Source organism: Actinacidiphila glaucinigra (assembly GCF_900188405.1).
Taxonomy (GTDB): Bacteria; Actinomycetota; Actinomycetes; order Streptomycetales; family Streptomycetaceae; genus Actinacidiphila; species Actinacidiphila glaucinigra.
In genome coordinates this window covers 56,285-142,874 of sequence record NZ_FZOF01000024.1, presented here as the reverse complement: position 1 = coordinate 142,874, position 86,590 = coordinate 56,285, and the positions used below count along the sequence as shown (strand labels likewise).

General features: G+C 72.7%; 94 protein-coding genes, 1 tRNA gene and 1 pseudogene. 52 read left to right on the top strand and 44 right to left on the bottom strand.

All coding sequences use genetic code 11. The features are described 5' to 3' along the window. From CHF15_RS33670 to CHF15_RS33650, 5 genes are all read right to left on the bottom strand, one after another. The coding region (locus CHF15_RS33670) for an NUDIX hydrolase (protein WP_245939173.1) at positions 1–361 on the bottom strand (361 nt) is incomplete at its 3' end. Positions 362–473: 112 nt separating this feature from the next. Next, positions 474–1,685, bottom strand: a complete 1,212-nt coding sequence (locus tag CHF15_RS33665) for a CHAD domain-containing protein (protein WP_089227702.1) — start codon at positions 1,683–1,685, stop codon at positions 474–476. After that, the gene (locus tag CHF15_RS33660) at positions 1,648–3,960 is read right to left on the bottom strand and encodes an RNA degradosome polyphosphate kinase (protein WP_089227701.1); all 2,313 of its coding nucleotides are present in this window, start codon (positions 3,958–3,960) and stop codon (positions 1,648–1,650) included. Before CHF15_RS33660 ends, CHF15_RS33665 begins: the two co-directional genes overlap by 38 nt. Positions 3,961–4,246: 286 nt before the next feature. Beyond that, positions 4,247–5,191 carry a mycothiol synthase gene (gene mshD / locus CHF15_RS33655; protein WP_089227700.1) on the bottom strand — a complete coding sequence of 315 codons (945 nt, stop codon included), beginning with the start codon at positions 5,189–5,191 and terminating at the stop codon, positions 4,247–4,249. Then, complete coding sequence (locus CHF15_RS33650) at positions 5,188–6,417, bottom strand: MFS transporter (protein WP_245939172.1); 1,230 nt, start codon at positions 6,415–6,417, stop codon at positions 5,188–5,190. Before CHF15_RS33650 ends, mshD begins: the two co-directional genes overlap by 4 nt. 187 nt (positions 6,418–6,604) lie before the next feature. Between CHF15_RS33650 and CHF15_RS33645 the strand changes: the two genes are divergently transcribed. The 4 genes from CHF15_RS33645 (at position 6,605) to CHF15_RS33630 (ending at position 11,862) form a co-directional block, all read left to right on the top strand. Further along, positions 6,605–8,404, top strand: coding sequence for a bifunctional metallophosphatase/5'-nucleotidase (locus CHF15_RS33645; RefSeq protein ID WP_089227698.1), 1,800 nt, complete (start codon positions 6,605–6,607; stop codon positions 8,402–8,404). A gap of 146 nt (positions 8,405–8,550) precedes the next feature. Next, a complete protein-coding gene (locus tag CHF15_RS33640) occupies positions 8,551–8,847 on the top strand; it encodes a hypothetical protein (RefSeq protein WP_089227719.1) in 297 nt (98 codons plus the stop codon). Then, positions 8,847–10,031 carry a glutathionylspermidine synthase family protein gene (locus CHF15_RS33635; protein ID WP_089227697.1) on the top strand — a complete coding sequence of 395 codons (1,185 nt, stop codon included), beginning with the start codon at positions 8,847–8,849 and terminating at the stop codon, positions 10,029–10,031. The genes CHF15_RS33640 and CHF15_RS33635 overlap by 1 nt, the downstream gene beginning before the upstream one ends. A gap of 181 nt (positions 10,032–10,212) precedes the next feature. Further along, positions 10,213–11,862: an RICIN domain-containing protein gene (locus tag CHF15_RS33630; protein WP_143681702.1), complete on the top strand. Its 1,650-nt coding sequence runs from the start codon at positions 10,213–10,215 to the stop codon at positions 11,860–11,862. A gap of 13 nt (positions 11,863–11,875) precedes the next feature. On the opposite strand, the gene CHF15_RS33625 is transcribed toward CHF15_RS33630, so the two are convergent. The 6 genes from CHF15_RS33625 to CHF15_RS33600 form a co-directional block, all read right to left on the bottom strand. Then, entirely contained in the window at positions 11,876–13,327 is a 1,452-nt protein-coding gene (locus tag CHF15_RS33625; protein ID WP_179280086.1) for a sensor histidine kinase, read from the bottom strand. After that, positions 13,327–14,064 (bottom strand): response regulator transcription factor, encoded by a 738-nt coding sequence (locus CHF15_RS33620; RefSeq protein WP_089227695.1) that lies wholly within the window; start codon positions 14,062–14,064, stop codon positions 13,327–13,329. Before CHF15_RS33620 ends, CHF15_RS33625 begins: the two co-directional genes overlap by 1 nt. Before the next feature lie 71 nt (positions 14,065–14,135). Then, a complete protein-coding gene (locus CHF15_RS33615; protein WP_089227694.1) occupies positions 14,136–14,321 on the bottom strand; it encodes a hypothetical protein in 186 nt (61 codons plus the stop codon). A 29-nt stretch (positions 14,322–14,350) separates the two neighbouring features. Beyond that, the gene (locus CHF15_RS33610) at positions 14,351–15,385 is read right to left on the bottom strand and encodes a S1C family serine protease (protein ID WP_089227693.1); all 1,035 of its coding nucleotides are present in this window, start codon (positions 15,383–15,385) and stop codon (positions 14,351–14,353) included. A 178-nt stretch (positions 15,386–15,563) separates the two neighbouring features. Then, positions 15,564–16,586: a LacI family DNA-binding transcriptional regulator gene (locus CHF15_RS33605; RefSeq protein WP_089227692.1), complete on the bottom strand. Its 1,023-nt coding sequence runs from the start codon at positions 16,584–16,586 to the stop codon at positions 15,564–15,566. Between the two features lie 66 nt (positions 16,587–16,652). Further along, positions 16,653–17,417 (bottom strand): response regulator transcription factor, encoded by a 765-nt coding sequence (locus tag CHF15_RS33600; RefSeq protein WP_089227691.1) that lies wholly within the window; start codon positions 17,415–17,417, stop codon positions 16,653–16,655. A 177-nt stretch (positions 17,418–17,594) separates the two neighbouring features. Here CHF15_RS33600 and CHF15_RS33595 point away from each other — a divergent pair, with 177 nt between their 5' ends. The 8 genes from CHF15_RS33595 to CHF15_RS33565 all read left to right on the top strand — a co-directional run bounded on the left by CHF15_RS33595 (position 17,595) and on the right by CHF15_RS33565 (position 22,367). Then, positions 17,595–18,437 (top strand): alpha/beta hydrolase, encoded by an 843-nt coding sequence (locus tag CHF15_RS33595; RefSeq protein ID WP_089227690.1) that lies wholly within the window; start codon positions 17,595–17,597, stop codon positions 18,435–18,437. Positions 18,438–18,536: 99 nt separating this feature from the next. Then, positions 18,537–18,800: a MoaD/ThiS family protein gene (locus tag CHF15_RS33590; RefSeq protein WP_089227689.1), complete on the top strand. Its 264-nt coding sequence runs from the start codon at positions 18,537–18,539 to the stop codon at positions 18,798–18,800. Between the two features lie 4 nt (positions 18,801–18,804). Beyond that, entirely contained in the window at positions 18,805–19,686 is an 882-nt protein-coding gene (locus CHF15_RS33585) for a hypothetical protein (protein WP_089227688.1), read from the top strand. Positions 19,687–19,729: 43 nt separating this feature from the next. After that, the gene (locus CHF15_RS33580; protein WP_089227687.1) at positions 19,730–20,443 is read left to right on the top strand and encodes an LmeA family phospholipid-binding protein; all 714 of its coding nucleotides are present in this window, start codon (positions 19,730–19,732) and stop codon (positions 20,441–20,443) included. Positions 20,444–20,615: 172 nt separating this feature from the next. Beyond that, on the top strand, positions 20,616–20,696 hold the full coding sequence (locus CHF15_RS46775) for a putative leader peptide (RefSeq protein WP_354797803.1): 81 nt from the start codon (positions 20,616–20,618) through the stop codon (positions 20,694–20,696). Positions 20,697–20,841: 145 nt separating this feature from the next. Then, positions 20,842–21,687, top strand: coding sequence for a sulfurtransferase (locus CHF15_RS33575; protein ID WP_089227686.1), 846 nt, complete (start codon positions 20,842–20,844; stop codon positions 21,685–21,687). Positions 21,688–21,721: 34 nt separating this feature from the next. After that, on the top strand, positions 21,722–22,012 hold the full coding sequence (locus tag CHF15_RS33570) for a DUF1416 domain-containing protein (RefSeq protein ID WP_089227685.1): 291 nt from the start codon (positions 21,722–21,724) through the stop codon (positions 22,010–22,012). Between the two features lie 121 nt (positions 22,013–22,133). Then, positions 22,134–22,367, top strand: coding sequence for a hypothetical protein (locus CHF15_RS33565; RefSeq protein ID WP_018559649.1), 234 nt, complete (start codon positions 22,134–22,136; stop codon positions 22,365–22,367). A gap of 40 nt (positions 22,368–22,407) precedes the next feature. Here the strand turns inward: CHF15_RS33565 and CHF15_RS33560 are convergent, their stop codons facing one another. Continuing rightward, positions 22,408–22,770, bottom strand: coding sequence for a DsrE family protein (locus CHF15_RS33560; RefSeq protein WP_089227684.1), 363 nt, complete (start codon positions 22,768–22,770; stop codon positions 22,408–22,410). A gap of 128 nt (positions 22,771–22,898) precedes the next feature. Here CHF15_RS33560 and CHF15_RS33555 point away from each other — a divergent pair, with 128 nt between their 5' ends. The 7 genes from CHF15_RS33555 (at position 22,899) to ygfZ (ending at position 28,813) form a co-directional block, all read left to right on the top strand. Then, entirely contained in the window at positions 22,899–23,648 is a 750-nt protein-coding gene (locus CHF15_RS33555) for a hypothetical protein (RefSeq protein ID WP_143681701.1), read from the top strand. A gap of 73 nt (positions 23,649–23,721) precedes the next feature. Beyond that, complete coding sequence (locus CHF15_RS33550; RefSeq protein WP_143681700.1) at positions 23,722–24,510, top strand: hypothetical protein; 789 nt, start codon at positions 23,722–23,724, stop codon at positions 24,508–24,510. 74 nt (positions 24,511–24,584) lie between these two features. Beyond that, a complete protein-coding gene (locus CHF15_RS33545; protein WP_143681699.1) occupies positions 24,585–25,433 on the top strand; it encodes a hypothetical protein in 849 nt (282 codons plus the stop codon). Continuing rightward, positions 25,430–26,446 carry a hypothetical protein gene (locus CHF15_RS33540; protein ID WP_089227680.1) on the top strand — a complete coding sequence of 339 codons (1,017 nt, stop codon included), beginning with the start codon at positions 25,430–25,432 and terminating at the stop codon, positions 26,444–26,446. Before CHF15_RS33545 ends, CHF15_RS33540 begins: the two co-directional genes overlap by 4 nt. A 255-nt stretch (positions 26,447–26,701) precedes the next feature. Further along, positions 26,702–27,265: a heme-binding beta-barrel domain-containing protein gene (locus CHF15_RS33530; protein WP_089227679.1), complete on the top strand. Its 564-nt coding sequence runs from the start codon at positions 26,702–26,704 to the stop codon at positions 27,263–27,265. 104 nt (positions 27,266–27,369) lie between these two features. After that, positions 27,370–27,822 (top strand): Fur family transcriptional regulator, encoded by a 453-nt coding sequence (locus CHF15_RS33525; protein WP_089227678.1) that lies wholly within the window; start codon positions 27,370–27,372, stop codon positions 27,820–27,822. 10 nt (positions 27,823–27,832) lie between these two features. After that, positions 27,833–28,813 carry a CAF17-like 4Fe-4S cluster assembly/insertion protein YgfZ gene (gene ygfZ, locus CHF15_RS33520; protein ID WP_089227717.1) on the top strand — a complete coding sequence of 327 codons (981 nt, stop codon included), beginning with the start codon at positions 27,833–27,835 and terminating at the stop codon, positions 28,811–28,813. Between the two features lie 5 nt (positions 28,814–28,818). Here the strand turns inward: ygfZ and dtd are convergent, their stop codons facing one another. After that, the gene (gene dtd, locus CHF15_RS33515; protein WP_089227677.1) at positions 28,819–29,244 is read right to left on the bottom strand and encodes a D-aminoacyl-tRNA deacylase; all 426 of its coding nucleotides are present in this window, start codon (positions 29,242–29,244) and stop codon (positions 28,819–28,821) included. A gap of 213 nt (positions 29,245–29,457) precedes the next feature. On the opposite strand from dtd, the gene CHF15_RS33510 reads away from it, so the two are divergent. Both CHF15_RS33510 and CHF15_RS33505 read left to right on the top strand, forming a co-directional pair. Then, positions 29,458–29,988, top strand: coding sequence for an RsiG family protein (locus CHF15_RS33510; RefSeq protein ID WP_037731813.1), 531 nt, complete (start codon positions 29,458–29,460; stop codon positions 29,986–29,988). 58 nt (positions 29,989–30,046) lie between these two features. After that, positions 30,047–31,288: a GNAT family N-acetyltransferase gene (locus tag CHF15_RS33505; protein WP_089227676.1), complete on the top strand. Its 1,242-nt coding sequence runs from the start codon at positions 30,047–30,049 to the stop codon at positions 31,286–31,288. A gap of 6 nt (positions 31,289–31,294) precedes the next feature. Here the strand turns inward: CHF15_RS33505 and CHF15_RS33500 are convergent, their stop codons facing one another. Next, complete coding sequence (locus CHF15_RS33500; protein ID WP_089227675.1) at positions 31,295–31,474, bottom strand: hypothetical protein; 180 nt, start codon at positions 31,472–31,474, stop codon at positions 31,295–31,297. 58 nt (positions 31,475–31,532) lie between these two features. Continuing rightward, complete coding sequence (locus CHF15_RS45195; RefSeq protein ID WP_179280085.1) at positions 31,533–31,700, bottom strand: hypothetical protein; 168 nt, start codon at positions 31,698–31,700, stop codon at positions 31,533–31,535. 336 nt (positions 31,701–32,036) lie between these two features. Between CHF15_RS45195 and CHF15_RS33495 the strand changes: the two genes are divergently transcribed. The 4 genes from CHF15_RS33495 (at position 32,037) to CHF15_RS33480 (ending at position 35,919) form a co-directional block, all read left to right on the top strand. Next, a complete protein-coding gene (locus tag CHF15_RS33495; RefSeq protein ID WP_179280084.1) occupies positions 32,037–32,894 on the top strand; it encodes a winged helix-turn-helix domain-containing protein in 858 nt (285 codons plus the stop codon). Then, on the top strand, positions 32,867–33,559 hold the full coding sequence (locus CHF15_RS33490) for an HAD family hydrolase (RefSeq protein ID WP_179280083.1): 693 nt from the start codon (positions 32,867–32,869) through the stop codon (positions 33,557–33,559). Before CHF15_RS33495 ends, CHF15_RS33490 begins: the two co-directional genes overlap by 28 nt. Before the next feature lie 67 nt (positions 33,560–33,626). Then, the gene (locus CHF15_RS33485; RefSeq protein WP_179280082.1) at positions 33,627–34,397 is read left to right on the top strand and encodes an HAD family hydrolase; all 771 of its coding nucleotides are present in this window, start codon (positions 33,627–33,629) and stop codon (positions 34,395–34,397) included. 250 nt (positions 34,398–34,647) lie between these two features. Next, positions 34,648–35,919, top strand: a complete 1,272-nt coding sequence (locus tag CHF15_RS33480; RefSeq protein ID WP_089227671.1) for a phosphotransferase — start codon at positions 34,648–34,650, stop codon at positions 35,917–35,919. Between the two features lie 62 nt (positions 35,920–35,981). On the opposite strand, the gene CHF15_RS33475 is transcribed toward CHF15_RS33480, so the two are convergent. Then, positions 35,982–36,401 (bottom strand): GNAT family N-acetyltransferase, encoded by a 420-nt coding sequence (locus CHF15_RS33475; RefSeq protein ID WP_089227670.1) that lies wholly within the window; start codon positions 36,399–36,401, stop codon positions 35,982–35,984. Between the two features lie 104 nt (positions 36,402–36,505). Between CHF15_RS33475 and CHF15_RS33470 the strand changes: the two genes are divergently transcribed. The 3 genes from CHF15_RS33470 to CHF15_RS33460 all read left to right on the top strand — a co-directional run bounded on the left by CHF15_RS33470 (position 36,506) and on the right by CHF15_RS33460 (position 39,347). Beyond that, positions 36,506–37,378: a dihydrodipicolinate synthase family protein gene (locus tag CHF15_RS33470; RefSeq protein WP_089227669.1), complete on the top strand. Its 873-nt coding sequence runs from the start codon at positions 36,506–36,508 to the stop codon at positions 37,376–37,378. Next, a complete protein-coding gene (locus CHF15_RS33465; protein ID WP_089227668.1) occupies positions 37,375–38,403 on the top strand; it encodes an aspartate-semialdehyde dehydrogenase in 1,029 nt (342 codons plus the stop codon). Before CHF15_RS33470 ends, CHF15_RS33465 begins: the two co-directional genes overlap by 4 nt. A gap of 116 nt (positions 38,404–38,519) precedes the next feature. Then, positions 38,520–39,347 (top strand): MerR family transcriptional regulator, encoded by an 828-nt coding sequence (locus CHF15_RS33460; protein ID WP_089227667.1) that lies wholly within the window; start codon positions 38,520–38,522, stop codon positions 39,345–39,347. 4 nt (positions 39,348–39,351) lie between these two features. Here CHF15_RS33460 and CHF15_RS33455 read toward each other — a convergent pair whose 3' ends face one another. The 4 genes from CHF15_RS33455 to CHF15_RS33440 all read right to left on the bottom strand — a co-directional run bounded on the left by CHF15_RS33455 (position 39,352) and on the right by CHF15_RS33440 (position 42,399). After that, positions 39,352–39,900 carry a DinB family protein gene (locus tag CHF15_RS33455; RefSeq protein WP_089227716.1) on the bottom strand — a complete coding sequence of 183 codons (549 nt, stop codon included), beginning with the start codon at positions 39,898–39,900 and terminating at the stop codon, positions 39,352–39,354. A gap of 86 nt (positions 39,901–39,986) precedes the next feature. Continuing rightward, a complete protein-coding gene (locus CHF15_RS33450; protein WP_089227666.1) occupies positions 39,987–40,766 on the bottom strand; it encodes a 2-phosphosulfolactate phosphatase in 780 nt (259 codons plus the stop codon). Positions 40,767–40,775: 9 nt separating this feature from the next. Then, positions 40,776–41,846 carry a MerR family transcriptional regulator gene (locus CHF15_RS33445; protein WP_089227665.1) on the bottom strand — a complete coding sequence of 357 codons (1,071 nt, stop codon included), beginning with the start codon at positions 41,844–41,846 and terminating at the stop codon, positions 40,776–40,778. A 94-nt stretch (positions 41,847–41,940) separates the two neighbouring features. Further along, positions 41,941–42,399 (bottom strand): bacteriocin immunity protein, encoded by a 459-nt coding sequence (locus CHF15_RS33440; protein WP_089227664.1) that lies wholly within the window; start codon positions 42,397–42,399, stop codon positions 41,941–41,943. A gap of 134 nt (positions 42,400–42,533) precedes the next feature. Between CHF15_RS33440 and CHF15_RS33435 the strand changes: the two genes are divergently transcribed. From CHF15_RS33435 to CHF15_RS33425, 3 genes are all read left to right on the top strand, one after another. Continuing rightward, positions 42,534–43,037 carry a helix-turn-helix domain-containing protein gene (locus CHF15_RS33435; protein ID WP_089227663.1) on the top strand — a complete coding sequence of 168 codons (504 nt, stop codon included), beginning with the start codon at positions 42,534–42,536 and terminating at the stop codon, positions 43,035–43,037. A 76-nt stretch (positions 43,038–43,113) separates the two neighbouring features. After that, positions 43,114–43,755, top strand: a complete 642-nt coding sequence (locus tag CHF15_RS33430) for a hypothetical protein (protein WP_089227662.1) — start codon at positions 43,114–43,116, stop codon at positions 43,753–43,755. Positions 43,756–43,842: 87 nt separating this feature from the next. Then, positions 43,843–44,175 carry a DUF2516 family protein gene (locus CHF15_RS33425; RefSeq protein WP_089227661.1) on the top strand — a complete coding sequence of 111 codons (333 nt, stop codon included), beginning with the start codon at positions 43,843–43,845 and terminating at the stop codon, positions 44,173–44,175. 40 nt (positions 44,176–44,215) lie between these two features. Here the strand turns inward: CHF15_RS33425 and CHF15_RS33420 are convergent, their stop codons facing one another. The 3 genes from CHF15_RS33420 to CHF15_RS33410 all read right to left on the bottom strand — a co-directional run bounded on the left by CHF15_RS33420 (position 44,216) and on the right by CHF15_RS33410 (position 47,754). Beyond that, a complete protein-coding gene (locus CHF15_RS33420; RefSeq protein ID WP_089227660.1) occupies positions 44,216–45,484 on the bottom strand; it encodes a PP2C family protein-serine/threonine phosphatase in 1,269 nt (422 codons plus the stop codon). Between the two features lie 301 nt (positions 45,485–45,785). Further along, positions 45,786–46,817 (bottom strand): C40 family peptidase, encoded by a 1,032-nt coding sequence (locus CHF15_RS33415; protein WP_089227659.1) that lies wholly within the window; start codon positions 46,815–46,817, stop codon positions 45,786–45,788. 136 nt (positions 46,818–46,953) lie between these two features. Beyond that, positions 46,954–47,754 carry a class I SAM-dependent methyltransferase gene (locus tag CHF15_RS33410; protein WP_089227658.1) on the bottom strand — a complete coding sequence of 267 codons (801 nt, stop codon included), beginning with the start codon at positions 47,752–47,754 and terminating at the stop codon, positions 46,954–46,956. 153 nt (positions 47,755–47,907) lie between these two features. Here CHF15_RS33410 and mshA point away from each other — a divergent pair, with 153 nt between their 5' ends. Both mshA and CHF15_RS33400 read left to right on the top strand, forming a co-directional pair. Then, on the top strand, positions 47,908–49,257 hold the full coding sequence (gene mshA, locus CHF15_RS33405; protein WP_089227657.1) for a D-inositol-3-phosphate glycosyltransferase: 1,350 nt from the start codon (positions 47,908–47,910) through the stop codon (positions 49,255–49,257). Beyond that, on the top strand, positions 49,250–49,765 hold the full coding sequence (locus tag CHF15_RS33400; protein ID WP_089227715.1) for a YbjN domain-containing protein: 516 nt from the start codon (positions 49,250–49,252) through the stop codon (positions 49,763–49,765). The genes mshA and CHF15_RS33400 overlap by 8 nt, the downstream gene beginning before the upstream one ends. 73 nt (positions 49,766–49,838) lie before the next feature. Here the strand turns inward: CHF15_RS33400 and CHF15_RS33395 are convergent, their stop codons facing one another. Then, positions 49,839–51,128 (bottom strand): MDR family MFS transporter, encoded by a 1,290-nt coding sequence (locus CHF15_RS33395; protein WP_089227656.1) that lies wholly within the window; start codon positions 51,126–51,128, stop codon positions 49,839–49,841. 116 nt (positions 51,129–51,244) lie between these two features. On the opposite strand from CHF15_RS33395, the gene CHF15_RS33390 reads away from it, so the two are divergent. Next, positions 51,245–52,006, top strand: coding sequence for a phosphoglyceromutase (locus tag CHF15_RS33390; RefSeq protein ID WP_089227655.1), 762 nt, complete (start codon positions 51,245–51,247; stop codon positions 52,004–52,006). Between the two features lie 114 nt (positions 52,007–52,120). On the opposite strand, the gene CHF15_RS33385 is transcribed toward CHF15_RS33390, so the two are convergent. Together CHF15_RS33385 and CHF15_RS33380 are read right to left on the bottom strand one after the other, a co-directional pair. Next, positions 52,121–52,396: a ribosomal protein L7/L12 gene (locus CHF15_RS33385; protein ID WP_089227654.1), complete on the bottom strand. Its 276-nt coding sequence runs from the start codon at positions 52,394–52,396 to the stop codon at positions 52,121–52,123. Between the two features lie 654 nt (positions 52,397–53,050). Further along, positions 53,051–53,284, bottom strand: coding sequence for a hypothetical protein (locus tag CHF15_RS33380; RefSeq protein ID WP_089227653.1), 234 nt, complete (start codon positions 53,282–53,284; stop codon positions 53,051–53,053). A 355-nt stretch (positions 53,285–53,639) separates the two neighbouring features. On the opposite strand from CHF15_RS33380, the gene CHF15_RS33375 reads away from it, so the two are divergent. The 4 genes from CHF15_RS33375 to CHF15_RS33360 all read left to right on the top strand — a co-directional run bounded on the left by CHF15_RS33375 (position 53,640) and on the right by CHF15_RS33360 (position 56,380). Further along, entirely contained in the window at positions 53,640–54,035 is a 396-nt protein-coding gene (locus tag CHF15_RS33375) for a hypothetical protein (RefSeq protein WP_089227652.1), read from the top strand. Positions 54,036–54,228: 193 nt separating this feature from the next. Then, a complete protein-coding gene (locus CHF15_RS46000; RefSeq protein ID WP_245939170.1) occupies positions 54,229–55,167 on the top strand; it encodes a hypothetical protein in 939 nt (312 codons plus the stop codon). A gap of 11 nt (positions 55,168–55,178) precedes the next feature. Next, the gene (locus tag CHF15_RS33365) at positions 55,179–55,865 is read left to right on the top strand and encodes a class I SAM-dependent methyltransferase (protein ID WP_089227651.1); all 687 of its coding nucleotides are present in this window, start codon (positions 55,179–55,181) and stop codon (positions 55,863–55,865) included. A gap of 35 nt (positions 55,866–55,900) precedes the next feature. Continuing rightward, positions 55,901–56,380 carry a VOC family protein gene (locus tag CHF15_RS33360; protein ID WP_089227650.1) on the top strand — a complete coding sequence of 160 codons (480 nt, stop codon included), beginning with the start codon at positions 55,901–55,903 and terminating at the stop codon, positions 56,378–56,380. 88 nt (positions 56,381–56,468) lie between these two features. Here CHF15_RS33360 and CHF15_RS45190 read toward each other — a convergent pair whose 3' ends face one another. Beyond that, positions 56,469–56,639, bottom strand: a complete 171-nt coding sequence (locus CHF15_RS45190; protein WP_179280081.1) for a hypothetical protein — start codon at positions 56,637–56,639, stop codon at positions 56,469–56,471. Positions 56,640–56,792: 153 nt separating this feature from the next. Then, positions 56,793–57,473 (bottom strand): phosphate signaling complex protein PhoU, encoded by a 681-nt coding sequence (gene phoU, locus CHF15_RS33355; RefSeq protein WP_089227649.1) that lies wholly within the window; start codon positions 57,471–57,473, stop codon positions 56,793–56,795. Positions 57,474–57,678: 205 nt separating this feature from the next. Between phoU and CHF15_RS33350 the strand changes: the two genes are divergently transcribed. Then, positions 57,679–58,965 (top strand): sensor histidine kinase, encoded by a 1,287-nt coding sequence (locus tag CHF15_RS33350; RefSeq protein WP_089227648.1) that lies wholly within the window; start codon positions 57,679–57,681, stop codon positions 58,963–58,965. Next, the gene (locus tag CHF15_RS33345) at positions 58,962–59,642 is read left to right on the top strand and encodes a response regulator transcription factor (RefSeq protein WP_018559602.1); all 681 of its coding nucleotides are present in this window, start codon (positions 58,962–58,964) and stop codon (positions 59,640–59,642) included. The genes CHF15_RS33350 and CHF15_RS33345 overlap by 4 nt, the downstream gene beginning before the upstream one ends. Positions 59,643–59,724: 82 nt before the next feature. Here CHF15_RS33345 and CHF15_RS33340 read toward each other — a convergent pair whose 3' ends face one another. Beyond that, positions 59,725–60,312 carry a DUF461 domain-containing protein gene (locus tag CHF15_RS33340; protein WP_089227647.1) on the bottom strand — a complete coding sequence of 196 codons (588 nt, stop codon included), beginning with the start codon at positions 60,310–60,312 and terminating at the stop codon, positions 59,725–59,727. A gap of 615 nt (positions 60,313–60,927) precedes the next feature. On the opposite strand from CHF15_RS33340, the gene CHF15_RS33330 reads away from it, so the two are divergent. The 6 genes from CHF15_RS33330 (at position 60,928) to CHF15_RS33305 (ending at position 67,310) form a co-directional block, all read left to right on the top strand. Next, positions 60,928–61,410 carry a CarD family transcriptional regulator gene (locus CHF15_RS33330; protein ID WP_018559600.1) on the top strand — a complete coding sequence of 161 codons (483 nt, stop codon included), beginning with the start codon at positions 60,928–60,930 and terminating at the stop codon, positions 61,408–61,410. Between the two features lie 222 nt (positions 61,411–61,632). Beyond that, positions 61,633–62,364 carry a 2-C-methyl-D-erythritol 4-phosphate cytidylyltransferase gene (ispD, locus tag CHF15_RS33325; RefSeq protein ID WP_089227713.1) on the top strand — a complete coding sequence of 244 codons (732 nt, stop codon included), beginning with the start codon at positions 61,633–61,635 and terminating at the stop codon, positions 62,362–62,364. Further along, the gene (gene ispF, locus CHF15_RS33320) at positions 62,354–62,878 is read left to right on the top strand and encodes a 2-C-methyl-D-erythritol 2,4-cyclodiphosphate synthase (RefSeq protein WP_089227645.1); all 525 of its coding nucleotides are present in this window, start codon (positions 62,354–62,356) and stop codon (positions 62,876–62,878) included. The genes ispD and ispF overlap by 11 nt, the downstream gene beginning before the upstream one ends. 178 nt (positions 62,879–63,056) lie before the next feature. Further along, the gene (cysS, locus tag CHF15_RS33315; protein ID WP_089227644.1) at positions 63,057–64,451 is read left to right on the top strand and encodes a cysteine--tRNA ligase; all 1,395 of its coding nucleotides are present in this window, start codon (positions 63,057–63,059) and stop codon (positions 64,449–64,451) included. Between the two features lie 76 nt (positions 64,452–64,527). Then, positions 64,528–65,484 (top strand): 23S rRNA (guanosine(2251)-2'-O)-methyltransferase RlmB, encoded by a 957-nt coding sequence (gene rlmB / locus CHF15_RS33310; protein ID WP_089227643.1) that lies wholly within the window; start codon positions 64,528–64,530, stop codon positions 65,482–65,484. Positions 65,485–65,636: 152 nt separating this feature from the next. After that, on the top strand, positions 65,637–67,310 hold the full coding sequence (locus CHF15_RS33305) for a DoxX family protein (protein WP_089227642.1): 1,674 nt from the start codon (positions 65,637–65,639) through the stop codon (positions 67,308–67,310). Between the two features lie 117 nt (positions 67,311–67,427). On the opposite strand, the gene CHF15_RS33300 is transcribed toward CHF15_RS33305, so the two are convergent. The 3 genes from CHF15_RS33300 to CHF15_RS33290 form a co-directional block, all read right to left on the bottom strand. Beyond that, positions 67,428–68,165: a nucleotidyltransferase family protein gene (locus tag CHF15_RS33300; protein WP_089227641.1), complete on the bottom strand. Its 738-nt coding sequence runs from the start codon at positions 68,163–68,165 to the stop codon at positions 67,428–67,430. Positions 68,166–68,195: 30 nt separating this feature from the next. Then, on the bottom strand, positions 68,196–68,609 hold the full coding sequence (locus tag CHF15_RS33295; RefSeq protein WP_089227640.1) for a hypothetical protein: 414 nt from the start codon (positions 68,607–68,609) through the stop codon (positions 68,196–68,198). Positions 68,610–68,844: 235 nt separating this feature from the next. Then, complete coding sequence (locus CHF15_RS33290) at positions 68,845–69,963, bottom strand: ABC transporter ATP-binding protein (RefSeq protein ID WP_089227639.1); 1,119 nt, start codon at positions 69,961–69,963, stop codon at positions 68,845–68,847. Between the two features lie 222 nt (positions 69,964–70,185). Between CHF15_RS33290 and CHF15_RS33285 the strand changes: the two genes are divergently transcribed. Then, a tRNA-Thr gene (locus CHF15_RS33285) sits at positions 70,186–70,261 on the top strand. A 78-nt stretch (positions 70,262–70,339) separates the two neighbouring features. Here the strand turns inward: CHF15_RS33285 and CHF15_RS46910 are convergent. Next, a pseudogene (locus tag CHF15_RS46910) lies at positions 70,340–70,438 on the bottom strand (integrase); the annotation flags it as partial. Positions 70,439–70,552: 114 nt separating this feature from the next. Here CHF15_RS46910 and CHF15_RS33275 point away from each other — a divergent pair. Then, positions 70,553–71,242, top strand: coding sequence for a hypothetical protein (locus CHF15_RS33275; RefSeq protein WP_089227637.1), 690 nt, complete (start codon positions 70,553–70,555; stop codon positions 71,240–71,242). 109 nt (positions 71,243–71,351) lie between these two features. Here the strand turns inward: CHF15_RS33275 and CHF15_RS33270 are convergent, their stop codons facing one another. Then, on the bottom strand, positions 71,352–71,618 hold the full coding sequence (locus tag CHF15_RS33270) for a hypothetical protein (protein WP_089227636.1): 267 nt from the start codon (positions 71,616–71,618) through the stop codon (positions 71,352–71,354). Between the two features lie 54 nt (positions 71,619–71,672). Here CHF15_RS33270 and CHF15_RS33265 point away from each other — a divergent pair, with 54 nt between their 5' ends. Beyond that, positions 71,673–72,410, top strand: coding sequence for a MerR family transcriptional regulator (locus tag CHF15_RS33265; protein ID WP_089227635.1), 738 nt, complete (start codon positions 71,673–71,675; stop codon positions 72,408–72,410). A gap of 263 nt (positions 72,411–72,673) precedes the next feature. Further along, a complete protein-coding gene (locus CHF15_RS33260) occupies positions 72,674–73,000 on the top strand; it encodes a hypothetical protein (protein WP_089227634.1) in 327 nt (108 codons plus the stop codon). Positions 73,001–73,042: 42 nt separating this feature from the next. On the opposite strand, the gene CHF15_RS33255 is transcribed toward CHF15_RS33260, so the two are convergent. The 4 genes from CHF15_RS33255 to CHF15_RS33240 all read right to left on the bottom strand — a co-directional run bounded on the left by CHF15_RS33255 (position 73,043) and on the right by CHF15_RS33240 (position 79,984). Then, the gene (locus CHF15_RS33255; RefSeq protein ID WP_089227633.1) at positions 73,043–76,495 is read right to left on the bottom strand and encodes a phosphodiester glycosidase family protein; all 3,453 of its coding nucleotides are present in this window, start codon (positions 76,493–76,495) and stop codon (positions 73,043–73,045) included. 267 nt (positions 76,496–76,762) lie between these two features. Beyond that, a complete protein-coding gene (locus CHF15_RS33250; RefSeq protein WP_089227632.1) occupies positions 76,763–78,808 on the bottom strand; it encodes a glycosyl hydrolase family 28-related protein in 2,046 nt (681 codons plus the stop codon). Between the two features lie 254 nt (positions 78,809–79,062). Beyond that, positions 79,063–79,533, bottom strand: coding sequence for a hypothetical protein (locus tag CHF15_RS33245; RefSeq protein WP_245939169.1), 471 nt, complete (start codon positions 79,531–79,533; stop codon positions 79,063–79,065). Positions 79,534–79,615: 82 nt separating this feature from the next. Further along, positions 79,616–79,984 carry a winged helix-turn-helix transcriptional regulator gene (locus tag CHF15_RS33240; RefSeq protein ID WP_089227631.1) on the bottom strand — a complete coding sequence of 123 codons (369 nt, stop codon included), beginning with the start codon at positions 79,982–79,984 and terminating at the stop codon, positions 79,616–79,618. A 64-nt stretch (positions 79,985–80,048) separates the two neighbouring features. Between CHF15_RS33240 and CHF15_RS33235 the strand changes: the two genes are divergently transcribed. Both CHF15_RS33235 and CHF15_RS33230 read left to right on the top strand, forming a co-directional pair. Next, positions 80,049–80,936: an LLM class flavin-dependent oxidoreductase gene (locus tag CHF15_RS33235; RefSeq protein ID WP_179280080.1), complete on the top strand. Its 888-nt coding sequence runs from the start codon at positions 80,049–80,051 to the stop codon at positions 80,934–80,936. After that, a complete protein-coding gene (locus CHF15_RS33230) occupies positions 80,933–82,270 on the top strand; it encodes an FAD-binding oxidoreductase (RefSeq protein WP_179280079.1) in 1,338 nt (445 codons plus the stop codon). The genes CHF15_RS33235 and CHF15_RS33230 overlap by 4 nt, the downstream gene beginning before the upstream one ends. Here the strand turns inward: CHF15_RS33230 and CHF15_RS33225 are convergent. From CHF15_RS33225 to CHF15_RS33205, 6 genes are all read right to left on the bottom strand, one after another. Next, positions 82,257–83,471, bottom strand: a complete 1,215-nt coding sequence (locus tag CHF15_RS33225) for a GDSL-type esterase/lipase family protein (protein ID WP_245939168.1) — start codon at positions 83,469–83,471, stop codon at positions 82,257–82,259. The two genes, CHF15_RS33230 and CHF15_RS33225, sit on opposite strands and share 14 nt — an antisense overlap. Before the next feature lie 73 nt (positions 83,472–83,544). Continuing rightward, a complete protein-coding gene (locus CHF15_RS33220; RefSeq protein WP_089227628.1) occupies positions 83,545–84,519 on the bottom strand; it encodes a zinc-binding dehydrogenase in 975 nt (324 codons plus the stop codon). A 98-nt stretch (positions 84,520–84,617) separates the two neighbouring features. Then, entirely contained in the window at positions 84,618–85,019 is a 402-nt protein-coding gene (locus CHF15_RS33215) for an SHOCT domain-containing protein (protein WP_089227627.1), read from the bottom strand. Between the two features lie 55 nt (positions 85,020–85,074). Further along, a complete protein-coding gene (locus tag CHF15_RS33210) occupies positions 85,075–85,569 on the bottom strand; it encodes a hypothetical protein (RefSeq protein ID WP_089227626.1) in 495 nt (164 codons plus the stop codon). Then, entirely contained in the window at positions 85,566–85,730 is a 165-nt protein-coding gene (locus CHF15_RS45185; protein WP_179280078.1) for a hypothetical protein, read from the bottom strand. The genes CHF15_RS33210 and CHF15_RS45185 overlap by 4 nt, the downstream gene beginning before the upstream one ends. A 222-nt stretch (positions 85,731–85,952) precedes the next feature. After that, the gene (locus CHF15_RS33205; RefSeq protein ID WP_089227710.1) at positions 85,953–86,528 is read right to left on the bottom strand and encodes a TerD family protein; all 576 of its coding nucleotides are present in this window, start codon (positions 86,526–86,528) and stop codon (positions 85,953–85,955) included. Positions 86,529–86,590 lie beyond the last annotated feature (62 nt).

Sequence of the window (86,590 nt, the reverse complement as noted above, 5' to 3'; positions counted from 1 at the left end):
GCAGGAACGCGTCGAGCACGGCACGGTCCCGCTCATGGGTGAGCCGGTTGCGCGCGGCGGTCGGCGGCAGCCAGATCAGGCGGTCGACCTCGCGGTTCGGGGCGAAGGAGCCCTCGCGTGCCTCGGCGGCCCAGTAGCGCACGATCTTCGTACGCCCCTCGACGACGTACGTGGAGGAGGGCAGCACCCGGCCGGGCACGCAGTCGAGGCCGGTCTCCTCCTTGACCTCGCGGAGCGCGCCGTCCAGCGCGCTCTCCCCGCGTTTCAACTTGCCCTTGGGGAGCGACCAGTCGTCGTACTTGGGGCGGTGGATCAGCGCGATCTCGAGGCCGCCGTCGACCGGGGAGCGGAGCCACAGCACCGCTCCGGCGGCGAGGATCGGGGTGTCGGCGGTGCCGGTGGAGGCGATGGCGGTGCTCCTTTCCGGGCTGCGGGTCGCGGATCGGGCCGCCTGCGCGGACGGGCCGCAGGGGTCAGCGCGTCCACAGGTGGGCGAAGGCGTACCGGGCCGCCTCCGCCTCCAGGCGCTGGTCGGCGTGGAGCACACCCAGAGCGTAGGCGGTGGCGGGGGCGATCCGCGGGGTGCGGGCGGCGGCGGTGACGGCGGCCGCGGCCTCCGCGGCCTCCCGGTGCTGCTCCAGCACCCGCGCCGCGGCGGCCAGCCGGCCGGCGGACTCCCCGTCGTCGTAGGCGAGGACCTCCTGGGCGTAGCGGCGCAGCCGCAGCAGGACGCGGACCCTGTTCCACGCGGCGTCCTGCCGTTCGGCGGGCAGTTCGCCGGTGAGCGCGGCATGGAGCGTCTCGCCGTTGTACGGGTGCCGTGCGCGCGTCAGCGGCAGCGCGGCCGCGGCCTCGGTGAGCCGGGCGTGGGCCTGCTCCGCCAGCAGCGGCAGCACGGTGGCGGCGGGCTTGCGCGCCGCCGGGGACAGCGGCACCTCGGAGGCGAGCACCGCCACCGCGTCGACCACCGCGTGGAAGCGCGAGGAGCCCATGGCCTGCAGGGCGGCGGAGTGCGCCCGGGTCCGGGCGAGCGTGAGCTGACGCTCCAGCAGGGCACCGGCCCGGGCGGCGCCCACAGCGAGCGGGCCGCTGCCGGCGCCGCCGCGTTCGCCGGCCTGCGGCGGGGCGGGGGAGCGACGGGTCCCGGCGGCGAGGGCCGCCGCGGTCACCGGTTCGGGGGCCTCGGCGGGGGCCGCGGGCGCGGCCGGGTCCGGTGCGGGCGGCACCGGCAGCCACAGGCCGAGGTCGTCGTCGGCGGGAACGGGGGCGGCGGGGATGCCCGCGGTGTCCTCGGCGGAGGCCAGCCGCTGGAGTGCGCCGATCAGCCGGCCGAGCCGGGCCGCGTAGCGGTGCTCGCGGCCCAGGGTGTCGGTCAGCCAGCCGAGTTCGCCCCGCAGGGGGTCGGCCCAGCCCGGGTCGGTGAGCGACCCGAAGGTGTGCAGGGTGCCGGCGATGCGGCGGGCCGAGCGGCGCATCTGGCGGCCGGTGTCGGCGGTGTCCTCCTGCAGCCGGCCGGGCTCGCCCTCGCGTGGTGCCAGTGCGCGGAGAAAGGCCGTGGCCTCCTCCCGCAGGTACTGTCCGAGGACCGCACCGGCCTCACGGTCGGGGAGCCCGCCGGTCGTCAGGCCGGCGGGCGTCGCTGCCGTGTCAGGGTGTCGCTGGGCCACGCCGGCGCCTCCGCGCATCGATGAGCATCTCCTGGATGTGGGGCAGCGGACGCCCTTCGGCGTCGGCGCTGTGCCGGACCCAGTCCCCGTCCGGGCCGAGCCACCAGGACGAGGTGGAGTCCGAGGTCCCGGTCTCCAGGAACCGGTTCAGGGAGGCCCGGTGCGCCGGATCGGCGACCCGGACCAGTGCCTCGATCCGGCGGTCGAGGTTGCGGTGCATCATGTCGGCGCTGCCGAACCACACCTCGGGGTCGCCTCCGTTGCCGAAGACGAAGACCCGGGAGTGCTCCAGGAAGCGGCCGAGCACGCTGCGCACCCGGATGTTCTCCGACAGGCCCGGGACCCCCGGGCGCAGCGCGCAGATGCCGCGCACCCAGACGTCGACGGGAACGCCGGCCATGGAGGCCCGGTACAGCGCGTCGATGATCGCCTCGTCGACCATCGAGTTGGCCTTGATCCGGATGTACGCGGGCCGGCCCTCGCGGTGGTGGGCGATCTCCGCGAGGATCCGCGCGACCAGCCCGTCGCGCAGGCTGCGCGGGGCCACCAGCAGCCGGTTGTAGGTCTCGCGGCGCGAGTAGCCGGAGAGCCGGTTGAACAGGTGCGACAGGTCGGCGCCGACCTGCGGGTCGGCCGTCAGCAGCCCGAGGTCCTCGTAGAGCCGGGCGGTCTTCGGGTGGTAGTTGCCGGTGCCGACGTGGCTGTAGCGGCGCAGGGTGTCGCCCTCCTGGCGGACGACCAGCGACAGCTTGCAGTGCGTCTTCAGCCCGACCAGGCCGTAGACGACGTGGCAGCCCGCCTCCTCCAGCTTGCGGGCCCACTTGATGTTGGCCTGCTCGTCGAAGCGCGCCTTGATCTCGACCAGCACCAGCACCTGCTTGCCGGCCTCGGCGGCGTCGATCAGCGCGTCCACGATCGGCGAGTCGCCGGAGGTGCGGTACAGGGTCTGCTTGATGGCCAGGACGTCCGGGTCCTGCGCGGCCTGCTCCAGGAACCGCTGCACGGAGGTGGAGAAGGAGTTGTACGGGTGGTGCAGCAGCACGTCGCGCTCGCGCAGCGCCGCGAAGACGTCGGTGGCGTGCGCGGACTCGACCTCGGCCAGGTCCGGGTGGGTGCCTCCGACGAACTTCGGGTACTTCAGCTCCGGACGGTCCTGCCCGGCGATCGCGAACAGCCCGGTCAGGTCGAGCGGACCGGGGAGCGGGTAGACCTCGGCGTCCTCTATGTTCAGTTCCTGGGCCAGGGTGTCCAGGGCCTGCGGGGCGATCGACTCCTCGACCTCCAGCCGGACCGGGGGGCCGAAGCGGCGCCGCAGCAGCTCCTTCTCCAGGGCCTGGAGCAGGTTCTCCGCGTCGTCCTCCTCCACCTCCAGGTCCTCGTTCCGGGTCACCCGGAACATGTGGCTGTCCAGCACCTCCATGCCCGGGAAGAGCTCCTCCAGGTGCGCGGCGATGACGTCCTCCAGCGGGACGAAGCGCTGCGGGCCGGCCTCGAGGAACCGGGACAGGATCGGCGGGACCTTCACCCTGGCGAAGTGGTCGTGCCCGGAGACCGGGTTGCGCACGGTGACGGCCAGGTTCAGGGACAGGCCGGAGATGTAGGGGAACGGGTGCGCCGGGTCGACGGCCAGCGGGGTCAGGACCGGGAAGATCTTGTTCCGGAAGAGGGTGAAGAGCCGGGCCTGCTCCTTCTCGGTGAGGTCGTTCCACCGGATGATGTGGATGTCCTCCTCGGCGAGCGCCGGGGCCACGTCGTTCTGGAAGCAGGCGGCGTGCCGGGCCATGAGCTCGCGGGCGCGGCTGAGGATGTTCTCCAGCACCTTGGTGGGCGGCAGGCCGGAGGCCGAGCGCTGGGCGACGCCGGTGGTGATGCGGCGCTTCAGGCCGGCGACGCGGACCATGAAGAACTCGTCCAGGTTGCTGGCGAAGATCGCGAGGAAGTTGGCCCGTTCGAGGAGCGGGGTGGCCGTGTCCTCGGCCAGTTCCAGCACGCGCTCGTTGAAGGCCAGCCAGCTCTGCTCGCGGTCCAGGAAGCGGTTCAGCGGGAGCTCTTCCTCGTCCGTGACCTCGTCCTCCGCGGCGTCGGCCGGACGTGCCTCGCCCGTCTGCTCCGCGGGACGCGGCACCGTCGAGAGCCCGTCCAGGCGCTTCAGTTCGGGGTGCAGGGGCGGGACGACGTGCGGGCGTCCGTAGGCCGGTGACTGCTCGGCCGGGGCCTCGGTCCCGGACTCGGCCGGATCACCGGAGCCGGACCGTTCGGTCCGGGCGTTCGTCGGGAAATTCATCGAGGCCATGGGTGCGAGCCCTCCTCCGGATCCGGCACGTCGTTCACGTGGACGGCGGCGTGCGGAACCCGGCCGCCGACCATGCCTCCATTGTCCCCGGCGCGCCGGGATACCGGCAGGTCGAACGGGGGGAGGTGGGGCGCGGCGGGCGACTGCATTCACAGATGCTCGCAAGCGAGTTTGAATCGCCGGTAACGGGCAGGTGGCGGTCAGGAAATCGCCGTACGTACCGGCCGTGTCCGGGCGGTCACCCGGATGGCCCTTCCGGGGGCCGTATCGCCCGTCCGTGCCGGGCTCAGGTCTCCGTCCGGTACATCAGGTCGACCTCGTGCGTGGTGAAGCCGAGACGCTCGTAGACGGCGAGGGCGGGGGCGTTGTCCGCGTCGACGTAGAGCATGGCGGTGGGCAGGCCGCGGTCGTGCACGAGGTGCCGCAGACCGATCAGGGTGAGGGCCCGGCCCAGGCCGCCGCCTTGCTCGTCGGGGTGGATGCCCAGTACGTAGACCTCGCCGAGGCGCTCGCGCTCGTGCACCTTCGTCCAGTGGAAGCCGGCCAGCCGGTCGCCGCGGAAGGCGAGGAAGAAGCCGGCCGGGTCGAACCACGGCTCGGCCTTGCGGTCGTCCAGGTCGCGCTGGGTGAGGCTGCCCTGCTCGGGGTGGTGCGCGAAGGCGGCGGCGTTGACCGCCAGCCAGGCGGCGTCGTCCTGACCGGGGACGAAGGGGCGCACGGTGACGTCGGCGGGGAGCACGGGCTCGCCCAGCGGGGGTGCGCCGGCCCCCTCCTCCAGCGGGCGGCGCAGCTGCCGCAGCTCGCGGAAGAGGGCGAGGCCGAGCAGCCCGGCCAGGTGGCGGGCGGCGGGGTGGCCGCCGTGCGCCCACACCCGCAGGCGCTTGCCGGAGGCGGCGAGCAGGGCGTGGCCGAGGGCGCGGCCGTGGCCCTGCGCGCGGTACGCGGGGTGGATGACCATCTCGGCGGCGGGGGCCTCGACCGGGTCGGTGTCCTCCAGTTGGGCGTACCCGACGAGCACGCCGTCGCTCTCGACCAGCAGGTGCCGTACGCCGGCACGGGCGCCGCCGCGCAGGTTGAGCCGGCCCTGCTCGGAGACCGCGGCCTGGCCGTCGACCTCCGCGGCCGCCCCGATCAGGGCGAGGACCGCGTCGGCCCGGCCGGAGTCCAGCTCGTCGAGGGTCTCGATCCGGCGGGGGCCCACGGCGGTCTGCTGTGCTGCTGCGTCGGTCATGGGACCGAGCTTACGACCGCTGGGGTGCGGGAGGTGTCCATCGGCACCAGTGCCGCCGCACCGCAGGCCACGAACGCCGCGGCGGCGAGGGCGGGCCAGTAGCCGGTGGCCGAGATGAGGGCGGCGCTCAGGGGCGGGACGACCGCGGCGGTCAGGTTCTGGCCGGTGTTGTGGACGCCGAGGGCGCGTCCGGACCAGGACGGGCCGGCGCGTTCGGCCGTGGCGGTGAAGGACAGGCCGTTGGTGCTGGCGGTGACCCCGACGGACAGGACGAGGGCGGCCGCGGTCAGCGGTGAGGGGAAGGCCGCGGTCATGGCCGCCGCGGCCACCACCACGGCGGTGGCGAGGGCCAGTTGGCGCATCGGCCGCAGCCGGCTGCCGACCCGGTCCGACCAGAGCCCCGCGGCGATCCGGAAGCAGGCCCCCAGCACCTGCGCGAGGGCGATCAGCCGGCCGGCGCCGACCGCGGACCAGCCCCGGGTGTCCACCAGCAGCACCAGGGCGAAGGCGCCCGCCGTGAACTGCGGTACGACCAGCAGCGCGCCCGCGCCGTGGATCCGCCACAAGGTGGCCGAGCCCCGGTAGGGGTTGGCGGCCGGGGACGCCCCGGGAGCGGCGGGCGGGCGTGCCGGGTCGGCGGCGAACAGCGCGACCAGGCAGGCGACGACCCCGCACACCGCGGCCAGGAAGCCGAAGGCGCCGCGCACCCCGTACGCGTCCGAGAGCGGGGGCATGGTCAGCGCGGCCACGCCCATGCCGAGCGGGGTGGCGGTCTGCCGGATGCCCATGGCCAGCCCGCGTTCCCTGGCGGAGAACCAGCCCATGACGAGGCGTCCGCTCGCGGAGTACACCGAGGCACCCGCGGCCCCGGCCAGGGCGAGCAGCGCGCCCAGCGCCGTCGTCCCGCCTCCCGCGCCCGACGGGCCGGCCGCGACGGCGAGCAGCGCGGCGGCGCCGCCCAGCCCGGCGGCGATGACGACGCGTTCGCCGTACCGGTCTGCGGCGGCGCCCCAGGCGACGAGGGCGGCGACCAGCCCGGCGGTGGGGCAGGCGATGAGGAGCCCGATCTGCGGCAGGGTCAGGTGCGCCGTGTCCCGCAACGCGGCGGCCAGGTAGGGGACTCCGTAGACGAAGGCGCAGGCGGCGGTCTGTGCCCCGGTGCCCAGGGCGAGCATCAGCCAGCGGCGGCGCATGGCGTGCACCTCCTCGGTGGGTGGTGGATCCAACTATGCCGCCTGTTTGAATGGCGAGACAGATCCTTTCGCTATTCGAGACGGAATCTGATGGCGGCCCGGCATGTACCGATCAGTCGAAACCTGCCCGTAACCGCAAAGCCACTGACAACTACGCGCGTTGACAATAGGCTGCGGCAGTCCTCCGCCTCTCATCCATCGCCCACGTCCAAGGGGACCCATGTCAGTGACCCACCCGCGTCGCCGCGGAGCCCGCCGCGTCGCCGCCGCGACCGCCGGTCTGGCCGCGGTCGGTGCGCTCGTCATAGCGAGCCCGACCGCCCAGGCCCACGAGACCCACCACGGGGGTCACGGCCACGGCAGCCGTACCGTCGACCTCCAGCTGCTCGCCGTCAACGACTTCCACGGCAACCTGGAGCCCCCGGCCGGTTCCTCCGGCCGCGTCACCGAGCTCCAGGCGGACGGCACCACCAAGACGATCGACGCCGGCGGCGTCGAGTACCTGGCCTCCAGCCTGCGCACCGCCCGCCAGGGGCAGGAGCGTTCGCTGACCGTGGCCGCCGGCGACATCGTGGGCGCCAGCCCGCTGCTGTCCGGCCTGTTCCACGACGAGCCCACCGTCGAGGCCATGAACAAGCTGGGCCTGGACGTCACCGGCGTCGGCAACCACGAGTTCGACGAGGGCAAGGACGAGCTGCTCCGTCTGCAGAACGGCGGCTGCCACCCGGTCGAGGGCTGCTACGAGAAGGGCCGCAAGTTCAAGGGCGCGGACTACCCGATCCTCTCGGCGAACGTCGTCAACGAGAAGACCGGCCGCCCGCTGCTCAAGCCCTACACCATCGAGAACGTCAAGGGCGTCCGCGTCGGCTTCATCGGCGTCACGCTCGAGGGCACCCCGAGCATCGTCACCGCCGAGGGCGTCAAGGGCCTGAAGTTCCTCGACGAGGTCGAGACGATCAACAAGTACACCAAGGAGCTCAAGCGCAAGGGCGTCAACGCCGTCGTCGCGCTCGTGCACGAGGGCGGCTTCCCCGCCTCCTCGGCGTACAACTACGACTGCGACGCCGGCGGCTCGGGCACCGGCCTGTCCGGCCCGATCGTCGACATCGCCAAGCACACCTCGGCGGACGTCGACGCGCTGGTCACCGGCCACACCCACAACGCGTACGTCTGCACCATCCCCGACCCCAAGGGCAACGACCGCCTGGTCACCAGCGCGGCGTCCTTCGGCCGGCTCTTCACCGAGCTGGACATGAAGTACGACACGCGCACGCACGACATCGTGCGCGCCTCGGTCCGGGGCTCCAACCACGTTGTGGACCGCACCCAGAACAAGGCCGCGGACATGACCTCGCTGATCAGCCGCTGGCAGACGCTGGCCGCCCCGGTCGCCGGCCGCACCGTCGGCTGGATCTCGCAGGACATCACCCGGGCCGGCAACGAGTCCGCCCTCGGCGACCTCATCGCCGACGCGCAGCTCGCGTACGCCAAGACCCTCGACCCCTCGGCCACGATCGCGCTGATGAACCCCGGCGGCATCCGCACCGACCTGGTGCACAAGGCCTCCGGCAGCGAGGGCGACGGCGTCGTCACCTACGGCGAGGGCTTCGCGGTCCAGCCGTTCAGCAACACGGTCAACCTGCGGACGCTGACCGGCGCACAGCTGGTCACCGTGCTCCAGCAGCAGGTCAGCGGCAGCAACGAGGCCGCTCCGAAGATCCTCCAGATCTCGGCCGGCCTGACCTACACGCTGGACCTCACCAAGTCCGGCGCCGCCCGCGTCGTGACCGACTCGATCCGCCTGAACGGCGCCGCGATCGACCCGGCGGCGAGCTACCGCGTCGCGATGAACTCCTTCCTCTCCGGCGGCGGTGACGGCTTCGGCGAGCTGGCCAAGGGCACCGGCGAGCTCGTCGGCGGCGACGACCTGGCCGCGCTCAACGCCTATCTGACCGCCAACTCCTCGGCCTCCGCGCCGCTGGCGGCCCCGGCGGCCGACCGCATCACGATCGTCCAGTAGTACGCGGCGGGAGCGGGCAGGTCCCGCGACCGGGCACCGCACCGGGGGGCGGCCGTCGACACCGACGGCCGCCCCCGTCGTTCCGCGGCTGCCCGCCCCGCCACCCCGCCCTCGGGACGCCCGCCCGCGCTGCCTACGCTGTGGACATGACGACTACGGGGCGACGGCGGTTCAGGTCCGGCACGGTGATCCTGGGCGGCATGGGCGTGCTCGCCGCCGCGCTGACCGCGTGCGGCTCCGAACCCGACAAGCGCTGCGTGGACCCCGACACCTACCGCACGCTCCCGCCCGAGAAGTGCGACGACGGCAGCGGCCAGGGCCGCTACTACTACGGCGGCGGCGTCAGCCACGGCAGGGCCAAGGGCGGCAGCTTCGACAAGTCGTCGGTCAAGACCGGAGGCTTCGGCGGCCGCGGCTCGGGCCACGGGTCCGGCGGCGGCTGATGCGCCGGCACGCCGTCGAGCCGCGCCCCGGCTGGCAGCGGATCGTGGAGGAGCAGGGGGTCGTCTACCCGCTGACCCGCCATCCCGACAATTCCCTGCGGCCGTACTGGGACGAGAGCGGCTACTACGAGTTCTCGCTCCCCGAGGTCGAGGCGCTGGAGGAGACCGTCGGGGAACTCCACGCGATGTGCCTCGCCGCCGCGGAGCACATCGTGGCCGAGGACCGCTTCGCCGAACTCGGCGTCGACGACCCGCGCCTGGCCGGCCGGATCGCCGAGTCCTGGCGGCGGCGGGCGGAACTCCCCTCCCTCTACGGCCGCTTCGACCTGCGCTACGACGGGACCGGCCCGGCGAAGCTGCTGGAGTACAACGCCGACACCCCCACCTCGCTGGTGGAGGCGGCCAGTGCCCAGTGGTTCTGGATGGAGGACCGCTTCCCCGGCGCCGACCAGTGGAACTCCCTGCACGAACGCCTGGTCGACGCGTGGCGGCACCAGGCCCCGCTGCTGCCGTCCGGCCCGGTGCACTTCGCGCACACCGAGACCGACGAGCTCGGCGAGGACCTGATGACGGTGGCCTACCTGCGGGAGACCGCGGAACAGGCCGGGCTCGACACGCACGCCCTGTCCGTGGAGGCGATCGGCTGGGACGAGCTCTCGGGCCGTTTCGTCGACGACCGGCTGCGCTTCATCCGCAGCTGCTTCAAGCTCTACCCCTGGGAATGGCTGGCCGGCGACCCCTTCGGCGGCCACGTCCTGGACACCCTGGACAACGGCGGCGGTACCGGCACCACCTGCTGGATCGAGCCCGCCTGGAAGATGCTGCTCTCCAACAAGGCGCTCCTGGCCGTCCTGTGGGAGCTCTACCCGGGCCACCCCAACCTCCTCGCCGCCCACCTCGACGGGCCGCGCGAACTGGCCAGGACCACCGGCTGGGTCGCCAAACCGCTGCTCGGCCGCGAGGGCGCCGGCGTCACCGTGCACCGCGCGGGCGAGGCCGCGGCGCCACGCGCCGACGAGCCCTGCTGCTACCAGGAGCTGGCACCGCTGCCCGCGTTCGACGGCAACCATGTGGTGCTCGGCGCGTGGGTCGTGGCGGACGAGGCGGCCGGGCTCGGCATCCGCGAGTCGGCGGGCCTGGTCACCGACACCTACGCGCGCTTCCTGCCGCACGTCATCCGCTGAGCGGGAGGGGCCGAGCCGCCTGCGCAGGGTGACCCGCCGGCCGCAGCGCGTGCGATGAAGGCGCTTACCCCGTGCGTCGTGGGGGAGTTACCAGCGGAAACACTTTCCTCGCCGGTAACTTGTGCTTCACCATGGGCAGCCCTGTCCCTCCAGACCCATCGATGTGTCCGGGTGGTCCGCTGTGTCCAGAACCCACCAAGCGCCCCTTGACGACGAGTTGTCCGACGCCGCCCTCACCGAGCGGGTACGGGCCGGCGCACCGACCGCCTATCCGGCGACCGAGGAACTGCGCCGCCGCCATCTGCCCGCGGTCGCCTGCTACGCACGGCTGTGCACCCGCGACCGGGCCGCCGCCGACCAACTCGCCGCGCAGGCCTTCGCGCTGGCCTGGCAGGAGGTGCACCGGGGCGTCGACCCCCGCGGTCCGTGGCGGCACCGGCTGCTGATGCTCGTCCACCAGGCCGCCGCCGTTTGGGCGGCCGGCAGCCGCCGCGAGCGGCTCGGCGACGCCTACGCCGCCTTCATCGACGACATCCGCGGCTCCGAGCAGCGCCTTCCCGGCCTTCCGGGTCTGCCGGTCCACCCGCGGCTGCACCTGGCCGAACGCTCGGTGCCGGCCGGCGGCTTCGCCGCCCTGCCGCAGCACACCCAGGGCGTGCTGTGGCACGCGGTCGTCGAGCGGGAGAGCGCCTCCGACGTCGCCCGCTGGACCGGCGACCGGCCCTCGGAACTCCCGGATCTGACCGCCAGGGCCCGGGACGCGCTGCGCGAGTCCTATCTGCGGACGTACCTGGACCGCAGCCAGGATCCCCGGTGCAAGGGCTTCGGCCGGCTCCTGGACGCCGCCGCCCGCCGCGAAGACGCCCGGCAGAACGAGGACGTGGAGCGGCATCTCGCGCACTGCCAGGGCTGCTCCGGCGCGCTGGAGACGCTGATCGCCCTCGAACACGACCCCCGGCCGCTGCTCGCCGCGGCCCTGCTCGGCTGGGCCGGGCCCGCCTACCTGGCGGCCCGCGCGGCCCCCGCGCTGCCCGCCGCCGCACCCGCCCCGCCCGCGGCGCCCGCCACGTCCCGCCGCCGCCGGCGGCCCGGCCCGCTGGAGCGGCTGCTGAGCCTGCGCACCCGCTACCCCTCGCCCCTGGTCTCCCTGCTGCTCGTCACCGTCGCCGGCCTCGCGGCCACCGGTCTGGTGTACGCGACGGGCGACGACCGCGCCCCGACCGGCAACGACCGAGCGCTGCCCCGGCCGCCGGCAGGCTCGGTCACGGTCACCGCGACCGCCACGCAGACCGTCACGCCGAGCCCCACCGCGACCCGTGGTCCCTCCGGCCGGCCCGGCGCCTCCGCCACCGTGAGCGCGTCGGCGACCCGCTCACCCGCGCCGCCGACGCGCACGCCCGGCGGCGACCCGCCGCGCAGGGTGCCGGGCGGCGACTGGGCCCAGGTCGTCAACGACGCGTCGGGCCTCTGCCTGGACGTACGGGACGAGGAGTTCGACAAGGGCGACGATGTCATCGTCGCCGGCTGCGACTCCGGCTCGGCCTCCCAGCAGTGGCGGGTGGACTCCCGCGGCCTGCTGGTCAACGGGGCGGACTCCTCCTTCTGCCTGGACTCGCGCGGCGACACCGACCGGGGCCTGGGCATCTGGGCCTGTTCCTCGGTCGAGGGCGGGAACGCGGCGAACCTGCAGTTCCTGGTCGACTCCCTGGGCCGGGTCCGCCCGCGGATCGACCCCGGCACCGCGATGGAGCCGGACGGCACCGCCCCCGGCTCCACCCTCTCCTTCGCCACCGCCGGCACCGGCGACGCGCAGCGCTGGCACGCCGGGTAGCGGGCTGTCCCGGTCAGGCCTCCGGCGCCTCGGGCGGCGGGGTCCGCGCCCCGGGCAGCCGGACGACCGCCACCGTGCCGCCGCCCTGCGCGGGGTGCACCGAGACGGTGCCGCCGAGCTGCTGCACCGTACGGGCCACGATCGACAGGCCGAGGCCCGAGCCGGGCAGACTGCGGGCGGAGGCCGAACGCCAGAAGCGCTCGAAGACGTGCGGCAGGTCCTCCGGCGGGATGCCGGGGCCGTGGTCCCTGACCGTCAGCTCGCCGCCGTGCAGGTCCACCTCGACCGTGCCGGCCGGCGGGCTGAACTTCACGGCGTTGTCCAGGAGGTTGATCACCGCCCGTTCCAGGGCGGACGGCTCGGCCCGCAGGTACCAAGGCGCCAGCTCGGCGGTGATCTTCAGATCGGGGCCGGTACGCCGCCGGGCCCGCTCCAGGGCGGCCTCCACGACCTCGTGGAACGCCACGGTCTGCGAGGGCGCGCCGCCGTGCGCCACGTCCGGCCGGGACAGCTCCTGCAGATCGCCGATCAGCGCCGCCAGCTCGCCCATCTGCGCCTTCACCGACAGCATCAGCTCCCGGCGGTCCTCCGGGGGCAGCTCACGGCCGGTCAGCTCGCTGCGTTCCAGCAGCTCGATGTTGGTGCGCAGGGAGGTGAGCGGGGTGCGCAGCTCGTGCCCGGCGTCCGCGATCAGCTGCTGCTGCAGCTCGCGGGAGGAGGACAGCGCGGCCGTCATGGAGTTGAAGGACGCCGACAGCCGGGCGATCTCGTCGCGGCCCTCGACCGGGATGCGGACGCTCAGGTCCTCGGTGCGCGCGACGTGCTCCACGGTGTCGGTGAGCCGGTCCACCGGCTTCAGCCCCGCGCGCGCCACCCCGAGGCCGGCCGCGCTCGCGCCGAGCACTCCTATGCCGCTGACCGCCAGGAGGACCAGGGCGAGGGTGTTCAGCGGCCCGGTCACCTCGCTGAGCGGCAGGGCGGTGGAGATGGCGACCGGCACCTTCTGGTCGCGGGACTCGATGGTGGCCTGCTGCGTCAGCACCCGCATCTCGGTGCCGTCGGCCGAGGTCACGGTCTGCAGCGACTTCGGGCTCTCCCGCCGCAGGACGGCCAGATCGGCCTTGGTCACCGGGAGCGTCTGGTCTCCGAGCACCCAGCACGACGTGCCGTTGACGGTGACGAGCTGCATGGAGGCGCGGTAGGGATTGGCGACGACCCGCCAGTCGTCGGTGTTGGTGTCCGGCTCGCTCAGGCAGCCGCGCAGCCGCAGCACCTCGGTCGCCGCGTGTCCACCGCCGGTCGAGGCGTCGTGCAGTGCGTCGTCCAGACGCTGGTTCAGCTGCGCCCGCACGATGAACCAGCAGGCCAGCGCGCACCCGGCCACGGCGACCGCCACGGCGGCCGCGGTGAGGATCGCCAGCCGGGAGCGCAGCGGCAGGGAACGGAAGCGCGGGATGCGCGGCATCAGCCCTTGCCTTCCGCGGAGCGCAGCACGTAGCCGACGCCCCGCACGGTGTGGACCAGCCGGGGCATGCCGCCGGCCTCGGTCTTGCGCCGCAGGTACATCACGTACACGTCCAGGGAGTTGGAGCTCGGCTCGAAGTCGAAGCCCCAGACCGCCTTGAGGATCTGCTCCCGGGTGAGCACCTGGCGCGGGTGCGCGAGGAACATCTCCAGCAGGGTGTACTCGGTGCGGGTCAGCTCGACCGGCACGCCGGCCCGGGTGACCTCGCGGGTCGAGGTGTCCATCCGCAGGTCCGCGAAGGACAGCGCGCTCTCCTCGCCGGTGTCGGCGCCCGGCAGCGCCGCGTACGCGCTGCGCCGCAGCAGCGCCCGCAGCCGGGCCAGCAGTTCGTCGAGCTCGAAGGGCTTGACGAGGTAGTCGTCGGCGCCGGCGTCGAGACCGGTGACCCGGTCGCCGACGGTGTCGCGGGCGGTGAGCATGAGGATCGGGGTGGTGGTGCCGCCGGACCGGAGCCTGCGGGCGGCGGTGAGGCCGTCCATGCGCGGCATGAGGACGTCGAGGACGATCGCGTCGGGCCGGTAGGAGGCGACCTGGTCCAGGGCGGCCAGGCCGTCCTCCGCCAGCTCGGTCTCGTATCCCTCGAAGGCGAGGCTGCGCCTGAGTGCTTCGCGGACCGCGGGCTCGTCGTCCACGATCAGGATGCGGGCGGGGGCCTCGTCGTTCTCGCCGGGGCTCATGGTCTTCCACCTCGCGGGATGAGGGTCGGGGGCGGTGGGTGCCGCCGGGGTGCGGCGGGGTGCTCCGGTTCTTAGCCTCGCACGGCGGCGAGGCGGTGGGCCGCAATCGCCCGGCGGGCGTAGCGGCGGGCGTAGCGGCGGGTGGTCGCGATCTCGGGCTCGCGGGCGGCCGGCTCCCGGTACGGGATGAGCGCGCGGTCGGCGGGGCCGGACGGGACGGTCGCGGGGTGGAGGGAGGTGCTGAGGAAGACGTTCATGGTCGCCACATCCCTTCGATGCGGTGCGGTCAGCTGTCGCTGCCGCCGTTGCGCAGGGTGTCGAGGTCTGCCTTGAGGGTGTTGACCGGGATGGCGAAGCCGAGACCGACGCTGCCCGCCTGGCCGGAGGAGGAGGAAGCGGCGGAGTACATGGCCGAGTTGATGCCGATGATCTGGCCGCTCATGTTGATCAGGGCGCCACCGGAGTTGCCGGGGTTGAGCGAGGCGTCGGTCTGGATCGCCTTGTACGTGGTCGTGGACGAGCCGACGTCGCCGTTGTACTGGCCGCCGCCGAACTCGAACGGCCACCGGCCGGGCCCGCCGCCGGGCCGCTGTCCCTGGCTCTGGCCGGTGGAGACGGTGACGTCGCGGTCGAGCGCGGAGACGATCCCGCTGGTGACGGTGCCGGTCAGGCCCTCGGGGGAGCCGATGGCGACGACCTGGTCGCCGACCGTGACCCGGCTGGAGTCGCCCAGCGACGCGACCGGCAGGCCGCTCACGCCCTCGGCCTTCACCAGCGCGAGGTCCTTGCCGCCGTCGGTGCCGACGACGCTGCCGGTGACCGTCTTGCCGGAGCTGAAGGTCACCTTGACCGTGTCGGCTCCGGAGACGACGTGGTTGTTGGTGACGATCTCACCGTCGCCGGTGACGACCACACCCGAACCGGTCGACTCCCCGGCGCCGGACGTCGCGCTGATCTCCACGATGCTCGGGCTGACGGCGGCGGCCACGGCCGCGACACCGGTGTCGCCCGAACTGCTGGTGCCGATCACCTTCGTCGAGGTGCCCGCCGCGGCCGGCGAGGTGGTCGCCCGCCCCACCAGGGCGGCCGTCCCACCGCCGATCAGCGCGGACACCAGCGCCACGGAGGCGACCAGGGCCACCGGGCGGCGCGTACGGGGCTGCGCCTGCGCCGCCGGCTGGGGGTGCGAGGCGTAGGGCGCCGGGTGGCCGTACGGGAGGTGCGGCTCGTACGGCGGCCGGGGCGGGTACCCGCCGGCGCCGGTGGACTGCTGCGGCTGCTGCGGGTCGTGGGCGTCGTTGCGACGGGCGTCTTCGTTCATGCCTATGACTGTGCTCACCGAACATGAGAGCTTCCTGAGCACGGCCTGAGAACCGGGGCAGAGTTCCGTATGCCCGATATAAAGAACGAAGCCGCAGGTCAGGGTCGAGGCTTATACGGCCCGTAGCCAGGCCGCCGACCGGGCGGGCGAGTCCCGCCCGCCGCGGCCGGCGCGGTGGTCAGTGGCAGCCGCAGCTGCGCCGCACGACCAGCCGGGACGGGAACTGCCGCAGCCGCTCGCGCCGCGAGCCGGAGACCCGCAGCCCGTCGTCCAGCACCAGGTCCACCGCCGCGCGGGCCATCGCCTCGCGGTCCGAGGCCACCGTCGTCAGCGGCGGGTCGGTGAGCGCCGCCTCCTTGACGTCGTCGAAGCCGGCCACGGCCAGCTCGCCGGGCACGTCGATCCGCAGTTCGCGGGCCGCCCGCAGCACGCCGATGGCCTGGTCGTCGGTGGCGCACACGATCGCCGTCGGCCGGTCGGGGTGGGACAGCAGCTCGAGGCCGACCCGGTAGGCGTCGTAGCGGTTGTACGGGGTGGAGAACAGACGCCCCTCGACGGAGCGGCCGGCCTCGTGCATCGCCCGGCGCCAGCCCTCGACGTGGTCGGTGACCGGGTCGCCGGACTTGGGGGTGGCCTCGGTGCCGCCGAGGCAGGCCACGTACTCGTGCCCGTGCTCCAGCAGATGCCGGGTGGCGAGCTGGGCGCCGCCGACGTCGTCCGTCACGACCGCGACGTCGTCGATCGCCTCGGGCCGCCGGTGCATCAGCACGACCCGCGCGTCCCAGGCGTCGATCTCCGTCGCGGCGTGCTCGCTGAGGCCCTGGCTGATGAGGATCAGCCCGGAGACCCGCATGCCGAGGAAGGCGCGCAGGTAGTGCACCTCGCGCTCGTCGAGGTAGTCGGAGTTGCCGACCAGCACCATCTTGCCGCGCTCGGCGGCCGCCCTCTCGACGGCGTGCGCCATCTCCGCGAAGAACGGCTGCCGGGCGTCCGGCACGATCAGTCCTATGAGGTCCGTGCGGCGGCTCGCCATCGCCTGGGCCACCCGGTCGGGGCGGTAGCCCAGCTGCTTGATCGCCGCGAGCACGCGCTCGCGGGTGGCCGGTGCGACCGGCCGGGGTCCGTTGTTGATGACGTAGCTGACGACTGCGGTCGAGGTCCCCGCAAGCCTTGCCACATCGTCACGCGTCACCTTTGCCACGGGCCGAGTCTACGCGGGTACACCCGTGCCTCCCACCGTCTGTCCGCAGGCGTGACCACCGTGTGATCAGCCGTTCCGGGAGGTGGTCACGGCCGCCCCCTGCGCCGGTGCCTGCCCGGTCCGCGCGGGCCCCGTCTCCTCCGCCGCCGGCCGTTCGCCCTTCTCCGGGGTGACGAAGCGGTAGCCGACGTTGCGGACGGTGCCGATCAGGGACTCGTGCTCGGGCCCGAGCTTGGCGCGCAGCCGGCGTACGTGCACGTCGACGGTGCGCGTGCCGCCGAAGTAGTCGTAGCCCCAGACCTCCTGCAGCAGCTGGGCGCGGGTGAAGACCCGGCCCGGGTGCTGTGCGAGGTACTTCAGCAGCTCGAACTCCTTGAAGGTCAGGTCCAGGACCCTGCCCTTGAGCTTCGCGCTGTACGTGGCCTCGTCCACCGACAGGTCGCCGTTGCGGATCTCCATCGGGCTGTCGTCGACGCCGATCTGCTGGCGGCCCATCGCCAGCCGCAGCCGCGCCTCGACCTCGGCAGGCCCGGCGGTGTCCAGCAGGACGTCGTCGATGCCCCAGTCCGCGGTGACGGCCGCGAGGCCGCCCTCGGTGACCACCAGGACCAGCGGGCAGCCGGGTCCGGTGGAGCGCAGCAGCTGGCACAGCGAGCGGACCTGCGGCAGGTCGCGCCGTCCGTCGACGAGGATCACGTCGGCGCCGGGGGTGTCCACCAGCGCGGGGCCCTCGGCCGGGGCCACCCGTACGTTGTGCAGCAGCAGCCCGAGTGCGGGGAGCACCTCGGTGGATGGCTGGAGCGCGTTGGTCAGGAGGAGGAGAGAGCTCACAGGCCGCTCCCGTCGTTCATCGTCCGGTCATGCGTGTTCCGCTTGCCCATTGCGACCCTCCTCGGTCCTGCGAGGACGTGTGCGTGCGCCGACAGGTGCGCTCCGGTGGCCCGGAAAGCACGAAAGGACCCGGGGGCGACGCTGCCCGGATCCTCTTGACCAAAGAGAATAGCCCACATGGAGTCCGTGAGTGAGCCCGCCGTCGCGCGGTCGTGCGTTCCGTCGATCGTCTCCGGTGGGATGCGGGCCGTGCTGACGGCCGAGGACCGGGTGCCGATCGACGCCGCCCACCTGCCCGGATCGACGCCCGGCGGGCTCGCGATCGTGGTCGCGCACGGCTTCACCGGAGCCCTGGAGCGGCCGGCCGTGCGCCGCGCGGCGGAGATCTTCGCCGGTACGGCCGGTGTCGGCGGTGTGGTGACCTTCTCCTTCCGGGGCCACGGCCGCTCGGGCGGACGCTCCACGGTCGGCGACCGCGAGGTGCTGGACCTGGACGCCGCGGTGCGCTGGGCACGGCGGCTGGGGCACCCCGCGGTGGCCTCGGTGGGCTTCTCCATGGGCGGTTCCGTCGTCCTGCGGCACGCGGGGCGCAAACCGGCGCACGAGGGGGCGCACGTTGATGCCGTCGTCTCGGTGAGTGCGCCCGCGCGCTGGTACTACCGCGGTACGGCGCCGATGCGCCGGGTCCACTGGGCGATCACCCAGCCCGTGGGACGCATGGTCTCCCGGGGACTGCTGCACACCCGCATCCACGACAAGGACTGGGACCCCGTGCCCGTGGCCCCGGTCGAGGCGGTGCGGTCCATCGCGCCCACCCCGCTGCTCGTCGTGCACGGCGACCGCGACGGCTACTTCCCGCTCGACCACCCGCTCTCCCTCGCCGACGCCGCGGGCGGCGCGGCCGAACTCTGGATCGAGCCCGGATTCGGCCACGCCGAGAACGCCGCGGCGCCCGACCTCCTGCGCCGCATCGCCGGGTGGACGGCCGAACGGGCCCGCCCCGCCGGCGCACCCGACTGACCCCGCGGCCCGCACCACCGGGCCCGGCCGCCGCTCGCCGCCCGCGCTGCGCCATCATGGACCGCGGCAGGACCCGCACGGGCGAACGGAAGGACCGCTATGGCGGCACACGGAACCATCCGGTACTGGGCCGCGGCCAAGGCCGCCGCCGGCGCAGCGGAGGAGCCGTACCGGGAGGGCACCCTCGCCGAGGCGCTGGAGGCGGCGCGCGAGCGCCACGCGTCCCGCCCCGAGTTCGCCCGCGTACTGGCGAACTGTTCGTTCCTGGTCGACGGGAACCCCGTCGGCACCCGGGACCACGCCGGGGTCCGGTTGGCGGACGGCGGCACCGTCGAGGTGCTCCCGCCGTTCGCGGGAGGATGAGCACGTGACCGACAACCACGACTGGTACGACCGCGGCGCGGGCCCGATGCCGGCGCACGACACCACCGCCGTCCTCCCGCCCGTAGACGGCGCCCCGGAGCCGCCCCCGGGCGCCGGCCGCGCCGCCCGGCGCCGCCAGGCGTCCCGCACCGGCTCGCCGATCATCGCCCCCGGCATGCAGCCCGCCCTCGTCACGGCCGCGCTGGCGCTGCTGCTGGCCGGCGGGGCGCTGCTGGGCCGCCCCGCGCTCGCCGCGGCGGGCGTGGTGCTGCAGGCGGTCACCGCGGCCGGCTGGTTCCGGCTGAACGGCATGTGGCCGGCCCGGCAGGGCATCGTGCTGGCCTTCCTGGCGGGCGTCACCGCCGAGGCCGCCGTACTGGTCGACGGGGTGGACAACGCCCCGGCGGTGATCATCGGCACCCTCGGCGTCTGGCTGCTGCTCGTCCTCGTCCTGCAATTGCGGCACCGCGGCAGCCCCGAGGAGCGGCTCTCCTCGCTGACCGCGACCTCCGCCTCGACCCTCATCACGATCCTGGCCACCGGCTTCCTGGCGACCACGGCCGACCCGCGGGGCACCGACGCCGTCGTGACCGCGGTGATCGCCGTCGCCGTCGCGACGCTCGCCCGCGCGATCCCGCTGCCCGGCGTGGTCTCGGTCCTGGTCGCGCTCGCCGCCGCCACCGGCAGCGGCATCGCCCTCGGGCAGCTGGAGACCTCCGACGCGGCGCTGGTCGCGCTGGCCGCCGGGGTCTGCGCGCTGATCGGCCTCCGGGTGGCCAGCTACGATTTCCCGTCGCGGTTCGTCCACTTCACGGCGGGTGTGGCGCTGCCGCTGACCGCCGCGGCCCCGGCCGTCTACGTGACGGCCCGGGCACTGCTGGGCTGAGACGGACTAGGGTCGGTCCGAACACCGACTCGGGGGTTGACTGATGCGTGCTGTCCGGATCCTGCTCGTTCTCGTCGTGGTCCTCGGCGGCCTGTTCGTCGCGGCGGACCGGATCGCCGTGCACTTCGCGGAGTCCGAGGCCTCGGACCGGGCGCAGCAGACGCTCGGTCTGACCTCCCCACCGGGTATCGACATCAAGGGCTTCCCGTTCCTCACGCAGGTGCTGGCCGAGAAGCTGGACGACGTCGAGGTGACGGCGGACGGCGTGCAGGCCACCGGCACCGGCGGCCAGACGCTGCGTGTCGCCCGCTTCCAGGCCGATCTGCACGGGGTGAAACTGGGCAGCGGCTTCAGCAGCGCGGTCGCCGACACGGCCGAGGGCACCGCCCTCGTCCGCTACGAAGACCTCGCCAAGGCCGCTCCGAGCGGTGTGACCATCGGCTACGGGGGCACCTCGGAGAACGGCAAGGGCCAGGTCAAGGTGGGTGTGGAGGTCTCCACGCCGGTCGGCACGATCAAGCGCAGCGTGGTGAGCGAGGTCAGCGTGACGGGCAAGGGCGGCATCAAGCTGACCGCGGGCAAGATACCGGGACTGGAGTCGCTGCCCCCGGTCGTGGAGGACCTGATCCGCGAGCGGATCGACTTCACCCGCGCCCTGTCGGGCCTGCCGGAGGGCATCGAGCTCCGCTCGGTGACCGCGACCGCCGACGGCATCAGCATCGCGGCGACGGGCACGAAGGTCGTTCTCGCCCAGTGAGACGGGGGCGTCCGCTCCGCAGTCGATGCGAGGCGGTGCGGGCGCCGATCCGCCGGTCGGGCACCCGGTACCCCACCCGGTACCCGCTGTTCATCCCGAAGTACGGACAATCTTTTCTCGCTATGCGGACCGGCGGTGACACCGGCCGGTCCCCTTCCCTACGATCGAGCCCATGAAGCGACAGGCGGACCTCACGAAGCGGCGGGCAGTCGACCTGTGCCGTGTCGCCGCCATGCTCTGTCGCGTCCCCTAGGGGCCCCCGCGCCGTCTTCCGGCGCCGCACGCCGCCCCGTCCTTCCCCGCGCAAACGCCGTGACGCGCCCGTGCAGCGCAGCCCGGCACCCGTGCGCACCCGTCCGTGCGCCGAGACATCCGCAACTGCCCCGGAGGAGACAGCAATGAGCCGCAGTGACGTCCTGGTGGACGCCGACTGGGTCCAGGCCCGGATCGACGACCCGAAGGTGGTCATCGTCGAGGTCGACGAGGACACGTCGGCGTACGACAAGAACCACATCAAGAACGCCGTCCGGATCGACTGGAAGCAGGACCTCCAGGACCCGGTGCGCCGTGACTTCGTCGACCAGGCCGGCTTCGAGAAGCTCCTGTCGGAGAAGGGCATCGGCAACGACGACACCGTCGTCCTCTACGGCGGCAACAACAACTGGTTCGCGTCCTACGCGTACTGGTACTTCAAGCTCTACGGCCACCAGGACGTCAAGCTCCTCGACGGCGGCCGCAAGAAGTGGGAGCTGGACTCCCGCGACCTGGTCGACGGCTCCGAGGTCCCCGCCCGCCCGGCCACCGAGTACAAGGCCAAGGCCCAGGACGTCTCGATCCGCGCCTTCCGCGACGACGTGGTCGCCGCCATCGGCAGCCTGAACCTGGTCGACGTGCGCTCGCCCGACGAGTTCTCCGGCAAGCTGCTCGCCCCGGCCCACCTCCCGCAGGAGCAGTCCCAGCGCCCGGGCCACATCCCGACCGCCCGGAACATCCCGTGGTCGAAGTCGGCCAACGACGACGGCACCTTCAAGTCGGACGACGAGCTGAAGGAGCTGTACGAGGGCGAGGGCGTGGACCTGGCCAAGGACACCATCGCCTACTGCCGCATCGGCGAGCGCTCCGCGCACAGCTGGTTCGTGCTGCACGAGCTGCTCGGCCAGCCCAACGTCAAGAACTACGACGGTTCCTGGACCGAGTACGGCTCCCTCGTCGGCGTGCCGATCGAGCTCGGCGCAGCCAAGTAAGCCCCCGAGACCCCGACCCGGAGGAATCAGCACCATGTGTGGAGCGAAGGCAGGCGGCCCGGACCTGGCCGGCATCGACGTGGCGACCGAGACGATCATCCAGGGTTCCGTGACCCGCGACGGCGAGCCGGTGACCGGCTACGTCCGGCTGCTGGACGGCGGCGGCGAGTTCACGGCCGAGGTCCCGACCTCGGCGACCGGCCAGTTCCGCTTCTTCGCGGCCCCCGGCACGTGGACGCTGCGCGCCCTCGTGCCCGGCGCCACGGTGGACCGTGCCGTCGTCGCACAGCGGGGCGACCTCACCGAGGTCGCCATCGCCGTCTGACCCGACGGCCGCCCGAACGCGAAGGGCCGCATTTCCACCGGGCCACCGAGTGGGAGTGCGGCCCTTCGGGTCGTACGGTGGAAGGGTGTCCACGAGGCGTCGTCGTCGCTGGTATTACGCCATGATGGGCAGTTGCGTTCTGCTCTTCGTCCTGGCGTGGAGTCTCGTGCGCCTGTGGTCGGTGCCGGTGGCCGTCGGGATGTGCGTGGTGGCCATGGTCATCCCGCCGATCGCCGCCGTCGTGGCCAACCGCAGGGGCCCGGACGAGCGCTGGTGGGACGAGACCGGCGACCCGACCTCCGACGAGTGGTGGCGCGAGCTGGACCGCCGCGACGACCACCGCGACCAGCACTGACGCCCGGGGAGACACGTCCGTGTCCCCCCGGCGGCGGCTCTCAGTAGACGAGGGCCTGCGTGCCGTCGGCCATGGCCTCGCTGACGAAGACCTGCGCACCGGCGATCCGGACACCCTCCAGGACGTCCTTCTCCGTGATGTCCCGGCGCGCCGCGCACTGCGTGCACAGCGTGATCCGCCCGCCCGCCAGGATCCCCTCGATCAGGTCGGGCAGCGGCGCGGCGTGCGGCAGATCGAACTCCGCGGCCCGTCCCGGCAGGGCGAACCAGGAGGACTCACCGGTCAGCCAGAGCGACACCTCCACGCCGCTGGCGACGGCCACCGCCGCCACGGTGAACGCCTGGGAGCAGCGTTCGGGGGCGTCCGCACCTGCGGTCACCTTGATCACGAGCTTCTTCGCCATGCCCTATACCCTAAGGTGGCCCGTCTCACGGGAAAAACATTGAGAGCGTTTACCGACGCTCGGCATAATGCGTTCGCCGCGTGGGCGCGATCAGCGCGCCGGCCGCGGATTTCTGCCCGGGGGGGCTTGTGGAAGCGCGTACCGATTCGCGTACCGGCGTCGTGATCGCCACGATCGTCGGACTTGTTGTGCTCGCGACATTGACCGCGGGGGCCGTCGTGGCGTTCGGCTCCTCGTCCTCGTCGCCGTCCGCGTCCGCGCTCCCCGGCGGGGCCGCGCCGAGCAGCCGGGATCCGGAGACGGCCGACCCCGCGACGCCGTCGCCGACCGCGTCCCCGAGCACCGGCCCGACGTCGACGCCCTCGCCCACCCGCACCCTCAAGGGCACCGTGGACGACGGCAGGCACCGCGGCGACCTGCGCTACTTCCTGCTCGCCCCGCCGGCGGACGCCGAGATCTACGGGGACGAGGAGGGCACGGAGCTCTCCCGCTCCGAGGTCGCGGACTCCGCCGACGTGAAGCAGGCCCTGGCCACCCACGGTTTCAAGGCGGCGGCCCAGCGGACCTATCTCACCGGCGACGGCGACTACGAGGTCTCCGCGCAGCTCGTCCGCTTCGCGAACGAGGGCTCCGCGACCGCCTACTACAACGCCTTCTACTACCAGGGCACCCGGATCACGCTGCCCTCGTCGGGCAGCCCCGCCAAGGCCTACCGGCTGTCGTCCTCCTCCGCGGAGAGCACCGGTTCGGTGATCGTCCTGTCGCACCAGGGCGACGTGCACATCACCCTCTCCGTCACCGGGGCGAAGACCCCCGGCAAGGACCTGCTCGCCCGGCTCCTCGACAAGCAGTACCGGCGTCTGAAGACCGGCCGCTGAGCCGCACACCGAACGTACGGACCGGCCCGCGCGCCGTCCGCACCCACCCACGAACACCCCAGTGGAGAACCCCTTGTCCGAGGACACCCCCGTCCCGGAACAGGACACCCCTGTTCCGGACGGGCCCCCCGTCCGCCCGCCGCGCAAACGCGGCCGGACCACCCTGCTGATCGCCTGCGCGGCGGTCCTCGGCGTCCTGGCGGGCGCCGGCGCCGGCTACCAGATCCAGTACGACCGCCCCGAGACCCCGCTCCCCCCGCTGGCCCAGCACAAGCTCGTGCAGCCCAAGGGCGCCGCCCCCGCGGCGAAGCCGCTGACGGCCGCCGAGGACACGCTGGTCACCTCCGACGGGGACCTGCGCAAGCTGCTGCTCAAGCGGCCGAAGGGCGCCAAGGACTGGACCGTCCCGTACGGCGAGGACGGCTGGGTCTCGCTCTACGACTACGCCGACACCTTCAAGGACCCGGGCTGGATCTTCGGGGACCTCCTGAACGGCGACTTCAGGCGGCTGGCCGCGGCAACGTGGAAGACCGGTTCGGGATCCTCCACGACCACGACCGAGATCCGCCTCGTGCAGTTCCGCGACGAGTACATGGCGGTCACACCCCTGGAGCTGGAGGGGCAGCAGGAGTACATGCCGACCAAGAAGTACGCGGGCTATGCGGGCTCCGCCATCCCGGGCACGCGCGACGGCAGGGTCTGGGTCTACTCCGAGGAGAAGGCCGGCTACCTGCCGGTCCACATGGCACGCGCCCTGGCCCGCAAGGGCAACGTCATGATCGACATCTGGATGTCCTCGGGGCGGCCGATCAGCGAGTCCACGATCAAGGCTGTGGCCAAGCGGCAGTGGGAGCGCATGTGAACGACGAGACGATCTCTCCCGCCGTGACCGAACCGACGCCGGCGGAGCCTCGGACGGAGACGGCAGGCGAGACGGTGAGCGAGACGCCGGCGGAGACGGCGAGCGGGACGGTGCCCGGACCCGGGACCGTCGACGGGCCGGCGAACGCCCCCGCCCCGACCGGGGAGGAGAACGCCCCGGCGCCCCGCAGGAGCCGTCGCGGCGTCGCCCTGGGGGTGGCCGCCGCACTGGTCGCCGTCGTCGCGGGCGGCGGCATCGGCTTCGCCGTCCTCCAGCACCAGAAGGACGACGGGAAGAAGGCGAGCGCGCAGACCTGGAAGGCCCCCGAGCCGAAGAAGACGGGCGAGTACGGCACCCAGTCCGGCGGCAGCCACTACGGCGCGCTCGGAAAGCTGCTGCTCCCGGTGCCCGACGGCTACTCCCTGGGGCCGGACATCGCCGAGTTCGGCAACGACGCCGAGCTCTCGGCCGAGCGGGCCGAGGAACTGATGCGCGGCGACCTGGGCGGCGTGCCCAAGAAGGAGCGCGACCTGGTGCGCAAGGCGGTCGCCGGGCTCCACATCCAGGGCATGGGCATGCGCACCTACCGCGAGGACGAGGCGAGGTTCTTCGTCGAGACCCAGATCGTCCAGATGAAGAACAAGCGCTCCGCGAAGGCCGGCACGGAGTTCTTCACCGCCTTCACCAAGGCCCTCGGCGTCTTCCGCAACGGCCCGAAGATCGCGGGCCACGACAAGGCGCGCTGCGTGCTGCCGCCGAAGGAGCCGGGCCAGAAGCTCGACAGCATGATGTGTCAGGCCACCGAGGGCGATCTGCTGATCCGCATGTCGGTGACCGGCACGTCGCCGTTGCGGAAGACCGAGGCGGCCGACCTGCTCAAGGAGCAGCTCGACCGCGTGCAGGACCCGGGAGAGGCCGCATGACCGAGCAGACCCAGAGCGACGACGTGAAGAAGATCCCGGCGCAGGCCGGCGCCCCGGCGGCGGAGACCCTCCCGGACGCCGGTCCCGCCGCCGCGCCTTCCGGGAACGACGCGTCCGAACCCGTGACCGCGGAGGCCGCGTCGACGTCGGACACCCCGGCGGAGCCCGCCGGGCCCGCCGTCGCGGAGCCCGTCGCGGAGTCGATGCCCGCCGAGGCCACCCCCGCCGAGGCCGTGACGCCCGTCCCGCGGAAGCGGCTGCGCGATCGGCGGGGCCTGCGCGCCGCCGCTCGCTGGACCGCCGCCGTCGTGGTGTTCGCGGTGCTCGGCGGTGCCGCGGCGTACGCCGTCACGCAGCCCGAGCGGACCGAGATCCCGGGCCTGGAGACCCCGGACGACGGGCGCTGGACGTACCCGGCGCTGAAGCTGCCCAAGCTGCCCGCCGGACAGCCCGGTGCCATGGACAGGGACAACCCGGCCGGCCGGCACCACGCCGACCTGCGGACGCTCCTGCCCCCCGTGCCCAGCGGCGCGAAGAGGGACACGTCGTTCCCGGACCGCGGCGGCTGGCTGCCGACGGCCGACTTCGTGGAGATCTACCCGGAGGGCGTCCGCAAGAAGTTCCGCGCGCTGCTGGAGGACAACACGCTCCGGCACGTCGCGGCACGTGCCTGGACCATGCCCGACGGCACCCGCACCGAGATCTACCTCGTCCAGTTCGCCACCAAGCCGTACACGACCCGGGTCAGGAACGAGCTGATCGTCCCCCCCGCCTTCGCGCAGGCGGCCCACCCGGGGACGGACACCGCGTGGAGCGACGACGACTCGGCCGTTCCCAAGGGGGAGATGGTCTCGCCGTACAACGAGGCCGCGCCGCGCGGCGCCACACATCTGCGCGCCGCGTACATCACCGCGGGGGACACCCTCGCCGTGGTCCACATGGAGAAGCGCGGGACCCAGTCGGCGGTCCCGTTCCACCAGACCGTGCTGCTCCAGGCGCAGCTGCTCGGCTGACCCGGGCCGCCGGCGGGACGAGGGCGGGACACCGGGTACGGGCGCGGCGCGCGGACCTCGCGCGGCCGCGCCCGTACCCGCCCACTAGACTCGTACTGGCCCCACCGGGCCGCCGACCGTCCGCGCCTGCCCGAGGAGCACGCTCGTGAGCCCCATCGAGTTCTTCTTCGACACCCTGCTCGTCCTGGTCTGCCTGGGCGTCATCGCGTTCTCCGCTCTGGCTGTGAAGAAGCTCTACCAGGGACAGCGCTGAACATGATCGAGATCCCCTCCGACCTGCATCCCGACCTCGTCCCCCTCGCCTTCCTCCTGGGCACCTGGGAGGGCGCGGGCGTCTTCGACTTCCCGGGCGCCGAGAAGTGCAACTTCGGGCAGGAAGTGATCTTCGGCCACGACGGTCGGCCGTTCCTGGAGTACACCTCCAAGACCTGGGTGCTGGACGCCGAGGGCAAGCCGGTGAAGCCGCTGGAGAGCGAGTCCGGCTTCTGGCGCATCGACAAGGACCGCAAGGTCGAGATCACCATGACCCGCGACGACGGCGTCATCGAGATCTGGTACGGCGAGCTCGCCGAGGCCAAGCCGCAGATCGACCTCGTCACCGACGCCGTGGCCCGGCTCGGCGACGCACCCCCGTACAGCGGCGGCAAGCGCCTGTACGGCTACGTCAAGAGCGACCTGATGTGGGTCGGCGAGAAGGCCACCCCCGAGGTGCCGCTCCGCCCCTACATGTCGGCGCACCTGAAGAAGGTCGTCAACCCCAGCGAGTGGGCGAAGGACCTCAAGGACCTCCCGGACGACGGCATCGCCTTCTTCCGCTGAGCCGTCCGCCCGGCCCGCCGCCGAGCGGGCCCGGCGGCCCCGTACGGCTGCCCGAGGGGGATCACGACTCCGTGATCCCCCTTTTCCCTGCCTAGACTGTCCTCGTGGTCACCACGGACTGGAAGAGCGATCTGAGGCAGCGCGGCTACCGGCTGACGCCGCAGCGGCAGCTTGTCCTGGAGGCGGTCGACACGCTGGAGCACGCCACTCCCGACGACATCCTGACCGAGGTGCGCAAGACCGCCTCCGGCGTCAACATCTCCACGGTCTACCGCACCCTGGAGCTCCTCGAGGAGCTGGGCCTGGTCAGCCACGCCCACCTCGGGCACGGCGCCCCCACGTACCACCTCGCGGACCGGCACCACCACATCCACCTGGTGTGCCGGGACTGCGAGTCGGTCATCGAGGCGGACGTGTCCGTCGCAGAGCCGCTGACCTCGCGGCTGCGCGAGGCGTACGGCTTCGAGACCGACATGAAGCACTTCGCGATCTTCGGTCGCTGCGCGGACTGCGCGGGGAAGCCCCGAACGCCTGAGGGTTCAAGTAACCGGACGTAGGGTGGTGGGCATGCAGCGCCAAACAACGACCAGTCCCCTGCTGTCGCTCCCCGGTGCCGTCCCCGCGGAAGGCCCCGACGAGGGGGTCGCCGCACACTACGGAGACCTCTTCCGCGAGCAGCGCGCACTGGCGGACGGCAAGGGATTCGTCGACCTCTCCCACCGGGGCGTCGTCGCCGTCACCGGCCAGGACCGCCTCGCGTGGCTCCACCTGCTGCTGACCCAGCACGTCAGCGACCTCCCGCCCGGCCGGGCCACCGAGGCGCTGATCCTCTCCGCGCACGGCCACATCGAGCACGCCCTCTACCTCGTCGACGACGGCGCGACCACCTGGATGCACGTCGAGCCCGGCACACAGGGCGAGCTCATCGCGTACCTGGAGAGCATGAAGTTCTTCTACCAGGTCGACGTCTCGGACCGGACCGGCGAGTACGCCGTCGTGCACCTGCCCGCGGGCAGCATCGCCGCCGTCCCCGCGGACTGGCCGGTGCGCGAGGTCCCCCACGGCCGCGACGTGTTCGTGCCGCGCGGCGAACTGGAGGACCTCGCGCGGCAGGTCGGCAGCCCCGTCGGCGTGCTCGCCCTGGAGGCGCTGCGGATCGAGGCGCACCGGCCGCGGGTCGGCCTGGAGACCGACCACCGCACCATTCCGCACGAGCTGGGCTGGCTGGACACCGCCGTCCACCTCGACAAGGGCTGCTACCGCGGCCAGGAGACCGTCGCCCGGGTGCACAACCTCGGCCGGCCGCCGCGCCGCCTGGTCTTCCTCCACCTCGACGGCAGCGAGGTCAAGCTGCCCGGCCACGGCACCCCCGTGCGGCTCGCCGCCGACGGGCCGGACGGCCGCCCGGTCGGCACCGTCACCTCCTCCGCCCGGCACTGGGAGCTGGGCCCGATCGCCCTCGCCGTGATCAAGCGCAACACGCCCGTGGACGCCGCGCTGCTGGCGGACGGGACGGCGGCGAGCCAGGAGACCGTCGTCGAACCGTAGCCGCCCTACATCTCCAGCACGACCGTGAACGGGCCGTCGTTCGTGAGCGAGACCTTCATCTCCGCTCCGAACCGGCCCGTCTCCACGTGCGCGCCCAGCGACCGCAGTTGCGCCACGACCTCGTCCACCAGCGGCTCGGCGACCGGGCCGGGCGCCGCCGCGTTCCAGGTGGGGCGGCGCCCCTTGCGGGCGTCACCGTAGAGGGTGAACTGGGAGATCACGAGCAGCGGCGCGGCGATGTCCGAGCAGGACCTCTCCCCGGGCAGGATGCGCAGCCCCCACAGCTTCCGGGCCAGTTGGGCCGCCTTCTCCTCCGTGTCGTCGTGCGTCACCCCCACCAGCACGCACAGGCCGGGACCGGCGATCTCCCCGACCGTCTCGCCGTCCACCACGACACTCGCTTCGCTCACCCGCTGGGCCACCGCACGCATGCCGACATTGTCCCGGCTCGGCGGGGGCGCGCGGCACCCGGGCCGTACGCCCGCTTGGACTCACGCACAACTGTCCGGAGCCGCCGTTCGGGTGCAGGTGCCTGCGCGACGCAGTTACTCGGTGGCACGATCGATATCTGCCCGACGTGGGGGACGAGGGGACGGACAGCGATGAAGCACAGCATCACGACCGGCACGGCGGAAGGCGATCGCATGCTCAAGGCACCGGGCCCGCGCTCCCCCCTCACCGCCGGCACCCCCCAGCCCGACTTCGCCGGCCTCACCCTCGAAGGGCTGCGCACCGCGCGCCGCGAGGCCCAGCTGGAGGAGGCCGACCTCTCCTATCTGCGGCGGCTCCTCCAGGGCCGGATCGACATCCTCCGGGCCGAACTCGCCCGGCGCACCGCCCCGGACGCCCCCGTGCTCGACCGGCTCTCCGAGATCCTCACGGACACCCCGTCCCGGCACCGCTCCTCCGCCCGCCACGTCACCCTGGGCACCCCGCACAGCGAGCGCTACCGGCAGCTCGCCGAGGAGATGCTCGCCGAGGTCCAGCTCTCCGACCTGGAGGCCCGCACCGACCAGGAACTCCACGACGCGATGGGCCGGCTGGTCCGCAACGAGCAGCAGGTCTCGCGCTGCCGGCAGTCCCTGCAGCGGACGGTCGACGGCTGCAGCACCGAGATCGCCCGCCGCTACCGCGAGGGCGAGGCACGGGTCGACGACCTGCTGGCGGGCGACTGACCGCGGCTCGGCGAAAACGGGATGCGCCCGGGGCTGAGCTCCGCCTACCGTGCGGGGCATGAGCCTTGAGGTCCGTACGATCGGCGACTACGACTTCCCCGGCTGGCTGCGCGCCGCGAAGGCCGGGTTTCACCGGCCCCCGTCGGTGACCGAGGAGGAGATCGGCCTCCGCCGCTCCCAGACGGACCTGGACCGCACCCAGGGCGCCTTCGACGAGGGCCGCTGCGTGGCCACGTTCCGCAGCATGCCCCGTGAACTCACCGTGCCAGGCGGCGCGGTGCTGCCCGCCTCGGCGATCACCAATGTCTCCGTCACCGCCACGCACCGCCGACGCGGCCTCGCCTCCCGCATGATGGCCGCGGAACTCGACGCCTCCGTGCGCCGAGGAGAGCCGGTCGCGATCCTCGTCGCCGCGGAGTACCGGATCTACGGCCGCTTCGGCTTCGGCCCCGCCGCCGGGGTCACCGAGTGGGAGGTCGACACCGCCCGCGCGGGCCGCCCCCAGGGGGCGCCGTCCGACAGCGGCCGCATCGACCTGGCGGACCCGTCCGAGGTCCTCAAGCTCGGACCCCTGCTCCACGACCGGGTGCGGCTGCGCCATCCCGGCGCGATCAACCGCACCGAGCGCAACTGGGAGTACGCCACCGGGACGGTGATCAACCCCTCCTTCCCCTGGAAGGAACCGACCTTCGTGCTCTACCGGGACGCCTCCGGACGCGTCGACGGCCTGGCCGCGTACACGGCCGAGGACACCTGGCACGGCATGTTCCCGAAGGTCCCGCTCACCGTGCGGGAGTTGATCGCCGCCACCCCCGAGGCCGAGCGCGCCCTGTGGCGCTACATGCTCGCCATGGACTGGGTCGCCACCGTGCGCACCGGCTTCCGCGGCCAGGACGACGTCCTGCCGCTGCTGCTGGACGACCCGCGCGCCGCCCACGTCCACTCCACCAGCGACTTCCTGTGGCTGCGGCTGCTCGACGTGCCGCGGGCGCTGGCGGCCCGTACGTACGCGGCCCCGGGCTCGGCCGTCCTCGACGTCGCCGACCCCGACGGGTACGCGGCCGGCCGCTTCCGCCTCGAAGCCGCCGCCGACGGCACCGCCACCGCCGAGGCGGCCCCCTCCGCCGCCCCGGACGTCTCCCTCACGGCCGCCGCCCTCGCCTCCCTCTACCTCGGCGACGAGTCCGCGGCCCGCCTGACCGTCACGGGCGGCGTCACGGAATCCCGCCCGGGCGGCGCGGCCCGCGTCGACGCGCTGTTCCGTACGGCGCGCAAGCCCTGGCCGATCGACACGTTCTAGCCGTCGCTACCGGTGCCCGTAGGACACCAGCACCAGGAGGACGAGTACCCCGCCGACGCACATCGCATAGCCGGAACGCGCCCTGAGCCCGGCGGCCACCAGCAGTACGCCCAGCCCCATCAACGGCCCGTACTGCCAGGCCAGGTACTGCTCCAGCAGCGCCGCCAGGACATGACTCCACAGCATGACCCACCCCCTTCCGAGGTGACCGACCGAAAGGCGCGGGTCCGCTGCCGCACCGGCCCTACTGGGCCAGCAGCAGCGCGATCACCGCGAGTCCGACGCACGTGAACGTCGTGTTGCGGGCCTTGTGGCCCACCGTGAACAGTCCGACGGCGAAGGCGCCGGCCGCGCCGTACCGCCACTGGACGAGCTGCTCGAACGCGAAGGCGCAGAGAGCGAGAGCGGGCATAGCGATTCACTCCTTCGAGGCGCGCGGGATCGTTCCCTCCGCGCGTAGAGCGCGGAGGGGGCAGATTTGACCCGTGGGTCGGCGGTGGGGCAGAAGCGGAAGCTTGATGCTGATGCGTGCGATGCGACATGGCGCTGCACTGTCACCCGCGGCCATCCCCGGCGCGTCGTCGGGACGGAGAGGCTGCGGCCCCCGGTGGCGCCAACTGGACCAACTTGACTGTCGGTCGGACCAGTTGACTGCACTCCTCTACGGTCATGTTGCCGCTGACTGCAGATCCCTAAACTCCATGCAGTCAACTCCACTTGCCTGGCGTGAAGCTGTAGTGTGGGTCACGTGAGCAACGACCGCACCGTCGGCGGGGCCAGGCGTGAATACGAGCGCGTGGCCGATGCGTTGCGCCACGAGATCGAGGGCGGGGCCATCGCGGCGGGCGATCAACTCCCCACCCACGCCGAGCTGGTGGACCGCTTCGACGTCTCCCGTGCCACCGTCCAGAAGGCGATCAAGGCGCTCGAGGGCAGAGGCTACGTGGAGTCGGCCCAGGGCAAGGGCGTCTTCGCCCGCGACTGGCGGAAGTCCGCCGACGCACACATCAACGGGAACGCCACGGCGACCGCCGAAGCGGGCAGCATTGAGCTGGACGACGCCATCGCGGAGGCTTTCGAGGCGGATCAGGTCACGATCGACGCGTACTGCCTGACCGCCGAGTCCCTCAACGCGGCCATCGTGCAGCAGGTCAAACGGATCATCCGCGGGGAGATCCGTCCGTCATCGATCCACCTGCGCCTGCTGCTGCCGCGTACGGATGTGCGGCTGGCCATTCCGCGCAACGTCGAGGACATCGACGACGAGCGCCCCATGCAGCGGCTCAGCAGCCTGTCCGCGATCCACATCCGGGCCCTGAGGAACCTGGAGAACCTGGTCGGCCAAGGCGCCGTTCCCGAAGTCAGGGTCGAAGTGCGACTCGTCCCGGTCACGCCACTGCACAAGCTCTATCTGATCAACGGTGACCTGGCCCTCGACGGCATGTACGTCGTCACGGACAACCTCATCAACGTCGACGACGCGACCATCAGAATCCATGACGTCCTGGGTGTCGGGGCCAAGCTTTACCCGCAGCCACGGGAACGTGTGGAACTCTCTCACGAGTGGTTCAACTCCCTGTGGACGAGGCTAGCCAAGCCCGCCTGACATCCGTCGGCATCGAGTGTGTCCTGCTGGACTTCGATGGTCCGATCTGCCGCCTCTTCGCGGGGCATCCCGCGTCTGTCGCCGCCTCACGGCTCAAGGCACGGCTCGGCGACTTGTCGTTGCTCCCGCCGGAACTGGCCGGCACGGATGATCCGCACGGGCTGCTGTGGGAGATCGCCACGGGGTCCGGCGGCAACGCGCGCGAGGTGAGTGCCGAACTGAACGCCCTCCTGGCGAAGGAGGAGGTCGTGGCGGCCGCATCCGCGACCGTCACACCTGGTACGGCAGACCTCGTGCGCGGCCTGCGGGCCCGGGGCCTGCACCTCGGGGTCGTCAGCAACAATGGGTGGGAGGCGATTCGCAACGTCCTTCTCGCCACGCATCTGCTGGAGTTGTTCGACGGGCCGATCGTCGGCCGCCCCGATGACGCCCGGCTCATGAAGCCCGATGGCTTCATGCTGCGAGAAGCAGTGAAACAGCTCGGCACGAAGCCCGAACGCTGCCTGTTCGTGGGGGATTCGTGGCGGGACGCCGAGGCCGCACGACAAGTCGGCGTCAATTTTGTCGGCTATGCGAAGAGTGCACGCAAGAGACGCGAGATGACTAAGGCAAATGCCAAGCGGGTTGTTTCGCGGATGCAGGACGTGATGGGTTTGTTGCCGTGAGTCGTCGATGCGGTGTTCGCGTCGCGGCCCTCTGGCCAAGGCCCCTGCGGGCGCTCAAACTCACTGGGTGACTTCTGATCGCGAGTGGCGGATGAAAAGCGACCTCCGGGCCCTGCTGGCCGACGTCGAGGGTGTGCTGTTCGACTTCGACGGTCCACTCTGCCATCTTTTTGCGCCGAAGGGAGCGGAGCGGGTCGCGGAGCAATTGCGCGAATTCATCGATCGCGAAAGGCTGCCGGCCGTACGTCCCGAAAAGGAGCACAGTCCCATAGACATCCTTCGCGAGGCTGCGCGCACGTGGCCGGACTTCGAGGCCGTCGCCCTCCTCGAAGGTGCACTCACGTCACTGGAGGAGGAGTGTGCCGAGGAGGCGGTGATGACGACCGGCGCGGCGGTGCTGGTGAAGGCCATCAAGATTGAGGGAATACCGGTCGCCATAACCACGAACAACTCCGAGAAGGCCGTTCGCGCCTGCCTGGCCAGGCACCGCTTGGATCCGTTGTTCGACCTGCATGTGTACGGCCGGCGGAACATGGCCGAGGGGCACCCGCTCCTGCTGAAGCCCGACCCCGCATGCATCGAGCGTGCTATCGGGGGACTTGGACTGGCCCACCCCGAGCGGTGCTTGATGATCGGCGATTCGCCCGCCGATGTGCAAGCCGCGAAGAGCGCGGACGTGCGCTTCCTCGGTTTCGAGAACCCCCATGTCGACGACAACCAGGAGTTGCGCAAGGGCTACCGCGGGACGATCGTTGAACACCTTGACGAGATCCGGGCGGCCTGGCTCGAAGTCCGTGGCCGATGCCGGACGCACTCGGCCAGCGGCGAGCCCCACTGACCGCAGCCGTTTCGCGCCGGAAGTCCCGGTTCACCGATTTCGAGGGATTCCATCGTTCAGGCTAGCTCGGGGGGCGCTTAGATGAGATCCTTCAGGAATAATTATGCAGCGTCTCGGCCTGTGCGACGTGCGGCTTGCATAGTTTGGTGGGGCTGGGGGGCTTGGAAGTGAATAAAGATGCGGTGGGGTTCAGCCCCATGCGCGTCGAGAGAGGGATACGCTTCCCTTTTTCTGATCCTCGAGGAATCCCGTGACCAGCCCTACCCGCGAGTTCGCGTCGCGAATCGCCACCGAGGTGGTAGGCCCACTCAAAGGGCACCATCACGAGGCATATGCCGTCCGCCTGGATCCCGGTACGCCGCTCGGCGCCAGGTTCAGGTGGCTGAAGCTGCGCGAACCACGGGATCGCGTCTTCTGGTACGACCACAGGTGCTTCGCGTCGGAGGAGCAGCTGGTCCTTGAATTGGGCGGGCGGGTTCCGTGCGTTCCCAAGGTCGTCGATGTGAGCGAACTGGTGGACGCTCCAGCCGGTGTGACCTTCATTGAATTCATCGAAGGCAGGACTCTCGGAGACCTGACATTTCCGGGAAAGTCGGTCCCCCGGCGCTACAGAAAAAAATTGATTCAATTTTTCGGGTCGTTGGTGTCGATCGATGCGGCAGGTGTCCACGCGGATCGTGTCTGCGGGAACGGACCGGCCGAGCCGGGGCACCTTCCTTTCGGTGGTGACGACAGTACGAGTTTTCTGGAAAACCTGATCGGTCACACCCGGGGGGTCTATCGCGAGAAGAGGCCGGTACTCGATCCGCTTCTTGATGCGCTGGCGATTCCGGAAAGCCTTCTGGAAGCGCTCCCCGAGGAATTGGGAGGGCTCACCAGGCGCCCGTTCGCCCTCTTGCACGGTGACCTGCACCGCGAAAACCTCGTCGTCGACGGTGCGGGGGAACTGTGGACGATCGACTGGGAGCTCGCCCGTATCGGTGACCCGCTCTACGACCTCGCCACGCACCTCCACCTGATGCGCTACCCCCGCCGGCAGGAACGGCAGATGGTCCGGGGCTGGCGGAAGGCCGTGGGGGAGAGTTCACCGGGGGCGTCTGACGCGGTGGGGCGTGATCTTCCCCGCTACCTCGCGTACAAGCGGGTCCAGTCCGTCTACACGGACGTGATGCGCGGGGCGATGACGGTCAGTTGGGCTGAGGGCGGACCGGAGCTGCGCGAGGCGGTGACGCACGCCGTCACGTCCATCGCGGCGGCCCTCACCCGCGCCCGGCGCGGCGAGGACGGCACCGGCCTGCGTCACGTGGGCTTGCGGACCGTGGCCACTCCCGAGCAGATCCAGGAGGAACTCCTGCGCTGGCTGGGGGAGTACGGAGACCTGGCCAGGAAGACGGAGGACATGCGGACGGCAAGTGGTGCGGGCCCGGATCCTCGGCCCGACACCATCTCATCCGTCGACCCCGTGCTTCTTGACGCCGAGCAGAACGAGGCAATCGGGCTCAGGCGCGACGCCACCGTCTGAACGTGCGCGACGACCGCGGCGCCGCCGGGGCTCAAGAGGGTCCCGGGCGTCCCGGGCGGGCTTCACAACCCGTACGACATCCAGTGCCCCGGCTCCGCGAGCGGGGTGAAGCCCACCTTCTTGTACACCCCGTGCGCGTCGTGCGTGGCCAGCAGCACGAGCCTTACGCCCAGCCCCTCCACGTGGTCGCGGGCGGTCGTGGCGAGGGCGGTCGCGAGGCCGCGGCCGCGGGCGGCCGGGGTGACGTAGACGTCGCAGAGCCAGGCGAACGTGGCGTGGTCGGTGACGACGCGGGCGCAGGCGACCTGGGTGCCGGTCTCCCTGTCGTACGCGCCGAAGTTGAGGGAGGCGGCGATCGCGGCGTCCTGGACGGCGCGGGGGCGGCCGAGGGCCCAGTAGGCGTCGGTGGAGAGCCAGTGGTGGACCAGGGCGGCGTCCACACGGGCGGGGTCGTCGGAGATCTCGTACCGGTCGTCTCTCATGGGGCCCGAGGCTAGGGGATACGCCTTCGTGCAGCACTGCTTACCGGTGCGATGAAGGACTATTAACTGGACCTTGAGGGTGCTGTGGCCCCACGCTCAAAGGCATGGGTATTCACGTACCGCTCATCACCCCCTTCGACGAGGCGGGCCGCGTGGACGCCGGCGCCCTGGAGCGCCTGGCGCACGAGGTGGCCGACGGGGGCGTCGCCGGGCTGGTGGCGCTGGGGACGACCGCCGAGGCGGCGATGCTGGACGAGGCCGAGAAGGCGGTCGTCCGGGAGACCGTGGGGCGGGTGTGCCGGGAGCGCGGGCTCTGGTACACCGTGGGCGCCGGCGGGACGGACACCCGCAGGGCCGCCGCCGAGCTCGCGCAGCTCGACGCGGACGCCGCCCTCGTCTCTGTGCCGTCGTACGTCAGGCCCTCCCAGGACGGGGTCGTCGCGCACTTCGAGGCGCTGGCCCGGGCGTCGGCGGTGCCGCTGGTCGTCTACAACATCCCCTACCGCACCGGGCTCGCCCTCACCGCCGACACGGTGCGCCGGATCGCCGCTATCGACGGGGTCGTGGGCTTCAAGCACGCCGTCGGCGGCATCGACCAGGACACCGTGCTGCTGGTGGGGGAGGTGCCGCTGTACGCGGGGGACGACGTCTTCGCTCCGGCGCTGCTCGCCCTGGGCGCCGAAGGGGCGATCGCCGCCTCCGCGCACCTGGCCACCGAGCGGTGGGTGGAACTGGCCCGTTTCCACGATCCGGAACAGGGGCATGCGCTCGCGAGGCTTGCCGCCGCCCTCTTCGCCGAGCCGAACCCCGCGGTGATCAAGGCGGTGCTGCACGTCCAGGGACGCATCCCGAGCCCCGACGTGCGACTGCCGCTGCTGCCCGCGGGGCGCCCGTCCCTCGGGTCGGCACTCCGGGCACTCGCCGCATCGGGGGATACTCGGGACCGTACGTACGCACTGATCGGAGAGACCGGATGAGGATCGGAATCGTCGGAGCCACCGGCCAGGTCGGCGGTGTCATGCGCAAGGTGCTGGCCGAGCGCGACTTCCCGGTGGAGCAGCTGCGGCTGTTCGCGTCGGCCCGTTCGGCCGGGCGCACCGTGCCGTGGAAGGACGGCGAGGTCACGGTCGAGGACGCGGCCACCGCGGACTACACGGGCCTCGACATCGTGCTGTTCTCCGCGGGCGGCGCCACCTCCAAGGCGCTGGCCCCGAAGGTCGCTGCCGCGGGCGCGGTCGTGATCGACAACTCCTCCGCCTGGCGCATGGACCCCGAGGTCCCGCTGGTCGTCTCCGAGGTCAACCCGCAGGCGATCGCGAACCGCCCCAAGGGCATCATCGCCAACCCGAACTGCACCACCATGGCCGCCATGCCCGTGCTGCGCCCGCTGCACGAGGAGGCGGGGCTGACCGCGCTGGTCGCCACCACCTACCAGGCGGTCTCCGGTTCCGGCCTGGCCGGTGTCGCCGAGCTCGACGGCCAGGTGCGCAAGGTCGCCGACCGGGCGACCAAGCTGGCCTTCGACGGTGAGGCCGTGGAGTTCCCCGAGCCCGCGGTCTACCAGCGGCCCATCGCGTTCAACGTCGTCCCGCTCGCCGGGAAGATCGTCGACGACGGCCGCTTCGAGACCGACGAGGAGCAGAAGCTCCGCAACGAGTCCCGCAAGATCCTGGGCATCCCGGAGCTGAAGGTGTCCGGCACCTGCGTCCGCGTGCCCGTGTTCTCCGGGCACTCGCTGCAGGTCAACGCCCGCTTCGAGCGTCCGGTCAGCGTCGAGCGCGCGTACGAGCTGCTGGGCGCCGCCCCGGGCGTGGAGCTGTCGGAGATCCCCACCCCGCAGCAGGCCGCGGGCAAGGACCCCTCCTACGTCGGCCGGATCCGGGTGGACGAGACCGTCGAGCACGGCCTGGCGCTCTTCCTCTCCAACGACAACCTCCGCAAGGGCGCCGCGCTCAACGCCGTCCAGATCGCGGAGCTGGTCGCCGCCGAGCTGCGCGGCTGACCCCGCTCGCCCCCCCGATGCCCCGGCGCCGACCGCGCGCCGGGGCATCGCCGTCCCGCTTGACCCTCACACCGCTTGACCCTCACACCGTGTGAGGCGGTGGACTCGGAGACGTCATGTTCGGAATCGGAGACTTCGCCAGGCACGGCCGCGTGTCGGTCCGCATGCTGCGTCACTACGACGCCGTCGGACTGCTGCGCCCCGACCGTGTCGACCCCGCCACCGGCTACCGCCACTACGCCGCCGGGCAGCTCGCCCGGCTGAACCGCATCATCGCCCTCAAGGGCCTCGGCTTCACGCTCGAACAGGTGCGGTCGATCCTCGACGAGGAGGTGAGCGCGGAGCAGCTGCGCGGCATGCTGCGGCTGCGCCGCGCCGAGCTCGCGGCGGCGATGGCCGCGGACGCGGCCCGGCTGGCGGGCGTCGAGGCGAGGCTCCGGACGATCGAGAGCGAGGGACGGATGTCCACCGACGACGTGGTGATCAAGCGGGTGCCCGCGGCACGGCTCGCGGAGCTGACGGCGACCGCGGCCGGGTTCGAGCCGGCGCAGATCGGGCCCGTCATCCAGCCGCTGTACGACGAGCTGTGCCGGCGGCTGGACGCGGCGGGCGTGCGCCCCGCCGGGCCGGGGATCGCGTACTACGAGGACGCCCCGGAGGGAGAGGGCGCGATCCTCGTCCACGCGGGGCTGCAGGTCGCGGTCGAGCCGGACGGCGGGTACGACTTCGCCGTCGTCGACCTGCCGGGGCTGCAGAGCGCGGCGACGATCGTGCACCGCGGCTCCATGGACGACGTCCTGCGCTCCGAGCAGGCGCTGGCCCGCTGGATCGACGCCCACGGCCACCGGTCCCTCGGCTACCCCCGGGAGCTGTACCTGGAGTGCGAGGGGCATCCCGACACCTGGGTGACGGAGCTGCAGGAACCGGTGGCCACGGGGGCGTGATCGGTCACCCCATCGGCTTGCCCTGCTGAGCCGCCTCGGCGACCAGCTCGAAGGCCGTCCGGCCGTCCAGGGACTCGCGGATGACGTCCGCGTGCCCGGCGTGCCGGGCGGTCTCCTCGATGAGGTGGAGCAGGATCCAGCGGGCGCTGACCTTCATGCCCGGCGGGTTCCAGGGCGCGTCCGGCAGCGGCACCACGACGTCCAGGTCGGGCAGCGCCAGGATCGCCTCCTCGGTCTCCCGCCCCGTCCTCGCGTACTCCTCCAGCCAGCCGGCGAGGGTCTCGCCCTCCACCAGCCGGAAGCCGTCGAGGTAGTCGGCCTCGGTGCCCTTCTTGTCCTCGTGGCCCAGCAGCAGGCCCTGCACCCAGGACTCCTCGGTCCTGGTGACGTGCTTGACCAGCCCGGCGAGGCTCATCTCGCTGACGCTGGGCCGCGAGGAGGCCTGCTCGTCGGTGAGGCCGAGCACCGCGCGCCGCACCCCGCCGCGCTGCGCCTCCAGGTACGCCAGCAGTGCGTCCCGCTCACCCGTCTCGTTCCGTACCACCGTCGGCATCGCGCGCTCCCCTTGGTCGTGGGTCCTGGCCTCGGGCGCCGGTCCTCCGGCGTCCTCGATGTCTTCGACGGTACGCACCCTTGCGGTCAGTTCCGGTCCGCAATGGGCCGCGAGGAGAAGGCTCCCCCGGACAGGACGGGTACGACCGAGGCGGCGTCGAGTTCCGTGGCGATCGCGACGTCCTCGGGGAAGCCGCCGCCTCTGAGTTCGCGCCCGGAGGCGCAGGCCGCGACGGCGGCGGCGGGGTCGGGGGTCCCGGTGAAGGCCGCGGCCGCGGTCCGCGCCTCGGGGGAGGGGGTCACCGCGGGCGCGCGCTCGCGCAGCGCGGCGACGACCGCCCCGGCGCCGAGCAGGTCCTCCAGTGCGGGGCGCAGGGTCCCGTCGGGCCAGCGCTCGCCGGCGGCGACCACCGCGACGGGGCGGTCGCGGACGCCGTAGCCGTGCCGGGCGAGCCACGCGCCGACGGCGCTCGCGTTGCGCAGTGAGGCGGCGACCACGGTCGCCGCCTCCCCGGCCGCGGCGGCGATCGCCGACCCGTTGGGGGAGGGCAGCACCAGCCGCGGGGTGAAGGGCGCACGGCGCAGGGCGGCGGGGGACAGCGACCACGGCGAGCGCTCGGTCACCTCCCGCCGCCCCACGGCCAGCCGCGCACCGACCCGCCGCGCGTACGCGGCCGCCGTCGCGTCGCGCCAGGCGTACGGGTGCACCGCGGTCCCCGCCTCGACGGCCACCGTCACCGCGGTGGTGAAGGACAGGACGTCGACGACGACCAGGCAGGCCACGTGCGCCCCGACCCGCCGGGCGCCCTCCGGTCCCCACTCGAAGCGCACCCCGTGGCCCGTCTGCAGAAACCATTCATCGCTCATGGGTCGGGACTATGCCGCCGTGGCCCTCTCATGTACATCGGCGACCACGCAACTGACGTTGTCCGGACCGCCGGCGGCGTTGGCCAGCGCGACCAGCGCGCGCACCGCCTCCCCGGGTCCGGCGCCGGAGGCGAGGACCCGGTGCAGCTCCTCGTCCGGCACGACGGTGGACAGGCCGTCCGTGCACAGCAGGTAGCGGTCGCCGGGACGGGGATCGTGCAGCCGCAGGTCGGGCAGGCGCCCGGCCGGGCGGGTGCCCGAGCCCAACGCCCGTACGAGCAGCGACCGCTGCGGGTGCGAGACGGCCTCGGCCTCGGTCAGCCGGCCCTCGTCGACCATCGACTGCACCATCGTGTGGTCGTGCGTGATCCGGAAGAGCCCGCCCTCGCGCAGCAGGTAGGCCCGCGAGTCGCCGATGTGGACGAGGGCCAGCCGCTCCCCGGACCACAGCAGCGCGGTGAGCGTGGTGCCCGAGTCCGCGAAACCGCGCACGGTCTCGTCGGCCCGGTCCAGCGCGTCCTGCAGCACGTCCAGCAGACCGCCCGGGGCGGTGCCGGCGTCGAGCTCCTTCAGCGCGTCGACGGCGGCGGCGCCCGCGGGCGCCCCCTCACCGCCGAAGCCGTCGGCCACCGCCAGCAGCCGTTCGCCGGCGTAGGCGGTGTCCTGGTTGCCCGGCCGGACGAGGCCGGCGTCGGAGAGGGCGGCGCAGCGCAGCTCCAGGGGGTGGTTCGCGTCGTTCACGGCGGAGTCCTTCCGGGACAGGTGATCGACGAGGAAGGCGGCCAGGTCCCGCCGGGCGCCGTGCGCGGCCTCGGTCCGCGCCCAGTACACCCGGATCTCCCGCGCGGCGGCGGGCGCGTCCAGCGCGCACACCTCCCGTATGCGGGCCAGCGGCATCCCCAGCCGCCGCAGCCAGGCCACGAGCCGGGCGCGCTCCAGCTGGGCGGGCGCGTAGTGGCGGTAGCCGGTCAGCGGATCGACCCGCGCGGGTGTCAGCAGCCCCAGCTCGTCGTACAGCCGCAGCGCCTTCGGCGACAGCCGGGACGCCTTCGCGAACGCCCCGATCGTCAGCGAGTCCATGGCGGGCTCCCTCCCTCGGGCCGGGCACACCGCCCGGCCGCTCCGATGCTGCGGCCTGCCCCAAGGTCAAGGTCAACCGGCCGCCCGGGCTCTTTCACAGGGCGATCGGGCGGTAGGCGAGTGCCGCCTCGACGATCCGCTCGGGCGGGGCGTCCTCGAGGCCGGCCGGCGGGTGGAAGAGCAGGTCGCAGGCCCGGGGGTGCGGGGTGTTGCAGTCGAGGAGCAGCAGGTGGTAGTCGGTGTCCTCGCCGGCGGGATCGGCCTCGACGCGGCGGACGATCTCGACGAGTTCCTCGCGCGTGATGTCCGCCACCCGCGGCCGGGCGGGCCGGGCGGCCTCGCGGGCGAACTCCTCCAGACCGCGCGACGCGTCGTAGCAGGTGAAGTCGGACAGCAGGTAGTCGTGGCCCGTGCGCTCGTTGAACGCGGCCACGGCCTGGTCCGCCGGTTCGCCGGACCCGGCCAGGTCCTCGATCCGCTCGATCTCACGGGCGAGCTCGGCCAGTCGCTTGGGGCCGACGGGCGGCGGAAGCAGTTCGGGTCGCAGGTCCACGCAGGCATTGTGCGCGCGGGCGCCGACAGCGGGCGCGCGCGTGGCGGGCCGGAGGGATGGGTCACACGACCGTAACGAGACTTTTGCAAGCACCTTGCTTGCAAAAGTTAGCACCGCGCGGCATCCTCGGAGTCATGGCTTCACTGAACGTCGGCACCCTCGGCGAGTACCTGCGGGAGCAGCGCCGCAACGCGCAGCTGTCCCTGCGTCAGCTCGCCGACGCCGCGGGGGTGTCCAACCCCTACCTCAGTCAGATCGAGCGCGGGCTGCGCAAGCCCAGCGCAGAGATCCTGCAGCAGCTCGCCCGGGCGCTGCGCATCTCCGCCGAGACCCTGTACGTGCAGGCCGGGATCCTCGACGAGCGGGACCAGGGCGACGGGATGGAGGTACGGACCGCCATCCTGGCCGACACGGCGATCAACGAGAAGCAGAAGCAAGTCCTCGTGCAGATCTACGAGTCGTTCCGCAAGGAGAACGCCGCAGTGGAGGAAGCTCTTGACGAGCAGCCCGCTGCGCCGCGCGAGCACGCGGCGAAGAAGGCGGCGAAGAAGGCTGTCGCCGTGCTGAAGCCGAACGCGTCCGGACCGGCCGGACAGGGCAGCGGCGGTGGCGGCGGCGACGCCGCGGCCGCCGGGTGACCGGCCGCGCCCGGTCGCGCGGAACGAACGATCCAACAGGCGTACCCGCCACCATCCTCAAACGGGAGAAACCCTCATGGCGATCACCGAAGACATCGTCAAGACCCTCAAGGACCCGACCCCGCTGTACGCGCTGGCCGGGACCGCGGACCTCGCGGCCGAGAAGCTCAAGGAGGTCCCGCCGCTGATCGAGAAGATCCGCGCCGAGGCCCCCGAGCGGATCGAGAAGATCCGCGGCACCGACCCCAAGGCCGTGCAGGAGAAGGTGACCGCGCAGGCCAAGGACGCGCAGACCAAGGCGCAGGCCAAGGTCAACGACCTCCTGGGCACCATCGACGGCGACCTGCGCAAGCTGCGCGACTCCGCGCAGGACTTCGCGCTGCAGCAGGTGGGCCGCGCCGCCGAGTACGCGGTCCGCGCCAAGGAGGCGTACGACGGCCTCGCCGAGCGCGGCAAGGACGCGGTCGCCACCTGGCGCGGCGAGGCCGCCGAGCAGGTCGAGGACATCGCCGTCGCGATCGAGCCGGAGCCCGTCCCGGCGGCACGGCAGGCACCGGTCTCGGACACCAAGCCGGCTCCGGCCCCGGCTCCGGCCCCGGCTCCGGCCCCCGCCCACGCGCCGTCCCCGGCGCAGGACGGCCAGGCGAAGAAGACCCCCACGGCGAAGAAGGCCCCCGCGGCCAAGAAGCCCGCGACGCCGGGCAAGCCCGCTTCCTGAGCGGCCGGCCATCACGGGCCGGGCACGCGCGGCGTGCCCGGCTCGTTGTGCCGGTACGGTGGGAGCCGATGACGGAGGTGGACGGCAATGCTGGTGCAGGGCTTCTACAACTTGCTGGGCTGGGTCTCCATCGCCCTGCTGGTCTTCGCGCTGTTCGCGCTGGTCGACGCGGCCATCCGGCGTGAGGACGCCTACCGGGCGGCGGACAAGAAGACCAAGGCCTTCTGGATGATCATCCTGGCGGTGGCGGCGGCCCTGATCGCGATCCTGCCGATCATGTCGTTCCTGCCGGTCATCGGCCTGATCGCGGTGATCGTGTACACGGTCGACGTGCGTCCGGCCCTCAAGCAGGTGTCCGGCCCGCGGCGGCGCGGCGGCGGCAGCAGCAGCGACGGCCCGTACGGCCCCTTCAACCGCTGACGCGGTCCACCCGGCCGGCTGACCGGCCGGGGCCGCCGGATCAGGCGCCCGACTCCAGGAGCATGAGGGCCACGTCGTCCGTCAGCTCCCCGCCGTTGAGTTCGCGCACCTCGGTCATGGCCGCGTCCAGCAGCTCCTCGCCGGCCAGTCCGGCCGACAGCTGCCGCCCGACCAGGTCGACCATGCCCTCCTGGCCCAGCCGCTGCGCGCCCAGGCCGATCCGGCCCTCGATGAGCCCGTCGGTGTAGAGCATCAGGCTCCACGCCTCGCCCAGCTCGAAGCGCGCGCCCTCCCAGCAGTCCTTCTGCGGCAGCAGCCCGAGCGCCGGGCCGCCGTGCTCGTACGGCAGCAGTTGCGGCGCCATCCCGGACAGCGACAGCAGGGGTGCCGGGTGGCCGGCCAGCCACAGGTCGGCGGCGCGGCCGTCCGGACTGATGTCGACCTGGCAGAGGGTCGCGAAGATCTCGTCGTCGGAGCGCTCGTGCTCCAGGACCTGCTGCAGCGTGCCCAGCAGGGCGGCCCCGCACAGTCCGGCGAGCGTCAGCGCGCGCCAGGCGATGCGCAGCTCCACGCCGAGGGCGGCCTCGTCCGGGCCGTGGCCGCAGACGTCGCCGATCATCGCGTGCACGGTGCCGTCCGGGGTGCGGACGGTGTCGTAGAAGTCGCCGCCGAGCAGGGCCCGGCTGCGGCCGGGCCGGTAGCGGGCGGCGAAGCGCAGGTCGGCGCCGTGGAGCAGCGGCGTGGGGAGCAGCCCGCGTTCCAGCCGCGAGTTCTCCTGGGCGAGCAGCCGGGTCTCGGTCAGCTGGCGCTGCGCGACGTCCGCGCGCTTGCGCTCCACCGCGTAGCGGATGGCCCGGGTCAGGTGGGACGGGTCCAGGTCGGCCGGGGTCAGGTGGTCCTGGGCGCCGACGCGGACGGCCTCGGCGGCGCGCTCGGCGTCGGTGTCGGTGCCCGCGGTGAGCACCAGGACGGCGGTGCGCGGGGCGAGCCGCAGCAGTTGCCGCAGGCTGTCCATCGCGTCGGACGCGCCGTCGGCGGCCTGGGCGGAGAGCTCCAGCAGGATGCAGTTGACGTCGTCCCGGAGCAGTCGCTCGGCCTCGGTCAGGTTGCGGGCGCGGCGGATGCGGACGCGCGTGCCGGAGATGTCCAGCAGGTCGGGGACGGTGAAGGCGCCGGCGGGGTCGTCACCGATGACGAGCAGGGTCAGGGCAGGGGAGGTCCGGCCGTCGGCCAGGGGTGTTTCCTGGCGCGGCCCCGGCACGGCGGCGTACTGGTCGGTGCGCCGCCCGGTCGCGGACATCGGCGACATCGGACAATTCCTTCCCTCCCCCCGAGGGCAACGTCCCGGAGCGGTCGGATCGGTCGGATCGGTTGCTCAGCTCCGAGAACACTGAAGGGCGACCATAGCGGTAGCGCCCGGCGGCGGGGGAGGCCCTGTTGGTAAACCGCCCGTGTCATATGCGGTGCTGAGCTGCGGATTTCGGCCGCGGGAGGACGAACCGGGCATGACCAACGTCACGTTTGCCCCACCGGGGCGTGGTGCGCGTCACGCGACCGGGGTCACAGGACGCAGGTCACAGCGGGCGGTCGCCCCGCGCGGCCGTGCGCGGTCACCCGGGGCGCACGACCCCGAGGACGGGCATCGACCCGGCCCCCGCCATCGTGACCCGCCGCCCGGGGCGCGGTGCGTGGACGATGGCGCCGTCGCCCACGTAGATGCCGACGTGACTGGCGTCGTCGAAGTACACGACCAGGTCGCCCGGGCGCATCCGCGCCACGGGGACGCGCGGCAGGAGCCGCCACTGCTCCTGGGAGGTGCGCGGGATGCCGACCCCGGCGGCGTGCCAGGCGGCCCGGGTCAGCGCGGAGCAGTCGTAGGCGGCCGGACCGTCCGCTCCCCATATATAGGGCTTGCCGATCTGCGCCGAGGCGAAGGCGACGGCGGTGGCGCCCTGCCGGGTGGCGCCCGCGGCGTCGCGGCGCAGGCGGGTGGCGGCGTCGGTGCGCAGCCAGGCGACCTGGGAACGGTAGGCGGCCTCGTCCTCGAGCCGTTCCAGCCGTGCCCGCTCCCGGGCCTCCAGGCCGGCGAGCAGGCGCTTCGCCCGGGCCAGCCGGCCGGTGACCTCGCGCTCGGCGTCGGCGGCCTCCTTCCGGCCGGCCATGAGGCGCTCCCAGGCGACGGTCGCGGAGCGGGCGTAGGCGCCCAGCTCCGCGGTGGTCGTACGCAGCTGCCCGATGGTGGCGTCGGCGGCCTGGGCGCCGCGGTCGGCGAGGGTGAGTCCGTCGAGGAAGGCGCCCGGGTCGTCGCTGAGCAGCAGGTCGAGCCCGGGGCCGATGCCGCCGCCGCGGTACTGGGCGCGGGCGAGCGCGCCCGCCTGGGCGGTGAGGGTGCGCAGCCGGGTCTGCTCGCGGTCGATGACGCGGGCGAGCGCGACGATCTGCTGCTGCTGGGCGAGGACCCGTTGGTGCGCGGAGTTGTAGGTGTCGGTGGCGCGTTCGGCCTGCCGGTAGAGGGCGTCGACCTCGGCCCGTACGTCCTGCAGGGTGCGGCGCGGGCGGGGCGGATCGGCGTGCGCGACCGGCACGGGGGCGGCCAGGATCAGCAGCAGCGCGGCACAGGCAAGGCAGGCCGTACGCTTCATGCGGGCACCTCCGCTGCGTATCTGACGATCCGTCACATGGCTGTGGATGGTGCCACGGAAGACGCGAATCGGCCAGAGCCGCGGGCCCGCGCATCGCGCTCCGGGCGCCATGCGGGACCGGCCCCGGCGGCGGGGATCAGCGCCGCGCCGGCGCCAGGGCCTCCCAGCGGACGGTCACCTCGCCCTGGCGCCAGCGGGCCGGGGTGTCGGTGACCGGCCAGCCGCCCGGACCCGCCAGGCTGCGCACCGTGCGGATCCAGCGCTGCCGGGCGCCCAGGGAGGCGAAGGGCGCGGCGGCCGCCCACGCCCGGTCGAAGTCGGTGAGGAACGCGTGCACCGGCTCGCCCGGCACATTGCGGTGGATCAGCGCCTTGGGCAGCCGCTCCGCCAGGTCGGAGGGGCGCTGCAGCGAGCCGAGCCGGGTGGCGAAGGTCACCGTGCGCGGCCCCTCGGGGCCGAGCGCCACCCACACGTGGCGGCGGCCGATCTCGTCGCAGGTGCCCTCCACCAGCAGCCCGTCCGGCGCGAGCCGGGCCCGCAGCCGCGTCCACACCTCGGCGACCCGCTCCTCGTCGTACTGGCGCAGCACGTTCGCCGCCCGGATCAGGGCCGGCCTGCGGCCGCCCGGGAGGGGCACCTCGAAGCCGCCGTGCGCGAAGGAGAGCCCCTCGCGCGCGTACGGCCGGGCGGCGGCGACCCGGGCCGGATCGATCTCGATGCCGACGACCTCGGCGTCGGGGCGCGCGGTGCGCAGCCGTACCAGCAGCTCCAGGGCGGTCCAGGGTGCGGCGCCGTAGCCCAGGTCCACGGCGAGCGGGTCCTCGCTGCGGCGCAGCGACGCCCCGTGCTGGGCGGCGATCCAGCGGTCCATGCGGCGCAGGCGGTTGGGGTTGGTCGTCCCCCGGGTCACCTCTCCGACCGGCCGTGTCGCACGCATGCGTCGAGCCTATGCGAGCCGGCGGGCGCGGGATCCGGGCCATGTCGACGGTCACGCTTTGGCAAAGCGGAAATGGATCTAGGCCCTCCGCCGGTTGGCACTGTTGATGGGTGGCTTCCGCTCCGCCGCCCGTGGAGAAGTGGAGGACGCGACGTGAGCCAGTACGTGGCGAAGGTCCTGGCCGGCGGTGCCCACCGCCGGTTGCGCCGCCATGCCGGTGGGCGCCGTCCGCGGCGCGTGGCCATGCTCAGCGTTCACACCTCGCCGCTCCACCAGCCCGGCACCGGGGACGCGGGCGGCATGAACGTCTACATCGTCGAGCTGGCCAAGCGGCTCGCGGAGGGCCCCGGCGTGGAGGTGGAGATCTTCACCCGCGCCACCACCGCCGCCCTGCCGCCCACGGTCGAGCTGGCCCCCGGGGTCCTGGTGCGGCACGTGGACGCGGGCCCGTACGAGGGCCTGAACAAGGAGGACCTCCCCGCGCAGCTGTGCGCCTTCACCCACGGGGTGATGCACGCCGAGGCCAGCCACCGGCAGGGCCACTACGACCTGGTGCACTCGCACTACTGGCTCTCCGGCCACGTCGGCTGGCTCGCCGCCGAGCGCTGGGGCGTCCCGCTCGTCCACGCCATGCACACCATGGCCAAGGTCAAGAACGCCGCGCTCGCCGAGGGCGACACCCCCGAGCCCACCGCCCGGGTCATCGGCGAGACGCAGATCGTCGGCGCCGCCGACCGGCTGATCGCCAACACCGCCGAGGAGTCGGACGAGCTGATCCGGCACTACGAGGCCGACCCCCGCAAGGTCGCCGTCGTCCACCCCGGGGTGAACCTGGAACGCTTCCGGCCGGACGCCCACGGCGGCCGCGCCGGGGCACGCGCGCGCCTCGGCCTGCCGCAGGACGCGGTGATCCCGCTGTTCGCCGGGCGGATACAGCCCCTCAAGGCGCCCGACATCCTGCTGCGCGCCGTGGCGATCCTGCTCGCGGAGGACCCGTCGCTGCGCGAACGCCTCGTCGTCCCCGTCGTCGGCGGGCCGAGCGGCAGCGGCCTGACCAGGCCCGAGCGCCTGCACAAGCTCGCCGCCCGGCTGGGCATCTCCGACCTCGTGCGCTTCCAGCCGCCGGTGGCCCAGGACCGGCTCGCGGACTGGTACCGGGCCGCGTCCGTACTGGTCATGCCCTCCTACAGCGAGTCGTTCGGGCTGGTCGCCATCGAGGCCCAGGCCTGCGGCACGCCGGTGGTGGCGGCATCGGTCGGCGGACTGCCGGTGGCGGTGAAGGACGGCGAGACCGGGTTCCTCGTCGCCGGTCACGACCCGGCCGACTACGCGCGCGCCCTGCGCCGCTACATCGAGCACCCGCAGCTGGTGCCCGCCATGGGCGCGGCCGCCGCCCGGCACGCGGAGTGCTTCGGCTGGGACGCGGCGGCCACCCGGACCGCCGAGGTGTACGCGGGTGCGATGGCCGAGCGCCGGCGTCGCCTACGATCGCCGCATGGGTGAGCGGGAGCAGACGGCGGCGCGCGCGGCGGTCGAACAGGCACTGCAGGACGCGGAACTCGGCTGGGAGACCGGCGCCGGGGGCGAGTACGTCGTCAAGCTCCCCGGCACGCGCAAGCTCTCCACCACCGTCGCCCTGGCGGTGGGACGGCACACCCTCACGGTCAACGCCTTCGTCGTGCGCCGCCCCGACGAGAACCACGAGGCGTTCTACCGCTGGCTCCTGGAGCGCAACACCCGGCTGTACGGGGTGGCCTACGCCATCGACGCGCTCGGCGACGTCTACCTCTCCGGCCGGCTGCCGCTCGTCGCGGTGACACCCGAGGAGGTCGACCGGGTGCTGGGCGCCGTCGTGGAGAACGCCGACGGCAGCTTCAACACCCTGCTGGAGCTGGGCTTCGCGGACGCGATCCGCAAGGAGCACGCCTGGCGGACCGCGCGCGGCGAGTCCACGCGCAACCTCGACGCCTTCACACATCTGATCGGCAAGGCGGACAAGGGCGCCGAGTAGCGCGCCGCCACCGCCTCGGCCCGGCGACGCGTCGCCACCGCCGCTCGTACGGGGTGCGGCGCGCCCGCACGGCCTAGCAGTCCGCGGTCGGCTCCGGTATGCGCGCCGGGGCCGGCGGCGCCGCGTCCACCGGCTCGGCCCGCGCCCCGCGCTCCCGCAGCAGCAGCCAGTACCCGGCGCCGGCGACGGTGCCGACCACGGCACAGGCCCCCCACACCACGCCGCCGCCCCACCGGTCCAGCGCCACGCCGCCCAGCAGCGGCCCGGCGAAGGAGGCCGCGGGCCAGGACAGGGAGTACATCCCCTGGTAGCGGCCCCGTGCGTGGGACGGTGCCAGGTCGGCGACGAGCGACATCGAGGCCGGCGCGTGCAGGATCTCGCCGATCGTCCACACCGCCACCGTGAAAGCGTAGAACGCGACCGTCCCGGCGAAGGCGGTGAGCCCGAAGCCCCAGCCCATCAGCAGCGTGCCCGCGGTGAGCAGCGCGGCCACGCTCCGCCGCTCGACGAGCCGGGTCAGCGGGAGCTGCAGGAGCACGATCAGCAGGCCGTTGAGGCCGATGACCAGGCCGTACTCGCTCGCGGTGAAGCCCTGGCGGCCCATGTGGACGGAGAGGGTCGTCGAGCCCTGCTGGGTGACCGTGCCCAGCAGGAACGTCAGGGCGACGAACGCCATGAAGCGCCGGTCGCGCAGCACGACCCCGAGGCCGACCCGGGACTCCTTCGTCCCGGCGACGTCCGCCGGCGGCGGTCCGGAAGCCGCGGGCTCATGGCCCGGCATCGACTCCGGCACCTTGGCGTAGATCACCAGTGCGCAGAGCAGCGTCATGAGTGCGTCGCCGAGGAACAGCCAGTAGTAGCCCTGCGAGGCGATGAGGCCGGCGGCCGCCGAGGAGACGGCGAAGCCGATGTTGATCGCCCAGTAGTTGAGGGAGAACGCGCGCACGCGGTCCGCCGCGGGCACCACGTCCGCCATCATCGCCTGCACGGCCGGCCGCGACGCGCTGCTCGCCAGGCCGATCACCAGGGCCACCGTCGCGATCGCCGCCTGCCCGTGGACGTACGCCAGCGCCGCCGTGGCGGCCGCGGCGGCGATCTGCGCCAGCAGCATCGTCGAGCGCCGCCCGACCCGGTCGGTCAGCACCCCGCCGACGACCGCGCCGAAGGCGCCGCCGAGGCCGTACAGGGAGGCGACGAGACCGGCGTAGGTGGCGGAGTAGCCCTGGTCCCGCGTGAGGTAGAGGGCGAGGAAGGTGACGACGAAGCCGCCGAGCCGGTTGACCAGGGTGCTGGTCCACAGCCACCAGAAGGTCCGGGGGAGTCCCGAGACGGTCTCCCGTACGGCACGTCTGACATCGGGCACGGCGGCTGCTCCTCGCGGCGTTCGGGGCGTCATAGGCGTAATGGGCCAGGCTGGCCTGCGCAGCTTACAGGCGCCCTCCGGAAGGCACCAAGAGGTTTTCTCTTAGACTCCTTGGCATGGCAGAAGCTCCCTACAAGCTGATCCTCCTCCGCCACGGCGAGAGCGAGTGGAACGCGAAGAACCTCTTCACCGGCTGGGTTGACGTCAACCTCAACGAGAAGGGCGAGAAGGAGGCGGTCCGGGGCGGCGAGCTGCTGAAGGACGCCGGACTCCTCCCCGACGTCGTCCACACCTCCCTCCAGAAGCGCGCGATCCGCACCGCGCAGCTGGCCCTCGAGGCCGCCGACCGGCACTGGATCCCCGTCCACCGCAGCTGGCGCCTCAACGAGCGCCACTACGGCGCCCTCCAGGGCAAGGACAAGGCGCAGACCCTCGCCGAGTTCGGCGAGGAGCAGTTCATGCTCTGGCGCCGTTCCTACGACACCCCGCCGCCGCCGATCGAGGACGGCAGCGAGTTCTCCCAGAGCGACGACCCGCGCTACGCCTCCATCCCGCCGGAGCTGCGCCCGCGCACCGAGTGCCTGAAGGACGTCGTCGACCGGATGCTGCCGTACTGGTACGACGGCATCGTCCCCGACCTCCTCACCGGCCGTACAGTGCTGGTCGCCGCCCACGGCAACAGCCTGCGCGCCCTCGTCAAGCACCTCGACGGCATCTCCGACGCCGACATCGCGGGCCTGAACATCCCCACCGGCATCCCGCTCGCCTACGAGCTCGACGCCGACTTCCGCCCCGTCACCCCGGGCGGCCGCTACCTCGACCCCGAGGCGGCCGCGGCGGCGATCGAGGCCGTGAAGAACCAGGGCAAGAAGAAGTAGTCCGACGCGATCAAGCCCCCTGCCTGCGGTTTCTTCGCGGGGAGGGGGCTTGTCGCCGCTCCGGGGCCGTCTGGGGGCCGTCTTGGGGCCGTCAGCCGGTTGGTCGGGCCGTGCTCAGTCCCTTAGAAACTCCGGCTCCGGCCGTTCTCGCGTCTCCGCCTGTGCTCCCACCTCGCGGAGGGCCGAGACGGCTGCCGCAGCGTCTTCCTCGGGCACGCCGGCGAGAATCACGGCGGGAACCCGCGTCACCAGAACCTTGCTGTGCCAGAGGCTCAGCTCCTTCAGCCGACGCACGACCTGCGCGACATCCAGCACGCGGACGCCCGGATCGGTGAGCACCACGTCATGGGGCACGTCGTCACACACCAGCTCCACGTACTCGCCCGTCATCGCTCCCCCACCCTTCTCCGGTTCGGACCCTACGAGCCCTGAAGTGCGTGTACGTCGCTCCTGGGCGCCATGCACGTGGTCATGGCCGTCATCAGTGCCCGGGGAGGGAGCCCGCTCCGCCACCCACGCCCACATCGCAGAGGCACCGCGCATCGCCGCAGTCGACCTCGGCGACGCCGGCATGAGTCGAGCCTCAACGTCGTTGCTTCGGGACGAAGAGGCGCGCGGCCGGCGCCGGCAGGTCTCGACCTTGGCCATCGGCGAAGCCCGACCGTCGGTTGGGTCCCGGGCTGTTCCCGGGCCGCCCCCGGACAGATTCGGGGATGCAGCCGCACTGCAGAGCTGGACACCTCGGAAGCCGACCGCGCACCTGCGAACGTAGCCTCGGCCACCGACAACGCTGGTTTTGGGCCCGGCCAGAGCGGCCAAGGATGACCAACGACGACCGACGACGACCACCAGGCGTACGAGCGCACTGGTCCTGAGTCGGGAGAAGCAGGTCATCCGGAGGACCGGCAGGACCCGGGGAAGAAGAAGTTCCGGGCCGGCTCGGACCTGGCGTGCCCGACGGGTAGGCATAGTCCCTGCGACTCTATCGGCTACGACCGGGCGGGAGCGCCCCGCGGCGCGTGGCTGCGGGGCGCTTTGTGCCGCCTAGTCGATCTTCTGGCCGTCGTACTTTCCGCCCTTGCAGGTGTTGGTCGCCCAATCGACTGTTCCGCCACCGTCCTCGCACTCACCCACGGTGGGGGCGGCGTCGGTGGGGGCGGCGTGGGTGGTGGCGCCGGTGGCGCCGGTGGTGGCGCCGGCGGTGGCGGCGCCTGTGAGGCCGAGTCCGGCGAGGGCTGCCGTCGCGATGAAGGCGGTGAGGATTCGTCGAATGCGCATGTGGTTCCCCTTTCACGGATTGCCTCGGGTGGGGCACTAGCCAGCTTGATCTTCACCCAAGTGGGTGGGCACGTCATGGTGCGCCATTCGGGTGACGGCGCTGTCGGGTGCGGGGTCGGTGCCGCGGCCCGTCGGACAGGCCCTGGTGCGGCGAGACCGCCCCGGCCGGGATCCGGTGCGTGGCCGTCGGCCGTCTTGCCGGTGTTTCGGTGCGTGCGGTCCATCGATCCGGGTCCGGGCAAGCGCACCCCCGGCCCCGATCCCGGGCCACGGCTGTCCGTGGGGGTCGGACATCCGTGCGAAGATCACGCCTGCGGCCGCCGGGTCGCACATGTGTCGCATGGGGGGCCTTGCTGTGGATGTCATCGGATGGACCGTGTTGGCGCTGTACTGGCTGCTGACCTTCGTCCCCGGCACCGCCGCACTCTGCGTCGGCTGGGTCCCGCCGTGGCTCAGGAAGACGGTGTCGTCGCCGCGCCTCAGCGGCTGGGCGGACATCTGCGCCGGCTTCGGAGGCACGCTCGCCGTGGGCCCGGTCCACCGTCACCTCGGCGGGACGCCGATGTCGGCGGTCGCCACGACCGTGGGCTTCTGCCTCTTCCTCGGCGCGTTCGGTCTCTACCGGCGGTCCTACCGGCCGGCGCCGGCCGCGGCGTCGGATTCGCCCGGCGCGGCGCCCCAGCGGACCACGGCAGCCCTCGTGCCCGCGGCGGCCGATTCCCACCAGCCCCAGGCACAGGGGGACTTCTAAGACGCGACGGCGCAAGGAACGACAGGCACGGAAAGCCGGCAGTACGGTCGAGGGTCCTCCCCGGTCGCCGTCCGAGCAGCGGCGTACAGCAACCGCGCGGGCGGCGGTCAACCGGATCCGCGCCGCCTCGGAGCCGCGGGGCCGGTGTCGGTGGCCGTCGCCGGCATCGGCGGCAGCCTTCGGGGAGGGAGCCATGGGGTACACCGGCGATTTCGTTCTGGCGCGCTGCGACACACCGTTGGAGCGGCTGCCCGTGCTCGGTGACCCCGCGCGGTGCATCGAGGAGCTCGACGAGTACCTGAACGTGTGCCGGCCGCGGCCCGGGGGCCGGCAGACGCTGCAACTCGGCAGGGGGCTCCCGGACAACGACGACGATCGGTGGCTGGACGCCCTGGTCGCCGCGACCGGTTCGCCCGTTCTGATCGCGAGCGTCTTCGACAGCGACGTCTGCCTTGTACGCGGCCGCACGCCGTCCGGCGCGGAATGGTCCGCCTTCCTCGACCCGGAGATGGCCGCCGACTACGAGATCGCCGGGTCGCCACCGCCCGCGGACGACCCGCCTCCGGGGGAGGGCGAGAAGGAGCGGAACGTCTGCTGGATGCTCGCGGAGGTGCCCGGGACCGCGCAGGAGGTCGCCGACTGGGCCGCCGAGGCCGGTTTCACCGCGGACCGTGAGGCTTTGCGCGAGGTACTCGCCCAACGGGCGGACCCGTGCGTGGAGGACCTCGTCTTCCAGTTGTTCGACGCCTGCGGACTGCCGCCCGCCCTACCCGAAGGAGCGGACCCCGTGGACATCGACCCCCTCGCGCACCCCGGGCACCACCCCGGTGACGGCAGCCCGCGCGGCAGCGCACTGGAGAAGGCCGTGCTGAACCTCCCCCGCGACGGGAACCTGGTGCTGGAGTGCGCCGCGGACGAGCAGTGCTACGCCCAGGTGTGGCACCGCCCGGACGGCACGTACCAGCTCGAGTACCGCGACCGCGCCCCCGCCGAGCACTACCTGACGCGTACGGTCTCGGCGGAGAAGGTCGTCGCGGCCCTGCAGGGCTGGACGGCGGGTGGGGCCGGCTGGCGGGACGCCTTCCAGTGGGATTCGATCGGCTCCTGGTTCACCGATTCCCAGGGGGCCTAAGGTCGTTCCCCATGACCGAGCCCTCCCTCCACCCCGTCTCGACGGCCCGTGCCTATGACTCCGTCGCCGTTCTCTACGCCGAGCTGTTCAGCGACTGGCTCGGCTCCCTCCCGCTGGACCGCGCGCTGATCGCGGCCTTCGCCGACTCCGTGCTGGCGGCCGGCGGCCGGACCGTCGCCGACCTCGGCTGCGGCCCTGGGTACGTCACCGCGCACCTCCGGGACCTCGGGCTGGACGCGTTCGGCGTCGACCTGTCGCCCGTGATGATCGGCCTCGCCCGCGAGGCGCATCCGGACCTGCGCTTCGACGTCGGCTCCATGGACGCCCTGCACGACGTCGCCGACGGCGAGCTGGACGGCATCCTGTCCTGGTACTCCGTCATCCACACCCCGCCGCGCGACCTGCCCGTGTACTTCGACGAGTTCCGCCGGACCATGGCCCCGGGCGGCCACCTCCTACTGGGCTTCTTCGAGTCCGGCGGCGGCCCCCTCGACGCGTTCGACCACAAGGTGACGACGGCCTACCGCTGGCCGATCGACGGCCTCGCCGCCCTGGCGGTGTCCGCCGGCTTCACCGAGACCGCCCGCATGCTGCGCGAGCCCGGACCGGACGAGCGCTTCCGCAGGGGCCATCTGCTCATGACCCGGAACGGCGGTCGCGCGGACGCCGATGAGTTTCCGGCGCCGGGGCCGTCCTAAGGGCGTACGCGCCCATGCGTCAGGAGGAGGCAGCGATGACCACCGACGGATTCACCACATGCCTGTGGTTCGACGGGAAGGCCGAGGAGGCGGCGGACTTCTACGTCTCGGTCTTCAAGAACTCGGCCATCGGCACGATCGGCCGCTACACCGAGGCCGGCCCGGGGCCCGCCGGGTCCGTGGTGGCCGTGGAGTTCACGGCCAACGGCCAGAAGTTCGTGGCGCTCAACGGCGGTCCGGAGTTCACCTTCAGCGAGGCGGTCTCGTTCCAGATCCGCTGCGCCGACCAGGCCGAGGTCGACCACTACTGGGAGAAGCTCACCGACGGCGGCGAGGAGGGCCCCTGCGGGTGGCTGAAGGACCGGTACGGGGTGTCGTGGCAGGTGTTCCCCGAGGTGCTGCTGCAGATGATCGGGGACGCCGACCCGGAGAAGGCCAGGCGGGCCACGGAGGCGATGCACTCCATGAAGAAGCTGGACCTCGCCGCGCTGCGCCGCGCCTACGACGGGGCGTGAGCGGGGGAGGACGGCGTCGGGGGCCCGTCCGGAGTGACCGGACGGGCCCCCGAGCGTGACGAACGCGGGTGGCGTGGAGTCGGTGGAGTCAGCAGCTGCCGCCGCAGCGGCAGGGCGCTCCGGACTGGCAACCGCATCCGCAGCCCGATCCGCAGCCGCACGCTCCGAGCAGCGGCAGCTCACGGATGCCGGGGGACTGCGGGGTCTCCTCGGGGAACGGCTGGTCGCGGGCGCTGGGTGACGTCGGGGACTCGGGCATGGTTACCCTCCTCTGCCGTTGGCGACGGCTGCCTGCATGCCTTTCACCAGTGAACGACGCCCCACCCCGGCGCATCAACGGCGCGCGGAAGCGTTACCCCGGAGGGTGCACACGCCCCGCGCGCCGTCCCGCGCCGTACGGCCGGTCCGGCCGCTAGTCCGCCGGCATCGGGGTGGGCGGCGGGGACAGCTCGTCCGCGTGCTCGCCCGTGACGAGGTAGACGACACGCTTGGCGACCGAGACCGCGTGGTCGGCGAAGCGCTCGTAGTAGCGGCCGACGAGCGTGACGTCCACGGCCGTCTCGATGCCGTGCTTCCAGCGGTCGTCGAGCAGGTGCTGGAAGAGCGTGCGGTGCAGCTCGTCCATGCGGTCGTCGTCCGCCTCCAGCTGCAGCGCGTCGTCGACGTCCTTGGTGACGATGACCTCGGCGGCCTTCGCCATCAGGCGCTGAGCCAGCTGGCCCATCTCCAGGATCGTGCTGTGCAGGTCGCCCGGGACGGCGGTGTTGGGGAAGCGCAGCCGTGCGAGTTTCGCCACATGCCGGGCGAGGTCGCCGGCGCGCTCCAGGTCCGCGCTCATGCGCAGGCTGGTGACGACGATCCGCAGGTCGGTCGCGACGGGCTGCTGGCGGGCGAGCAGGGTGATGGCGCGGTTCTCCAGCTCGCGCTGAAGGTCGTCCACCTTCTCGTCGGCGGCGATCACGCTCTCCGCGAGCTTGAGGTCGGCGTCGAGCAGTGCCGTGGTGGCCCGCCCGATCGCGGAGCCGACCAGCCTGGCCATCTCGACCAGGCCGTCACCGATCGAGTCGAGTTCCTCGTGATATGCGTCGCGCATCGCATTCCTTCCGTTGCCGCTTGAGCCATTCGAAAAGAGGATTGTCCTCCCACGCTGACACGCTCCCAACCTCGCGTGGGCACGCGTACCGCCCGAGCATCCGGAATGAACCGGTACTGACACCACGGTGAACTCTTGGCAACGCGCGTTCGAGAAGACGCTCCGACCCTGTGGGCCACTCATTTCGTCCCCCTAACCTGGGTGTATGGACGTGAACGCGGCAGTCGCCGCAGCCAGTGCGATCGCCGGGCTCTGCACCGGTGTGATCGCTGTGCTCGCGTTCCGCTGGAGCGAGCGGGAACAGGCCCGCCCCACACGCACATCCCTGCGGCCCGACGCCGCAGCCGTACTACCGCCGGGCGTGGACACGGTGCTGTCCGTGCTGCGCTCGTCGGCCGTCGTCCTCGACGAGGGCGACACGGTGGTCAAGGCGAGCTCGGCGGCGTACGCCCTCGGGCTGGTCCGCGGCGGCAGGCTCGCCGTCGACCAGATGCTGCAGATGGCCCGGGAGACCCGGCGGGACGGCGAGATACGGCAGGTGGAACTGGACCTGCCCCGCCGGGGCGCCGGCCGCGGGGAGGGTCTGGCGGTCTCCGCCCGGGTGGCACCACTGGGCTCGCGCCTGGTGCTGCTGCTGGTCGAGGACCTGACCGACGCCCGGCGCATCGAGGCGGTACGGCGAGACTTCGTCGCCAACGTCAGCCATGAGCTCAAGACGCCGGTCGGCGCGCTGTCGCTGCTCTCCGAAGCGGTGATGGACGCCAGCGACGACCCGGAGGCCGTCGAGCGCTTCGCGGGCCGGATGCAGATCGAGGCGGCCCGGCTGACCAGCCTGGTCCAGGAGATCATCGACCTCTCCCGGGTCCAGGACGACAACCCCCTCGACGACGCCGAGCCCGTCGCCGTCGACGACCTCGTCGCCGAGGCCGTCGACCGCTGCCGCCACCCGGCGAACGCCAAGCAGATCACCATGGCCACCGGCGGTGCCCCCGACCTGTACATCTGGGGCAACCGCAGCCAGCTCGCGGCCGCACTCGGCAACCTCGTCGAGAACGCGGTCAACTACAGCCCGGCCCGCACCCGCGTGGGGATCGCGGGCCGCAGGGTCGCCGCACCCGGCGGCGACCTGATCGAGATCTCCGTGACCGACCAGGGAACCGGCATCTCCGAAAAGGACCGGGACCGCATCTTCGAGCGGTTCTACCGGGTCGACCCGGCGCGTTCGCGCGCCACGGGCGGCACCGGGCTCGGTCTGTCCATCGTCAAGCACGTGGCCGCCTCCCACGGCGGGGAGGTCACGGTGTGGAGCGCCGAAGGCCAGGGCTCCACCTTCACCCTGCGGCTGCCCGAAGCCGCGGTGTCCCGGGACGGCCGGGACCGCTCCACCGCCGTGGCGGCGGAGGACGGGGAGCCCGGGCCCGGCTCCGGCTCCTCCTCCGCGCTCTACGAGACGTTTCCCGATCACATCCCCGCCCCGGAGGTCCTCCCGTGACCCGAGTACTCGTCGTCGAGGACGAAGAGTCCTTCAGTGATGCCCTGTCGTACATGCTCCGCAAGGAGGGCTTCGAGGTCGCCATCGCGGCGACCGGGCCCGACGCGCTGGACGAGTTCGAGCGCAACGGCGCCGACCTGGTCCTGCTCGACCTGATGCTGCCGGGCCTGCCCGGCACGGAGGTCTGCCGCCAGCTGCGGCTGAAGTCCACCGTCCCGGTGATCATGGTCACCGCGAAGGACAGCGAGATCGACAAGGTTGTCGGTCTCGAAATAGGAGCGGACGACTACGTCACCAAGCCCTACTCCTCGCGCGAGCTGGTCGCCCGCATCCGCGCGGTGCTGCGCCGCCGCGGCGAGCCCGAGGAGATCTCGCCCTCGGCGCTGGAGGCCGGCCCGGTCCGCATGGACGTCGACCGGCACGTCGTCACGGTGGGCGGCGGCAAGGTCGACCTGCCGCTCAAGGAGTTCGACCTCCTGGAGATGCTGCTGCGCAACGCGGGCCGCGTCCTCACCCGCATGCAGCTGATCGACCGGGTCTGGGGCGCCGACTACGTCGGCGACACCAAGACCCTCGACGTCCACGTCAAGCGGCTCCGCGCCAAGATCGAGCCGGACCCGGGTGCGCCGCGCTACCTGGTGACGGTCCGTGGCCTGGGCTACAAGTTCGAGCCGTAAACCGGCCGCGGCCGGCACCGCCGGACGTGAAGGGGCCCCGGGAGCGATGCGCTCCCGGGGCCTCTTCGTGTGCCGGGGTGCCTCAGCCGGCGGGCGACTCGGTGATCGTCTCCGTCTCGGTGGGCGAGGCCGTGACGCCCTCGGCGGGCGACTCGCCCGGGCTCGCGGACTCGGTGGGCGAGGGCTTCTCGCTCGGCCCGAAGGAGGTGTAGTAGCCGGCGGCGGGCAGCGCGAGGCTCTGCAGGGAGACCTCACCGGTCTCGCTGAAGTCGAAGACGACGTCCTTGAAGTCCCCGTCGTTCTTGCTCGCGGAGCCGCCCTTGAAAATGGCGGACGGGTTGCCGTCGCCGCCGAGCAGCACGGAGCTGTGGCCGGGCAGCGTGATCGGGCCGGACAGCTTGGCGTCCAGCTCACCGACCTTGACGGAGTCCAGGGTCTGCTGGTCGTCGCCGTTGTTGAAGATCTTGGCCGTCACCGAGGAGGAGCCGTCGGAGGTGGCCTGGGTGAGCACCACGACGTTCTGGACCTCGATGTCGCCGACGCTGGTCGCGGCGTTGTCCGGCCTGACGCGCAGCGTCTCCGCGTTGTTCCCGGCGGCGCAGGCGGCGAGCGGGAAGAGCGAGAGTGCGAGGGCGGCGGCGAGGGCGCCGCGTCGAAGGCTGCTGCTCACGGCGGCGGCATCTCCTTGGGCGGGGTACGGGAGGTACGGACGTACGGACGTACGGGACTTACGGGTTACCTGGTGCGGGATCAGGTTACCGAGCCCGTCCGGCGTGCCCGCACCCGGCCACCCCCGGGTGGGCCGGGGCTTCACCCGCCCGGGTGTCCCGGGGGCGTTCCGGGGGCCGCTGGCGGCCTTCCGCGGGGGCTTCGGACAGGCCGGCCCGGGCGCGGCGGAATCCATTCCGGGATTCCACCGAACGATTCCCGCCACACCGGCAAGATCCATTTACCGTTCATCCGCCGGACGGAAATCCGGCGTGGTGCGAAAATGGATCGCAGCAAGCCCGTGGCGGCCGAACGGAGTAGCGGGAGACCCCCCGCAAGAGAGCGACAAATCGGGATGTTCCTCCCCTTGTCCGGGCCGTCCGCAGGGTGTAACGGGGGCGTTTCAGGGCCCCTCGGCACCCGCTCCGACCTGCGAATTCCGCGTTCCGCCGGCCCTTCGCAGCACGTTCCGGTCGCACTTGTCAAGCCCCGAGATATGCCCTGACCTGCGAAAACGCCATTCAGAACCAGCCGTTCCCGTGTTACCCTGGATAGCCACGGAAGGGGTACCTGTCACATGACGTTCAAGGTTGGCGACACCGTGGTCTATCCCCATCACGGGGCCGCGCTGATCGAGGCCATCGAAACTCGCCAGATCAAAGGCGTGGACAAGACCTACTTGGTGCTCAAGGTCGCCCAGGGCGACTTGACGGTACGCGTGCCCGCGGACAATGCGGAGTTCGTCGGCGTGCGCGACGTGGTCGGTCAGGAAGGGCTGGACCGGGTCTTCGAGGTGCTGCGCGCACCGTACACCGAGGAGCCCACCAACTGGTCCCGCCGCTACAAGGCAAATCTGGAGAAGCTCGCCTCCGGCGACGTCATCAAGGTCGCGGAAGTCGTGCGTGACCTGTGGCGTCGTGAGCGGGAGCGCGGGCTGTCGGCCGGTGAGAAGCGCATGCTCGCCAAGGCCCGCCAGATCCTGGTCAGTGAGCTCGCGCTCGCGGAGAACACCAACGAGGACAAGGCCGAGACCCTCCTCGACGAGGTCCTCGCGTCCTGACGCGGATTTCCGCCGTAGTGCCCGGTGCGTTCCATACGCCGGGCACTGCGGCATGCCGGGGCGCCTTCACGGTGGCCTGGCACTTCGACGACGCCGAGGAGCCCCCTCGTCTTCGTTCGCGCGTCGCTTCCCCCTGCATACTGGGTGCCGGGCCCGGGCAGCTGGCCCTGTCGGGGTCACGGAAGGGTCCGACAGGGGCTTCGCGCCCGGCACGTTGAGGCGATACCCATTTCGGCCAAGGACACAAACCTGACTACCGCGGCAGTCATTCCCGCCGCCGGACGTGGAGTCCGGCTCGGCCCCGGTGCGCCCAAGGCGCTGCGCACCCTGGGCGGCGTCCCGATCCTCGTGCACGCGGTGCGTGCCATGACCCGCGCCCGCGCGGTGTCCCTGGTCGTGGTGGTGGCGCCGCCCGACGGGGTCGCCGAGGTCAGGGCGCTGCTCGACAGCCACGGTCTGCCCGAGGCGAAGGACATAAGGATCGTCGCCGGCGGCGAGAGCCGGCAGGACTCGGTACGGCTCGGCCTGGCCGCGCTGCCGGACGAGGTCGAGGTGGTGCTCGTCCACGACGCCGCCCGCCCGCTGGTGCCGGTCGACATGGTCGACGCCGTCGCCGCCGCCGTGCGCGACGGCGCCCCGGCCGTCGTGCCGGGGCTGCCGCTCGCCGACACGGTCAAGGAGATCGACCCGGCCACCGAGGCCGTCGTCGGCACCCCGGACCGCTCGCTGCTGCGCGCCGTCCAGACCCCCCAGGGCTTCGACCGGGCGACGCTGCTCAAGGCGCACACCACGGTCACCGGGGCGGTCACGGACGACGCGAGCATGGTGGAGCGGCTCGGCGTCCAGGTGCTGGTCGTGCCGGGGCACGAGGAGGCCTTCAAGGTCACCCGCCCGCTGGACCTGGTCCTCGCCGAGGCCGTGCTCGCCCGCAGGAGGGCCACCGATGACTACTGAGCCGACCGCCGCCGCCGCGGCCCCGCACGTCCCCGTGCTGCCCCAGGTGGGCATCGGCACCGACATCCACGCCTTCGAACCGGGCCGTGAACTGTGGGTCGCCGGCCTGCTCTGGGAAGGCGAGGGGGACGGCCTGGCCGGGCACTCCGATGCCGACGTGGTCGCGCACGCCGCCTGCAACGCGCTGTTCTCCGCCGCCGGCATGGGCGACCTGGGCGCGCACTTCGGCACCGGGCGCCCGGAGTGGTCCGGCGCCTCCGGTGTGACCTTGCTCACGGAGGCGGCCCGGATCGTCCGCGAGGCGGGCTACGACATCGGCAACGTGGCCGTCCAGGTCATCGGCCCGCGCCCCAAGATCGGCAAGCGCCGTGACGAGGCCCAGAAGATCCTTTCCGCCGCGGTGGGCGCCCCCGTGGCCGTCTCCGGCGCGACGACCGACGGTCTGGGCTTCACCGGGCGCGGCGAGGGACTGGCCGCCGTGGCGACCGCACTGGTGGTCCGCCGGGCGAAGTGACGTGCGGCGCGGACGAGTTGGCCCGCCTCCCGCGAGACCGCGCCGTCCGCCGTACGGGTGAAGCGGCCACCGGCCGGCCGCGCGGGCGGCCGGTGCCACGGCCCCCGCGAGCGTCACAACACCGTGAAGCTCACGCGGAGCGGACGGCGCACGCACCCGGGGCCACTACCCTTGATGCGTGACTATTCGCCTGTACGACACCGACGCGCGCCAGGTCCGTGACTTCACCCCGCTCCGGCCGGGCTGCGTCTCGATCTACCTGTGCGGCGCGACCGTGCAGGCGGCCCCGCACATCGGGCACATCCGGTCCGGCCTGAACTTCGACATCATGCGCCGCTGGTTCGCCTACCGCGGCTACGACGTGACGTTCGTCCGCAACGTCACCGACATCGACGACAAGATCATCGCCAAGTCCGGCGAGCAGGGCCGCCCCTGGTGGGCGATCGGCTACGAGAACGAGCGGGCCTTCAACGAGGGTTACGACGCGCTCGGCTGCCTGCCGCCCACGTACGAGCCGCGCGCCACCGGCCACGTGCCCGAGATGATCGAGATGATGCGCGGCCTCATCGAGCGCGGTCACGCCTACGAGTCCGAGGGCAACGTCTACTTCGACGTCCGCTCCTTCCCGGACTACCTGGAGCTGTCCAACCAGGAGCTCGACAACCTGCGCCAGCCGGAGAGCGAGGGCGAGACCGGCAAGCGGGACGCCCGCGACTTCGCGATGTGGAAGGCCGTCAAGCCCGGCGAGCCGTTCTGGGAGACGCCGTGGGGCCCCGGCCGCCCCGGCTGGCACCTGGAGTGCTCCGCGATGGCCCACAAGTACCTGGGCACCGCCTTCGACATCCACGGCGGCGGCATCGACCTGATCTTCCCGCACCACGAGAACGAGATCGCCCAGGCCAAGGCCTTCGGCGACGACTTCGCGCAGTACTGGGTGCACAACGCCTGGGTCACGATGAGCGGCGAGAAGATGAGCAAGTCGCTCGGCAACTCGGTCCTCGTGAGCGAGATGACCAAGCGCTGGCGGCCCATCGTGCTGCGCTACTACCTCGGCACCCCGCACTACCGCTCGATGATCGAGTACAGCGAGGAGTCGCTGCGCGAGGCCGAGTCGGCGTTCGCGCGCATCGAGGGCTTCGTGCAGCGGGTCGTCGAGATGGCGGGCCCGGTCGAGCCGGCCGCCGAGGTGCCGCCGGCCTTCGCCGAGGCGATGGACGACGACATGGGCGTACCGCAGGCGCTGGCCATCGTCCACACCACCGTCCGGCAGGGCAACTCGGCGCTCACCGCGGACGACAAGGAGAGCGCCGTCGCCCGCCTCGCCGAGGTGCGCGCGATGCTCGGCGTCCTGGGCCTCGACCCGCTGGACCCGCACTGGGCCGGCGACGGCCGCGGCGAGGACCTGCACGGGGTCGTGGACTCCCTCGTCCGGCTGGTGCTGGAGCAGCGGGAGTCGGCCCGGGGCCGCAAGGACTACGCGACCGCCGACGCCATCCGCGACCGGCTCCAGCAGTCCGGGCTGGAGATCGAGGACACCCCCTCGGGTCCGCGCTGGACGCTCGGCTCCCGGTAGCCGGGCGCCCGCGTCATCATTGACACATACGTACGTTCACGCAGTAGCAGCAACAGCAGCAGGAAACAGGTGACCCATGGCCGGCAACAGCCAGCGCAGGAACCGCCGCACGTCCAACAAGAAGGGCGCGACGGTCGGTAGCGGCGGGCAGCGGCGCAGGGGCCTGGAGGGCAAGGGCCCCACCCCGCCCGCGGAGGCACGCAAGGGGCACGCCAAGCAGCGGGCCGCCAACGCCAAGGTGAAGCGCGCCGCGTCCACGCAGTCCCGCCGCCCCTCGGGCCGGGGCGCCAAGTCGACCTCCGAGCTGGTGGCCGGCCGCAACCCGGTGGTGGAGGCGCTGCGCGCCGACATCCCGGCCTCGGCGGTCTACGTCCAGCAGTTCATCGACAACGACGAGCGCGTGCGCGAGGCGATCAAGCTCGCCACCGACCGGGGCATCCCGCTGATGGAGGCCCCGCGCCCCGAGCTGGACCGCATCACCAACGGGCTCAACCACCAGGGCCTGGTGCTGCAGATCCCGCCGTACGAGTACGCGCACCCCGAAGACCTCGCCGCCGCGGCCTTCGACGCGGGCGAGGACCCGCTGATCATGGCGCTGGACGGAGTCACCGACCCGCGCAACCTCGGTGCCGTCGTCCGCTCCGTCGCCGCCTTCGGCGGTCACGGGGTCGTCGTGCCCGAGCGCCGCGCCGCCGGGATGACCGCGGGCGCTTGGAAGACCTCGGCCGGCACCGCCGCGCAGGTCCAGGTGGCCCGGGCCACCAACCTCACCCGCACCCTGGAGGCCTACCAGAAGGCGGGCCTCACGGTCGTCGGCCTGGCCGCCGACGGCGAGGTCGAGCTGCAGGACCTCGAGGCGCTGGCCGGACCGGTCGTCGTCGTCGCGGGCTCGGAGGGCAAGGGCCTGTCCCGGCTGGTCGGCGAGACCTGCGACCTGCGGGTGCGCATCCCGATGCCGGGCGGCGCGGAGTCGCTGAACGCCGGCGTCGCCGCGGGCATCGTGCTCTACGAGGCCTCGCGCCGCCGGGCCTGAACCCCGGCGGGCCGCCGGGCCCGAACGGGCTCGCCCCCGGTCCCCGGGCCGGGACGCGCCCCCGGACGCGCCCCGGCGGCAACCTCGATTGACGGGCCTCGGACACAACGGGGCCCGTCACACAGTGTCCTTATCGGGTGTCACTCGGTTAGATGAGTGTGGACACCAGAACACCCCGCACTCCTCCGGGGGGACGGTCGTCGTCGATCACCGACGAGCCTGTGCTCAACATGCTCAAGGTCTCCTCCGACCCGGCCCAGGTCATCGTCAATCACGCGAGCTTCCGCGTGCAGCTCGGCGCGACGTCGGGCCGGGCCCTGACGAGGACCCAGCGCGTCCCCGTCATCCCGACCTCCGTCCGCCCCTCCGCCGCCGCGCAGCGGCGCGGCGCGCCCCTGGTGTGGTCCGGGCGCAGCCAACCCGGCGACGCCGCCGCCGGCCAGCTGTTCGCCGCGGTGCGCAACGGTCAGGTGGACGGTCTCGACCTCGGTGCCGCGACGCAGGTGCTGCCGCGGATCGAGGAGCCGCCGCAGCCCGTCGTCGGCCCGCCGCGCCGGCCGCCGGCGCCCGGCGAGATGCTCGGCGGCATCCGTCCCGCGCGCGGCGCCTACGACGACCTCCTCGACCCCGAGGACACCAACGAGTTCGCGTACACCGCGCCGCCCGCCGGCCCCGGGGACGAGGACCCCGACTTCGACCCGTACGAGGAGGCCGGCGAGGAGTACGCCCGCGGCCGCGGCCGGGAGCGCACGGATCCCATCCGGCACGCCTACTACCCCGGCCGCCGGATGAACCTCGGCATCGTCCTGCTGCCGCTGCGCATCTTCCTCGGCTTCATCTCCATCTACGCCGGCATGGGCAAGCTCTGCGACCCCGTCTACTTCGACGGCGGCAAGCGCGGCTCGATGGTCACCTGGCTCGCCTCGCTCCACCCGTGGGGCATGGCCGAGCCGCTGCGCGACCTCGCCCTCGCACACCCCATCGGCGCCGGGCTGACGGTGGCCTTCCTGCAGGTCATCGCCGGTGTGCTGACGGTCTTCGGACTCTGGCAGCGGTTCGCGGCGTCGATCGGCGCCCTGCTGTCGGCGGCACTGCTGGTGACGGTGAGCTGGCGGACCGTCCCGGCGTACGACACGCCCGACATCATCCTGCTCGCCGCCTGGAGCCCCCTGGTCATCGCGGGGGCGCCGGTCTACTCCGCCGACGGCCGCCTGGCGAGCGAGGCCTGGCGCAAGCTCGGCCCGCGCGCCCCGCTGGCGGAGCTGCGGCGCCGGGTGCTGCGCCGCGGCGCGGTGCTGGCCACCGTGCTCGTCGGGATCTCGCTCGTGGTCGGGGCCACCCTCGGCACCGCCGTACGGTCCACCAGCCCGCGGTCCCAGCTCCCCGCCCCGACGGACCTGCCGACCAACAACCTCGAGGGCTCGGCGCTGCCCGAGGTGCCCGGGGAGAAGTCCTCCAGGCCCTCCACGGCCCCCTCGGCGGGCCGTTCCGGCGGTCCCTCGTCCTCGCCGTCCCCCTCGCCGTCGGCCCCGGGGGCGGCGTCCAGGGCGCCCAGCGCCACGCAGTCGCGTCCCGGGTCGTCCTCGGCCAACACCGGCAGCGGCGGCGGCACCGGCGGCGGGCCCGCGCAGACCCCGCCGTCCGTCCCGTCCCGTCCCACGGTGCCCAGCAACCCGCCCACGCAGGGCGGCGGCAACGGCGGTGGCGGCAACGGCGGAGGTTCCTCCGACAGCGGCGGCGCGCTCGGCGGGCTGCTGGGCAGCGGGGAGACCTCCGGCTGGCTGCTCGGCGCCCCGTCACGGCACGGCTCGGGGAAGGTCGCGTAACGTCCGTACGGCACACGGGAAGAGGCGGCCGGAGGTTCCTTCCTCCGGCCGCCTCTTCGTGCCCGTGGTGGGCCGTTGTGGCCCGTTCTGCCCGCTCTGCGTACCGGCGGCCGGCGCTCAGGGCCGGGAAGCGAGTTCCTTGGCGGCCTCGGCCAGGTCCTTGGCGGTGTCGATGGCCCGCCAGTACGCGCCCTGGGGCAGCGGGAAGCCAGCGAGGCGCCGCTCCCGGGCGAGTTGGGGGAAGGTCGTGCGCTCGTGGTCACCGCGCTCGGGGAGCAGCCCCGTGAACTCGGGGGAGAAGACGTAGACGCCCGCGTTGATCAGGAACGGCGAGGGCGGCGACTCGATGAAGTCCAGGACGTGGCCGAACTCGTCGGTCTCCACGGCGCCCCAGGGGATGCGCGGACGGGCCAGCGCCAGGGTGGCGACCGCGGCCCGCTCGACATGGAAGGCGGCCATCTCCCGCAGGGAGAACCGCGTCCAGATGTCGCCGTTGGTGGCGTACCAGGCCTCCTGGGGCCGGGGCAGGGAGGCGGCGGCGTACCTCAGACCGCCACCGCGGCCGAGCGGTTCGCGCTCGACGACCGTGGTCACCCGCAGTGGCAGCCCGGCCGCCGCGCCGGCGAGCCACTCCTGGAGGACCTCAGCGAGATGGCCGCACGAGATCACGGCGTCGGTGACGCCCTCGGCGGCCAGCCAGGCGAGTTGATGGCCGATGATCGGGATCCCGGTTCCCGGGATCTCGATCATCGGCTTGGGGCGGGTGTCGGTGTAGGGCCGCAGGCGGGAGCCCTGTCCTCCGGCGAGGAGGACGGCCTGGGTCACCGCCTGGGAGGTCGCGGGCGTGCCGGTCATGGGCGCACCCTACGCGACCCGCGCGACGGGTCATCCGACCGAGGCCACGCCCGTCGCGAAGGCGGTGTCGCAGACCGGCCGCGACCAGGCCTGGGCACGGTGCACCGAGCCGTACTTGGCGACCGCGGCACGGCCCAGGGACCGGGCGATCGAGCCGCAGTACTGCGCCAGCGAGGGCCGCTCGGCCATCTCGCGCTGAAGGTGCGTCAGGGCGACACCGGGGTTCTTCTGCTGCACCTCGCCCAGCAGCCTGCGGCGGAGCACCTCCTGCGGGGCCGACCGTGCGGTCGCCGTCTCCTTCTGGTGCGAGGCGGTGAGGACTTGGGCCTCGGACGCCGAAGTCGCCCACGGGACGCGGGTGACGGCGAGGGTTCCGGAGAGCACGAGGACGACCGGGAGGACGAGGGCGAGTGACTTGCCGATGCGGCGGGCTACCTGGTTCACGGCAGTGATGGTAGCGAGGAGTGATGATTTGGCGACATTTAGCCACTCTGATGAGTGATGAATGCCCCTTGATCGACTACGGGTGCATTGACGAACACGGTCGAAACGCCATTGTATGACCGGAAATGCGGCGTGATTCGACCCCGGAACGGCCGTGGCCCGGCCCCCCTTGCGCGGGGGCCGGGCCACATGGGTCCTCAGCGGTGGGGTGACCGGTCGGTCACCGCTCGGCCGCTCAGTCGCTCAGGCGCTCACCGGTGGAGGTGGAGAAGACGTGGCTCTCGCCGGCGCGCGGCACGACGTGCAGCACGGAGCCCTTCTCCGGCACCTGGCGGCCGCCGACGCGGATGACCAGGTCCTTGTGCTCGCCGCCGACCTCGGCCGAGCCGTAGACGAAACCGTCCGCGCCCAGCTCCTCGACGACGTTCACGGTCACGGCCAGGCCGGCCGGCGCGTCCTTCGACAGGCCCGAGCCGTCGCTGGTGACGATGTCGAAGTGCTCGGGGCGGACGCCGACGGTGACCGTGCGGTCGCCCTTGTCGGCCGCGGCCTGCACCGCGTCGCGCTCGACCGGCACCACGGAGTTGCCGAACTTCACGCCGCCGTCGGCGATCGGCACCTCGACCAGGTTCATCGCCGGGGAGCCGATGAAGCCCGCGACGAAGAGGTTGGCCGGGCGGTCGTACATGTGCCGCGGGGTGTCGACCTGCTGCAGCAGACCGTCCTTGAGCACCGCCACGCGGTCGCCCATGGTCATGGCCTCGGTCTGGTCGTGGGTGACGTAGACCGTGGTGGTGCCGAGGCGGCGCTGCAGGGAGGCGATCTGCGTACGGGTCTGGACACGGAGCTTGGCGTCCAGGTTGGACAGCGGCTCGTCCATGAGGAAGACCTGCGGCTCACGCACGATCGCGCGGCCCATCGCGACGCGCTGGCGCTGGCCACCGGAGAGCGCCTTGGGCTTGCGGCCCAGGTACTCGGTGAGGTCCAGGATCTTGGCGGCTTCCTCGACGCGCTTGCGGATGTCCGCCTTGTTGACGCCCGCGATCTTCAGGGCGAAGCCCATGTTGTCCGCGACGGTCATGTGCGGGTAGAGCGCGTAGTTCTGGAACACCATCGCGATGTCCCGGTCCTTGGGCGGAAGGTGGGTGACGTCCCGGTCACCGATCCGGATGGCGCCGCCGTTGACGTCCTCGAGGCCGGCCAGCATGCGGAGGGAGGTCGACTTGCCGCAGCCCGAGGGGCCGACGAGGACGAGGAACTCGCCGTCCTCGATGTCGATCTGGAGCGCGTCTACGGCCGGGCGCTCGGACCCGGGGTAGATCCGGGTCGCCTTGTCGAAAGTGACAGTAGCCATGGTGCAGTGGTCCCTTCACCGGCAGGAACGTGCCGGACGATCCGAGTAAAGGAATGAGGTCTAGTCCACAGGGTGTGGACCTTCCGCGACGCTACCTGGCCCGCCCCGCTTTGTCAGTACCCTCCCGGCCCTCAATTCCCGGACCCTCCCCCCTCCCCGCCTGGGTACACTTCTCATGGCCCCACCCGTCACCCGGGCACCCCGGAGCGGGGACGGCGCCGTGCCGCCTTAGCTCAGCTGGTAGAGCACCGCTCTTGTAAAGCGAAGGTCGTCGGTTCGAATCCGACAGGCGGCTCCAGTTGGGAGCAGAGACAGCGCCCCGGACCATGATCGGTCCGGGGCGTTCGGTGTCCACGGGCGACATCAACCGGGGCGGTCACTCCTGGTCGGGGCGGCGCCTGAGCAGGCGGTCCATGTGGCTGATGACCTCACGCCGTGTGTCCGATGTCACGTGCGTGCAGACGTTCATCGAGATGCGTTCCGGCGGGGCGGTGCCACCCGAGTCCGGTGAGGTTCGGGCTGCCGCGGGGGCAGTCCCCGGGGTGCCGTGCTGTCAGGATGACGCGGACGCGTCGTAGCAGGGGTGGGCATGGAGAACTGGGACTTCCGTGAGTGGCAGGCCGCCCTGGGCGGTCTCGACCCGCGGGCGGCCGCCTTGGTCGGCCTTGCGGCGGCCGAGCGCATTGCGGGGTGCCTGGGCGACGAGCGCTTCCTCCGCCACGGTGCCTCGGCGGCCGAGGTGGCGCGGGACCTGCTGCGGGAGTGCTGGTCCGGCGCCCAGGGCGGGGATGGATCTGCGTCCGCCCGGATACGGGACCTGGCCGACCGGTTGGCCGGCCTCTCCGCGGAGTACGAGACCCTCTCGATGACCGACCTGTTCCACTCGTACGAGCCGCTCGCCGGCGACGGGGACGAGGATCCCGATGACGGGGTCCCCGATCTGGAGGAGTTCCTGGAGGAGGCGGAGCCCGAGGGCGCCGTGACGATGCATCTGGACGCGCTCACGGCCGTAGGGGAGGCGGCCGCGGCCTGTGCCGGAGGCCCCTGGGACGGGGCCCTCCGTTGCCTCCAGGTCACCGCCATGGCCGCGGAGCAGCACGATCCCCGGCTGCCGGGACCCGGTGCCGAGGTGCGGCGTCAGACGGAGGACCTCGTGTCGGTCCGGGCGGTGGACGGAGGGCGGTTGCGGCATCTGGCGACGCGGCTCCGCACCCGAGCCCAGGCGGACGCGGCGGGATGGCTGCGGGCCACCGAGCGACGCGGCCTTCTGCACGACTGACCAGGGAGCCTCGCCGCTTCCGCCCGTCGGCCGTGCGACATCGCCCGGACGGGCGGGACGTCATGTGCGGTCCCGCCTCCGCGTCGGGCCGCGCGCGCGAAGCGTCGGACTAGGCGCCCAGCAGGCGGGAGAGTTCCGTCTCCGCTTCCTCGTACCCCGCGTCGGCGATCCGCTGCAGTGCGCGCAGATCGGCCGCGGCGACCGCGCGGCGGGTCAGCAGGAGCCCGGCGTGCAGGCAGCCCTCGTCCAGCAGTTCGCCCAGTTCCTCGGTGTCCCCGGCGGCGTCGGCGAGGTCGGCCAGCCGGTCGAGGGCGGTCTCGTTCCCGGCGTCCGCCAGTTCGCGCAGGGTCTCGCGGTCGATGTTCGTGTTCACCATGGCGTCAGGGTGCAGCCCTGCCCCAGGGGCAGGGTCAAGTGCCACGCTTGCCGGGTGATCACCATCGGGCAGCTCGCAGGGTACGTCGGAGTGTCGGTCAAGACCGTCCGGGTCTACCACGCCAAGGGGCTGTTGCCCGAGCCCGACCGCGACGTCTCCGGATACCGGCGCTACGGCGCGGACGACGTCGTCGCCCTCATCAGGATCCGGACGTTCGCCGAGGCCGGCGTCCCGCTGGCCCGGATCCGTGAACTGATGACGGCCGGCGAAGAGGAGTTGCGCCGGGCGCTGCTCGACATCGACGGCCGGCTGACCGACCGGATCCGCGGGCTGCAGGCCACGCAGGCGCGTCTGCGCGAACTCGCCTCCGGTGAGCCGACACTGCTGCCCGCCGGGGTCCACGCCCACCTGGAGGCCCTGGAGCGGTGGGGTTTCACCGCCCGGTGGGTCGAGCTCCAGCGGGATCTGTGGATCCTGGTCTTCGCCACACACCCGGACCGGGCGGCCGAGCTCTTCCGGGACCAGAGCGCGATGCTGTCCGAGCCCGCGCTGCGGCAGCTCTTCCTGCGGTACGACCACGCGTACGGCCTCGACCCCGGCGATCCCCGCGTCGAGGAGCTGGCCCGGCGGATCGTCGACGCGACCCTGAGCCGCTACGGCGCGGACACGCCGCCCGAGGCGGACGCGGCCTCCGGTGTCCCCGCGCTCGTCCAGAGCCGGATCAACGCCGCCTCCCCGGCCTGGCGGCGGCTGGACTCGCTGATCCGGGCAGGGCTGGGCGCTGCGCGGTGAGTCGCGCGGGCGCGCACCCGGAAGTGAACGGACGACGGCCCGCCCGGCTCCCGCCTCGCGGTGGACCGGGTGGCTCAACTCGACGACCCGGCGCTGCTGTTCGACGTCCCCCGCGCGCATGGGGCGCCCCGTCGACCCCACCCCGGCGCAGAGGCATCCGGTGCTCGGGTCAGGATGCTCGTCATACGAGCGCCCGCGCACGGCGACCGGGACTTCGTGACGGAGCCGCGATCGCGCGGGTGGGGAAGGGGCGGGCAGAGGTGATGGAGAAGGAATGGCCGGAGGGCCGGGTCGCGGATCCGGAGGCGGCGCGGGAGCGGTACGAAGCCGACCTGCGGAGCGGCCGGGGGGCGGTGCGCGAAGTGCTGCGCGCGGACCGGGGGGACGCTCACGTGGGGCTGGGCGCCGTGGTGGCCGCCGCCGGGATCGTGGGGGCGGCCGCCGGCCCGGTCGTCGGCGCGCTGGTCGCTGGAGTCTTCGCCGCGGTGTTTCTGGCGGCCTTCGGGGTCATGCTGCTGGGCGCACAGCGCTGGGCGGACGCGGCGGACGGCGCCTACCGTTTCGCGTTCGGATGGGGGCAATGGCTGTAGGCCCGCGGAGGGGTGCCCGCGCGCGCGGGCACCCCTGCGGGGTCAGCGGACCGTGACCTGGGTCGTGCCCGTGACGCCGCCGCTGGTCACCGTGACGGTCGCGGTGCCGGAGCGGTGGGCGGTCAGGGCGCCGGTGGACGGGTCCACCGAGGCGACCTTGGGGTTGCCCGACGTCCAGACGTGGGACGCGGGGTCCGCGATCGGGATGGTGAGCGGTGCGATGTTGTCACCGGCGATCTGGTCGCCGGTCGCGGTCAGGTCGACGCGGTCGCCCCGGGCGATCGGGTCCTTGGGGCCCGTGACCTTGATCGAGGCGAGCGCGGGCTCGACGGTGTACTGCAGGTTGCCGTCGTCAGCGATCCGGACGAGACCGAAGTGGTAGATGCCACCCTGGTCGGCCGGGGCGTAGGCGGGCATGCCGAGGTCCGCGAAGGTGAACTGCGGGATGCCGCCCTGCTCGGTGCCGACGCTCTCGCCCTCGGGGTTGAGGATCTGCTCCGCGAAACCGCGCGCGTGGCCGTACATCATGATCACGTGCTGCTTCGGGTGCGTCTCCTGGTAGCGCTGCACCAGCCGGAGGTACATCCGCGCCTCCCAGCGGTCCGTGAACTGGCTGTTCGCGGCCGGGTGGGGGTCGTAGGCCGGCATGTGGGTGATGACCAGCACGTCCTTGGCGGTGGTGTCCGTCAACTGCTGGACCAGCCAGGGGTACTGCACGCCCTCGGGGTTCTGGAACGGGTCCGAGGACTGCAGGCTGCCGTGCGAGTTGTCGGTGACGATCATCCGCGCCGCGCCCTGGCTGTACGCGTAGTGGGTCTCACCGAAGGTGTCGCTGAAGTTGCCGTTCTCGGCGTCGGCGCCCTGGGTGATCTCGTGGTTGCCGACGATGTCGCGCTCGGGGATGCCGAGGGCGTCCATCTTGGACTTCGCGTACTGCAGGTCCACCAGCTTGCCGTCGTCGGGCATGTCGCCGAGGAACTGCGCGGAGTCCGGGCGCGCCTGCGGGGTCAGGGTGGGCAGCCGCTCGGCGATGGAGTCCATCACGTTGCTGCTGACCGAGCCCGGGTCGCTCGCGAGCATGTGGGCGTCGTCAGCGGTGAGGATCGTGGTGCCGCGCTTGGCGAAGTCGGCGGAGTCCTCCTCGAAGGACAGCCACTTCGGGTTGTCCGGGATCGCGTGGTACGCGGGCACCGTGACCGGGCGCGGCGAGTACAGGGCCTGCAGGCCCGCGACGTTGAGCGAACCGCTGTAGGCGGTGCTGGGGCTGATCGCCAGGAAGTCGATGAAGCTGATGGTCAGCGGGAACTGCATGCCCGCCGGCAGCTGCGCGACCGCCAGGTGCCAGTCCTTCCACGTCACGAACGTCGGGTACAGCGTGGTCGACGAGCCGTTGACGCCGATGTACTTCTCGGCGAGCTCGATGCCGTTGCCGTCACCCTTGATCCACACGCCGATGGCGGTGGGGACCTGGCCGTTGCTGGTGTCGGTCTTCAGGGTGACCTTCGGGGAGAGCACCAGCTGCTTGACGCCGGAGGCGGCCGGCATCGAGTAGTCCAGCCGCAGGGACCCCGACTCGGTGGAGCCCGGCGGGACGACGCCCGGGTCGGCGGTCAGGGTGGCGGGATTGCCGGTGGTGTTGTTGCTCAGCCGCCACACGTCCAGGCTGGTGACCGGGTCGATGACCTTGCTGACCCGGCCCACGGCGATCGACGTGCTCGCGGTGGTGCCGGCGACCTCGGCGCTGACCTCGGCCAGACCGCCGTTGTCGCCGCTCGCGGTGAACAGGCCGTGCGCGTCGACGGTACCCAGGTTCTCCGGGGTGACCTTCCAGGTGGCCGCCTCGGCGGGGATCTGCACCGCGCCGCCGTCCTTGACGGTGCCGGACAGGCCGAGCTGCTGGGTGGCGCCGTTGTCCAGGTCGGCCTTGTCGGGCGAGACCGCGAGGGACTTCAGCTTGCCGACGACCTCGAGCTTCTCCGACGTGGTGGCGTGGCCGTTCCAGGCGATGATCCGGCCCGAGCCCGTGCGGTGCGGGGTGAGCTTGCCGTCCTCGTAGGCGGCCAGCGACGAGGGCACGACGCGGACGTGGACGTCGCCGGCCGCGGGGTTCGCGAGCCGGTCGACGGAGTGCACCGGGAGCGGGACGGTGCCGCCGGCCACGGTGGTGACCTGCTCGCCGCCGTTCACCACGACCTTGACGGCCGGACCGGCCTCCTTGGCGGTGGAGTAGAAGAAGATGCCGTTGGCGACCGGACGCTCGGTGTTGCCGGGCTGGTCCGAGGGCGTGTTGACGATCTCGGCCCGGCCGGCGCCGGGGGCGCGGCTGACCATGCCGGTGGAGCCGCCGCCGTCGAAGAGCATGGCGTTGTAGGCGCCGTGGGCGACCATGTAGCCCGCGACCTGGTCCCGGGTCACGCCGAAGGCCCTGGTGGCGCCGCCCTGGCCGTCGACGGCCACGACGACGGCGTGCTTGCCGTCCTTGGTGACGCCGACCGCGGTCTCCGGGTTGGCGCCGCTCGGCGGGGTGCCGGTCGGGTCCTTGTAGACCGCGCCGTCCTTCACCAGCGTGTCGACGCCGCTGATCAGCTGCGTGACATCGTTGTCGGGTGACAGCCGGGTGGCGATGCCCACCGTGTCGCCGGTGTGCAGGGTGTCGGTCAGCCACCGCCCGCCGTCGCCGGCGCCGAGCAGACCGAGCCGGCCGGCCGCCAGCCTCGGCACGGTGGTGACGTCGGCCCGCACGTCGTCGACGACGAACCCGCCGTCGGTGACGTGGCCGAGCACCAGCGTGGAGGGCCTGGCGAGGCCCGGGGTCTCCCCGAGGTCGGGGGTGACCTCGGTGATGCCGCCGGACGTCACGTCGTTCACGGTGTTCACCGAGGTGAGCGCGCGGGTCGCGGAGCCGGCGGTGATCGTCCCGGAGAAGGTCTCCGGACCCATCACGATGGTTCCGTCCGGCTTGACGCCCAGCTGGGAGGCGAAGCCCGGCTTGGGGCTCTTCAGCAGGCGCCCGTCGGTCATGATGCCGCCGAGCGGACGGCCGCTGGCGTGGATCTCGAAGTAGTCGCCGTTGACGCCCGCCACCGCGTGGGTGCGGTGCGCCATCGACGACGGCGTCTCGTCCGCCGGGTTGGTGAGGGTGTCACCGGCCTGGACCATGCCGACGCGGAGGTTCGGGTCGTCGAGGTCGGCGGAGAGCACCTGGGTGTGCTGACGGCCGCCGACCGTGTCGTAGGTCTCGCTGTAGTGCTGCAGACCGCGCGTGACCGTCTCGGCGGGGGTGCGCGTGTAGTCCACCACGAGCGGCCAGTTCTGCGGCGTCTCCGGCAGCCAGTCACGGTCGGGCGTGTGGCCCTGGACGGCCTCCTCGCCCGCCGGTGCCGAGGCGGTGGCCACGGCCCCGCCCACGGCGCCGGTCAGTGCCAGCGCCAGCGCGGTGACCACGGCGGTCCGGCGCGTGCCGGTCCCCACGGTTCTCGTCCCGCGAAGTGTCATTGCGTGTTCCTTACGGGTGATGTGCCGGCTGGTCGCCGGCCCGTGTCCAGCCGACACCCGTTCGGCGAAGGAGAGATGGCCGGTTGCCGATCCGCGGGTGGCCCGGAGGGGGTGCGGGGTTATGGATTCGGTCAAGTCGCCCCGTGGCCGGAGGTTCCGCCGGGCGCCCCGCACCGGACGTCCGACCAGGCCGACCGCGCGGAACGCCCCGGCCGTGGCGGCGGCCGGGGCGTTCCGTGGGTCTTGCGGGTCGGGTACGGGCGTACGTCACCAGGGGGCGGGGCCAGGGGGCGCGACGACCGGGGGACGGTCGTCGCAGGTGATGGTGTTGGGCAGCTGCCACGCGCCCAGCCAGGGGCCGGTGGTGCCGCCGCCGTCGTTGCCGCCGAGGTCGGTCAGGGAGAACTCGGAGCCGGTGGCGGGGAAGTTGAAGGACCCGCAGTTGTTGACGCCGACCGCGCCGACGTTGCGGGCGTCGACGTTCTCGAAGGTCGCCGAGCCGGCGACCCGGGCGCTGACGACCGAGGTGCCGGTGCCGTCCACCCGGATGTCCTTGAAGTGCACGTTCCTGATCGAGTAGGTGTCCTTCACCGGCCAGTCGGCGACCAGCATGATCGCGTTGTAGGTGCTGTCGAGGAAGTGGTCGCCGGTCACGCGGATGTCGGCGTCGATGTTCCTCTCCAGGGCGTAGAACCAGATCGCGCCGAGGCCGATGTTCCAGTTCAGCTCGTACGTGCCGGCCCGCACCGTGGTGTTGCCGGTGATCCACAGGTGCCCGGTGAACGGCTCGGCGCCGAAGCGGGAGCCCACCTGGAGGGCGCTGCCCTCGCGGACGGGGTCGGCGATCAGGTTGCCGGAGACGGTGTTGTCGGTGCCGCCGTAGATCGCGATGCCGTTGGCGAGCACGGGCGTCTGCACGGTGTTGCGGTCAAAGGTGTTGCGGGCGTTGCCGGTCCGCTCCGACCACATCGCCAGCCCGTCGTCGCCGGAGTTGCGGACGAGGTTGTTGCGGACGACCGAATCCGTCACGCCGGTGTGGAAGTTGAGGCCGTCGGCGATCTGGTCGGTGATGACGTTGTTCGTGATCCGCAGGTTCGACATCGGGCCGTCGAACCACAGGCCCACCTTGGTGTGGTGGATGTACAGGCCGTCGATGGTGGAGTCGCTCATCGCCCCGCCGACGCCGTTCACCTGGTCGGTGTCGATGCGTTCGCGGACGTCGCCCTCGATGGCGAAGCCCGACAGGTGGACGTCGCGGCTGCCGCCGGCCGACGCGTCCTTGCCGTAGAAGCCGACGCCGGTGTGGACGGAGTTGTCGGGGGCGGGGGAGTCGAGGGCGACCTCCTTGCCCTTGAAGACCGTGTACCAGCTGCCGGCGCCCTCGATCGTCACGTCGTCCACGATGATGTGCCGGTTGACCTGGTAGGTGCCCGGCGGGACGTAGACCTTCAGGTGCGCGCGGCGGGCGAAGGCGATCGCCTTGTCGAGGGCTCCCGCGGAGTCCCGGCGTCCGGTCGGATCGGCCCCGAAGGCGAGGACGTTGGCGGCGAGCAGGGAGACGCGGGGCGGCGCGACGAGCTGCGAGTCGAGGAGGTCCACGGTCGTCGGCACGGCCCCGGCGCGCGTGGGGACGGTCAGCCGGACGCGGTCGCCCGCCTTGTACGTCCGTCCCAGCAGGAGGCGCTGCTCGTCGTAGAAGTGGTTCGGCCGGAAAGGCTTGGAGATGGCCGGCGCCGGTGTGGTCGCGTTGGGCACGCAGCCGCACTCGGTGATCCACCAGTCGTCGTGGAGCAGCCCGGCCTGAGGGTCGTTGGAGAACGGGTACTGGTTGTAGAGCCAGGCGTACTGCGAGGTCAGGGTCATCGTCCTGCGGGCGCGGCCGTCCACCGTCACGTCGAGCGGCGCGGTGATGCCGCCGCCGCCGGGCGCGTCCGGGATGCTGTACCGCACAGTGATCGCGTTGGCGGCGCTCGGCAGCGTGAACTCCACGTACTGCCCGGGCCGCAGGGTGACCGCCCTGCGGCCCGACGCCTCCGCGGGGAGCGTGTACGCGGTCCGGTCGGGGCCGATGACCTCCCCGTCCGTGACGGCGTTCTCGGCCTCCTGCTCCACGAACCCGAGGTCGGCGCCGCGGCCCTTGACCAGCGCCGGGTCCAGTGCCGCCCGCGTCACGACCGGCCGGGCCGCACCCTTCGCCGACGCGGTGCCGGCCTCGGCCGTCGCGCCGAGGGGGCCGATGCCGACGCCGATGCCGGCCGCCACCGCGACGACCGCCACGGCTCTTCGCCAGGCATTCCTGCTGCTCCGTGTCATCCCCAGCTCTTCTCTCGTAAAGCGCGACCGCCCGGGACGTTCGAGGCGGAGCGGACGTCGTGAGGTGAGGCGACAGTAAGGATTTGTCAGGCCGGTCCACAAGGCTCCTGCGCGATGTTTTCGGCGTGATGAAGCACAAGTGCGGCTGTCTGTTCATATCTTGCGCTTCTTGCGTTACTCATTGCGCAGGCGGGCAGGGTGGAGCGCCCGGGCGCGGTCGAGGGCGCCGGGACGCGGGGTTCGGCGAGGACGGCTTACCGGCCGCGCCAGGGCTGGGGCAGCGGAGTCCACTGCGGTCCGCGGTGGCGCAGCCACCACTCGCCGACGGTCCGGAACTTCTCCTCGAAGGCCGCGTCCTGGTACAGAAGGCCGGTGGCGGGCGCCCGCAGACGGGTGAGCCGGCCGTCCGCCTCGCAGATCACCACCTGCCGTACGCCCATGTTCGACTCGACCCGGATGCCCTGGACGTCCGCCCAGCGGATCGTCCTGCGCCGCGGGTTGTGCACCACCGCGGCCGTGGGGGTCAGCGTGACGCCGAACCGCGCTGACAGCAGCAGTCCCGTCGGCACCGCGAGCCACACCGCCGCCGCGAACGTGAAGTCGGGGCCCGCAGGCGTGGGGGAGAACAGCGGCGCGGCGATCGTCAGGGAGGTGACGAGGAGGGCGCCGGGCAGCAGCGGTGCCAGCCTCTGGTACCAGGTCGGCCGGAAACGGACGCGCTCCATCGAACTCCCCACCCCTTGCCTGCACATGATCGCCGACGCAGCCTGGCCGACCCGGGAGCCGCTGTCCACCCGGGCGGCCCGGTCAGTGACCCGGCGCGGAGGCGGCCTGCGGTCCGGGCGCGTGGCGCAGGCCGTAGACGATGAGCGGTTCGAGGGCGGCGAGCAGTTCGGTGCCGCGGGCCGAGGGGCGGTAGAGGACCTGCACGGGCGTGCTGGGGATGACCTCGCGGCCGATGAGGCCGAGGTTCTCCATCTCCTTGAGGCGTTGCGAGAGCAGCCGGTCGGAGATGCCCGGCACCATGCGGCGGTAGTCGGTGAAGCGCCGGGCGCCGCGGACGGCGGCCAGCAGGACGGCGCCGGTCCAGCGCCGGCCGACCTGGTCGAGGACGGCCTGGAAGGCCGTGCAGGCCTCGGCGTCGATGCCGGGGTCGGCGGATTCACGGAAAGTCACTTACGAAATATTAGTCACTAATCCTTGCCTTTGTCGAAGGCGGCGGCCCCCCGACGCTGAAGCCATGGACACCACCGACCGCGCACAGCGGCTCCGCTTCGGACTGAGCCTCGACCCGGACGCCGGCCGCCTGCCGGAGACGCTGGAGCTGGCCGCCGCCGCGGACGCCGCGGGGCTGGACCTGCTCGCCCTGCAGGACCACCCGTACCAGCCTGGGCACCTCGACGCGCTGACACTGGCCGCCCTCGTCGCGGCCCGCACCTCGCGCATCTCCGTCTTCACCGACGTCGCCGACCTGCGGCTGCGGCCCCCGGTCATGCTGGCCAAGGCCGCCGCGAGCCTGGCCGCGGCCTCCGGCGGACGGTTCCGGCTCGGCGTGGGCGGCGGCGGGATACCGGAGGCGATCGGCTCGATGGGGGCGCCGCCGATGCCGCCCCGCGAGGTCGTGGCGTACACCGAGGAATCGCTGCAGGTCATGCGGACTGCCCTGGACGGCGGTCCCGTGCGGCACCGCGGCGAGGTGCTCACGGTGCCCGGCTACCAGGCGGGCCCCGTGCCGCCGCGCCGGGTCGAGCTGTGGCTCGGCGGGCAGCGGCCGCGGATGCTGGCGGTCGCGGGCCGGGCGGCGGACGGCTGGATCTCGCCGCTGAACATCTACGTGCCGCCGCAGGAGGTGCCGGAGCGGCAGCGGATCGTCGACGAGGCCGCCCGCGCCGCCGGGCGCGACCCGGCGCGCGTCCGCCGCATCTACAACGTGATCGGTGTGATCGGCGGCTCCGGGGCCCCCGGCCTGAACGGGGACGTCGACCGGTGGGCCGACACCCTCGCCGAATGGGCGACCGCACTGCGCTTCGACACCTTCGTCTTCTGGCCGGTCACCGCGCACCGGCGGCAGCTGGAGGTCTTCGCCGGCGAGGTCGTGCCCGCCGTACGCGAGCGGGTGGCCCGGTGACGCCCGGCCACGGCGCGGCCCCGGCCGCCGCCTTCGCGGTGCCCGCCGCCCTCGCGGAGCGGACCGTGCTCCCCGGCGACCCCCGCTACCCGCTGCTGCGCTCCACCTACACCACCGTCGCCCGCCCCGCCGCCGTGGTCCTCGTCCGCGGGCCCGGCGACATCGCGGCCGCCCTCGCGGCGGCCCGGGCGCAGGGACTGCCCGTCTCCGTACGCTCCGGCGGCCACGGGCTGTCCGGCCGGTCGTCCAACGACGGCGGTGTCGTCGTCGACCTCTCCGGGCTCGACGAGGTACGGGTCCTGGACCGCGCGACGCGCCTCGTGCGGATCGGGGCGGGCGCCCGCTGGGGGCGGGTGGCCTCCGCCCTCGCGGCCCACCGGCTGGCCGTCAGCTCGGGCGACCACGGCAACGTCGCGGCCGGCGGCCTGGCCACCGCGGGCGGCATCGGCTGGCTCGCCCGTACGTACGGCCTCACGGTCGACCGCGTGCGCGCCGTCGAACTCGTCCTCGCGGACGGGACCGCGCTGCGCGCCGACGCCGCGCACCACCCGGACCTGTTCTGGGCGGTACGCGGGGCGGGCGCGGGCGTGGGGATCGTGACCGCCTTCGAGATCGAGGCGATGGAGCTGGGGGACATCGGCGTGGCCCAGCTGGTCTTCGAGGCCGACCCCGCGGGCGGCGCCCTCGCGCAGTGGGCGTCGGCGATGGCCGCGGCGCCGAGGACGCTCACCTCGGCCGCCCACATCCTGTCCAACGGGCCGGCCCTGGCCCTCTCCGTCACCGTCGCCGCGGCCGACGACGACCCCGACCGCGTCCGCGAGGCCCTCGGCCCCCTGCTGTCCGGGCGGTACCGCCCGCTCCAGGCGGCCGCGCAGCTCGCCGCGTACACCGCGCTGGTCTCCAGCGCCCACGAGCACGCGAACACCGGCCGGCAGCCCGTGGTGAGCACCAACTCGCTGCTGCCGGCGCTGACCCGGGACGCGGCGCGCGCCGTCATGGCGACCGCCGGCGACCGGCACCGGCCGGCCTTCGTCCAGCTGCGCTCGCTCGGCGGCGCGATCAACGACGTCCCGGCCGGCGCCACCGCCTACGCCCACCGCACCGCGCAGGTCATGGCGCAGGGCAACCTCTTCCCGCCGCACGGGCACGACGACCTGCACCGCTTGTGGGCGCCGGTCCGGGAGCACGGCACCGGCAGCTACGTGAACTTCGAGAGCGGCACCGGACCCGGTGTCTTCGACCGCGCCTACCCGGGCGCCACCGGCGCGCGGGTGCGCGAGCTCTGGCGGCGCCACGACCCGGACGGCGTCCTGCGTCCGCTCACCGTGGGCTGACCGGGCCCGGACCGGACCGCCGGCGCTCCGCGAACGGCCCGCCCGGCCCGAAGGCCAGCGCCGCGAAGCGCCGCCCCATCCGCCGGTAGCCCGCGGCGTTGGGGTGCAGGTCGTCCGGCAGGTCGGCGACGTCGCCCGGGCCGAAGAGCCGGCGGCCGTCCAGGTAGTGCAGGTTCGGGTCGCCGCAGGCGGCGCGGGCGGCGACGATCCGGGCCAGCTCCGCCCGGATGACGGTGAGCGTGAGCGCGCCGCCGGGGACGTCCGCGGGAGAGCCCAAGGCCACCACCCGCGGGACGGCGGCCGACAGGTCGGGCGCGGTCGGGCCGGGGGTGGTCTCCACGACCGGGCAGCTGATGGGCGAGACGACCAGCAGCGGGACGTCCGGGTGCCCGTCGCGGACGGTGTCGAGGAAGCCGTGCACCGCCGGGCCGAAGGAGCGCAGCCGGAAGGCGTCCCGGTTCACGATGTTGATGCCCAGCTTGAGGCTGATCAGGTCGGCCGGCAGGTCCCGGATGGTCCGGGCGACGTACGGGTCGAGCATCGCGTTGCCGCCGAGCCCCAGGTTGAGCAGCTCGGCCCCGGCCAGGGCCGCGGCGAGCGCGGGCCAGGTGGCGGTCGGGGACTCCGCCGCGGCGCAGTGGCTGATGGAGCTGCCGTGGTGGATCCAGCGCCGCCGGCCGGTCGGCCGCGGCGGCAGCACCTCGGCGTCCGCCCACAGCCCGACCAGCTCGGTGCGGGTCTGCTGCGGCAGCCACAGCTCGACGTCCTTCTCCCCGCCGGGCAGCCCGTCGAAGCGGACCCGCCCCGGCGCCCCCGCCTCGCGCCGCGAGGGCTCGGCGAAGAGGTCCGGCTTGTGGAGCACGTCGCCGGGCGGCGCGGGGGCGCTGCCGGCGCGCCTGCCGTCGAGGACCAGGTCGACGACCCCGGCGGGCAGCGGCTCGAAGGTCCCCGCCAGCTGCCAGACCGAGGTCAGCAGCTCCAGCTCGACCACCCGGGCCGCGGTGCGGAACACCAGCCGTACGCCGGAGGGCAGGGCGGTCGTCTCGTCCATGAAGACGTCCGGGTACTGCGACCGCGTCCACGCCGGAAGACGGCGCGGCAGCAGCCCGGCCCGCGTCCGCTCCAGGTCGAGCGCGCCGCGGATCTCCACCGGTCCTCCGGTCAGCGGGACCGCGCGCAGGGAGTGCGTCGCTGTTGTCACGTTTTCTCCCTGCCCGGGACCGGCCGCGGCCACACGGCCGCGCCGGGGGAGCCGCCGCCCGCACGCGTCGTCCCTAAGGCACCAGGACGACCTTGCCCATCGTGCCGCGGCCCTCCAGGGCCGTGTGCGCGGCGGCGGCCTCGGCGAGCGGGAAGCGCTGTACGACGGGGGTGAGCCGGCCGGACGTCCACGCGGCGAGTGCCTCCTCCTCCAGCGTCCGCAGGCCGATCCGCAGCATGGCCGGACCGAGGACGACCTCGGAGGTGATGCCGCGCGCGGTCAGTTCCCCGGGCGGGAACTCCAGCGGCCCGCCGGACGCCCAGCCGTAGACGACGTGCCGTCCGCCCGGGCCCAGCAGGTCCACCGCGCCGCGTCCGAGGTCTCCGCCGACGGCGTCGAGGACGACCGTGCCCGGTCGCCCGGCCAGGGCCTTTCCGGCCGTGTCCGTCCAGCCCTCGGCGGAGTAGTCGACGGCGGCGTCCGCGCCCAGTTCCAGGACGCGCGCGGTCTTGGCGGGCCCGCCGGCGAGCCCGAGGACGACCGCGCCCGCGGCGCGCGCCGCCTGCACCAGCAGGCTGCCCAGCCCGCCCGCCGCCGCGGTGACCACGACCGTGTCGGCGGGGCCGAGGGGCGCCTGGCGCAGGATGCCCATGGCCGTGCGCCCGGTGCCGATCATGGCGACGGCTTCGGCGGGGTCGCGGCCGTCCGGCAGCACGTGGAGCTTCTCGACGGCGGTGACGGCGAGTTCGGCGTATCCGCCCGGCACCATGCCCAGGTGGGCGACGACGGGCCGGCCGAGCCACTCCGGGCCGACGCCCTCCCCGAGGGCCTCCACGGTGCCGGCCACCTCGCGGCCGGGGACGGTAGGCAGCTTGGGCAGCGGGTAGGGCCCGTTGGGGTCGCCGGAGCGGATGGCGGTGTCGATCACATGGACGCCCGCGGCGGCGACGGCGATGCGCACCTCGCCGGGGCCGGGCTCCGGGTCCCCGGTCTTCTCGTGGCGCAGGTTGCCCGCCGGGCCGAACGCGTGGAGACGGATGGCGTGCACGGTGCTTCCCCCTGGACATGAGGCAGTGGGCGGTCGGATGATCCGCACCGCCCACTGTCCGACCTCAAGCGAGGTTGAGGTCAAGCAGGTGAAGCCGGTCAGGCGAGGAGTTTCGTCTTCGCCTTGGTGTACTCGTCCTCGGTGATGTGCCCCTGGCTCTTGAGTTCGGCGAGCTTGGACAGCTGGTCGACGTTGCCGCCCGCCGCTCCGCCGTCGCCCGAGGCGGCCTCCCGCACGTACTGCTTGAAGGCCGCGTCCATTTCCTTCGCCTGCTTCTGGTCGCGCTCGGCCATGCCCTTGCCCCTGGCGATGACGTAGATCAGCACGCCGATGAAGGGCAGGAAGATCAGCACGATGATCCAGCCGGCCTTGGCCCAGCCGCCGACGGTGTGGTCGCGGAACAGGTCCCCGATGATCCTGAAGAGCAGGAAGAACCACAGCACCCAGCAGAAGATCAGGAGCATCGTCCAGAAGAGGTTCAGCAGAGGGTAGTCGTCCATGCCCCAAGTGGACGACGGCCGAACGGGTCCCGCACCCGGGACTGCGCCGTTCGGGCTACAGCCGGGGGAAACGCGCCGTCAGTTCCCAGATCACGGGGTTGGCGTCCAGGCCGTCGTGCATGTCGGCGAGGTCGGCGACCAGGTCGTGCAGGAAGTCGCGGGCCTCGCGGCGCAGCTCGGCGTGGGCGAGGGAGAGCGGCCGGTCGTCCGGCGCCCAGTCGGCGCTCACGTCGACGAATCCGAAGCGGCGCCGGAAGCGCAGCCGGTCGGTGGACTCGGTGAAGTCCAGCTCGGCGTACTGGGGGCGGGCCGCTCGGCTGCCGAGCGGGTCGCGGTCCAGCTGCTCGACGATGTCGCAGAGCGCCCACGCGAAGTCGAGGACGGGCACCCATCCCCAGGCTGTGGACAGTTCACGGTCGGCCGTCACGTCCGCCACGTAGACGTCCCCGCAGAACAGGTCGTGGCGCAGCGCCCGTACGTCGGCGGTGCGGTAGTCGGTCTGCGGGGGGTCGGGAAAGCGGCGGGAGAGCGAGTAGCCGAGGTCGATCACCCGCCGATGGTACGCGGCGGCCCCGGCGGCAGGTCCTTGTGGAGGACGGAGCAGGGGCGGCCCATCCGCCGGTCCTGACCCAGCCCGGCGGTCCGGGTGCTCGGCGGGGTGACGGCGAGGCCCGCCAGGCTCCCGTCGGCGTCGTCGCGGGCGAGCGGCACCTCCGCGGCGGGGTGGGCCGGTTGGGCGCTCTCGCTGCTCGCGGCCTGCTCCGCCGGGGTGACGGATCCGGGGTCGGGGCGTACACCTCCGTCAGCCCGGCGAGGACGCCGGGCGGGAGGGAGCCGTCCACCGGCACGAGGCGTTCGAGCACGAGCATGCCCCGCACGCCGGTCGCGTGCGGGGCATGAGGCGCCTCATCAAGTGAGGCTCACCGGCCGGTGTCAGAGGCCGACACCGAAGTCGGTGGCGATGCCGGCGAGGCCGGAGGCGTAGCCCTGGCCGACCGCGCGGAACTTCCACTCGGCGCCGTTGCGGTAGAGCTCGCCGAAGACCATGGCGGTCTCGGTGGCGGCGTCCTCGCTGAGGTCGTAGCGGGCGATCTCGGCGCCGCCGGCCTGGTTGACGATGCGGATGTAGGCGTTCCGCACCTGGCCGAAGTTCTGGCTGCGGGTCTCGGCGTCGTAGATCGAGACGGGGAAGACGATCCGCTCGACGTCGGCGGGCAGCCCCGCCAGGTTGACGTTGATGGCCTCGTCGTCGCCCGCGCCCTCGCCGGTGCGGTTGTCGCCGGTGTGGACGATGCTCTGGTCCGGCGTCTGCTTGTTGTTGAAGAAGACGAAGTAAGGGTCCGCGTAGACCTTGCCGCTCGGGTTGAGCGCGATGGCGCTCGCGTCGAGGTCGAAGTCGGTGCCGGTGGTCGTGCGCACGTCCCAGCCAAGGCCCACCGTGATGGCCGTCAGGCCCGGTGCTTCCTTGGTGAGCGAGACGTTGCCGCCCTTCGACAGGCTTACAGCCATGGGAGTCCCCTCCGTGATGTCGGTCATTCGTGCCGACGACGACGCTACCTTCACAGGGGGGA

Excerpts from the sequence above, each read along its gene's own strand:
- CHF15_RS33665 (WP_089227702.1), bottom strand. The coding sequence starts at position 1,685 with ATGCGCGGAGGCGCCGGCGTGGCCCAGCGACACCCTGACACGGCAGCG.
- CHF15_RS33660 (WP_089227701.1), bottom strand. The coding sequence starts at position 3,960 with ATGGCCTCGATGAATTTCCCGACGAACGCCCGGACCGAACGGTCCGGC.
- mshD (WP_089227700.1), bottom strand. The coding sequence starts at position 5,191 with ATGACCGACGCAGCAGCACAGCAGACCGCCGTGGGCCCCCGCCGGATC.
- CHF15_RS33645 (WP_089227698.1), top strand. The coding sequence starts at position 6,605 with ATGTCAGTGACCCACCCGCGTCGCCGCGGAGCCCGCCGCGTCGCCGCC.
- CHF15_RS33640 (WP_089227719.1), top strand. The coding sequence starts at position 8,551 with ATGACGACTACGGGGCGACGGCGGTTCAGGTCCGGCACGGTGATCCTG.
- CHF15_RS33635 (WP_089227697.1), top strand. The coding sequence starts at position 8,847 with ATGCGCCGGCACGCCGTCGAGCCGCGCCCCGGCTGGCAGCGGATCGTG.
- CHF15_RS33625 (WP_179280086.1), bottom strand. The coding sequence starts at position 13,327 with ATGCCGCGCATCCCGCGCTTCCGTTCCCTGCCGCTGCGCTCCCGGCTG.
- CHF15_RS33620 (WP_089227695.1), bottom strand. The coding sequence starts at position 14,064 with ATGAGCCCCGGCGAGAACGACGAGGCCCCCGCCCGCATCCTGATCGTG.
- CHF15_RS33615 (WP_089227694.1), bottom strand. The coding sequence starts at position 14,321 with ATGAACGTCTTCCTCAGCACCTCCCTCCACCCCGCGACCGTCCCGTCC.
- CHF15_RS33610 (WP_089227693.1), bottom strand. The coding sequence starts at position 15,385 with ATGAACGAAGACGCCCGTCGCAACGACGCCCACGACCCGCAGCAGCCG.
- CHF15_RS33595 (WP_089227690.1), top strand. The coding sequence starts at position 17,595 with ATGGAGTCCGTGAGTGAGCCCGCCGTCGCGCGGTCGTGCGTTCCGTCG.
- CHF15_RS33590 (WP_089227689.1), top strand. The coding sequence starts at position 18,537 with ATGGCGGCACACGGAACCATCCGGTACTGGGCCGCGGCCAAGGCCGCC.
- CHF15_RS33580 (WP_089227687.1), top strand. The coding sequence starts at position 19,730 with ATGCGTGCTGTCCGGATCCTGCTCGTTCTCGTCGTGGTCCTCGGCGGC.
- CHF15_RS46775 (WP_354797803.1), top strand. The coding sequence starts at position 20,616 with ATGAAGCGACAGGCGGACCTCACGAAGCGGCGGGCAGTCGACCTGTGC.
- CHF15_RS33575 (WP_089227686.1), top strand. The coding sequence starts at position 20,842 with ATGAGCCGCAGTGACGTCCTGGTGGACGCCGACTGGGTCCAGGCCCGG.
- CHF15_RS33570 (WP_089227685.1), top strand. The coding sequence starts at position 21,722 with ATGTGTGGAGCGAAGGCAGGCGGCCCGGACCTGGCCGGCATCGACGTG.
- CHF15_RS33565 (WP_018559649.1), top strand. The coding sequence starts at position 22,134 with ATGATGGGCAGTTGCGTTCTGCTCTTCGTCCTGGCGTGGAGTCTCGTG.
- CHF15_RS33560 (WP_089227684.1), bottom strand. The coding sequence starts at position 22,770 with ATGGCGAAGAAGCTCGTGATCAAGGTGACCGCAGGTGCGGACGCCCCC.
- CHF15_RS33540 (WP_089227680.1), top strand. The coding sequence starts at position 25,430 with ATGACCGAGCAGACCCAGAGCGACGACGTGAAGAAGATCCCGGCGCAG.
- CHF15_RS33530 (WP_089227679.1), top strand. The coding sequence starts at position 26,702 with ATGATCGAGATCCCCTCCGACCTGCATCCCGACCTCGTCCCCCTCGCC.
- ygfZ (WP_089227717.1), top strand. The coding sequence starts at position 27,833 with ATGCAGCGCCAAACAACGACCAGTCCCCTGCTGTCGCTCCCCGGTGCC.
- dtd (WP_089227677.1), bottom strand. The coding sequence starts at position 29,244 with ATGCGTGCGGTGGCCCAGCGGGTGAGCGAAGCGAGTGTCGTGGTGGAC.
- CHF15_RS33510 (WP_037731813.1), top strand. The coding sequence starts at position 29,458 with ATGCTCAAGGCACCGGGCCCGCGCTCCCCCCTCACCGCCGGCACCCCC.
- CHF15_RS33505 (WP_089227676.1), top strand. The coding sequence starts at position 30,047 with ATGAGCCTTGAGGTCCGTACGATCGGCGACTACGACTTCCCCGGCTGG.
- CHF15_RS33500 (WP_089227675.1), bottom strand. The coding sequence starts at position 31,474 with ATGCTGTGGAGTCATGTCCTGGCGGCGCTGCTGGAGCAGTACCTGGCC.
- CHF15_RS45195 (WP_179280085.1), bottom strand. The coding sequence starts at position 31,700 with ATGCCCGCTCTCGCTCTCTGCGCCTTCGCGTTCGAGCAGCTCGTCCAG.
- CHF15_RS33475 (WP_089227670.1), bottom strand. The coding sequence starts at position 36,401 with ATGAGAGACGACCGGTACGAGATCTCCGACGACCCCGCCCGTGTGGAC.
- CHF15_RS33470 (WP_089227669.1), top strand. The coding sequence starts at position 36,506 with ATGGGTATTCACGTACCGCTCATCACCCCCTTCGACGAGGCGGGCCGC.
- CHF15_RS33465 (WP_089227668.1), top strand. The coding sequence starts at position 37,375 with ATGAGGATCGGAATCGTCGGAGCCACCGGCCAGGTCGGCGGTGTCATG.
- CHF15_RS33460 (WP_089227667.1), top strand. The coding sequence starts at position 38,520 with ATGTTCGGAATCGGAGACTTCGCCAGGCACGGCCGCGTGTCGGTCCGC.
- CHF15_RS33455 (WP_089227716.1), bottom strand. The coding sequence starts at position 39,900 with ATGCCGACGGTGGTACGGAACGAGACGGGTGAGCGGGACGCACTGCTG.
- CHF15_RS33450 (WP_089227666.1), bottom strand. The coding sequence starts at position 40,766 with ATGAGCGATGAATGGTTTCTGCAGACGGGCCACGGGGTGCGCTTCGAG.
- CHF15_RS33445 (WP_089227665.1), bottom strand. The coding sequence starts at position 41,846 with ATGGACTCGCTGACGATCGGGGCGTTCGCGAAGGCGTCCCGGCTGTCG.
- CHF15_RS33435 (WP_089227663.1), top strand. The coding sequence starts at position 42,534 with ATGGCTTCACTGAACGTCGGCACCCTCGGCGAGTACCTGCGGGAGCAG.
- CHF15_RS33430 (WP_089227662.1), top strand. The coding sequence starts at position 43,114 with ATGGCGATCACCGAAGACATCGTCAAGACCCTCAAGGACCCGACCCCG.
- CHF15_RS33425 (WP_089227661.1), top strand. The coding sequence starts at position 43,843 with ATGCTGGTGCAGGGCTTCTACAACTTGCTGGGCTGGGTCTCCATCGCC.
- CHF15_RS33420 (WP_089227660.1), bottom strand. The coding sequence starts at position 45,484 with ATGTCGCCGATGTCCGCGACCGGGCGGCGCACCGACCAGTACGCCGCC.
- CHF15_RS33415 (WP_089227659.1), bottom strand. The coding sequence starts at position 46,817 with ATGAAGCGTACGGCCTGCCTTGCCTGTGCCGCGCTGCTGCTGATCCTG.
- CHF15_RS33410 (WP_089227658.1), bottom strand. The coding sequence starts at position 47,754 with ATGCGTGCGACACGGCCGGTCGGAGAGGTGACCCGGGGGACGACCAAC.
- CHF15_RS33400 (WP_089227715.1), top strand. The coding sequence starts at position 49,250 with ATGGGTGAGCGGGAGCAGACGGCGGCGCGCGCGGCGGTCGAACAGGCA.
- CHF15_RS33390 (WP_089227655.1), top strand. The coding sequence starts at position 51,245 with ATGGCAGAAGCTCCCTACAAGCTGATCCTCCTCCGCCACGGCGAGAGC.
- CHF15_RS33385 (WP_089227654.1), bottom strand. The coding sequence starts at position 52,396 with ATGACGGGCGAGTACGTGGAGCTGGTGTGTGACGACGTGCCCCATGAC.
- CHF15_RS33380 (WP_089227653.1), bottom strand. The coding sequence starts at position 53,284 with ATGCGCATTCGACGAATCCTCACCGCCTTCATCGCGACGGCAGCCCTC.
- CHF15_RS46000 (WP_245939170.1), top strand. The coding sequence starts at position 54,229 with ATGGGGTACACCGGCGATTTCGTTCTGGCGCGCTGCGACACACCGTTG.
- CHF15_RS33365 (WP_089227651.1), top strand. The coding sequence starts at position 55,179 with ATGACCGAGCCCTCCCTCCACCCCGTCTCGACGGCCCGTGCCTATGAC.
- CHF15_RS33360 (WP_089227650.1), top strand. The coding sequence starts at position 55,901 with ATGACCACCGACGGATTCACCACATGCCTGTGGTTCGACGGGAAGGCC.
- CHF15_RS45190 (WP_179280081.1), bottom strand. The coding sequence starts at position 56,639 with ATGCCCGAGTCCCCGACGTCACCCAGCGCCCGCGACCAGCCGTTCCCC.
- phoU (WP_089227649.1), bottom strand. The coding sequence starts at position 57,473 with ATGCGCGACGCATATCACGAGGAACTCGACTCGATCGGTGACGGCCTG.
- CHF15_RS33350 (WP_089227648.1), top strand. The coding sequence starts at position 57,679 with ATGGACGTGAACGCGGCAGTCGCCGCAGCCAGTGCGATCGCCGGGCTC.
- CHF15_RS33330 (WP_018559600.1), top strand. The coding sequence starts at position 60,928 with ATGACGTTCAAGGTTGGCGACACCGTGGTCTATCCCCATCACGGGGCC.
- ispF (WP_089227645.1), top strand. The coding sequence starts at position 62,354 with ATGACTACTGAGCCGACCGCCGCCGCCGCGGCCCCGCACGTCCCCGTG.
- rlmB (WP_089227643.1), top strand. The coding sequence starts at position 64,528 with ATGGCCGGCAACAGCCAGCGCAGGAACCGCCGCACGTCCAACAAGAAG.
- CHF15_RS33305 (WP_089227642.1), top strand. The coding sequence starts at position 65,637 with ATGAGTGTGGACACCAGAACACCCCGCACTCCTCCGGGGGGACGGTCG.
- CHF15_RS33300 (WP_089227641.1), bottom strand. The coding sequence starts at position 68,165 with ATGACCGGCACGCCCGCGACCTCCCAGGCGGTGACCCAGGCCGTCCTC.
- CHF15_RS33290 (WP_089227639.1), bottom strand. The coding sequence starts at position 69,963 with ATGGCTACTGTCACTTTCGACAAGGCGACCCGGATCTACCCCGGGTCC.
- CHF15_RS33275 (WP_089227637.1), top strand. The coding sequence starts at position 70,553 with ATGGAGAACTGGGACTTCCGTGAGTGGCAGGCCGCCCTGGGCGGTCTC.
- CHF15_RS33270 (WP_089227636.1), bottom strand. The coding sequence starts at position 71,618 with ATGGTGAACACGAACATCGACCGCGAGACCCTGCGCGAACTGGCGGAC.
- CHF15_RS33260 (WP_089227634.1), top strand. The coding sequence starts at position 72,674 with ATGGAGAAGGAATGGCCGGAGGGCCGGGTCGCGGATCCGGAGGCGGCG.
- CHF15_RS33255 (WP_089227633.1), bottom strand. The coding sequence starts at position 76,495 with ATGACACTTCGCGGGACGAGAACCGTGGGGACCGGCACGCGCCGGACC.
- CHF15_RS33250 (WP_089227632.1), bottom strand. The coding sequence starts at position 78,808 with ATGACACGGAGCAGCAGGAATGCCTGGCGAAGAGCCGTGGCGGTCGTC.
- CHF15_RS33245 (WP_245939169.1), bottom strand. The coding sequence starts at position 79,533 with ATGGAGCGCGTCCGTTTCCGGCCGACCTGGTACCAGAGGCTGGCACCG.
- CHF15_RS33235 (WP_179280080.1), top strand. The coding sequence starts at position 80,049 with ATGGACACCACCGACCGCGCACAGCGGCTCCGCTTCGGACTGAGCCTC.
- CHF15_RS33215 (WP_089227627.1), bottom strand. The coding sequence starts at position 85,019 with ATGGACGACTACCCTCTGCTGAACCTCTTCTGGACGATGCTCCTGATC.
- CHF15_RS33205 (WP_089227710.1), bottom strand. The coding sequence starts at position 86,528 with ATGGCTGTAAGCCTGTCGAAGGGCGGCAACGTCTCGCTCACCAAGGAA.